Annotated in this window: 105 protein-coding genes and 1 tRNA gene (2 of these 106 only partly in view); 62 read left to right on the forward strand and 44 right to left on the reverse strand. The window is 62.5% G+C overall.

Annotated features, from left to right (window positions below; all coding sequences use genetic code 11):
• The 3 genes in view from exbB to RPF88_RS24155 are tightly spaced (at most 4 nt apart) and all read left to right on the forward strand, a layout consistent with a single transcriptional unit that may run on beyond the window.
• Nucleotides 1-948, forward strand: the 3' portion of a protein-coding gene (gene exbB, locus RPF88_RS24145; protein ID WP_063173314.1) for a tonB-system energizer ExbB. 24 nt of this gene lie to the left of the window's left edge; the window shows 948 of its 972 coding nt (coding positions 25-972); its start codon lies beyond the left edge, outside the window; its stop codon occupies nucleotides 946-948.
• A 4-nt stretch (nucleotides 949-952) separates the two neighbouring features.
• Nucleotides 953-1,420: a TonB system transport protein ExbD gene (exbD, locus tag RPF88_RS24150; protein ID WP_013528969.1), complete on the forward strand. Its 468-nt coding sequence runs from the start codon at nucleotides 953-955 to the stop codon at nucleotides 1,418-1,420.
• Nucleotides 1,417-2,361: a TonB family protein gene (locus tag RPF88_RS24155; RefSeq protein WP_024504724.1), complete on the forward strand. Its 945-nt coding sequence runs from the start codon at nucleotides 1,417-1,419 to the stop codon at nucleotides 2,359-2,361. The genes exbD and RPF88_RS24155 overlap by 4 nt, the downstream gene beginning before the upstream one ends.
• A 148-nt stretch (nucleotides 2,362-2,509) precedes the next feature.
• Here RPF88_RS24155 and RPF88_RS24160 read toward each other — a convergent pair whose 3' ends face one another.
• The 6 genes from RPF88_RS24160 to RPF88_RS24185 form a co-directional block, all read right to left on the reverse strand.
• Nucleotides 2,510-2,830, reverse strand: a complete 321-nt coding sequence (locus RPF88_RS24160) for a hypothetical protein (protein ID WP_024504723.1) — start codon at nucleotides 2,828-2,830, stop codon at nucleotides 2,510-2,512.
• A 128-nt stretch (nucleotides 2,831-2,958) separates the two neighbouring features.
• Nucleotides 2,959-3,219 carry a hypothetical protein gene (locus RPF88_RS24165; RefSeq protein ID WP_024504722.1) on the reverse strand — a complete coding sequence of 87 codons (261 nt, stop codon included), beginning with the start codon at nucleotides 3,217-3,219 and terminating at the stop codon, nucleotides 2,959-2,961.
• A 4-nt stretch (nucleotides 3,220-3,223) separates the two neighbouring features.
• Entirely contained in the window at nucleotides 3,224-3,478 is a 255-nt protein-coding gene (locus tag RPF88_RS24170; protein ID WP_024504721.1) for a hypothetical protein, read from the reverse strand.
• A 68-nt stretch (nucleotides 3,479-3,546) separates the two neighbouring features.
• Entirely contained in the window at nucleotides 3,547-4,611 is a 1,065-nt protein-coding gene (locus tag RPF88_RS24175) for a SagB/ThcOx family dehydrogenase (protein WP_024504720.1), read from the reverse strand.
• A 428-nt stretch (nucleotides 4,612-5,039) separates the two neighbouring features.
• A complete protein-coding gene (locus RPF88_RS24180) occupies nucleotides 5,040-5,789 on the reverse strand; it encodes a helix-turn-helix transcriptional regulator (protein ID WP_024504719.1) in 750 nt (249 codons plus the stop codon).
• Nucleotides 5,790-6,120: 331 nt separating this feature from the next.
• Nucleotides 6,121-6,196, reverse strand: a tRNA-Ala gene (locus tag RPF88_RS24185).
• 160 nt (nucleotides 6,197-6,356) lie between these two features.
• On the opposite strand from RPF88_RS24185, the gene RPF88_RS24190 reads away from it, so the two are divergent.
• Nucleotides 6,357-6,647, forward strand: a complete 291-nt coding sequence (locus tag RPF88_RS24190; RefSeq protein ID WP_013528977.1) for a YggT family protein — start codon at nucleotides 6,357-6,359, stop codon at nucleotides 6,645-6,647.
• A gap of 13 nt (nucleotides 6,648-6,660) precedes the next feature.
• On the forward strand, nucleotides 6,661-6,978 hold the full coding sequence (locus tag RPF88_RS24195; RefSeq protein WP_337123334.1) for a DUF167 domain-containing protein: 318 nt from the start codon (nucleotides 6,661-6,663) through the stop codon (nucleotides 6,976-6,978).
• A 17-nt stretch (nucleotides 6,979-6,995) separates the two neighbouring features.
• On the opposite strand, the gene RPF88_RS24200 is transcribed toward RPF88_RS24195, so the two are convergent.
• The 3 genes from RPF88_RS24200 to RPF88_RS24210 are packed head-to-tail and all read right to left on the reverse strand — an operon-like array spanning nucleotide 6,996 to nucleotide 9,746.
• Nucleotides 6,996-7,877, reverse strand: a complete 882-nt coding sequence (locus RPF88_RS24200; protein ID WP_027163008.1) for a MurR/RpiR family transcriptional regulator — start codon at nucleotides 7,875-7,877, stop codon at nucleotides 6,996-6,998.
• A gap of 10 nt (nucleotides 7,878-7,887) precedes the next feature.
• Entirely contained in the window at nucleotides 7,888-8,955 is a 1,068-nt protein-coding gene (locus RPF88_RS24205) for an ABC transporter ATP-binding protein (protein ID WP_013528980.1), read from the reverse strand.
• Between the two features lie 2 nt (nucleotides 8,956-8,957).
• A complete protein-coding gene (locus tag RPF88_RS24210; protein ID WP_337123335.1) occupies nucleotides 8,958-9,746 on the reverse strand; it encodes an SDR family oxidoreductase in 789 nt (262 codons plus the stop codon).
• Nucleotides 9,747-9,929: 183 nt separating this feature from the next.
• On the opposite strand from RPF88_RS24210, the gene RPF88_RS24215 reads away from it, so the two are divergent.
• The 4 genes from RPF88_RS24215 (at nucleotide 9,930) to RPF88_RS24230 (ending at nucleotide 14,843) form a co-directional block, all read left to right on the forward strand.
• The gene (locus RPF88_RS24215; protein WP_127368162.1) at nucleotides 9,930-11,162 is read left to right on the forward strand and encodes an ABC transporter substrate-binding protein; all 1,233 of its coding nucleotides are present in this window, start codon (nucleotides 9,930-9,932) and stop codon (nucleotides 11,160-11,162) included.
• A gap of 490 nt (nucleotides 11,163-11,652) precedes the next feature.
• A complete protein-coding gene (locus RPF88_RS24220; RefSeq protein WP_024504714.1) occupies nucleotides 11,653-12,522 on the forward strand; it encodes a carbohydrate ABC transporter permease in 870 nt (289 codons plus the stop codon).
• Nucleotides 12,519-13,343, forward strand: a complete 825-nt coding sequence (locus tag RPF88_RS24225) for a carbohydrate ABC transporter permease (RefSeq protein ID WP_013528984.1) — start codon at nucleotides 12,519-12,521, stop codon at nucleotides 13,341-13,343. Before RPF88_RS24220 ends, RPF88_RS24225 begins: the two co-directional genes overlap by 4 nt.
• A gap of 24 nt (nucleotides 13,344-13,367) precedes the next feature.
• Nucleotides 13,368-14,843 carry a M81 family metallopeptidase gene (locus RPF88_RS24230; RefSeq protein ID WP_337123336.1) on the forward strand — a complete coding sequence of 492 codons (1,476 nt, stop codon included), beginning with the start codon at nucleotides 13,368-13,370 and terminating at the stop codon, nucleotides 14,841-14,843.
• Between the two features lie 164 nt (nucleotides 14,844-15,007).
• Here the strand turns inward: RPF88_RS24230 and RPF88_RS24235 are convergent, their stop codons facing one another.
• The 6 genes from RPF88_RS24235 to RPF88_RS24260 all read right to left on the reverse strand — a co-directional run bounded on the left by RPF88_RS24235 (nucleotide 15,008) and on the right by RPF88_RS24260 (nucleotide 20,299).
• Nucleotides 15,008-17,062 (reverse strand): M3 family metallopeptidase, encoded by a 2,055-nt coding sequence (locus RPF88_RS24235; protein WP_337123338.1) that lies wholly within the window; start codon nucleotides 17,060-17,062, stop codon nucleotides 15,008-15,010.
• A gap of 96 nt (nucleotides 17,063-17,158) precedes the next feature.
• Nucleotides 17,159-17,593, reverse strand: a complete 435-nt coding sequence (locus RPF88_RS24240) for a hypothetical protein (protein ID WP_013528987.1) — start codon at nucleotides 17,591-17,593, stop codon at nucleotides 17,159-17,161.
• On the reverse strand, nucleotides 17,590-18,234 hold the full coding sequence (locus RPF88_RS24245) for a carbonic anhydrase (RefSeq protein ID WP_023811712.1): 645 nt from the start codon (nucleotides 18,232-18,234) through the stop codon (nucleotides 17,590-17,592). The genes RPF88_RS24240 and RPF88_RS24245 overlap by 4 nt, the downstream gene beginning before the upstream one ends.
• Nucleotides 18,235-18,382: 148 nt before the next feature.
• Complete coding sequence (locus RPF88_RS24250; RefSeq protein ID WP_337123339.1) at nucleotides 18,383-19,153, reverse strand: DUF429 domain-containing protein; 771 nt, start codon at nucleotides 19,151-19,153, stop codon at nucleotides 18,383-18,385.
• Nucleotides 19,150-20,034, reverse strand: a complete 885-nt coding sequence (gene pdxY, locus RPF88_RS24255) for a pyridoxal kinase PdxY (RefSeq protein ID WP_063169475.1) — start codon at nucleotides 20,032-20,034, stop codon at nucleotides 19,150-19,152. The genes RPF88_RS24250 and pdxY overlap by 4 nt, the downstream gene beginning before the upstream one ends.
• A 13-nt stretch (nucleotides 20,035-20,047) precedes the next feature.
• Nucleotides 20,048-20,299 (reverse strand): hypothetical protein, encoded by a 252-nt coding sequence (locus tag RPF88_RS24260; RefSeq protein WP_013528991.1) that lies wholly within the window; start codon nucleotides 20,297-20,299, stop codon nucleotides 20,048-20,050.
• 163 nt (nucleotides 20,300-20,462) lie between these two features.
• On the opposite strand from RPF88_RS24260, the gene RPF88_RS24265 reads away from it, so the two are divergent.
• The 6 genes from RPF88_RS24265 (at nucleotide 20,463) to ppa (ending at nucleotide 24,931) form a co-directional block, all read left to right on the forward strand.
• Complete coding sequence (locus RPF88_RS24265; RefSeq protein ID WP_024504707.1) at nucleotides 20,463-21,101, forward strand: LemA family protein; 639 nt, start codon at nucleotides 20,463-20,465, stop codon at nucleotides 21,099-21,101.
• A 177-nt stretch (nucleotides 21,102-21,278) separates the two neighbouring features.
• Nucleotides 21,279-22,130: a TPM domain-containing protein gene (locus RPF88_RS24270; protein ID WP_337123343.1), complete on the forward strand. Its 852-nt coding sequence runs from the start codon at nucleotides 21,279-21,281 to the stop codon at nucleotides 22,128-22,130.
• 4 nt (nucleotides 22,131-22,134) lie between these two features.
• A complete protein-coding gene (locus RPF88_RS24275; protein WP_337123345.1) occupies nucleotides 22,135-23,013 on the forward strand; it encodes a TPM domain-containing protein in 879 nt (292 codons plus the stop codon).
• Nucleotides 23,014-23,021: 8 nt separating this feature from the next.
• The gene (locus tag RPF88_RS24280; protein ID WP_337123346.1) at nucleotides 23,022-23,660 is read left to right on the forward strand and encodes a TPM domain-containing protein; all 639 of its coding nucleotides are present in this window, start codon (nucleotides 23,022-23,024) and stop codon (nucleotides 23,658-23,660) included.
• Nucleotides 23,661-23,778: 118 nt separating this feature from the next.
• Nucleotides 23,779-24,285, forward strand: a complete 507-nt coding sequence (locus tag RPF88_RS24285; RefSeq protein ID WP_013528996.1) for a GNAT family N-acetyltransferase — start codon at nucleotides 23,779-23,781, stop codon at nucleotides 24,283-24,285.
• A 112-nt stretch (nucleotides 24,286-24,397) separates the two neighbouring features.
• Entirely contained in the window at nucleotides 24,398-24,931 is a 534-nt protein-coding gene (gene ppa, locus RPF88_RS24290; protein WP_013528997.1) for an inorganic diphosphatase, read from the forward strand.
• A gap of 9 nt (nucleotides 24,932-24,940) precedes the next feature.
• Here the strand turns inward: ppa and RPF88_RS24295 are convergent, their stop codons facing one another.
• Both RPF88_RS24295 and RPF88_RS24300 read right to left on the reverse strand, forming a co-directional pair.
• Entirely contained in the window at nucleotides 24,941-25,534 is a 594-nt protein-coding gene (locus RPF88_RS24295; protein WP_027163693.1) for a hypothetical protein, read from the reverse strand.
• A 45-nt stretch (nucleotides 25,535-25,579) separates the two neighbouring features.
• Complete coding sequence (locus RPF88_RS24300) at nucleotides 25,580-26,197, reverse strand: TetR/AcrR family transcriptional regulator (protein ID WP_013528999.1); 618 nt, start codon at nucleotides 26,195-26,197, stop codon at nucleotides 25,580-25,582.
• 74 nt (nucleotides 26,198-26,271) lie between these two features.
• Here RPF88_RS24300 and RPF88_RS24305 point away from each other — a divergent pair, with 74 nt between their 5' ends.
• Together RPF88_RS24305 and RPF88_RS24310 are read left to right on the forward strand one after the other, a co-directional pair.
• A complete protein-coding gene (locus RPF88_RS24305) occupies nucleotides 26,272-27,555 on the forward strand; it encodes an MFS transporter (RefSeq protein ID WP_024504198.1) in 1,284 nt (427 codons plus the stop codon).
• A gap of 195 nt (nucleotides 27,556-27,750) precedes the next feature.
• Nucleotides 27,751-29,310: an alkaline phosphatase D family protein gene (locus tag RPF88_RS24310; protein WP_442921305.1), complete on the forward strand. Its 1,560-nt coding sequence runs from the start codon at nucleotides 27,751-27,753 to the stop codon at nucleotides 29,308-29,310.
• Nucleotides 29,311-29,356: 46 nt separating this feature from the next.
• On the opposite strand, the gene RPF88_RS24315 is transcribed toward RPF88_RS24310, so the two are convergent.
• Nucleotides 29,357-29,638, reverse strand: coding sequence for a hypothetical protein (locus tag RPF88_RS24315; RefSeq protein ID WP_224618852.1), 282 nt, complete (start codon nucleotides 29,636-29,638; stop codon nucleotides 29,357-29,359).
• Nucleotides 29,639-29,835: 197 nt separating this feature from the next.
• Here RPF88_RS24315 and typA point away from each other — a divergent pair, with 197 nt between their 5' ends.
• Complete coding sequence (gene typA / locus RPF88_RS24320) at nucleotides 29,836-31,665, forward strand: translational GTPase TypA (RefSeq protein ID WP_013529003.1); 1,830 nt, start codon at nucleotides 29,836-29,838, stop codon at nucleotides 31,663-31,665.
• 61 nt (nucleotides 31,666-31,726) lie between these two features.
• On the opposite strand, the gene RPF88_RS24325 is transcribed toward typA, so the two are convergent.
• Entirely contained in the window at nucleotides 31,727-32,353 is a 627-nt protein-coding gene (locus RPF88_RS24325; protein ID WP_337123350.1) for a DUF1062 domain-containing protein, read from the reverse strand.
• 394 nt (nucleotides 32,354-32,747) lie between these two features.
• Between RPF88_RS24325 and RPF88_RS24330 the strand changes: the two genes are divergently transcribed.
• Nucleotides 32,748-33,362 (forward strand): LysE family translocator, encoded by a 615-nt coding sequence (locus tag RPF88_RS24330; protein WP_337123351.1) that lies wholly within the window; start codon nucleotides 32,748-32,750, stop codon nucleotides 33,360-33,362.
• A 9-nt stretch (nucleotides 33,363-33,371) separates the two neighbouring features.
• On the opposite strand, the gene RPF88_RS24335 is transcribed toward RPF88_RS24330, so the two are convergent.
• Complete coding sequence (locus tag RPF88_RS24335; protein ID WP_013529006.1) at nucleotides 33,372-33,695, reverse strand: hypothetical protein; 324 nt, start codon at nucleotides 33,693-33,695, stop codon at nucleotides 33,372-33,374.
• A 138-nt stretch (nucleotides 33,696-33,833) separates the two neighbouring features.
• A complete protein-coding gene (locus RPF88_RS24340) occupies nucleotides 33,834-34,397 on the reverse strand; it encodes a peroxidase-related enzyme (RefSeq protein ID WP_013529007.1) in 564 nt (187 codons plus the stop codon).
• 136 nt (nucleotides 34,398-34,533) lie between these two features.
• Between RPF88_RS24340 and RPF88_RS24345 the strand changes: the two genes are divergently transcribed.
• On the forward strand, nucleotides 34,534-39,348 hold the full coding sequence (locus RPF88_RS24345) for an NAD-glutamate dehydrogenase (protein ID WP_013529008.1): 4,815 nt from the start codon (nucleotides 34,534-34,536) through the stop codon (nucleotides 39,346-39,348).
• 80 nt (nucleotides 39,349-39,428) lie between these two features.
• On the opposite strand, the gene RPF88_RS24350 is transcribed toward RPF88_RS24345, so the two are convergent.
• On the reverse strand, nucleotides 39,429-41,573 hold the full coding sequence (locus RPF88_RS24350) for a TonB-dependent siderophore receptor (RefSeq protein ID WP_337123353.1): 2,145 nt from the start codon (nucleotides 41,571-41,573) through the stop codon (nucleotides 39,429-39,431).
• 353 nt (nucleotides 41,574-41,926) lie between these two features.
• Between RPF88_RS24350 and RPF88_RS24355 the strand changes: the two genes are divergently transcribed.
• A complete protein-coding gene (locus RPF88_RS24355; protein ID WP_337123355.1) occupies nucleotides 41,927-43,303 on the forward strand; it encodes an MFS transporter in 1,377 nt (458 codons plus the stop codon).
• A gap of 186 nt (nucleotides 43,304-43,489) precedes the next feature.
• On the opposite strand, the gene purH is transcribed toward RPF88_RS24355, so the two are convergent.
• From purH to htpX, 4 genes are all read right to left on the reverse strand, one after another.
• Complete coding sequence (purH, locus tag RPF88_RS24360) at nucleotides 43,490-45,106, reverse strand: bifunctional phosphoribosylaminoimidazolecarboxamide formyltransferase/IMP cyclohydrolase (protein ID WP_024504206.1); 1,617 nt, start codon at nucleotides 45,104-45,106, stop codon at nucleotides 43,490-43,492.
• Between the two features lie 86 nt (nucleotides 45,107-45,192).
• Nucleotides 45,193-46,917, reverse strand: coding sequence for a heparinase II/III family protein (locus RPF88_RS24365; RefSeq protein WP_013529012.1), 1,725 nt, complete (start codon nucleotides 46,915-46,917; stop codon nucleotides 45,193-45,195).
• A gap of 147 nt (nucleotides 46,918-47,064) precedes the next feature.
• A complete protein-coding gene (locus RPF88_RS24370; protein WP_442921286.1) occupies nucleotides 47,065-48,492 on the reverse strand; it encodes an RsmB/NOP family class I SAM-dependent RNA methyltransferase in 1,428 nt (475 codons plus the stop codon).
• Nucleotides 48,450-49,469, reverse strand: a complete 1,020-nt coding sequence (gene htpX / locus RPF88_RS24375) for a zinc metalloprotease HtpX (protein ID WP_024504208.1) — start codon at nucleotides 49,467-49,469, stop codon at nucleotides 48,450-48,452. The genes RPF88_RS24370 and htpX overlap by 43 nt, the downstream gene beginning before the upstream one ends.
• A 105-nt stretch (nucleotides 49,470-49,574) precedes the next feature.
• Between htpX and RPF88_RS24380 the strand changes: the two genes are divergently transcribed.
• Nucleotides 49,575-49,796: a DUF1674 domain-containing protein gene (locus RPF88_RS24380; protein ID WP_024504209.1), complete on the forward strand. Its 222-nt coding sequence runs from the start codon at nucleotides 49,575-49,577 to the stop codon at nucleotides 49,794-49,796.
• Between the two features lie 7 nt (nucleotides 49,797-49,803).
• Here RPF88_RS24380 and RPF88_RS24385 read toward each other — a convergent pair whose 3' ends face one another.
• Nucleotides 49,804-50,469: an HAD-IA family hydrolase gene (locus RPF88_RS24385; protein ID WP_337123358.1), complete on the reverse strand. Its 666-nt coding sequence runs from the start codon at nucleotides 50,467-50,469 to the stop codon at nucleotides 49,804-49,806.
• Nucleotides 50,470-50,634: 165 nt separating this feature from the next.
• On the opposite strand from RPF88_RS24385, the gene RPF88_RS24390 reads away from it, so the two are divergent.
• The 3 genes from RPF88_RS24390 (at nucleotide 50,635) to RPF88_RS24400 (ending at nucleotide 55,143) form a co-directional block, all read left to right on the forward strand.
• The gene (locus tag RPF88_RS24390) at nucleotides 50,635-51,504 is read left to right on the forward strand and encodes a transglutaminase-like domain-containing protein (protein ID WP_013529017.1); all 870 of its coding nucleotides are present in this window, start codon (nucleotides 50,635-50,637) and stop codon (nucleotides 51,502-51,504) included.
• A 527-nt stretch (nucleotides 51,505-52,031) separates the two neighbouring features.
• On the forward strand, nucleotides 52,032-53,510 hold the full coding sequence (locus RPF88_RS24395) for a TadE/TadG family type IV pilus assembly protein (protein WP_275953499.1): 1,479 nt from the start codon (nucleotides 52,032-52,034) through the stop codon (nucleotides 53,508-53,510).
• A gap of 364 nt (nucleotides 53,511-53,874) precedes the next feature.
• Nucleotides 53,875-55,143, forward strand: coding sequence for a cyclopropane-fatty-acyl-phospholipid synthase family protein (locus RPF88_RS24400; protein ID WP_337123360.1), 1,269 nt, complete (start codon nucleotides 53,875-53,877; stop codon nucleotides 55,141-55,143).
• Between the two features lies 1 nt (nucleotide 55,144).
• Here the strand turns inward: RPF88_RS24400 and RPF88_RS24405 are convergent, their stop codons facing one another.
• Nucleotides 55,145-55,888, reverse strand: coding sequence for an MOSC domain-containing protein (locus tag RPF88_RS24405; RefSeq protein ID WP_024504213.1), 744 nt, complete (start codon nucleotides 55,886-55,888; stop codon nucleotides 55,145-55,147).
• Nucleotides 55,888-57,843 carry an acetate--CoA ligase gene (gene acs, locus RPF88_RS24410; protein ID WP_337123361.1) on the reverse strand — a complete coding sequence of 652 codons (1,956 nt, stop codon included), beginning with the start codon at nucleotides 57,841-57,843 and terminating at the stop codon, nucleotides 55,888-55,890. The genes RPF88_RS24405 and acs overlap by 1 nt, the downstream gene beginning before the upstream one ends.
• A 302-nt stretch (nucleotides 57,844-58,145) precedes the next feature.
• Between acs and RPF88_RS24415 the strand changes: the two genes are divergently transcribed.
• Nucleotides 58,146-58,418 (forward strand): usg protein, encoded by a 273-nt coding sequence (locus tag RPF88_RS24415; RefSeq protein WP_013529022.1) that lies wholly within the window; start codon nucleotides 58,146-58,148, stop codon nucleotides 58,416-58,418.
• 242 nt (nucleotides 58,419-58,660) lie between these two features.
• Here RPF88_RS24415 and RPF88_RS24420 read toward each other — a convergent pair whose 3' ends face one another.
• Nucleotides 58,661-59,695, reverse strand: coding sequence for an aldo/keto reductase (locus RPF88_RS24420; protein WP_337123363.1), 1,035 nt, complete (start codon nucleotides 59,693-59,695; stop codon nucleotides 58,661-58,663).
• A gap of 53 nt (nucleotides 59,696-59,748) precedes the next feature.
• Nucleotides 59,749-60,930 carry an MFS transporter gene (locus RPF88_RS24425; protein WP_337123364.1) on the reverse strand — a complete coding sequence of 394 codons (1,182 nt, stop codon included), beginning with the start codon at nucleotides 60,928-60,930 and terminating at the stop codon, nucleotides 59,749-59,751.
• 119 nt (nucleotides 60,931-61,049) lie between these two features.
• Here RPF88_RS24425 and RPF88_RS24430 point away from each other — a divergent pair, with 119 nt between their 5' ends.
• Nucleotides 61,050-61,958, forward strand: a complete 909-nt coding sequence (locus RPF88_RS24430; protein WP_337123365.1) for a LysR substrate-binding domain-containing protein — start codon at nucleotides 61,050-61,052, stop codon at nucleotides 61,956-61,958.
• 44 nt (nucleotides 61,959-62,002) lie between these two features.
• On the opposite strand, the gene RPF88_RS24435 is transcribed toward RPF88_RS24430, so the two are convergent.
• A complete protein-coding gene (locus RPF88_RS24435) occupies nucleotides 62,003-63,052 on the reverse strand; it encodes an aldo/keto reductase (protein WP_337123366.1) in 1,050 nt (349 codons plus the stop codon).
• 110 nt (nucleotides 63,053-63,162) lie between these two features.
• Complete coding sequence (locus RPF88_RS24440; protein ID WP_063173292.1) at nucleotides 63,163-63,825, reverse strand: YggS family pyridoxal phosphate-dependent enzyme; 663 nt, start codon at nucleotides 63,823-63,825, stop codon at nucleotides 63,163-63,165.
• Nucleotides 63,826-63,980: 155 nt separating this feature from the next.
• On the opposite strand from RPF88_RS24440, the gene leuS reads away from it, so the two are divergent.
• From leuS to RPF88_RS24455, 3 genes are all read left to right on the forward strand, one after another.
• Nucleotides 63,981-66,605, forward strand: a complete 2,625-nt coding sequence (leuS, locus tag RPF88_RS24445; protein ID WP_337123367.1) for a leucine--tRNA ligase — start codon at nucleotides 63,981-63,983, stop codon at nucleotides 66,603-66,605.
• On the forward strand, nucleotides 66,592-67,170 hold the full coding sequence (lptE, locus tag RPF88_RS24450; protein WP_013529029.1) for an LPS assembly lipoprotein LptE: 579 nt from the start codon (nucleotides 66,592-66,594) through the stop codon (nucleotides 67,168-67,170). The genes leuS and lptE overlap by 14 nt, the downstream gene beginning before the upstream one ends.
• A gap of 300 nt (nucleotides 67,171-67,470) precedes the next feature.
• Nucleotides 67,471-70,152, forward strand: a complete 2,682-nt coding sequence (locus RPF88_RS24455) for a DNA translocase FtsK (protein ID WP_337123370.1) — start codon at nucleotides 67,471-67,473, stop codon at nucleotides 70,150-70,152.
• 103 nt (nucleotides 70,153-70,255) lie between these two features.
• On the opposite strand, the gene RPF88_RS24460 is transcribed toward RPF88_RS24455, so the two are convergent.
• Complete coding sequence (locus RPF88_RS24460) at nucleotides 70,256-70,639, reverse strand: hypothetical protein (RefSeq protein ID WP_127218570.1); 384 nt, start codon at nucleotides 70,637-70,639, stop codon at nucleotides 70,256-70,258.
• 345 nt (nucleotides 70,640-70,984) lie between these two features.
• Nucleotides 70,985-71,641, reverse strand: a complete 657-nt coding sequence (gene fsa / locus RPF88_RS24465; protein ID WP_337123371.1) for a fructose-6-phosphate aldolase — start codon at nucleotides 71,639-71,641, stop codon at nucleotides 70,985-70,987.
• 90 nt (nucleotides 71,642-71,731) lie between these two features.
• Between fsa and RPF88_RS24470 the strand changes: the two genes are divergently transcribed.
• The 8 genes from RPF88_RS24470 to RPF88_RS24505 all read left to right on the forward strand — a co-directional run bounded on the left by RPF88_RS24470 (nucleotide 71,732) and on the right by RPF88_RS24505 (nucleotide 80,582).
• The gene (locus tag RPF88_RS24470; protein ID WP_337123373.1) at nucleotides 71,732-73,915 is read left to right on the forward strand and encodes a primosomal protein N'; all 2,184 of its coding nucleotides are present in this window, start codon (nucleotides 71,732-71,734) and stop codon (nucleotides 73,913-73,915) included.
• Between the two features lie 54 nt (nucleotides 73,916-73,969).
• Entirely contained in the window at nucleotides 73,970-74,665 is a 696-nt protein-coding gene (locus RPF88_RS24475) for an aspartate/glutamate racemase family protein (RefSeq protein ID WP_337123374.1), read from the forward strand.
• A gap of 95 nt (nucleotides 74,666-74,760) precedes the next feature.
• Entirely contained in the window at nucleotides 74,761-75,156 is a 396-nt protein-coding gene (locus tag RPF88_RS24480; RefSeq protein ID WP_013529034.1) for an AGROH133_08824 family phage infection protein, read from the forward strand.
• A 246-nt stretch (nucleotides 75,157-75,402) separates the two neighbouring features.
• On the forward strand, nucleotides 75,403-75,963 hold the full coding sequence (locus tag RPF88_RS24485; RefSeq protein WP_013529035.1) for a F0F1 ATP synthase subunit delta: 561 nt from the start codon (nucleotides 75,403-75,405) through the stop codon (nucleotides 75,961-75,963).
• On the forward strand, nucleotides 75,963-77,492 hold the full coding sequence (atpA, locus tag RPF88_RS24490; RefSeq protein WP_013529036.1) for a F0F1 ATP synthase subunit alpha: 1,530 nt from the start codon (nucleotides 75,963-75,965) through the stop codon (nucleotides 77,490-77,492). The genes RPF88_RS24485 and atpA overlap by 1 nt, the downstream gene beginning before the upstream one ends.
• 32 nt (nucleotides 77,493-77,524) lie before the next feature.
• Nucleotides 77,525-78,409 carry a F0F1 ATP synthase subunit gamma gene (locus RPF88_RS24495; RefSeq protein ID WP_013529037.1) on the forward strand — a complete coding sequence of 295 codons (885 nt, stop codon included), beginning with the start codon at nucleotides 77,525-77,527 and terminating at the stop codon, nucleotides 78,407-78,409.
• 70 nt (nucleotides 78,410-78,479) lie between these two features.
• Nucleotides 78,480-80,072, forward strand: coding sequence for a F0F1 ATP synthase subunit beta (gene atpD / locus RPF88_RS24500; RefSeq protein ID WP_027163462.1), 1,593 nt, complete (start codon nucleotides 78,480-78,482; stop codon nucleotides 80,070-80,072).
• 102 nt (nucleotides 80,073-80,174) lie between these two features.
• Nucleotides 80,175-80,582: a F0F1 ATP synthase subunit epsilon gene (locus tag RPF88_RS24505; protein ID WP_013529039.1), complete on the forward strand. Its 408-nt coding sequence runs from the start codon at nucleotides 80,175-80,177 to the stop codon at nucleotides 80,580-80,582.
• A gap of 51 nt (nucleotides 80,583-80,633) precedes the next feature.
• Here the strand turns inward: RPF88_RS24505 and RPF88_RS24510 are convergent, their stop codons facing one another.
• Complete coding sequence (locus RPF88_RS24510; protein WP_337123377.1) at nucleotides 80,634-82,154, reverse strand: mannitol dehydrogenase family protein; 1,521 nt, start codon at nucleotides 82,152-82,154, stop codon at nucleotides 80,634-80,636.
• A 95-nt stretch (nucleotides 82,155-82,249) separates the two neighbouring features.
• On the opposite strand from RPF88_RS24510, the gene uxaC reads away from it, so the two are divergent.
• The 8 genes from uxaC to RPF88_RS24550 all read left to right on the forward strand — a co-directional run bounded on the left by uxaC (nucleotide 82,250) and on the right by RPF88_RS24550 (nucleotide 89,496).
• Nucleotides 82,250-83,710, forward strand: coding sequence for a glucuronate isomerase (gene uxaC / locus RPF88_RS24515; RefSeq protein WP_050580485.1), 1,461 nt, complete (start codon nucleotides 82,250-82,252; stop codon nucleotides 83,708-83,710).
• 32 nt (nucleotides 83,711-83,742) lie between these two features.
• Nucleotides 83,743-84,720, forward strand: coding sequence for a TRAP transporter substrate-binding protein (locus RPF88_RS24520; RefSeq protein WP_024504231.1), 978 nt, complete (start codon nucleotides 83,743-83,745; stop codon nucleotides 84,718-84,720).
• A 59-nt stretch (nucleotides 84,721-84,779) separates the two neighbouring features.
• Nucleotides 84,780-85,307 (forward strand): TRAP transporter small permease, encoded by a 528-nt coding sequence (locus RPF88_RS24525; RefSeq protein ID WP_013529043.1) that lies wholly within the window; start codon nucleotides 84,780-84,782, stop codon nucleotides 85,305-85,307.
• Nucleotides 85,308-86,588 carry a TRAP transporter large permease gene (locus tag RPF88_RS24530; RefSeq protein ID WP_013529044.1) on the forward strand — a complete coding sequence of 427 codons (1,281 nt, stop codon included), beginning with the start codon at nucleotides 85,308-85,310 and terminating at the stop codon, nucleotides 86,586-86,588.
• 103 nt (nucleotides 86,589-86,691) lie between these two features.
• Nucleotides 86,692-87,465 (forward strand): FadR/GntR family transcriptional regulator, encoded by a 774-nt coding sequence (locus tag RPF88_RS24535; protein WP_063173283.1) that lies wholly within the window; start codon nucleotides 86,692-86,694, stop codon nucleotides 87,463-87,465.
• Between the two features lie 22 nt (nucleotides 87,466-87,487).
• Nucleotides 87,488-88,339, forward strand: coding sequence for a 5-dehydro-4-deoxy-D-glucuronate isomerase (gene kduI / locus RPF88_RS24540; protein WP_063173282.1), 852 nt, complete (start codon nucleotides 87,488-87,490; stop codon nucleotides 88,337-88,339).
• Nucleotides 88,336-89,094, forward strand: coding sequence for a 2-dehydro-3-deoxy-D-gluconate 5-dehydrogenase KduD (kduD, locus tag RPF88_RS24545; protein WP_063173281.1), 759 nt, complete (start codon nucleotides 88,336-88,338; stop codon nucleotides 89,092-89,094). Before kduI ends, kduD begins: the two co-directional genes overlap by 4 nt.
• A 66-nt stretch (nucleotides 89,095-89,160) precedes the next feature.
• Nucleotides 89,161-89,496, forward strand: a complete 336-nt coding sequence (locus tag RPF88_RS24550) for a cupin domain-containing protein (protein ID WP_013529048.1) — start codon at nucleotides 89,161-89,163, stop codon at nucleotides 89,494-89,496.
• A 271-nt stretch (nucleotides 89,497-89,767) separates the two neighbouring features.
• On the opposite strand, the gene RPF88_RS24555 is transcribed toward RPF88_RS24550, so the two are convergent.
• Nucleotides 89,768-91,189, reverse strand: coding sequence for a coniferyl aldehyde dehydrogenase (locus tag RPF88_RS24555; protein WP_337123380.1), 1,422 nt, complete (start codon nucleotides 91,187-91,189; stop codon nucleotides 89,768-89,770).
• Nucleotides 91,190-91,637: 448 nt separating this feature from the next.
• Between RPF88_RS24555 and RPF88_RS24560 the strand changes: the two genes are divergently transcribed.
• Together RPF88_RS24560 and recQ are read left to right on the forward strand one after the other, a co-directional pair.
• A complete protein-coding gene (locus RPF88_RS24560; RefSeq protein ID WP_245267641.1) occupies nucleotides 91,638-92,300 on the forward strand; it encodes a sulfotransferase family protein in 663 nt (220 codons plus the stop codon).
• A complete protein-coding gene (gene recQ / locus RPF88_RS24565) occupies nucleotides 92,300-94,141 on the forward strand; it encodes a DNA helicase RecQ (protein ID WP_337123381.1) in 1,842 nt (613 codons plus the stop codon). Before RPF88_RS24560 ends, recQ begins: the two co-directional genes overlap by 1 nt.
• A gap of 276 nt (nucleotides 94,142-94,417) precedes the next feature.
• Here the strand turns inward: recQ and RPF88_RS24570 are convergent, their stop codons facing one another.
• Entirely contained in the window at nucleotides 94,418-95,314 is an 897-nt protein-coding gene (locus tag RPF88_RS24570) for a LysR family transcriptional regulator (protein WP_337123383.1), read from the reverse strand.
• A gap of 277 nt (nucleotides 95,315-95,591) precedes the next feature.
• Here RPF88_RS24570 and RPF88_RS24575 point away from each other — a divergent pair, with 277 nt between their 5' ends.
• Together RPF88_RS24575 and RPF88_RS24580 are read left to right on the forward strand one after the other, a co-directional pair.
• Nucleotides 95,592-96,326: an SDR family NAD(P)-dependent oxidoreductase gene (locus RPF88_RS24575; RefSeq protein ID WP_024504244.1), complete on the forward strand. Its 735-nt coding sequence runs from the start codon at nucleotides 95,592-95,594 to the stop codon at nucleotides 96,324-96,326.
• Between the two features lie 74 nt (nucleotides 96,327-96,400).
• Nucleotides 96,401-97,000, forward strand: a complete 600-nt coding sequence (locus RPF88_RS24580; RefSeq protein ID WP_013529054.1) for an NADPH-dependent F420 reductase — start codon at nucleotides 96,401-96,403, stop codon at nucleotides 96,998-97,000.
• 93 nt (nucleotides 97,001-97,093) lie between these two features.
• Here the strand turns inward: RPF88_RS24580 and RPF88_RS24585 are convergent, their stop codons facing one another.
• The 3 genes from RPF88_RS24585 to RPF88_RS24595 all read right to left on the reverse strand — a co-directional run bounded on the left by RPF88_RS24585 (nucleotide 97,094) and on the right by RPF88_RS24595 (nucleotide 99,798).
• Nucleotides 97,094-97,375 carry a hypothetical protein gene (locus tag RPF88_RS24585; RefSeq protein ID WP_337123384.1) on the reverse strand — a complete coding sequence of 94 codons (282 nt, stop codon included), beginning with the start codon at nucleotides 97,373-97,375 and terminating at the stop codon, nucleotides 97,094-97,096.
• 341 nt (nucleotides 97,376-97,716) lie between these two features.
• Complete coding sequence (locus RPF88_RS24590; RefSeq protein WP_245478583.1) at nucleotides 97,717-99,003, reverse strand: sensor histidine kinase; 1,287 nt, start codon at nucleotides 99,001-99,003, stop codon at nucleotides 97,717-97,719.
• A 12-nt stretch (nucleotides 99,004-99,015) separates the two neighbouring features.
• Nucleotides 99,016-99,798: a 7TM-DISM domain-containing protein gene (locus RPF88_RS24595; RefSeq protein ID WP_337123385.1), complete on the reverse strand. Its 783-nt coding sequence runs from the start codon at nucleotides 99,796-99,798 to the stop codon at nucleotides 99,016-99,018.
• Nucleotides 99,799-99,809: 11 nt separating this feature from the next.
• Between RPF88_RS24595 and RPF88_RS24600 the strand changes: the two genes are divergently transcribed.
• From RPF88_RS24600 to RPF88_RS24640, 9 genes are all read left to right on the forward strand, one after another.
• A complete protein-coding gene (locus RPF88_RS24600) occupies nucleotides 99,810-100,523 on the forward strand; it encodes a response regulator transcription factor (RefSeq protein WP_127365763.1) in 714 nt (237 codons plus the stop codon).
• A gap of 223 nt (nucleotides 100,524-100,746) precedes the next feature.
• Nucleotides 100,747-102,351 carry a hypothetical protein gene (locus RPF88_RS24605; RefSeq protein WP_337123386.1) on the forward strand — a complete coding sequence of 535 codons (1,605 nt, stop codon included), beginning with the start codon at nucleotides 100,747-100,749 and terminating at the stop codon, nucleotides 102,349-102,351.
• A gap of 109 nt (nucleotides 102,352-102,460) precedes the next feature.
• Complete coding sequence (locus RPF88_RS24610) at nucleotides 102,461-103,237, forward strand: DUF6065 family protein (protein ID WP_245465065.1); 777 nt, start codon at nucleotides 102,461-102,463, stop codon at nucleotides 103,235-103,237.
• Nucleotides 103,218-103,952 carry a L,D-transpeptidase gene (locus RPF88_RS24615; protein ID WP_082826592.1) on the forward strand — a complete coding sequence of 245 codons (735 nt, stop codon included), beginning with the start codon at nucleotides 103,218-103,220 and terminating at the stop codon, nucleotides 103,950-103,952. Before RPF88_RS24610 ends, RPF88_RS24615 begins: the two co-directional genes overlap by 20 nt.
• A 412-nt stretch (nucleotides 103,953-104,364) precedes the next feature.
• A complete protein-coding gene (locus tag RPF88_RS24620) occupies nucleotides 104,365-104,799 on the forward strand; it encodes a hypothetical protein (protein WP_337123387.1) in 435 nt (144 codons plus the stop codon).
• Nucleotides 104,800-104,871: 72 nt separating this feature from the next.
• Nucleotides 104,872-105,474, forward strand: a complete 603-nt coding sequence (locus RPF88_RS24625) for a DUF3011 domain-containing protein (protein ID WP_013529061.1) — start codon at nucleotides 104,872-104,874, stop codon at nucleotides 105,472-105,474.
• A gap of 989 nt (nucleotides 105,475-106,463) precedes the next feature.
• Nucleotides 106,464-107,420, forward strand: coding sequence for a DUF1403 family protein (locus tag RPF88_RS24630; protein WP_063169437.1), 957 nt, complete (start codon nucleotides 106,464-106,466; stop codon nucleotides 107,418-107,420).
• Nucleotides 107,421-107,422: 2 nt separating this feature from the next.
• Entirely contained in the window at nucleotides 107,423-108,085 is a 663-nt protein-coding gene (gene scpB, locus RPF88_RS24635; protein WP_063169436.1) for an SMC-Scp complex subunit ScpB, read from the forward strand.
• Between the two features lie 995 nt (nucleotides 108,086-109,080).
• Nucleotides 109,081-110,034, forward strand: a complete 954-nt coding sequence (locus tag RPF88_RS24640; RefSeq protein WP_063169434.1) for an IS481 family transposase — start codon at nucleotides 109,081-109,083, stop codon at nucleotides 110,032-110,034.
• A 203-nt stretch (nucleotides 110,035-110,237) separates the two neighbouring features.
• On the opposite strand, the gene RPF88_RS24645 is transcribed toward RPF88_RS24640, so the two are convergent.
• Genes RPF88_RS24645 through RPF88_RS33425 form a run of 3 tightly spaced genes read right to left on the reverse strand, consistent with a single transcriptional unit; the run spans nucleotide 110,238 to nucleotide 110,977 of the window.
• A complete protein-coding gene (locus RPF88_RS24645; protein ID WP_063169433.1) occupies nucleotides 110,238-110,522 on the reverse strand; it encodes a DUF6804 family protein in 285 nt (94 codons plus the stop codon).
• A gap of 52 nt (nucleotides 110,523-110,574) precedes the next feature.
• On the reverse strand, nucleotides 110,575-110,814 hold the full coding sequence (locus RPF88_RS24650; RefSeq protein WP_082826591.1) for a hypothetical protein: 240 nt from the start codon (nucleotides 110,812-110,814) through the stop codon (nucleotides 110,575-110,577).
• Nucleotides 110,815-110,842: 28 nt separating this feature from the next.
• A complete protein-coding gene (locus RPF88_RS33425) occupies nucleotides 110,843-110,977 on the reverse strand; it encodes a YHYH domain-containing protein (RefSeq protein WP_199489651.1) in 135 nt (44 codons plus the stop codon).
• 129 nt (nucleotides 110,978-111,106) lie between these two features.
• Between RPF88_RS33425 and RPF88_RS24655 the strand changes: the two genes are divergently transcribed.
• From RPF88_RS24655 to RPF88_RS24665, 3 genes are all read left to right on the forward strand, one after another.
• A complete protein-coding gene (locus RPF88_RS24655; protein WP_126066778.1) occupies nucleotides 111,107-111,547 on the forward strand; it encodes a hypothetical protein in 441 nt (146 codons plus the stop codon).
• 197 nt (nucleotides 111,548-111,744) lie between these two features.
• On the forward strand, nucleotides 111,745-113,184 hold the full coding sequence (locus RPF88_RS24660; RefSeq protein ID WP_063169430.1) for a hypothetical protein: 1,440 nt from the start codon (nucleotides 111,745-111,747) through the stop codon (nucleotides 113,182-113,184).
• Nucleotides 113,177-113,441, forward strand: partial view of a hypothetical protein gene (locus tag RPF88_RS24665; protein WP_063169429.1) — the beginning only. It continues 554 nt past the right edge of the window; the window shows 265 of its 819 coding nt (coding positions 1-265); the start codon lies at nucleotides 113,177-113,179; the stop codon falls past the right edge of the window. The genes RPF88_RS24660 and RPF88_RS24665 overlap by 8 nt, the downstream gene beginning before the upstream one ends.

Consider the following 113,441-nt stretch of genomic DNA (forward strand, 5'->3'; position numbering starts at 1 on the left):
GCGTTGGTCGCATCCGTCATCCTGTCGGCCGGCAGCGCGATGGCCCAGGAGCAACCGGCCGGTGCCGCGCCGGCGATTGATGCCCCCACCCCGGCTGCTCCCACGGCCCCAGCGCCGATTGCGCCGGCGCCCGCCGCACCGGCAGTCGCTCCGCCGGCCACGATGGCGCCTTCGCAGCCGGGCACCCAGCCGAACACGGCCGCGCCAGCCGAGGCCGGACCTTCGACGGCGATGGAATTGACCTTGCCGCATGACCTGTCGCCATGGGGCATGTTCATGGCGGCCGATATCGTCGTCAAGGCGGTGATGATCGGGCTGGCCTTTGCCTCCCTCGTCACCTGGACGATATGGCTGGCCAAGTCGCTGGAGCTTTTCGGCGGCAAGCTGCGCATCCGTCGCGCCGTGCGGGCGATCGGCAAGGCCGCCACGCTGAAGCAGGCCAGCAGTACCCTCGACCGCAGCGGCGGCCCGGGCGCGCTGCTGGTGCGGGCGGCCGAGGAGGAGACCGCACTCTCAGCCGGCGCCCTCGATCATGTCTCAGGCGATGGCCTCAAGGAACGGGTTACGTCGCGCCTGTCGCGCATCGAGGCGGCGGCGGCGCGGCGCATGTCACGCGGCACCGGCGTGCTGGCGACGATCGGCTCGACCGCGCCCTTCGTCGGCCTGTTCGGCACGGTCTGGGGCATCATGAACGCCTTCATCGGCATCTCGCAGGCGCAGACCACCAATCTCGCCGTGGTCGCGCCGGGCATCGCCGAAGCGCTGCTGGCCACCGCGATGGGCCTGGTCGCGGCCATACCGGCCGTCGTCATCTACAACGTCTTCGCCCGCTCGATAGCCGGCTATCGGCAGATCCTCGCCGATGCCTCGGCAGGGGTCGAACGACTGGTCAGCCGCGACCTCGACTTCCGCACCGTCGCGCCGGCCGCGCCACTGGCGGCGGAGTAGCGCCATGGGAAGCAGAATCCGACAGACCATGGATGACGATCTCGAGGAAAGCCACGAGATCAACGTCACCCCGTTCATCGATGTCATCCTGGTGTTGTTGATTATCTTCATGGTCGCGGCACCGCTGGCCACGGTGGATGTCAATGTCGACCTGCCGGGTTCGACCGCAACGCCCGCGCCGAGGCCCGAGACACCGCTGTTCCTGACGCTGAAGGACGATCTGACGCTGGCGATCGGCAATGACGGCGTGCCACGCCCGGCTTTCGCCGCGACGCTGGACGCCAAGACCAAGGGTGACAAGCAGACGCGCATCTTCCTGCGCGCCGACAAGGCGGTCGCCTATGGCGACCTGATGGAGGCGATGAACCTGTTGCGCGGCGCCGGCTATCTGAAGATCGCGCTGGTCGGCCTGGAGACGGCTCCCGCGTCCAATGCCCCCGCGCCCACAGCCACCGGTGCGGCGGCGCCATGACGCAAGCGGTCGCCGTGCCCTCGGTCCAGATGTCGCGCTTCGGCTGGCGCGACCTTGGCTTGTGGGCCGGTGCTGCCGCGCTGGTCCTCGGAGCCCATGTCGCGGTCGCCTATGCAGTGCAGAATCTCACCATGGTCACCGAAGCGGACGGCGGTCCGCCACCGGCCCAGGTGATCGAGATGGCGCCGATGGTGGTGATGCCGGCCGTACGAGAACAGGTCGCCGCGCTGGACGCGGTGACGCCAGATCAGACCGAACCGACACCGACGACCGAGCCGACGCCTGAAGAACCGGTCGAAAAGGCGGAGCCGGTTGTCGAGCCGCCGGAAGCGGTCGCGCCTGACGAGGCCGAACCCAACCGGACCGAAACGGCTGAACAGGCCGATCAGCCGCCGCCGGATGAGGTCATCCCGGATGTTGTCGAGGCCGTTACGCCAGACGTCGTCATTCCCTTGCCGCAGCCGAAACCGGTCGAAATTGTCAAAGACAAGAAACCGGTCGAGGCCAAGGCGAAAAAACCTGTCGAGAAGCCCAAGCCGCGGCTTAAGAAGGAGAAGGCGGCTCCGCCGAAGACGGCAACCGTCGCCAGCGCCGACGCACGGCCCGCGGCCAGGACCGCGGCGCCGAAGGCGGCGGAATCGACGTCGCGCTCCGGCGACTCCAGCAAATGGGACTCCCGTCTGGGCGCCTGGATCAAGCGGCACACGCGCTATCCCAGCTCTGCCAAGGCCCGAGGCGTGGAAGGCAGGCCGTATGTCGCCTTCACGGTCGACTCGTCCGGCCGGGTCCTGTCCGCCAAGCTCTCTCGTTCCTCCGGGGATGCGGATCTGGACCGTGCGGCGCTCGCCGTGCTGCAAGGCGCCACGGTGCCGGCACCGCCACCGGACCTCGGCTCGCGTCTGAGCCGTACAGCGCCGTTCGTGTTCAGCCTGCGCAACTAGAGCAGCTCACCGTTTCACGGAAACGGCCAACTACTCTAACTCTTGTTTTGACGCAATTCCCAAGGGAAAACGCTATGCGTATTCCCGGGAAAACCGTTTCACACTTTTCCTGGAATTGCTCTAGAGCCGAACTTGATCGGCTGGCCTGTCAATAGGTCAGTGACAGGCTCAGGGCCTCGACCTGTTCGAGGTAGAAACGGCATTTCGTGCGCAACAGCCCGAGGCTCGGGTCATCGGCTCCGTTGATCTCGATGGTCTGCATCATGAAGTCGAAATGGGCGTGGAAGGCGTCCACTGTACCCCAGAGACTGTCGGCCTGGCAGCTGTCGGCAATCGCCATCGAGACGAGTTGGCGGGCCTCGATCCGCGCGGCGTCAGGCGATGGCGGTCGCCTGGCGATCAAGACGTCGAGCCGACTGAAAATGCTTTCCCTGGCATCGACGCTTCTGATGTTGGCTATCATGTTCATGTGCAGGTCCCCCTTGGCATTCCAGGCGCGCAATAGGCTCCGGTCTGGAATTGCCTGAAAGCTGGTGATCAGAGCGGTTCAGCGGCGCTGAACCACTAAGCGCGTGGCGTTTGGGCGGGCGACTTGCATCAAGCCTGAGCGACCGGATGCCGGTCCTGCGGGCAGGATGCAATCAGGGTCGGGATCGCGGTTGCATCGGAGGGGTGGCCCCTGATGATGTTGGCGACCTCGGCATCGGCCTGCTCGAACCAGTAGACCATGTCGGCGCGGTGCAGATCCGTCGCGGCTTTCTTCAGCAGCGGCAGCAGGCTTTGCAACGCGCACAGCGTCTCCCAGCGGTTTGGCCGGGAGGTCGAGCCGGCCACCGCGCATGCGGCTGACGATTGCATGTCGCTACGCTCTCCGTGGCTGGGCGGCACGATTGTCTTTTGCCTGCGCCTTGGGGTGCAGCGGGTTGCCGCTGAGCTGCGCATGCCTGGCCGGCCGTGCGCCGCGAAGAACGTCGAAGGCCTCCGCATAGGCCATGCCCAGCAGATAGGAGATCATCGGAAAACGGCTTGATTCGGCCATTTGCACGAGCTCATTGGTCATCGACGAAATATATTGAAGACTATCGATTTCCGACTGGCGTAAGGATTGATTTGGCACGTGCTGCTCCTGTCTCTGGTTATACCCTGGGGAACGCGTTACTGGCCGGACTGCACATTGTTGGTCGACTAATTGATGGATTGGCTCGCGGTGGACGGGTCTCTTTCCGGGGTCGAGAGGGTCAAGGCATAGATCGGTGCGTCGGTGAGACTGTCGAGACCAAGCAGCCGCTTGATGGCGGAATGATTGAGCGCGGCTGTCGGACATGCCGACAGGCCATGATTGGTCGCCGCCAGCATGATATTCTGGCCGATATGGCCGGCCTCGATCAGCACGACACGATAGGCGTTGGCGTCCTCATATTTCCACATCGTGCGATCGAGCCTGGCGCAAAGCAGGATCAGGCACGGCATGCTATCAGCCCACTCCTGTCCGCCGACCAGTTCGGAGATCTTCGGCAGATGGTTCGCGGAAATCCTGCCAAGGTCGTGATCGGCGGCGGAATAATGATAGACACCGGGCTCGAGGCCATCGACGCCGAGCGCGACCACATAGGCCTCATAGGGATTCCGCGCGCCGCCGGAAGGGGTCATGCCAAGCGGCAGGGTGCCAACGCAATTGGCGGTCTCGCCGATGATGCCGAGCCCTGCGAACAGGCAATCGGAAAGCTGTTTGGCTGTGATGGTGGGCTGAGCCGCCGTGCGGTTGGTGCGGCGCCGCGCCATCAAGCTAAGAAGTTCGTTGTCTTCCAGTGCATTCGGCAGCTGGATAGCGCCGGCGGAATTCTTGAGCAGGAGGTCCGGCTGCGGCGTATGGCCGGCGCGTTCTATCTGCCGCTCTTCCGCCTGCTCGATGGTCATGTATTCGCTGTCCTGGACGCAGAAATGCATCAGCGCCGTCGGAAGCCCCCAACTCCATTGTCCTGAAAATTGTTCCTCCTGCTCGGCGAGAGGCGATCCGGCGGTGACCAGGGCGGAAAAATCGAGCAACTGCGGAACGACAGCCTTCAACTCGGACTTCGACCACCCATGGGCGCGGGCAATGTCCGCCGTCGATGCCCATTTGTCCCACGATGCGAGAAGGCCGACCATCTCAGGGCTGCATTCGAAGACGCTTCTGGTCAGGAAGTTGCATGCCGTGACCTTGTTCGGTCCGGGGTAGAAAACGAGCGTTTTCGAAGAGCGCATTTTCATGAAGCTGGATGCCATCTGCGGAGCCGAGGCGCCGACAAGCGAACCGCTCGTCGGCGCAGAACGGCTTCAGCGCTTGTTGTAGTGCATACCCTGCGAAAAGAAGACGGTCTGCGTGCCGGCGGCAATCGTCAGCTTCGGAGCGTTAGTCACTTTCTTGGCCATTTTTATCCCTTTCCTGACCCCCATTTGGGATCCGTTGAAAGACCCCCAGAATGGGATCCGCGTGAAGAAAGGTAAGGTCGGAAGAGTTAATGGTTTGTTAAAATTATAGTAAAACCACGAGCCGAAGACGGACGTGTGGATTATCTTTCCTGGCATTAAAGTGTAAAATATCGATTTTATTCAGATACAGAGTAGACAATCGTTGGCATACGCTTTATCGGCGTACGCTTATTCTTATTTGGCGTAAGACACGGCGATCCGAGGGATTAGCCCAACCCGTCCCGGGTCAGGCTGACAACCAGTTGGTCGACGCCCGCATCGTCGAGGCTGATGACATGCGCCATGCTGATGGCATCCCTTGCCTGGATATTGGCAATGTCGCGCCGCATGATGACGGACACGAATGCCGGGCCGGCCTCCGTCAGAAGCATGGCCTTGCCCATCAGCACCGGTTCGGAGATGGGAGCCCATTGCACGGAGATCAGCGACGGCTCTCCGGTCTGTCGGCGATTGATGCCGCTGAAATAGATCCAGTTCAGCCGCGAGATCGCCACGCCATAGTGATTGCCGCGCGCTCGTGCCCAGGTCGATCCCTGGCGCTCCGACCATCCGGTGACCCTTCGGAAGGTGACCAGTTCGGCTTCGCGCCGCACGAAGGTCACCGAGCGCATCAGGAGGTCGAGGCGGCCCGGGATCGAGAAATAGGTGAAATAGGTGCCGCCCGCGATCGAAGGACTGGGAGGGCGGATCATCTGGTTGAACAGGCTCTCGGAAACCGGCGGCAGGCCACGCATCGCGGGCTCGGGTGCGCCGGGATCCTGGTACAGTTCGGCCTCGTCGATCCGAAAGTAATCGCATATCAGCTTGGCGGTGGCCTTGTTGGGAACGGTCTGCCCTTGCAGGTAGCGTTCGAACTGCGTGCGATTGATGTGCAGCTCACGGCATACCGCACTTACGGAGGCATGGTCCTTGCTCAGCCGTCTAAGATTTGCAGCGAGATTCTCGCGAATTGACACGTCTTTGCTTCCGCGGGCGGGTTTTTCATTTCAACTCGAAATCCATATAGCGTCTCCGGTCGCCCCCGCCGAAACGCCTTGGCCACAACGCACAGAAAAAACTGATTTGGTAACGTCAATTTAGTGGGGCGGTTTGCAAAAAAAACGGAAACAATCGACGAGCGCTTCCGCCATAAGTCCAATTGACAAAAGTCTTGCCGGAGATTGCGAAAACAGGCGGCGCGGCGCGCGGCCTTTTAGGCGCGCCGGCACGGCAAATGCCAGCCGTGGAGGCCAGCCCGGACGAGCGTCGCGGACTGCATATGGCGCGGAGAGCGAGGAATTAATCCGCTGGTGGAGCTGAGGAGGATCGAACTCCTGACCTCGTCATTGCGAACGACGCGCTCTCCCAGCTGAGCTACAGCCCCGTCCAGCGGATGGGCGCATTTATCGGGCGCCGCGGTTTCCTGTCAAGGCGGAGGTTTGCCGAAATCCAGTGGCCTGGCAGCCGTACCGGCGCACCGTGGCAGGCGGCCCTTGCCGGTTTCGCGTGCAATGGCTACATGTCGGCAACAATTGGAGACCGGCATGCTCGCCCTCATTCAGACAATCGTCATGGCGCTCGACCTCTACTGGTGGATCATCATCGCATCGGCGATCTTTTCCTGGCTTTACGCCTTCAACGTCGTCAACTCGCGCAATCAGTTCGTCGGTTCCATAGGCAACATGCTCTATCGGCTGACCGAACCGGCGTTGCGGCCGATCCGCCGGTTCATGCCGGACCTTGGCGGCATCGACATCTCGCCGATCATCCTGCTTCTGATCCTGTTCTTCCTGCGGCAGTTCATATTGACCAGTGTGGCGCCTCTGGTCCTGTGAGGCCGATGATCGTATGAGCGCGCCGTTTCGCCTGCGCGATGATGGCGTCGAGCTGTTTGTCCGGCTGACGCCGAAGGCTGCGCTGGACAGGCTCGAAGGCATCGAGACCACGGCGGACGAGCGAAGCCATCTGAAAGCGCGCGTCCGCGCCGTGCCGGAAAACGGCGCCGCCAATCATGCGCTCGAAAAGCTGCTGGCCAAGGCTCTGGGCGTGCCCGGGTCCGCTGTCTCGGTTGTCGCCGGCGGCACCGCGCGGCTGAAGACCGTGCGCATTGAAGGCGATCCGGCGACGTTGGCGAAAAGCATCGAGGCGCTCGGCCATCAGCCCTGATGTCCTTCCCGGAGGGCTCAATCGCCCAATGGCAAACGCGGATCGTCGACTTTCAACGTGTTCACGCTCTGCTTGATGCGGCGCAGATTTTCCAGAACCCTTGGTCCGCGCGTCTCGGCGACCGAGGTGACGATCATGTCGACGATCGACAGCAGCGCATAGCGCGACGATGTCGGCTTGTAGATATTGCCGTCTTCCAGCGACTGGAAATGGATGACCGTGTCGGCGACCTTGGCGAGCGCGGAGTCCGGCGGGGTGATGGCGATCGTGGTGGCGCCATATTGCTGGGCGACCTGCACCGCATCGATGACCGATCGTGCATAGCCGGAGACGGAGAAGGCGATCAGCGTGGTGTCGGGGGTGGCGACGGCAGCGTACATGCGTTGCAACTGTCCGTCGATTTGCGCCAGCACGGACACGCCAAGCCTGAACAGCCGGTTCTGCATTTCGGTCGCCATCATCGACGAAATGCCACCGGAGCCGATGCACAGCACATTGCCGGAAACCGCGATGCGTGCGGCGACGGCGACCAGCGTCGTCATGTCGAGGTTTTCGCTGGCGCGCTGGATGGCCGATATCGCCGCTTCGGTGATGGCGGAAGCGATGCGCTGTTCGCGGGCATCGCGGCTCAACGGCTCCGGCGACAGATACTGGCCGCCGATGGCGATGGCTTGCGCCAGATAGAATTTGAAGTCGCGCAGGCCCTCGCAGCCGAGGTTGCGGCAGAACCGCGTCACCGTCGGCTCGCTGATACCGACGCGCGCGGCAATTTCCGAAATCGCCGCCTTGGAAACGAAGTCGAGGTCTGCCAGCACGAAGCCGGCCAGCTTGCGATCCGACTTCGTTCCGTCCTGCGACATCAGCTGCAGGCGCGTGATGATGTCGGCCGGCGTCTTCATGCTGATATTTTCATAGAGGCAGGCCCGTCGCCTTGTCGAACAGATGGATGTTGCCGGGATCGACCGAGACCGGCAGCAGGTCTCCCGGCCTGACCGGCACCCTGTCACGGAATACGGCGCGTACCGTATCAGCACCGATAGCGCCATAGACATGTGTTTCGGAGCCGGTGGGCTCGACGACATCCACCCTGATCGCCATCGCGTCGACAGCCTCGCCGATGACAAAATGCTCGGGCCGGATGCCGGCCTCCACCGCGCTGTCCGCCGGCACCTGTTTGCCGGCAAGCGCCAGCCGCCCGCCACCGGCCGATTCGAACCAGGTTTTCTCAAGCGTCGTCTTGAGCGAACCCGAGACGAAACTCATCGACGGCGAGCCGAGGAAGGAGGCGACGAACTTGTTGGCCGGCCTGTCATAGAGCTCCAGCGGCGCCCCGACCTGCTGGATCCTGCCGCGATCCATCACGACGATGCGGTCGGCCATGGTCATAGCCTCGATCTGGTCGTGGGTGACGTAGACGATCGTCGACTTCAGCCGCTGGTGCAGCGCCTTGATCTCGACGCGCATCTGCACGCGCAATTGTGCGTCGAGATTGGACAGCGGTTCGTCAAACAGGAACACAGACGGTTCGCGCACGATGGCGCGGCCCATGGCGACGCGCTGGCGCTGGCCGCCCGACAGCTGGCGGGGATAGCGGTCGAGATAGGAGAAGAGATTGAGGACCCCGGACGCCTTCTTGACCTTCTCATCGATTACCGTGCGCGTCTCGCCGCGTATCTTCGGGCCGAAACCGATATTGTCCGATGCCTTCAGATGCGGAAACAGCGCATAGGACTGGAACACCATGGCGATGTTGCGCTGCTGCGGCGGCAGCGCGTTGGCGCGCACGCCGCCGATCAACAGATCGCCGGAAGTGATCGTCTCCAGGCCGGCGAGCATGCGCAGCAAGGTCGACTTGCCGCAGCCGGACGGGCCGACCAGGACGACGAACTCGCCGCTCTTGATATCGAGGCTGATGTTCTCGAGGATCTTGTGCTGCCCGAAGGATTTCGACAGGTCGCGGAACTCGACGTCGGTCATGCTCACGCTCCCAATATGTCGTCGATGAAGGGCAGGCAACCGGCGGTCAGTCCCGCGTCCACGGGCATCACCACGCCTGTTACTCCCGATGCGCGATCGGACGCAAGGAAAGCGACGGCTTCCGCCACTTCCGCAGCGTTGACGATGCGGCCGAGCGGATAGAGCCGCTGCAATTTGCCGAGGATTTCGGGATCCTTGGCAAGGCGGTGGTCCCAGGCGGCGGTGCGGATCGATCCGGGGCAGACGACATTGGCGCGCAGGCCGCTGCGGCCGAGCTCGACGGCGATCGCCTTGGCATAGGCGTTGATGCCGGCCTTGGCCGCGGCATAGGCGGGATTGCCGAAATGCGCGATGGCGTTGACCGAGGAGATGAAGACGACGCTGCCGGAGCCACGGCTGGCCATCGCCTTGACCAGCGGATCGGCGAAATTCATCACGCCGGTCAGGTTGAGGTCGAGTTCCTGCTCAATCCTGTCGGGGTTGAGCGCGGGGAGCGTCTCGGCGCGCGTCCAGCCGGCATTGTTGATGAGAATGTCGGGCACACCGTCCCGGTCGAGGATGACGGCGATCGCCGTGGCTATCGACGCCTTGTCGAGAAGATCGAAGACGTGGCGGGCGGCAAAATGCGGGCTCTTCAACGCCTCGCTCGACTGGTCGCAGCCTACGACCCTGGCGCCCCTTTGCGCCATCAGCGCCACGATGGCCGTACCGAGGCCGCCGCCCGCACCCGTCACAACGACAGTCTTGCCCTCGAATTCGGCCCTGCCTTCGAGTTCCGTTTGCGAAACCACCGTGCGTCATCCTCCGGGACCTCCGACAGGTCGTATCAGGCCTAGTCCACAAAATGTAATTAAGCAACATAATAATCTGCTTGCAAGCCCTCAAATCCTCGATAATGTAGGAAAGTCACATAAATCTTCTGCTTGGGTAACGAAGAGGCGCGCAGGCGCAAAAATCAAAATGGGAGAGTTCAAATGAGTCTTGCAAAATGGACTATCGGCCTGATGGCCGGAATGAGCATGCTGGCAATTGCGGCGCAGGCGGATGCGGGCGAGGTGCGGGTCACCGTGGCCGAGTACAGCGCCAAGACTGGCCCTTATTTCGACAGCGTCAAGAAGGAATTCGAGGCGGCGAACCCCGGCATCACGGTCAAGTTCGAAGTGGTGCCGTGGGATGTGCTGCTGCAGAAGCTGACCACCGACATCACCGCCGGCACCAATGCCGATCTGTCGATCATCGGCACGCGCTGGCTGATCGACTTCGTCCAGCAGGATGTCGCCGAACCGCTCGACGGCTACATCAAGCCCGACTTCAAGGACCGCTTCATCGACACCTTCCTGTCGCCCTCGATCATGGATGGCAAGACCTACGGCCTGCCGATCGCTGCCTCGGCGCGCGCCATGTATTACAACAAGGAGCTGTTCGAGAAGGCCGGCATCGCCAAGCCACCGGCAAACTGGACCGAGCTGCAGGAAGATGCGCGCAAGATCAAGGCTCTGGGGTCGGGCACGTTCGGCTTCGGCCTGCAGGGCAAGGAGATCGAGACCGACGTCTATTACTACTATGCGATGTGGTCCTACGGCACGGAAATCCTCAACAAGGACGGCACTTCGGGCCTGAGCACGCCCGGCGCGCTTGAAGCCGCCAAACTCTACAAGTCGATGATCGACGAAGGCCTGACCGAACCCGGCGTCACCTCCAACAACCGCGAGGACGTGCAGAACCTGTTCAAGCAGGGCAAGGTCGGCATGATGATCACCGCACCCTTCCTGTCCAACCAGATCAAGGACGAGGCGCCGAACCTGAAATACGGCGTTGCGGCCATTCCCGCCGGACCGACCGGCGCGCGCGGCACCTATGGCGTCACCGATTCCATCATCATGTTCAAGAACTCCAAGAACAAGGACGAGGCCTGGAAGTTGCTCGATTTCCTGTTCACCACGGAGCAGCGTGCCAAGTTCACACAGGGCGAAGGCTTCCTGCCGGTGAACAAGGAAGAGGCCAAGATGGACTACTACGTCAACAATGCCGATCTGGCCGCGTTCACCGCTCTGCTGCCCGACGCCCGCTTCGCGCCGGTCATCCCGGGCTGGGAAGAGGTCGCCCAGATCACGTCGGACGCCATGCAGAAGATCTATCTCGGCGGCGACCCCGAGGCAGGCCTGAAGGACGCGGCGGCCAAGGCCAATGCGGTGCTGAAGAAGTAGGGGCAGTGCTGAAGGAATAGGGCGTATCTCCCTGCGCCCGTGGCGCGCCCCAGATTCAGGCGGGGCGCGCCACATCTTGCAGCCTCGAGCAGAAAGATAGTTCGTCGATGTCAACGCCGCCCAGCCAGGCTCCTTTCCTCTCCCACCGGAGGGGGGAGAGGTGGCTCGGCGAAGCCGAGACGGAGTGGGGGAACCACCTGGCAGCCACCGCGAACGGATATAGGAAGAGCACCAGGCGCAAGCCTCGCCTTGCGCCCAAGGGGTCGACCCCCACTCCGTCGAACTTCGCTCGACACCTCTCCCCCGATCGACGGGGGAGAGGAAAGGGGCCCTTCCGCAACTGCTGCGGAGAACGGACGAGCAGGTGAGGGCAGCGCCGACGGTTGCAAGGAATCCTGAAGCGGTGCCCTGAGAAGAACGAGGCCGGACCAAGTCAATCTGTTAAGCCAGCGAAATCCAATCTCCCCGCAACGCGGTACAAAGCCAGCCGATGCAAAATCGTTTCTTGCCCTATCTCCTGACCTTGCCCAGCCTGTTTCTGGCGGCGGTGGTCATCTTCTGGCCGGTCTGGGACCTGATCCAGATCTCGACGCATGACGTCAGCCGCTTCGGCCAGCTTCGTGACTTCAACGACTTCGCCAATTTCGCGGCACTCGCTGCCGATCCCGATTTCACGGCCGCGCTTTGGCGCACCGGCCAATGGACGGTGATGGTGGTCGGCGGCGCGCTTCTCTTGTCGATCCCGGTGGCGATGATCCTCAACACCGATTTCTATGGCCGCGGCATTGCCCGCGTCATCATCATGCTGCCCTGGGCGGTGTCGCTGACCATGACTGCGGTGGTCTGGCGCTGGGCGCTGAGCGGCGAAAGCGGCATGCTCAATTCGGCGCTGATCGGCCTCGGCCTCATCGATCACAACATCCAGTGGCTGGCGAGTGCCGAAACCGCCTTTCCGATGCAAGTGCTGATCGGTATCCTGGTGACGGTGCCGTTCACGACGACGATCTTCCTCGGCGGGCTGTCGTCGATCCCGGACGATCTCTACGAGGCGGCGGCGCTTGAAGGGGCGACGCCGCTGCAGCAGTTCCGCGAAATCACCTTTCCGCTCCTGAAACCGTTCATCAACATCGCCATCGTGCTCAACACCATCTACGTCTTCAATTCCTTCCCGATCATCTGGGTGATGACGCAGGGCGGGCCGGCCAACTCGACCGATATCCTGGTCACCCATCTCTACAAGCTGGCCTTCCGCATCGGCAAGCTGGGCGAAGCATCGGCGGTGTCGCTGGTGATGTTCGCCATCTTGCTGGTCTTCACCATGATCTATGTGCGGCTGGCGATGCGGGAGCAACGCGCATGACGAGCAAGCTCAAGCGTTCGATCATCGCCTGGCTGCTGCTGGCGCCGCTGATTGTGGTGACGCTCTTTCCCTTCGCGGTGATGTTCCTGACCGCAGTCAAGCCGAGACAGGAAGTGCTGTCGCCGACCTGGTGGCCGAGCGAATTCCGCTGGTCGAATTTTTCCGACATGTGGGTGGCGACGGGCTTCGGCCAGGCGCTGCTCAATTCGCTCTACGTGTCTGTGATCGCCACCGTCGGCGCCATCCTGATCTCGGTTCCGGCGGCCTATGCGATGTCGCGCTTCCGCTTTGCCGGCTACGGCGCCTTGCGCCAGTTCCTGCTGATTTCGCAGATGATCTCGCCGATCGTGCTGGTGCTCGGCCTGTTCCGGCTGATGGCCGCCTGGGGCCTGGTCGAGAGCACGACGGCGCTCGGCTTCATCTACATGGCCTTCAACGTCGCCTTCACGGTGTGGATGCTGCAGAGCTATTTCGACACCATCCCCCGCGATCTCGAGGAAGCCGCCTGGATGGAGGGCGCCGGCCGCTGGCTGACCTTGCGCAAGGTGTTCCTGCCGCTCTGCCTGCCGGCGATCGCGGTGACGGCGATCTTCACCTTCATCAACGCCTGGAACGAGTTCGTCGTGGCGCTCACCATGCTGCGCAGCCAGGAAAGCTACACGCTGCCGATCCAGGTGTTTTCGCTGGTCGCCGGCCGCTACACCATCGAATGGCATCACGTCATGGCCGCGACGCTGCTGGCGACCTTGCCGGTGGCCATCCTGTTCATCTGGCTGCAGCGCTACCTCGTCAGAGGTCTGGCGCTCGGGGCGGTCAAATAGCGCCTATTCACGGACGGAGCTTTCATGCGCATTTTCACCGCCTCGCTGGCGACGGAAACCAACACCTTCTCGCCGGTGCCGACCGATAGGGCTTCGTTCGAGATGGCCTTCTATGCCGGGCCCGGCAAGCATCCGGAAACGCCGACGCTGTGCTCCTCGCCGATGGTGGCGCTACGCCGGCGTGCGGTGGCCGAAGGCCTCGACGTCATCGAAGGCACCGCCACCTGGGCGGAGCCGGGCGGCCTGGTGCAGCGGCAGACCTATGAGGCTCTGCGCGACGAGATTCTGGGCCAGCTCAAGGCGGCGCTGCCGGTCGATGCTGTCATCCTCGGCCTGCATGGCGCCATGGTGGCGCAAGGCTATGACGATTGCGAAGGCGATCTGCTCGAACGGGTTCGCGCGATGGTCGGGCCGGAGGTGGTGATCGCCGTGGAACTCGATCCGCACAGCCATCTGACACCGAAGCGCGTCGCGGCCTCCGACATTCTCGCCTATTTCCTCGAATTTCCGCACACCGATTTCTACGAGCGCGGCGAACATGTCGTCGAGCTTGGCCTGGCAGCAGTGCGTGGTGAGATCAACCCTGTCATTTCGACCTTCGACTGCCGCATGATCCAGGTGCTGCCGACCAGCCGCGAGCCGATGCGGTCCTTCGTCGATCGCATCAAGGCGCTGCACGGCAAGGACGGCGTGCTGTCGGTCTCCGTCATCCATGGCTTCATGGCGGCCGATGTGCCCGAGATGGGCACGCGCATCCTGATCGTCACCGACAATGACAAGGCCAAGGGCGACGCGCTGGCGGAACGGCTCGGGCGGGAACTCTACGCGCTGCGCGAAAAGACGGCGATGACGATGCTGAGTGCTGCCGACGGCATCGATCGGGCGCTGGCCGTGCGCACAGAAAATCCGGGCAAGCCGGTGGTCATCGCCGATATCTGGGACAATCCCGGCGGCGGTGTGCCCGGCGACGGCACCTTCGTGCTGCGCCAGATGCTGGCGCGTGGCCTGGACAGGTTCGCCGTCGCGACCATCTGGGATCCGATCGCGGTCACCTTCTGCCTGGCGGCAGGCGAGGGCGCAGTCATCGACCTGCGCTTCGGCGGCAAGGCCGGGCCGCAAGCCGGCGAGCCGATTGATGCGCGCGTGCGCGTGCTGAAGGCGGTTGCGGAGGGCTGGCAGAGTTTCGGGCCAAGCCGGGTGACGCTTGGGCCGACGGCGCTGGTCCGCCTCGAAGGCACCGAGGTCGACATCATCCTCAACACCAACCGCACGCAGACTTTCGAGCCGGATATCTTTTCCAACATCGGCGTCGATCCGCTAGCCAAGGACATGCTGCTGATCAAGTCGACCAATCATTTCTACGCCGGCTTCGAGCCGATCGCCGCCGAGATCATCTATGTCTCGGCGCCGAGTTCGTATCCCAGCAATCCGGCGGTGACCGATTACAAGAAGCTGACAAGGCCGGTGTGGCCGAGGGTTGCGGATCCGTGGAAAGTGTAGGGTTCTCCCTTCTCTCCTTGTGGGAGGAGGTGGCCTCGCGAAGCGAGGTCGGATGAGGGGTGTTCCAGCGGAGTGAGGCGTTGGCATTTCCTGGAACACCCCTCATCCGTCTCGGCGCTACGCGCCGATCCACCTTCCCCCACAAGGGGGGAAGGGAAAGCCAATCACGCCAGCCCGCGCTTGGCCATCATCGCTTCCGGCGACGGCATCTTGCCGCGGAAGGCGGTGTAGAGTTCTTCCGGATCCTTCGAGCCGCCGGCGGCGTAGATGTTCTTGCGCAGCCGCTCGGCGAGCGCCGGGTTGAAGGGGTCGCCGGTTTCCTCGAAGGCGGCAAAAGCATCGGCATCGAGCACTTCCGACCACATGTAGGAATAGTAGCCGGCCGAATAGCCTTCGCCGGAAAAGACATGGCCGAAATGCGGGGTGCGGTGACGCATGGCTATGGTGTCCGGCATATGCAGTTCTGCAAGCGTTTCGGCTTCGAAACGAAGCGGCGCTTCAGGCGCCTCCGCCCGCGCGTGATAGGCCATGTCCATCAAGGCGGAGGCGGTGAATTCGACCGTGGCGAAGCCGGCGCCGAAGGTGCGCGCGGCCAGCATCTTGTCGAGCAGCGCCTTGGGCATCGGCTTGCCGGTCTTGACGTGCAGCGCGTGCTTCTCCAGCACTGCCGGCACGGTCAGCCAGTGCTCGTAGAGCTGCGAGGGCAATTCGACGAAATCACGGCTGACCGAAGTGCCCGAAACCGAGGGCCAGGTGACGTCGGTCAGCATGCCGTGCAGCGCATGGCCGAACTCGTGGAACAGCGTCTTCGCCTCGTCGACCGACAGCAGAGCCGGCTCGCCCACCGGCGGCTTGGCGAAGTTCATGATGTTGTAGATGACCGGGCTTGCACCGTGGCCGAGCCTATAGCCGGATTGCAACGCGCTCATCCAGGCGCCGGATCGCTTTGACGGCCGGGCGAAATAGTCGGCCAGGAACAGGCCGCGCTCGCTGCCGTCGGCATTCTTCACCACGAAGACGCGGGCGTCCGGATGCCAGGCCGCGATGCCCTTTTTCTCTTCGAAGGTGATGCCGAACAGCCGTGTCGCCACGTCGAAGCAAGCGTCGATGATCCGGTCGAGCTGTAAATAAGGTTTCAGTTCCGCCTCGTCGAAGGCGAATTTCTCCGCGCGCAGGTTCTCCTGGTAGAAGCGCCAGTCCCAGGCAGCGAATTTTTCGTTGCTGCCGGCTGCGGTGGCCAGCCGTTGCAATTCGATCTGGTCGCTTGCTGCCTTCTCAAGCGCCTTCTCCCACACCGGATCGAGCAGCGCGTGCACGGCCTTCGGCGTCTTGGCCATGGTGTCGTCGAGCTTCAGCGCGGCGAAAGAGGCGTAGCCCAGCAGCTTTGCCTTTTCCGCCCGCAGGCGCAGCATGTCGCGCACCACGTTCGTGTTGTCGGTGGCGCCGCCATTCTGGCCGCGCATGGTGAAGGCGCGGAAGGCGATCTCGCGCAGATCGCGGCGTTCGGAGAAGGTCGAGAACGGCTCATAGATCGAGCGCGACAAGGTGACGGCATAGCGGCCCTTCTGGCCACGCATTTCGGCGGCCTCGGCCATGGAACTTTTCACGAAGTCCGGCAGGCCGGCAAGGTCGGCTTCATCGAGGAACAGCGCCCAGTCGCGCTCGTCGGCCAGTACATTCTGGCCGAAAGCCGTGCCGAGCGAGGACAATTCCTCGCTGATGCTTGCCAGCCGTTTCTTGCCGTCGGCGTCGAGCTTGGCGCCGGAACGGACGAAGCCCTTCCAGGTCTTTTCCAGCACCCGCAAGGTCTCTGCGTCGAGCTTCAGGCTCTCACGGCGCTGGTAGAGATCGTCGATGCGGGCAAACAGCCGCTCATTCATTGAAATCGCCGAGAAATGCCTGGACATTTTCGGCGAGATGTCGCGCTCTAGCGCCTGGATCGTCTCATTGGTGTAGGCGCCGGCGCGGCACCAGAAGATCGACGAGACACGATCGAGCGCTTCGCCGCCGAGTTCCAGCGCGGCAAGCGTGTTCTCGACGGTCGGCGCATCCTTGTTGCCGGCGATCGCCTCGATCTCGGCCTCGTGCGCCTTCAGCGCCGCGTCGAAGACCGGGGAGAAGTCGCCGTCGCCAATGCGCGTGAAATCGGGCAGGCCGAGCGGCCCCTGCCACGCGGTCAGCGGATGGGCGGCGAGGTCGACGGCTTTCGTGGAAGGCATGGACAGTCTTTCGTTGGTGGGGCAGGCAGGCGGGTCGTACCCGATGTAGGGCGCGGCCGGCGGACCCGCAATATGCGGATTTGGCCGATATCGCCCTCAAAAGCCGTCGCAGTTTTCGGCGATCGCCGCTTGTGAACTGGCGGTGATGCGGTTGTCGGTGACCGCGAAAGTTTCCTGCATCAGCATGTCGTTGTTGGGGAAATCGTAGCAGGCGACCACCGTGGTGACGCCGCCTTCGCTTTTCTCGATCCGGTGCCGGATCGCAGCACCGGCAACGGCACCTTTCCATTCGTCGATCGAAGCGATGAATTCCTGCTTGCTTTGCACGATGCCGAGGTCGTCCAGCTTGATGCGGACATCGTCGGCGAGCAGGTCGGACAGTTCCGTGCGGTCGGCGACCAGCAGCGCCGAATACCAGCGGCTGATGAGGGCACGATCATCGGCGCGGGCGGCAATAATCGCCAGCAGCAGTGCGGCCGCCACAAAAGCGACCGACCTGATGTTCACCAGCTTGCGCGCCGCCGCGTTCATCCCAGTTCCGGCCGTTCGAAATCGCCAGTCTCCTTGTTCATCGTCCAGAGTTCGCCGGTCGAGATATCGAACCAGGCCCCATGCAGCGACAGCCGTCCCTTGCCTTCGAGAATCGAGACGCAGGGAAAGGTTCTGAGGTTGGCGATGGAATAGCGGATCGAGATGCGCTCCAGCGCGGTCTGGCGCTCCGAAGCGGTCATGAAGGTGCTGGAGGAGACGGTTTCGGCCGCCGGCGCAATCAGGCTCATCCACTTGCCGATGAAGTCGCCCGGCGACAGCGGCGCGGAATTGGTGTCGAGCGCTGCACGGATGCCGCCGCAGCGGCCATGGCCCATGACGACGATGTTCTTGACCTTGAGGCTCTGCACGGCGAATTCAAGCGCCGCCGAGGTCGAATGGAACTCGCCGTCGGGTGCATAGGGCGGCACCAGATTGCCGACATTGCGCAGAACGAAGAGTTCGCCCGGCCCAGCGTCGAAGATCGCCTCGGGCGCCGAACGCGAATCGCAGCAGGCGACGATCATCGTCTCCGGCGCCTGGCCTTCGCGAGCGAGATCGCGATAGCGCCCGCTCTCGGTGAGATAGCGGCCATTCATGAAATTGCGATAGCCGGCGAGAAGATGTTCAGGGAGATGGGACATGGGCGGCGTCTGGAGCCTTTCCGGGTTGGATGCGGCAGCTCGTTGCGGTCTAGAGAGGCTCTAGCGGCAAAAGCCGGTCGCGAGCAATGCAGAATTATGAGGGCTGGCTAGAAATGCCATGCATCGAGCGCAACCGTGGCCAACAGCGTCACGCCCAGATGGCGACGGGAATGCCAAAGCTGTCGCGGCCCGGCGGGTCGGGAAACGGCCGCGCCTCGCCGTCGACGATGCGACCGGCGATCAGCGTCATCGCGGCTGCGTCGAGGAAGTCATCAGCGGCGGCACCGCGGGGCGGCGGCTGGTCGAGAAAGCCCTTATCATAGCCGAGCCGGCAGAGCAGCGCCTTGCGTTCCGCCATGCCGGCCGGATTGATGCTGCCCTTGATCTTCTTCGGCAGTTGCATGGCTTGATCGCCGTTCAAGCGGCAGAAAGCGACTTCCGGGTGCGATTCAAACACGCGGCTGCGCAAATCGGGCCGCGCGATCAGCACGGCGTCGATCTCGCGGATCTTGGCAAAAATGCCGAACGCCTGGATCGAGACGCCGCGCGGCGGATCGGATGTGGTCAGGGCCACCGCGCTTGCCCTGACGTGCGCGGCATACCAGGCTTCGATGGTGGTGAAGCCGTTGGTGTCGGCATAGAGCGCGGCACGGGACGGGATCGAGAAGACACTGGACTGGCGTGCCCCGAGCAGCGGCCGCACCAGGGCTTCGGGGCCGCGCCCGCCCTTGCCCGAAAAGCCGGGCAGGCCGATCGGCATGTCGACGGCGATGACAGCGTCTACGGGAAGGGATGCGAGCAGGGCAGTGAAGGTTGCAAAGACACCGACCGACGGTGCCATGCCAAAAGTTCGTCGGACGGCGATCCAGCCGGCCTTGCAGCCATCGACGCCGACAAGTACGGCCTCAGTCGATGTCACGCCCGGCGGCCCCGCCCTGGATGTGTGAGGTGGCGAAGCTGGACCATCGCCATCGGATGCGACAGGCTCTGCGCATCGGTTTCGAGCTGCAGTTCGTCGCCGCCGCGCTTGGCGGTGCGTGCCAGGATCTCGTAGACCGCCGCCGTCGTCGATTGCAGCGCCTTGATCGGTGGCTGGCCGGACAGGATGCGTGCCAGGTAAACGGCCGCCGTCAGATCGCCCAGGCCATTCGGCGGCTTGTCGATCAGGCGATGTTCGGCGAGCAGCGCCTGGCTGTTATCGAGCAGGAGGTTGCCGGTGCCGCCCGTCATCATCGACGGCGCCGAGGTGACCAGCATGGTCGATGGTCCGGCGTGCAGCGCCGCCGCGATCACCGATTTCATGTCTGGCAACGCGGCGCCGGCCATCCATTCCAGTTCGTAGCGGTTAGGGGTGGCTATGTCGGCGATCGGCATCAGCCGATCGCGCATGGCGATGGCGGTCGGTTCGGGCACATAGAGGCCGCCCGAATCACCCATCACCGGATCGCAGATATAGACGGCGCCGGGCGTCCTTGCCTTGACCGCGGCGACCAGCGAGGCGACGGCCTCGGCCTGGCCCGCCTCGCCGAGATAGCCGGACAGCACGGCGCCGACCTCACCCAGCCATGGCGCCCGCTCGAGATCGGCCATCAGAGCCTTGAACTCGTCGAGCGGCGGCACGATGCGCGTCGCGCGCCCATGGCCGGGATGCCAGGGCAAGATGACGGTCGGCACCGCCCAGACCGGGAAACCCAGGGTCTCCAGCGCAAAGACGGCGGCACGGTTGCCGACCGAGCCACGCGCGACATGGCTGGAAATGACGATGACCGCACGCGGCGCGTCGGTTTGTTCGGCGCTCATTGTCGTTTGATTCCTAACTGCCCCGGATGACGTAAAGCACGAGCCAGACCATCAGGCCCAGCGCCAGCAGCAGGCCCAGCGTGCGGCCAAAGCGGGTGCCCCAGACTTCGATCGGATCGGCACGATCGGCATCGGCCGCGGTGACGTGATCGTGCATGCCTTTCGCTGCCCGCGCTACAAACGAGTTGCCGGCCGGATCCGTCTCGCGCGCAATGCGCTCGAGGATACGGCGCGATTCCTTGTCGCTGTCCTGGCGTTCCGCCATGATGATGTCCCGTTTTGCCGGACCTTATCGCGTTCGCACGGCCAATCACAGAGCCTTGCAGCGGCACCGGGCGTGCCAGGCGAGGGGCTGCCGGCGCGGGCGGTTTTCTTGCGCGCTGATTGTGGTAATGCTTCGCGTGCAACTTCTACCGAGGGACCCCATCATGTTTGCCCAGCGCCTTGCCTTGCCGTCCACGTTCCGCACGCTGCCCGCCTTCCTGATGATGGCGATCGTGCTGCCGCTGCTTGCAGGCTGCGGCTATAACACCATCCCGACGGCGGAAGAAAATGCCAGGGCGGCATGGAGCGAGGTGCTGAACCAGTATCAGCGCCGCGCCGACCTCATCCCCAACCTGGTCGAGACGGTCAAGGGCTATGCCTCGCATGAAAAGGATACGCTCGACGCGGTGGTCGAGGCGCGCGCCAAGGCAACGCAGATCACGGTAACACCGGAAACGCTGAAGGATCCCGAAGCCCTCAAGAAGTTTCAGGATGCCCAGGCGGGGCTGACCAGCGCGCTGTCGCGGCTGATCGCGGTCTCGGAGGCCTATCCCGACCTCAAGGCCAATCAGAACTTCCTGGCGCTGCAGGCGCAGCTCGAAGGCACCGAGAACCGCATCGCGGTGTCGCGGCGCGATTACATCCAGGCGGTCAGGGACTACAATCTGACGCTGAGGACGTTCCCCTCGGTGCTGTGGGCGACCTTCTGGTTCCGCGGCAACGAGCCCTTCGCCAATTTCACCGTCGCCGAAGACAAGATGCAGCCGCCGAAGGTCGATTTCGGCACGAAGCAGGGCGGGTGAACGTCCACTGTCATCGGAATAAATCCCGCGAAATGACGGGCTGCTGGCGTGCAAACACCCCCCTCTGTCCTACCGGACATCTCCCCCTCAAGGGGGGAGATTGGCAGCTTCGGCGCTGACGCCCATCTTGCGACGTTGAAAATTGGTGAAAGTGGAGATGGCGGCCAATCTCCCCACTTGAGGGGGAGATGCCCGGCAGGGCAGAGGGGGGCGCTCCGGAACGCAAGCCTAGGGTTCCTTTTCGCTCTTCTAAGCCTCCTCTTCCTCCCCTTCACCGCCCTCGCGGCCGATCTCCCGGCGCTGACCGGCCGTGTCGTCGACAATGCCGGCATCATCGACGCCGCGACCAGGGCGGCGCTGACCCAAAAACTCGCCGATTTCGAGACAAAAGGCTCCGACCAGATCGTCGTCGCGACGATTCCCAGCCTTGATGGCGAGGAGATCGAGCCTTACGCCAATCGGCTGTTCCGCTTCTGGAAGCTCGGCCAGGCGAAGGAAAACAATGGCGTCCTGCTGCTGGTGGCCCCGAACGACCGCAAGATGCGCATCGAGGTCGGCTATGGGCTGGAAGGCACGCTGACCGACCTGCACACCAAGCTGATCATCGAAAATGACATGGTGCCGGCCTTCCGCGCCGGGGACTTCTCCGGCGGTATCAGCAAGGCCGTCGACGACATGGTCATGGTGCTGGAAGGCAATCCGGAGGAGCTGGAGGCGCGCGGCGAGCGCAACCAGCAAGCGCCTTTCGATTCCGACGACCTGTTCTTCGCCGTCTTCATCAGCATCTGGGCGATCATCTTCTTCGGCAGCATTGCGGCTTCCGTGCTGCCGCCGATCTTCGGCCAGAAGCTTGGCCCCGGCCGCTACCGCTGGCTTGGCATGACCTTCGAGCCAAGCCGGCGATCCTCCAGTGGCGGCTGGTCGTCGGGGAGTTCCGGCGGCGGCTGGTCTTCGGGGTCAAGCAGCGGTGGAGGCTTTTCCGGCGGCGGCGGTTCGTCCGGCGGCGGCGGCTCGTCGGGAAGCTGGTGATGGCATGATGGTATCCAGCATCAGCCTGTCGAAACGCGACCGCCTCGCCTCGGCCGTCCTGATTGCTGCGGTCGTGCTGTTCTCCTGCGTCATGGCCTACGCGGCCGACCTGCCGGCGCTGACCGGCCGTGTCGTCGACAATGCCGGCATCATCGACGCCGCGACCAGGGCGGCGCTGACCCAAAAACTCGCCGATTTCGAGACGAAAGGCTCCGACCAGATCGTCGTCGCGACGATTCCCAGCCTCGATGGCGAGGAGATCGAGCCTTACGCCAACCGGCTGTTCCGCTTCTGGAAGCTCGGCCAAGCGAAGGAAAACAATGGCGTCCTGCTGCTGGTGGCCCCGAACGACCGCAAGATGCGCATCGAGGTCGGCTATGGGCTGGAAGGCACGCTGACCGACCTGCACACCAAGCTGATCATCGAAAATGACATGGTGCCGGCCTTCCGCGCCGGGGACTTCTCCGGCGGCATCAGCAAAGCCGTCGATGACATGGTCATGGTGCTGGAGGGCAATCCCGAAGAACTGGAAGCGCGGGGCAAGCGCAATCCCGCCGATGACGGCACGTCCATCGATCCGATCTTTGCCGTGTTCCTGATCCTGTGGGCGACGATGTTCTTCGGCGGGATGGCGATGGCGTTCCTGCCGCCGATGTTCGGCACGAAACTGTCGCCGGGCGTGTACAAATGGCTGGGCATGACGTTTCGTTATGGCCGCGGGCCGAGCGGGTACTCGGGCACTGGCTGGACAACCGGTTCGTCGTCGGGCGGCGGCTGGTCTTCGGGTTCGGGCAGTGGCTGGTCCTCGGGGTCAAGCGGCGGTGGCGGATTTTCCGGTGGCGGCGGCTCGTCCGGTGGTGGCGGTTCTTCAGGAGGCTGGTGAGACAGATCATGGCAACGCGACCAATCAGCCCGCAGGATCATGAGCGCATCGCAACCGCGATCCGCGCCGCCGAGGAGAAAACCGACGGCGAAATCTACTGTGTCGTGGCGCATGCCAGCGACGGCTATTTCTTCCCGGCCGCCTTCATGGCGACCGTGTGCATGCTGTTCGTCAGCCTGGCGGTCGGCTACGGTCTGGAGGCCTGGTGGCTGTCGATCCGGCTGCCGCATTTCGTCCTCGCCCAGCTCCTGGCGCTTGCCTGCGTGCTGGCCTTGTTGTGGGCGCTGCCTGGTATGCGCATCCACCTGGTGCCGAGGCGGCTGCGCTACCAGGCGGCGCACGCCAACGCGATCAAGCAGTTCCTCGCCCGCAACGTCCACCGCACCACGGCGCGCACCGGCGTGCTGGTCTTCGTCTCGATCGCCGAGCGCTATGCCGAGGTGGTTGCCGATTCGGGTATCGACGCCAAGGTCGGCCAGCATGTCTGGGATGGCGTCGTGCGCGACCTTACCGTGCATGCCGGTGACGACCGGCTTGCCGACGGCTTCGTCAAGGCGATCGAGTTGGTGGGTGCGGTGCTGGCCGAGCATTTCCCGGTCACTGCGGGCGACAGCAACGAGCTCGACGACCATCTCGTCGAGATTTGAGCCTTTCCACAGAAGTCTTGAAGGCGCCTCACCAGCGCGGTGATCGCCTGTGAGAAAGCAGTCGGCGGGCGGCCCGGACCCTTGCAATCGGGCGATGCGGGTTTATGGTTAACAAATCATGAATACGCTGACGATCGACATCCGGAAAGCCGACCCGCGCGATGCCAGTGCCATCGCCGAGGTGCATCTGGAGGCCTGGCGCGGCGCCTATTCCGGCATCATTCCGCACCGGACCCTGACATCGATGATCAACCGCCGTGGCGCCGACTGGTGGGCGAATGCGATTCGCCGCGCCGCCACCGTTCTGGTCGTCGAAATCGGCGGCAAGATCGCCGGCTATGCGACGATCGGCAAGAACCGCGCCCGTGAACTGCGCCAGCAGGGCGAAATCTACGAATTGTACCTGCGCCCGGAATATCAGGGCATCGGGCTCGGCAGCCGCCTGTTTTCGGCGGCCAAGGCGCGGCTGGCCGATCACGGGCTGAAAGGCATGGTCGTGTGGGCGCTGGAGGACAACCAGAACGCGCTTGCCTTCTATGCCGGCGCCGGTGGCCGCGATGTCGCCGAGGGCGTCGAGATCTTCGAGCAGAAGGCGCTGAAGAAGGTCGCTTTCGTCTGGGAATGACAACCCGGCCTTTCGGCAATTGGGCGTTCCATTCGCATCCAGCACCATTCGCCGCATTGCACCATGGCGCGCCGCCCGCTATCGATCGTCCATCGAGAGAGGGATTTAAGCCATGCGCATTGAAGCCATAGCCAGCGGAAAGAATCCGCCTGAGGACGTCAACGTCATTATCGAGGTGCCGATCGGCGGCGAGCCGATCAAGTACGAGATGGACAAGGAGGCCGGCACGCTGTTCGTCGACCGCTTCCTGCACACCTCGATGCGCTACCCCGGCAATTACGGCTTCGTGCCGCACACGCTGTCGGGCGACGGCGATCCGATCGACGTGCTGGTCTGCAACACGCGCGCGCTGGTGCCGGGCTGCGTCATCAACGTGCGGCCGATCGGCGTGCTGATCATGGAAGACAATGCCGGCCAGGATGAGAAGATCATCGCCGTGCCGTCGCCAAAACTGACGCTGCGTTACGAGAACGTCACCGAATACACTCAGCTGCCCGACATTACGCGCCAGCAGGTGCAGCACTTCTTCGAGCACTACAAGGATCTCGAGCCCGGCAAATGGGTCAAGATCGAAGGCTGGCACGATTCCAAATACGCCAAGAAGATGATCGTCGACGCGATCGAGCGGGCCAAGGCGAGCAAGTAGCCCGACCGGTCAGTTGTCGACCCGGCCGAAAGCCGGCACTTTGCCGATGACGGTGTGTCTGTCCTTGCCGCAGGCGAAGGTGCGCGCCTTGTCGTCGGCAAGCTTGCGCGCCTGGTCGTTGGCGGCGGGATTGCCGGTGGCCAGCACCAGGCCGACGGTGCAGCCGTCGCGGGCGTCCATCTGGCCGACCTTGGCGACGAGCAGCACCTCGGTCGGCTTTTTCTCGTCCTCGGGATTGCTGATCGAGCGGCGATGGATGACGGCATAGGGCACTGCCGTGTCGCCCTTGGTTTCGATGCGCCATTCGACTTTGGCTCCGGACGAATTGAGGCCGGAAAAGCTTTCCCAGACCGTCGTCATGTCGCCGCCGGGCGGAAAACCGTAGAACAGCGATTCACGGGCGTCGTCATAGGCGATCAGTACGGGATAGCCGCGATAGCCTGAACAGGCGAGTTCGGCCCAGTCGCCGTCGCCTTCTTCTGCCTGCGCGTAGGTCACGCAGTCCGTTTTCGAATCCAGATCGGTGTAGGCGCTGGAAATGCCGTCGGCTTGCGCCGCCTGACCGAGACCGACCAGAACAAGCGGGATCAGAATGGCACGCATGGCGGTCAATCCCCGTTGCAAGCCATTGCAGCGTAGCGCCAAACGCTATTTCTTCAAGCTGGCTTCGATCAGCAGGTCGGCATTGCGGGCAACCGCTTGCGCCGGACCGCCGAGGCCGAACAACTGGCCGCTGATATAGGCGCCCTCGATCAGCAGCAGCAGGCCGTCGCCGAGCGTGTCTGGGTCTTGCGCGCCCATCGCAGCCGCCATGGCGCGCAGCCGGCGGCGCAGTTCCTGCTTGTTGGCCTCGCTGACCACGCGAGCCGGGTGGCTGTGGTCGGGATATTCGACCGCCGCATTGGTCATGCCGCAGCCGCGATAGTCCGCCACCTGCGTGCGCTTGCCGATGCGGGTCAGGAAAGCCTTGATCTGAGCGCGCGGGTCGCCGGGATGAGCGGCGACCGCTTCGTCGAAGCGCTCCCAGTATTCACGGTCATATTGCCTGAGATAGGAAGCGGCCAGTTCGTCCTTTGACGGAAAGCTGCGGTAGAGGCTGGGCTTGGTGACGCCGGCACGCTTGACGATCTCGTCGACGCCGATCGCCCTGATGCCGCGCCGGTAGAACAGGTCATAGGCCACATCGAGGATCTTCTTGGCGGCTTTCGGCGGAGCGGATGCATGACCGTCGCTGATGGTCAGTTCAATATTTTTGTCGGTTGGCATCGTGTGACTCGATTGACAATGTTACCGATCGGTACGTATACATGTTCCCACCCTGCAACGTACCGGTCAGTAACATGATAACTCAATCTCGCCCCTTTGGCCAGCGCTACGCTTTCGTCGTGGTCGGCGTCATCTTCCTCAGCCTGCTGGTCGCGGCTGGCCTGCGCTCCGCACCCTCGGTCATGATGCTGCCACTCGAGAACAGTTTCGGCTGGCGCCGCGACATCATCTCCCTGGCCGCCGGTGTCGGCATTCTGCTTTACGGTTTGACGGGGCCATTTGCCGCAGCCCTGATGGAGCGCATCGGGCTGCGCCGCACGCTGCTCGCCTCGCTGGTGGTGATGTCGGGCTCGACCATGCTCAGCCTGCTGATGACCAAGCCGTGGCATCTGTTCATCACCTGGGGCGTGTTCTCGGGCATCGGTTCCGGTGCCGTCGCCAGCGTGCTCGGCGCGACCATCGTCAATCGCTGGTTCAAGACCAATCGCGGCCTTGTCATGGGATTGATGTCGGCCTCCAGTGCCTCGGGCATGCTGGTGTTCCTGCCGCTGATCGCCGCACTGGCACAGTCGGGCGGCTGGCAGCCGGTTGTCATTGCGGTCGCGATCGCGACCGCTGCCCTGATACCGCTGGTCTGGCTGCTGGTGCCGGAGCGGCCGGCATCGATCGGCATGGTGCGCTATGGCGCCGAGGCTGACGATGTGCCGCCGACCCCGCCTGCGTCACAGGGCAACTTTCTGGCGCATACCTTCTCGACGCTGCGCCGTGCTGCCGGCACGCGGGTGTTCTGGTATCTGTTCGCCACCTTCTTCGTCTGCGGCTTCACCACCAACGGGCTGGTCGGCACGCATCTGATCGCGTTTTGCGGCGACATGGGCATTGGCGAGGTGCAGGCCGCCGGCCTGCTGTCGATGATGGGCATTTTCGATCTGATCGGCACGACATTGTCGGGCTGGCTCACCGACCGTTTCGACCCGCGCAAGCTGCTCGGCGTCTATTACGGCATCCGTGGCCTGTCGCTGATTTACCTGCCCTATTCCGGCTTCTCAGCGACCAGCCTGATCATCTTCGCCGTGCTCTACGGTCTCGACTGGATCGCCACCGTGCCGCCGACTCTGAGGCTCGCCAATGAGGCGTTCGGCGATCGCAGTGGGCCGATCGTGTTCGGCTGGATCGTCGCCGGCCACCAGATCGGTGCGGCGACCGCCGCCGCCTTCGGTGGCACCATGCGCGAGTTGCAGGGCAATTACGAACTGGCCTTCCTGATCGCCGGCATGACGGCAATAGCCGCTGCCTGTATCTCGCTGCTGATCAACACCAGCAAGCCGGCATTCGAGCCGGAGCCGCAGGCGGCGTAGGGAGAGACGCTACCGGCCAAGCTGCCATCTCCCCCGCACGGAGGAAGATCGGCAGCTTCGCCGTCCGCGCAAACGCCCACCCGCCTGTTGATCGTCAGAAAAACTTCATGATCCCGAGATGTCCCTGAAACATTGACGCTGGATTTTGGTGGCACTGTTCAAGCCATCCAGGAGACAGCCGTGAACAAGCTTTCGATGACTCGCCGCGCTTTCGTCACCTCCGCCAGCGCCGTTGGCCTGGCCGGCGTCTCGAGCCTGGCGCTGCCTTACTATTCGCGCGCCAGTCAGCGGCCGGCCTTCACCCATGGCGTCCAGTCCGGTGATGTCGACGCAACCAGCGGCATGGTGTGGACGCGCACCGATCGCCCGTCGCGCGTCATGTTCGAAGTGTCGTCGACGGAGAATTTCGCCAATGCGACACGCCTGGCGCCGCTCGATACGTCGCCGGCCAGCGACTACACCGTCAAGCGGCTGCTCACCGACCTCGCTTCGGACCAGGATATCTTCTATCGCATGACGGCAGCCGATCTCGCCGACATCAACGCCGTTTCCGAGCCTATCACCGGGCGCTTCAGGACGGCGCCGGCCTCGAAGCGCGACATCCGCTTTGCCTGGTCGGGCGACACCGCCGGCCAGGGCTGGGGCATCGATGAGACCGGCATGAAGACCTACGCCACGATCGGCAAGCACACGCCCGACTTCTTCCTGCATTCGGGCGACACCATCTATGCCGACGGCGCCATGAAGGACGAGGTCGACCTGCCCGGCGGCGGCAAGTGGAAGAACGTCGTGCTGATCGACGGCAAGCGCAAGGTTGCCGAGACGCTGGACGAATACCGGGACCAGTGGAAGTACAACATGATGGACAGGAACGTGCTCGGCCTCAGCGCCATCTGCCCGACTTTCTACCAGTGGGACGACCATGAAGTCCTGAACAACTGGTCGGATTCGAAGGATCTCAGCGCCGACAGCCGCTATACGGAAAAATCCATCCACGTGCTGGCGGCCCGTGCGGCGCGGGCTTTCCACGAGATGACGACGATCCGCTACGAACCTTCCGAGCCCGGCCGCGTGTATCGCAAGATCGCCTACGGGCCGCTGCTCGACGTGTTCTTCCTCGACATGCGCTCCTATCGCGGCCCCAATGGTCCCGACATGCAGGATGAGATGACGCCGCAATCGCGCATGCTCGGCGAACAGCAGACGAAATGGCTGAAGCGCGAACTGGCGAATTCGAAGGCGACCTGGAAAATCATCGCCGCCGACATGCCGCTCGGCCTCGTCGTCTGGGACGACGGCACCAAGAAGGTTGGTGCCGAAGCAGTCAGCAATGGCGACAATGGCTTGCCAAAAGGGCGTGAGCTCGAGATCGCCGACCTGCTGCGCTTCATCAAGAATGCCGGCATCAGCAACACCGTCTGGCTCACCGCCGACGTGCATTACACGGCCGCGCATTATTACAACCCGGACACGGCGCAGTTCCAGGATTTCAATCCGTTCTGGGAATTCGTTTCGGGTCCGATCCATGCCGGAACGTTCGGGCCGAACGATTTCGACATGACGTTCGGTCCGGAGCTGAAGTTCATCAAGGCGCCGACCGCCGAACAGGGACAGAACCTACCGCCGTCGGCAGGTCTGCAATTCTTCGGGCTGGTCGATATTTCAGGCGCCAGCGAGCAGATGACGGTGCGGCTGATGGATCGCGACGACAACGAACTCTACAAGGTGACGCTCGACCCGGTGCGGTCGGCATAAGCGCGCGCTGATGGAAAGGTGTCGCGCGTCTAGGGCGCGCGATGCCTTAGTCCGGGTAGCAGACCATAGGGATATTCGGCCAGACGGCGCTGTCGCAGTTGGCGGCGTCCTGCCGCTGCTTGAAGGCGGCGCTAACCGGGCCGGTCACCACCGGGTCGACGCCGTCGGGCGCGTCGGCGAAAATCTGCTCGGCCGACTGTGCCTCTGACGGCAAGGCAGGCCGTGATTCCTTCGTCGTCGCGGCCGACTGCGCGGCGTTGGCCGCCAGCAGGACGGCGAAGGCAACAGAGGCGATGAGCGGCCAGAATCGGTTGAGTTTATCGGTCATGACGTTCGAACTGCCCAGGCCCCGAAGGGTTCCCGCCTTGGTTAACAAAATCATCTCACACGCAGATGCTTAAGATTTGATGAGTATTTGGTGACGCGCCTCCTCTTTCGCAACTGCGAAAAACCCTGTATGAGCCGCGCAACCGAAAGAGGCAGCGCCTTTTGGCCTGCTGCCTGCAACGCTTCCGAGACCAGAACATGAAAATCCGTAATATCGCGATCATCGCGCACGTCGACCATGGAAAGACCACCCTGGTCGACCAGCTTTTGAAGCAGTCCGGCTCCTTCCGAGACAATCAGCGCGTGGCCGAGCGCGCCATGGATTCCAACGACCTCGAAAAGGAGCGCGGCATCACCATCCTGGCCAAAGCGACCTCGGTCGACTGGAAGGATACCCGCATCAACATCGTCGACACCCCCGGCCACGCCGATTTCGGTGGCGAGGTCGAACGCATCCTGTCGATGGTGGACTCAGCCATCGTGCTGGTCGATGCCGCCGAAGGGCCGATGCCGCAGACCAAATTCGTCGTCGGCAAGGCGCTCAAGGTCGGCCTGAAGCCGATCGTCGTCATCAACAAGATCGATCGCCCGGACGCCCGTCATGTCGAGGTGGTCAACGAGGTGTTCGACCTCTTCGCAGCGCTCGACGCCACCGACGAGCAGCTCGACTTCCCGATTCTGTACGGCTCAGGCCGCGATGGCTGGGTTTCGGAAAATCCGGAAGGACCGAAGGACCAGCAGTTGGCGCCGCTGTTCGACCTCGTCATCAAGCATGTGCCGGAGCCGACCGTTCATCCCGGTCCGTTCCGCATGATCGGCACCATCCTGGAAGCCAATCCGTTTCTCGGCCGCATCATCACCGGCCGCATCGAGAGCGGCACGCTGAAGGCCAACCAGCCGGTCAAGGTGCTGCACCATGACGGTACCCAGATCGAAACCGGCCGTATTTCCAAGATATTGGCCTTCCGCGGCCTTGAGCGCCAGCCGATCGAAGAAGCGCAGGCGGGCGACATCGTCGCCATTGCCGGCTTGTCGAAGGGCACCGTCGCCGACACGTTCTGCGACCCGAGCGTGAGCGAACCGCTGCATGCGCAGCCGATCGATCCGCCGACCGTGACCATGTCGTTCCTGGTCAACGACAGTCCGCTGGCCGGCACCGAAGGCGACAAGGTGACCAGCCGCGTCATCCGCGACCGCCTGCTGCGCGAAGCCGAAGGCAATGTCGCGCTGAAGATCGAGGAATCGCCTGACAAGGATTCGTTCTTCGTCTCCGGCCGCGGCGAATTGCAGCTGGCCGTGCTGATCGAGACGATGCGGCGCGAAGGCTTTGAAATCGCCGTGTCGCGTCCGCGCGTCGTCATGCAGAAGGGCGAGAATGGCGAATTGCTGGAGCCGGTCGAAGAAGTCGTCATCGACGTCGACGAGGAGCATGCCGGCGTCGTCGTGCAGAAGATGTCCGAGCGCAAGGCTGAGATGGTCGAACTGCGCCCATCCGGCGGCAATCGTCAGCGCATTGTCTTCCATGCACCGACCCGTGGCCTGATCGGCTACCAGTCGGAGCTTTTGACCGACACGCGCGGCACCGCCGTGATGAACCGGCTTTTCCATGCCTATGAGCCCTACAAGGGCGAGCTGCCAGGCCGCACCAATGGCGTGCTGATTTCCAACGAACAGGGCGAATCGGTCGCCTACGCCATGTGGAACCTGGAAGATCGCGGCCCGATGGTCATCGATCCGGGCGTCAAGGTGTATCAGGGCATGATCATCGGCATCCATAGCCGCGACAATGACCTTGAAGTGAACGTGCTCAAGGGCAAGAAGCTGACCAACATCCGTGCCGCCGGCAAGGACGAGGCGGTCAAGCTGACCCCGCCGATCCGCATGACGCTGGAACGCGCGCTGGCCTGGATCCAGGACGACGAGCTGGTCGAAGTGACGCCGAAGACCATTCGGCTGCGCAAGCTCTATCTCGATCCGAACGAGCGCAAGCGGTTCGAGAAGTCGTCCAAGGTGGTCGGCGCGGCGTAAGCTCTTATTTTTTCCAACAGCGGAGAGGGGCGGAGCAACCAGTGTTCCGCCCCTTTTTCGTTCATCCACCGGCAGCCGCGATGATGGCCTGCCGATCGGCCTCGCCGGCCAGATCGATGCGGATCGTGTTTCCCGCACGGGCCGGCTTGCGCAGGGCCTTTGCTCCATCCGGGTCAACGATGAGCAGCCGCTTCTCCTCCAGCGCCTGAAGCCGTGATCGCGAGATGCAGAGTTCGCTTGCGAGCAGCCGGTCGAGCCGCAGCGATGTCGGCATTTCGAGCCCAAGCTGGAGTTCCAACACGGTCGCGGCTTCCCTGGTGTCGCCGAGCCTGCGCTTGTGAACGCTGACATCGGAGAACTCCTCGACGCGCCCGATCCGGTTGCGCAACGCCACCGCATCGAAGGCATGACGGTGAGCGAGTGCAGGATCGTTGCTTTCGAGCGCCGCCAGCAGCGCCGGGTCGATGTCGCGGCGGTTGCAGCGTTCGAAAATGCCGAAATTCCAGGAATTGTCGCAGTCGATGCAGCGATAGATCAGCCACACGTCGATGCGTTTGCCATTGGCGTTGACGCGGAACTTTCCGCTGCTGCAATAGGCCCTCACGGTGCGGCAGCGGTTGCAATTGATGAGCGGTCGAGGTGCGGTCTTGGGCGCGATTGCCCAGTGGATACGCAGAAGTCCAGACATGCCGATAAGCCCTTCCCGTCGGGAAGTTCATCAGGCCGGCGATGTCGAGATGCCCATGCGGGCGCGGCGTGGCGGTCGCTTGCTATGATCGGAAATCGGATGTCACGGGCGGCAGCGCGCAACAACGGTTCAGCAGTGCCAAACCGGTCTCGAACCGCCGCCCAGAAGAACACATGAAAATGAAAACAGATACCGCAAATGCGGTGTCATGCAGTGTGTCGGGGGAGTTGGCGAGACCGGCGGTTACGTAGGCAAAGTGAAGCTCAAAATTGTTTCGCGATGGCCTTTCTAGCCGCGACATGCCGGACCGACAAGGGTCTTTTGTCGGTGCTACCGCAGCCGAGCCACTTGCGTTAATATCCGAAATCGAAGGTTTTCAACCAGAGACCCGGTTATGCACCCCACCTCGCTCCTGATTTTCGCCGCCGCTCTGTTCATTGCCGCGGGCTCGCCTGGGCCATCGATCGCGGCGCTTGTCGCCCGCGTCATCTCGAAAGGGTTTCGCGACGTGTTCCCGTTCCTGCTCGCCATGTGGATCGGCGAGGGCATCTGGCTATCGCTGGCGGTGTTCGGGCTGGCTGTCGTGGCGCAGACCTTCCATTTCGCCTTCGTCGTGGTGAAATGGGTCGGCGTTGCCTATCTCGCTTACCTCGCCTGCAAGATGTGGACCGCGCCTGTCGATGCAAAAGAGGGCGAGATGCCGCGCGAGGATTCGGCGATAAAACTGTTCTTCGCCGGCATGGCGGTGACGCTCGGCAATCCCAAGATCATGATGTTCTACCTGGCGCTGCTGCCGACCATCATCGACCTCGCTTCGGTCAGCATCGTCGGCTGGGTCGAGCTGACGGCGACCATGGCCGTGGTGCTGGTCGCCATCGATCTCGCCTGGGTGCTCGCCGCATCACAGGCGCGCAAGCTTTTGAAGAGCAAGCGCGCCATGAAGATCGCCAATCGCATCAGCGCCACGACGATGGCCGGTGCGGCGGCCGCCATAGCGACGCGGTCCTGAGCCGGCGCGTCACATCACTTCAATGATCGGCGCGATCTCGACGCTGAAGGCCGGGTTCATCAGGATCGGGCAGTCCTTGGCCTTGGCGACGGCATCGTCGATGTCTTTCGCTTCGACGATCGTGTAGCCGGCGGCCGGATTGCTGCCGCCATTGTTCTCGACCTTGCCGCCGGGCAGCACCATCTTCGACATGCCGACCGGATTGCCGCCGTCGACCACGGCCGAGCCGAGCTTGCCGTACCAGCCGTTCCAGGCGTCCATTGCGGCCTTCCGCTCGGCCTCGTCGGTCGGCATCTTGCCCGAGCCATGATAGACGTAGAGATACTTCGCCATGTTCTCCTCCCTTGGTGAGCGGCATCGAACCGGCATGCGGTCATGCCGCCTGCCGATCATCGGACCAAACCGGCAAACAAGCAACGAGAATGCGACACTGCTAATATAACGCCCCGGTCTCGCCCCTGCCGCAATCCGTCACCTTGCCATGGCGTGGTATTCGTCGTTCGGCCGCATATCGATTGCCGCAGCCACTCGGTTCGACATGTTGAAGAAGGCAGCGGTCGAGGCGATGTCCCAGATGTCGCGATCGGTGAAGCCGGCCTGACGCAGCGCGGCCCGGTCGGCCTCGACGATCTTGGCCGGCTCTTGCGTCAGCTTGACGGCGAATTCGAGCATTGCCGTCTGCCTGGGCGAAAGATCGGCGGCGCGGAAATTCATCACCATCATTTCACCGAGCGGCGGGTCGCCGGAGAGCTGGCGCACCGCCGCGCCGTGCGCGGTCAGGCAATAATAGCAATGATTGATCGAGGAGACGGCGACCGCGATCATTTCGCGCTCCAGCTTCGACAGGCCGGACTCACCCAGCATCAAATCGTTGTACATGTCGGTGAAGGCGCGCAGCTTCTTGTCGTCGAAGGCATAGGCCCTGAGCACGTTGGGGACGAGGCCGAGCTTCTCCTCGCATTTGGCGAAATAGGTTTTTGTCGCCTCGCTCAGCTCTCCCTGGCCAAGATCAAGCGCGCTGATTTTGCCGGTCATGGGTCATTTCTCCTCGTTGCGCGGCATCTTGTCGCCAAATTCCGATAATTCTTGGCAAGCCGTCAAACCTTTGTCGCCAAACAGCGGTCATCTGCTACCATAGTCGTAAAAGCATTCGACGGGAGGGACGTGCGTCATGGCCAGCGTGAAATCCGCGAGCAAGCCGAAGAAAAAAGCCACGGCAGCGCTTAAAGCGGTGGAAAGGCCAGCCAGGCTTGCAGACTATCTGCTCGCCCGCGCGCCAGCTGAAGACATTGCTCCCTACGATGTGGCCGACCTGGAGCGGGCTGCCGATCTCGCCGGCCAGGCAGTCGCCGCTCACAAGAAAGGCGAGTGCGTCGTCGCCGTCGATGCCGATTCGGGCGTTGTGCGAGACGGCCGCCCGATGACGGTTGTCACGGTCGTCAACGACAACATGCCGTTCCTGTTCGATTCCATCCTCGGCGAGATCACCGAGACATCGGGCGAACCGACCCTGGTCACCCATCCGGTTATCGTGGTGCGCCACGGCAAGGGCGGCGTGGAAGAAATCCTCGGCGACGGCAATTTCGCCAAGGACGATGGCAGCCACGATCGGCTGAGCGTCATCCATGTCCACATCCCGCGGCTGACATCCGAGCAGGCGAGCGGATTGAGCGAGCGGCTGCGCAAGATCCTTGGCCAGGTCCATGCCGCCGTTCACGACTGGAGGCCAATGCTGGCCCGCCTCGATCAGGCGATCTCGGAATTCCGCTATACGGCCGTGCCGCTCGACAAGAAGAGCGTTGCCGAGGCTCTCGCCTTCCTAGAGTGGCTGCGCGACGACAATTTCACCTTCCTTGGCATGCGCGAGTTCAAATACACCGGCGGCGAGGAAAGCGGCACGCTGGAGCGCGCTGAAAAGCCTGGCCTCGGCATCCTGTCCGATCCCGACGTGCTGGTGCTCAGGCGCGGCACCGAAGCGGTAACGACGACGCCGGAGATCCGCGCCTTCCTGCATGGGCCGGAGCCGCTGATCGTCACCAAGGCCAATGCCAAGTCGTCCGTGCACCGCCGCATCTATCTCGATTACATCGGCATCAAGACCTACACCGCCAAGGGTACGCTCGCGGGCGAATTGCGCATCGTCGGCCTGTTCACCTCGACCGCCTACACGCGCTCGGTGATGAAGATCCCGTATCTGAGGTCAAAAGCCGAAACCATCATCGCCAAGTCCGGCTTCGACCGGCACGATCATTCCGGCAAAGCGCTGATCAACGTGCTGGAAAGCTATCCGCGCGACGAGCTGTTCCAGGTGCCGGTGCCGATCCTGCGCAAACATGCCGCCGCCATTTTGGGCCTGGTCGAGCGGCCACGCGTGCGGGCGCTGGTGCGCGCCGACCAGTTCGACCGTTTCGTGTCGATCCTCGTCTTCGTGCCGCGCGACCGTTACGACAGCGTCGTGCGCGAGAAGATTGGCTCCTATCTGAAAACCGTATTCGAAGGCCGGCTGTCGGCCTACTACCCGGCCTTTCCCGAGGGCGGGCTGGCGCGCGTGCACTTCATCATCGGCCGCTCCGGCGGCAAGACGCCGAAGGTCGAGCAAGCGACGATAGAGGCGGCGATCCGCGACATCGTGCGTACCTGGGAGGACGCCCTTTCCGATGCGGCCGAGGCCAGTGGCGGCGACCAGGCTTTGAAGGCGATCGCCGCGCGGCTGCCGGAAAGCTACCGCGATTCGTTCAGCGCGGCGGTGGCGCTGGCCGATGCCGGGCGCATTGCCAAGATCAGCGCCGGCAATCCGATCGCCATCGACTATTATCGCCATGCCGAGCAGAAGCCGCATCAGGCGTCGCTGAAAATCTATCACCATGGCAGCCCGGTGGCGCTGTCGCGCCGGGTGCCGGTGCTGGAAAACATCGGCTTCCGCGTCATCAGCGAGCGCACTTTCGAGGTCGGCGACGACCAGGTCGGCACGATCAATAGTGATCGGCCCGGCTTAGTCTTTATTCATGACATGGAGCTTGAGAACAGCTACGGCCAGCCGATCGACCTGACCGATGGCGGCGCGCTGTTCGAAGATGCGTTCCTCTCCGTCTGGCGCGGCGACGTCGACAATGACGGCTATAACGGCCTCGCCCAGACCGCCGGCCTGTGGTCTGGCGAGATCACCATCCTGCGCGCCTATGGCCGTTATCTGCAGCAGGTCGGCATTCCGCAAAGCCAGGATTTCATCGCCGCCGCGCTCAACCGCTATCCCGACATAGCGCGTGGCCTGCATGCGCTGTTCATCGCCCGGCTTGGCCCGACAGCGGAGACCGAAGGCGTGGTGGCCGCAAAGCACCTCAAGGCCAAGATCAAGGATGCGCTGGAGGATGTGCCGAACATCGACGACGACACCATCATCCGGCGCTACCTCAATCTGATCGAAGCCACGCTGCGCACCAATCATTTCGTTGCCGATACGAAAGAAAAGGGCCAGTCGCTGGCGATCAAGCTGGACTCGCACGCGGTCGAGGGCTTGCCGGCGCCGCGGCCGTGGCGGGAGATCTTCGTCTACGGCTCCGAGGTCGAAGGTCTGCATCTGCGCTTCGGTCCGGTGGCGCGCGGCGGCCTGCGCTGGTCCGACCGCGCCCAGGACTACCGCACCGAGGTGCTCGGCCTGGTCAAGGCACAGCAGGTCAAGAATGCCGTCATCGTGCCGGTGGGCGCCAAGGGGGGCTTCTATCCGAAGAAGCTGCCGATGAGCGCCGGCCGCGACGCGATCTTCGAGGCCGGTACTTCGGCCTACAAGAACTTCGTCTCCAGCCTGCTGTCGATCACCGACAATATCGGCCTCGACGGCGTCATCCCGCCGGCCGGCGTTATCAGACGCGACCTGGACGATCCGTATTTCGTCGTTGCCGCCGACAAGGGCACGGCGACCTTCTCCGATACCGCTAACGCGATCTCGGAGAAGCACGGCTTCTGGCTCGACGACGCCTTCGCCAGCGGCGGCTCGGCCGGCTATGACCACAAGAAAATGGGCATCACCGCCAAGGGCGCCTGGGAAGCGGTCAAGCGGCATTTCCGCGAGATCAACCGCGACATCCAGACCTCGTCCTTCACCGTCGTTGGGGTCGGCGACATGTCGGGCGACGTGTTCGGCAACGGCATGCTTTTGTCGCCGAAAACCCGGCTGATCGCGGCCTTCGACCATCGCGACATCTTCATCGATCCCGATCCCGACATGGCAGCCTCGATGGCCGAGCGCGAGCGCATGTTCGCGCTGCCGCGTTCGAGCTGGCAGGACTACGACAAGACGAAACTGTCGGAAGGCGGCATCATCGTCTCGCGCAACCAGAAATCGATCACCTTGCCGGCGGCGGCGGCGGCGGCGATCGGCCTGGCCAAGACCACCGCCACGCCGGTCGAGATCATGACCGCCATCCTCAAAGCGCCGGTCGATCTTCTGTGGTTCGGCGGCATCGGCACGTATCTCAGGGCATCGACCGAGACCAATGCCGAGGTCGGCGACCGCGCCAACGATGCCATTCGCATCACCGCGCTCGACGTCCGGGCGAAAGTGATCGGCGAGGGCGCCAATCTCGGCGTCACGCAGCGGGCGCGCATCGAGTTCGGCATGAATGGCGGCCGCTGCAACTCCGACGCCATCGACAATTCGGGCGGCGTCAACTGCTCCGACGTCGAGGTCAACATCAAGATCGCGCTGGCTTCCGCCATGCGCAAGGGGTCGTTGACACGCCCGGCACGCAACAAGCTGCTGGCCGAGATGACCGAGGAGGTCGGCTCGCTGGTGCTGTCCAACAACTACCAGCAGACGCTGGCGCTTTCGATCGCCCGCAAGCGTGGCCTCGCCGACATCGCGCATCAGAGCCGTTTCATGACAGCGCTGGAGGCGCGCGGCCTGCTCGACCGTGCCGTCGAGACGCTGCCGTCGCCGGCAGCGCTGGCCGAGCGCGAAGCGCGTGGCGAACCGCTGACCAGAGCCGAACTCGGCGTGCTGCTCGCCTATGCCAAGATCGTGCTGTTTTCCGACATCGTCGCCAGCGACGTGCCTGATGACGCGCATTTCGACCGCGACCTGATGGGCTATTTTCCCGACCAGATGGCGAAGAAATACGCCGCCGAGATCCATGGCCACAGGCTGCGCCGCGAGATCATCACACGGGTCGTCGCCAACGATCTGGTCAATCGCGGCGGCCCGTCCTTCGTCAACCGGCTGCAGGAGGCCACCGGGCGCACCGCCGCCGACGTGGTGCGGACCTTCGCGGTGGTGCGTGACGGTTTTGCCTTGCCGGCGCTCTATCGCGAGATCGACGCGCTCGACAACCAGATCGACGGCCAGGTGCAGCTTGATCTCTATCAGATGGTTAGCCGGCTGATCTATGTGACCAGCGGCTGGTATCTGAAGAACGATGCCGGCACGGCACCCCTCAGCCAGCGCATTGCCGAGTTGCAGGAAGCCCGCAAGGCGCTGGAGCCCAAGCTCGTTTCGCTGCTGCCGGCCTTTTCACGCGAGCGCATCGAGGAGAAGCGGCATGGGCTGTTCAAGGCCGGCGCGCCGGAAAGCTTGGCCGGGCAGCTGGCACTGAGCGAGGTGGCGGAACTCATCCCCGACATCGCGCTGACGGCGCGCACCGCCGGCGCCGATATCGTCGCCGCGGCCAAGGCGTTCTTCGCCGTCAGCGATGCCTTCCGCATTCCGCGTGTCGAGGATGCCGCACGCTCGATCACGCCATCGGACTACTACGATCAGCTGGCGCTTTCGCGCGCCACCGACACGATCGATGCGGCACGGCGCGGCATCGCGGTGGCGGCGCTCACCGGCCACGCCAAGACGGCCGATCCGGTGGCTGCCTGGCTGGACGCCGGCGGCGAGCGGGTGGCGCGCATCCGCGAGCGGCTGCAGGCGTTGACCGAGGGCGGCGACATCACCGTGTCGCGGCTGTCGGTGGCGTCGGGGCTGATGAGCGATCTGACGGGGATGTGAACCGTCCGTGATTGCCACACGCGTTGTCGGGTGCGTGTGGCGCCTTTTCCAATGTTGTCGGCGCTTGGCGTTCAGCAAGCTCACCAGGAATGTTTGAGGGTGCCGACGATTTTCAGCCGGTCGCCGTAGAATTCGGTCCCGTAATAGCTGGTTGTCAGATACTTCCGGTCGAACAGGTTCGTTGCGTTCAAGGCCAACGTCACGTCCTTGGTCATCTTGTAGCTAATCGCCGCATCCACCAGTGCGTAGCCGCCAATCGAAATGGTGTTCGCGTCATCCCCGTAGGTTTGTCCGATATAGCGCACGCCACCGCCGATGGTCAGGTCGCCACGCGGTCCTTCCTCGGGAAGCGTGTAGTCGACCCAGGCTGACGCCAGGTGGCGAGGAACGCGCTGCGGCCGATTGCCGGCATTCCCGCCAATACCGTCTTCCAGGATCTCGGCATCCCAGTAGGAATAGGCAAGCGTCAGGTTCAGGTTTTCCGCGATGGCGGCCTTGCCCTCGAGTTCGATGCCGCGGACGCCAACCTTGCCGATCTGCTGCTGGACAACAGGCGTGACATAGGTCGGAACATTGGTTTGGGTAAGGTCGAAGACCGCGGCTGTGAACAGGCCGTCGAAGCCGTCGGGCTTGTACTTGATGCCTGCCTCATACTGTTTGCCCTCCTGAGGCTTCAACGAGCCCGAGACCGCATACCCGTTGGCGCTTGGCGACACGAGCGGCTGGAAGCTTTCCGAATAGTTGGCGTAGACCGCGAGGTTCGGCGTGAATTTGTAGGTCAGGCCGGCGCGCTTGGTGAAGGCCGATGCGGTGTCGTCGTCCTGCGTTCCCAGATCGAGATAGTCCGCCGTCGTATGGACACGGTCCCAGCGCCCGCCCAGGGTGACGATCCAGCGGTCGTCAAACGTCAATTGCTCCTGGGCATAGACACCGACCGCCTGCTGCTTGACCCGCCAGTTCACATAGGGACCGAGGTTGATGCAGGACAGACCGCAATAGGTCGGGTTGTCGATGTCGATGGGGCCGGCAGTGCCGAAGAGGATGTTTTCATGGGTGTTGTCGTTGGCGTAGTCGACGCCGACAAGCGTCTTGCTGGCGACCCGGTCCCAGCCCGTATCGTATTGCAACTGATTGTCGAAGGCATAGCGGTTGGACAGGCCGCCGACGGAAAATGCCGTGCGGTCCGCCGTGGGGTCAAGCGACGCGCCGTAGACCTCGGCGTAGTCGAGGCTCAAATGCGTGTAGCGGGCATTGGAGCGGAAGGTGAGATTCTCGTTGAATTCATGTTCGAACTGGTAGCCGATATCGACCTGCTCGGTGTTGAAGCGGTTGAAATCCGGCTCGCCCAGGAAGGTGCCGATGTCGATATTGGCGCCGGCGGGGGTGCCGCGTGCGCCTGTGCCATCTCGCTTGTAATAGTCAGTCAGGATGGTGAGCGAGGTTCCTTCCTCGGGCTTGATGGTCAACGCAGGTGCGATGTAAAGCCGGTCGTCGTTGGAATAATCCCACCCTTGATCGCCATCCTTGGCCAGCCCGGTGAGCCGATAGGTCCACACGCCATCGGCGTCGATCGGCCCGCCAAAATCAACACCAATCTCCTTGGTGCCGTCGCCATAGGACGTGTAAATCTCCCCCTGCTTCTGGTCCAGCGGCCGCTTGGTAATGGCGTTCACCAATCCGCCAGGGCCGTTGAGACCAAAAAGCGTCGATGTCGATCCCTTTAGGACCTCCACGCGCTGAAGTCCGTAAGGTTCGAGACGGCTGGCCGTGAACCAGGCGGGGATGCGCGCCGTCAGGCCGTCGCGATAGGTACCGAGCGATGTCTGGTCGAAACCGCGGATGCGAATATAGTCGTATCGGTCATCGTTGCCGAACTCGTCGGTGAGGACGCTGGATGTGTAGGCTACGGCCTGCTGGAGGCTTTCGACATGGCGCGCCTCCAGTTCCTTTTGGGTTACAACTGAAACCGAGGCGGGAACGTCGACGATCGGCGCATCGGTCTTGGTGGCGGTCGCCGTGTCCTTGGCGACGATCGTTTGATCGGGCCCGCCAACGCGGTCCGACTTGCCGGTGACGACGATCGTTTCCAGTTGAGTTGCATCGTCCGGCGAAACGTCCTGGGCCCGGCCGGTCCCCACCATTCCAAAAGATGCCGCTATCAAGGCACTGCTCGCAATCAATCGCCTTGCCTGAATGCGCAACAATGCCTGTCGACCAATCGTCATCTCTTATTCCCTGTCAGACCAATTTCGAGCAGTTCGGCCGGTCACCGTTCCGGCCCTGCGCGAGCGCAATTAGTCAAAGCGGACAAAAAGAGTCAACTTAATAATCAAGAAATCACGCCGGCGACAATCGTTGCGAAGCAGGGGGTGGAGGACGGCGCCGGACCTACGGTCCGACTTCCCCCACGAGAAAAATACGGGCTTGGTTCGCGTAGCGGACGAAAGCCGGTTGCATGGCTTTCGAACAGTGAACGCCCGGCAGCGTCAAGGGTACGGCACCGAGCTTCGTTCATTGCATGAGGGCATGAAACATGCAGACATGGCGCCCGACACGGAACCGGTGCCGAGGGATCATGATGACGGTAGAGACAGTGCAGCGTGCGTCCGGGCGCGGCATCTGGGGATGGATGCTGTTCGACTGGGCGGCGCAGCCGTTCTTCACGGTCGTGACGACCTTCATCTTCGGACCTTACTTCGTCTCGCGCATGGCGAGCGATCCGGAGACCGGCCAGGCGGCCTGGGGCTACGGCATTGCCGCGGCAGGTCTTGTCATCGCCGTGCTGTCGCCCATCCTCGGCTCGATTGCCGACCAGACCGGCCCGCGCAAGCCCTGGATCGCATTCTTTGCCGCGGTCAAGGTCACCTGCCTTTGCATGCTTTGGTTCGCGGCCCCCGGTTCGAACCTTTTCCTGGTCGTGCTGTTCTTTTCGCTGGCGTCGGTCGCGGCCGAGTTTTCGACCGTGTTCAACGATTCGATGATGCCGCGCCTGGTGCCGAAGAGCGAGATCGGCCGAATCTCCAACATGGCCTGGGGCCTTGGTTATCTCGGCGGCATGATCGCGCTGATCTTCGTCGTCGCTTGCTTGGCCGGTTCGCCGGAGACCGGCAAGACGATCATCGGCACCGACCCGCTCTTTGGGCTCGACCCGAAGCTCGGCGAGGACGCGCGCGCAACCGGGCCTTTGTCAGCCGGCTGGTACTTCCTGTTCATCCTGCCGATGTTCTTTTTCACCCCCGATGCCATCAAGGGCCTGTCGATCGGCCCTGCGGTGCGAGAGGGGTTGGCGGAGCTGAAAGTGACGCTGGGCGAGGTGCGCAAGCGCAGCGGCATCTTCCGCTTCCTTGTCGCCCGCATGATCTATCAGGACGGTGTCAATGCGGTGCTGGCGCTGGGGGGCACTTTCGCAGCAGCGATGTTCCACTGGTCGATCACCGAAATCGGTATTTTCGGCATCATTCTCAACGTCGTCGCCATCTTCGGCTGCCTGGTTGCAGCCCGTCTCGATACGGCGCTTGGCTCAAAAACCATCGTCATGATCTCGTTGGTCCTGCTCAGCATCGCCACGATCGGCATCGTCTCGACCGGACCGGGCTATACTTTGTTCGGCCTCTGGATGATGCCTGGACCGGACAGCGGTGGCCTGTTCGGCACGGCAGCGGAAAAGGCCTACATCTTCTTCGGCCTGTTGATCGGTGTGGCTTTCGGGCCGGTGCAGGCGTCGTCGCGATCCTACATGGCGCGCAGCGTCACGGCCGCAGAATCCGGCCGCTATTTCGGCATTTATGCGCTGGCTGGACGGGCGACCAGTTTCCTGGCGCCGTTCATGGTCGCGTCCGTCACCCTGGCCAGCGGCTCGGCACGGCTCGGCATGGCGGTGATCGTGCTGTTCCTCGGGATCGGCATGGCGATCCTGGTCAAGACGCCCTATCCAGCGGACCGGCCGGCGGATTGAGTGGCACGATGAAAGGCTGGCGAACGCCGGGACGCTGCGGAGCAGCGGGGACCCGGCAGGGCGGATCGTCCACCGCCCGGCCCTTCGCGGGCTCAGGGCGTTCGAAGCTCGAAAAGCCAAGCAATTGGCTTTTCGTTTGCTGCGCGAACCGCTTCTCACCCCGCAAGGAGAGAAGGAAGAAGTGCGTCAATGCCTGAAATGCCGGACGCCCGTAAACACCATGGCGATGCCGTGCTCGTCGGCAGCGGCGATGACGTCCTTGTCGTTCATCGAGCCACCCGGCTGGATAACGGCAGTGGCGCCGGCGGCGATCGCCGACAGCAATCCGTCGGCGAAGGGGAAGAAGGCGTCGGAGGCGACGACCGAGCCCTTGGTCAGCGGTTCGGCAAGGCCGGCGGCCTCGGCGGCGTCGAGTGCCTTGCGGGCAGCGATGCGTGAGGAGTCGACCCGGCTCATCTGGCCGGCGCCGATGCCGACGGTGGCGCCGTCCCTGACGTAGACGATGGCGTTGGACTTGACGTGCTTGGCGATGCGGAAGGCGAATTTCAGGTCGGCCATTTCGACCGGCGTCGGCGCCCTCTTGGTCACCACTTTCAGTTCGAGGTCGTCGACGACAGCGTTGTCCCGGCCCTGGATGAGCAGACCGCCGGCGACGGATTTGACCGTCGTGCCCGGCGTGCGCGGATCCGGCAGCCCACCGGTGACCAGCAGGCGCAAATTCTTCTTCGCCGCGACGATGGCCGCTGCCTCGTCAGTGGCGCCGGGCGCTATGATGACTTCGGTGAAGGTTTTTACGATCTCTTCCGCCGCCTCGGCGTCGAGGGTGCGGTTGACCGCGACGATGCCGCCGAAGGCCGAAACCGGGTCGCAGGCGAGCGCCTTGGCGTAGGCGGCTTTCAGCGAGGTGCCTTCGGCAACGCCGCACGGGTTGGCGTGCTTGATGATGGCGACGGCGGCGGAACGCGCCGGATCGAACTCGCCGACCAGCTCGAAGGCGGCGTCGGTGTCGTTGATGTTGTTGTAGGACAGCTGCTTGCCCTGCAACTGACGCGCCGTGGCGACGCCCGGCCGCTTGTCGCCATCGATATAGAAGCCGGCGCTCTGATGCGGGTTCTCGCCATAGCGCATCACCTCGACCAGCCTGCCGCCAAAGGCACGCCACGTCGGGTGTTCGATCTCGAGCGCTTCGGCGAACCAGCCGGAGATCGCCGCGTCATAGCTGGCGGTGCGGGCGAAGGCCTTGGCGGCCAGCTTCTTGCGGAAATCCAGCGACAGCGAGCCGATGTTCATCTCCAGCGCGTTCAGCACCGAGGCATAGTCGCCGGGATCGGTGACGATGGCGACATAGGCGTGGTTCTTGGCCGAGGCGCGGATCATGGCCGGGCCGCCAATGTCGATGTTCTCGACGATCGATGCGTAGTCGGCGCCGGAGCGGCGGACCTCCTCGAACGGATAGAGATTGGAGACGACGAGATCGATCGGCTCGATGCCGTATTTGCGCATTGCCGCTGAATGCTCCGGATCGTCGCGCACGCCAAGCAGCGCGCCATGCACGCCGGGATGCAAGGTCTTGACGCGGCCATCCATGATCTCGGGAAAGCCGGTGAGCTCGGAGACGTCGCGCACCGGAAGGCCCGCGTCAGAGATCGCCTTTGCCGTGCCGCCGGTCGAGACCAGCTCGACGCCTGCGGCTGCCAGCGCCTTGGCGAAATCGATGAGGCCGGTTTTGTCGAAAACGGAGAGCAGGGCGCGGCGCACGGGAACCAGGTCTGGTGCGGGAATGTTCTTGGCGGCGACGGCCATGGGCTGGCGGCCTTTCACGACTGGTGTGGTGGATGCCCGCGCCCGTAGCACATGCCGCCCGGAAATCAAACCGGCGGTCAGGTAGGTCAGTTGTTTTCCGGATAACCGGCGATGCTGGTGCGGGTCAGCTGCCAGTGGACTTCGGCGATTTCCGAGGCCTTGAAGGCAAGCACGATCTGGCGGCTGCGGCGCGGGCCGCCAAGACCGGCGAAATAGATCGATTCCTCGACCTCCGGCACCACTTCGGCCGATGTGAACACCCAGGTGTCGGCCTGATCGGCGGCCAGCACCAGGCGGTCATGCTCGTCCTGCAAAAGGTTGACATCGGGATGAACGTGGAAGCGGACGGTGACGAAGTCGCGGCCATTGTTGCGGATCGCGGCACTGCCGGGGCGCTGGAAGCGGTCCCGGCCGGCCAGCACATTGCCGTTCGACGACAGCTTCAGCTCGCGCTCATGCAGGAAACCAAAGCGCGCGACATAGCCGTCATGGCGGGCGATGAAACCCTGAACGCCTTTCTGATCGGTGCGCTTGCACTGCACATGCTGCGGGCCGCCGATCAACGGCGAACCGAGCAGGTCGTTGACGCGCAACGAGTGGCTGAAGCGCGCCGACGAGGTGTCGTTGATGGTGGCGGTCGAGTGCGCGGCGGTGGCGCGCGCCAGCGGCCGGAATTCAGCCGCGCCGTAGGTGTCGATGCCGGCATTGACGATGTAGTGCTGGCGCCCGGACGACAGTTCGAAGGCAAGGCAGCTGGCATGTGCGGCATTGGACACGTCGACCGGCGGCGGCGGGCCGGTGTCGGCGATGACCGTGGTGCCGCCCATAGACAGGCGCTCATAGCCGGAATGCGGCGCATGCAGCAGCGGCGCGCCAGCGGTGTCGTCGTGGCGCAGGATGGTGGCGATGCGGTCGTGGATGGTGGCGCCCATGCCGTTGAAGCGGGCGAGGCTGCCATCCTGATGGCGGAAGAAGCGCAGCGCCGGCAGCATGCGGTCGATGGCGCCGATCAGCGCCTGCGGCGGCGTTTCCGCCTGGTTGGCATAGGTCTGGCGCAGCGGCAGAAGGTCGGCGAGGATTTCCAGGACGACCATCGGATTGCGCGAAATGTGCCCGCCATCGGCGAGGATCTGGCGGTCGAGTTCCTCGGCAAGGTTGCGGGTCGCGCCACGCAGCGCCGATGCCGGCGCCGGCAGGGACAAGGCAGCGAAGGCGAGCGCGATGCGGGCCCGCAGCCTGTCCTTGCCGTCGGGCATTTCGCGCGCCATCGACCTGAGATAGCGGATCTGCATGGCAACCGACTTCAGGAAGGCGCGGTAGAAAGGGAACTCGGCGCCCTGCAATACGACCGAGGAGTGCTGCAACCAGGCGATGATGCGCTTGGCCGTCGTGCCGGGCTCCCAGGCGATGCCGGAAATATGGCTGCCATGCATGGTGATCCAATCGGAGACCAGGGCGCGGGCATTGGCAGCGGCAAGCTCCGTGCCGGCGGCGCGCATATGGCGCAGCCAGCGAAAGCCGTGCAGCGTCTTCTGCCAGCCGTGATTGGGCACGTTGATCTGGAAAGGCGACTTGCCGCCGGTCTCGACCAGATGCCCCGACAGGGGATAGCGGCCGTAATAGATCTCGAGTGCGATCTGCGGGTCGGCGAGGCGCAGGTCCGGCGGTGCGATCAGCACACGTTCCGGCGTGCGGCCGGAATAGCGCCAGCGATAGACAGGCCCGGCGCGCAGGCGCCGGCGCGTTTTGCGCCAGAACTCCTTCGCGACAAGCGTCCACAGACGCGTCGTGCTGCTGGCAGCCAGTGCCAAAACCCCTCCTGATCGTCCTCTACCCCGGCGCCGAGTCTACATGATTGCACGATTCGTGCGAAGGCGAATTCCACGAGCCCGGGCCGGTTCACCTGCTTCTGCCGCCGGTCCTGCCTAAAAAAGGCAGCAAATCCGGCAGTTCAAGCCCTAGCCGGCTCGCCGCATGCGAGCGGCGAAGAAGCCGTCGAGGCCCGAGCGTTCCGGTGCGCCGAGGTCCAGGTCGGCGGGCGTGGTGCGCAGCGTGCCTTGCGGCGTCAGGAATGGATCGATGCCGGCGATCTCGCCTTGAAGCAGCGGATCATTGGTGATTTCAGGCGTGCCGGCGAGAAAGGCGCGACAGAGATCCTCGCCTTCGAGCGGATCGAGCGAACAGTTGGAAAAGACGATCCTGCCGCCGGGCTTCACCAGCGTCACAGTGCGGGCGAGCAGCCTGCGCTGCAGGTCGGCCAGTTTTTCCACATCGGCCGAAGTCTTGGTCCATGGCACGTCGGGATGCCGCCGCACCGTGCCGGTCGACGAGCAGGGTGCGTCGAGGAGAACGGCGTCGAACAATTCCTTCGGCTCGTATTTGAGCAGGTCGGCCTGGACGATCTCGGCGGACAGGCCGAGGCGGTCGAGATTCTGCGTCAGCCGCGCAAGCCGGTTTTTTGACGTGTCGATGGCGGTGACCTTCGCGCCGGCAACGATCAGCTGCGCGGTCTTGCCGCCGGGCGCGGCGCAGAGATCGGCAACCCGCAATCCCGTGACATCGCCGAACAGTCGGGCGGGCAGGCTGGCCGCGGCGTCCTGGACCCACCAGGCGCCCTCGGCAAAGCCAGGCAATTCGGTGACAGGACCGACAAGATTCTCGACCCGCACCGTGCCGGTCGGCAGGACGATGCCGCCGAGTTTTTCGGCCCAGAGTCCGGGATCGGCCTTGACCGAGAAGTCGACCGGCGCCTCAATGCGATGCGCTTCGAGGATCTGTCGGGCCTTTTCGTTGCCGTAGGTAGTCTTCAGCCTGTCGGAAAACCATTTGGGCGCCTCGTCGGTGGCGGCAAGGGCGGCAGGCAATTCCGTTTCCTTGGCCCGTGCCAGTGTGCGCAGCACGCCATTGACGAGGCCGGAGAACCGCACCGTGCGCGGATCGGACTTGGCATGGGTCACCGCAATGTCGACGGCGGCGCTGTCGGGAATATCGAGGAACAGGATCTGTGCGGCCGCCACATGCAATATGTGCGACAGCGCGGTGGCATTGGGCGGCAGCGGCTTTTCCAGGCGCCGCGCCAAGAGCCCCGATATGGTCATGCGATAGCGCAGCGCGGTGACCATAATGGCGCGGACAAGGCCGCGATCGCGCAAATCGAGCGCCTTGTATTGCGGGTGGCCGTTCTCGTGATCGGTCAGCCCGTCAAGCGGTGTCCTGGCATCGATGACGGCGGCAAGCAGGCGGGCCGCTGCCTTGCGCGCGGCGAGACCGGCGACGAAGTCGCCGCCGTCCCTGTGTTCCTGATCACCTGAAACCGTGCGTCGAGGTCCTCTGTCCGCCACGCTCACGACCACCGGCCCCTGGGCCCGGTCGGATTGCGACCCCATGGGTTGGATTTGGGCTTGGCGGGCTCCGCCGGCTGCTCGGGCCGTGCTGTCTGATCCCACGGGCCGGATGGCCGCAGTTCGTCCGCCTGGCGTGGCGTTGGGGCCTGGCGCGGTGCAGCCCGGGTTTCGCTGCCGGCCATGTCGCGCGCCATCGCCTGCAAGGCTGCAATGCGGTTCTCAGTGGCGGGGTGGGTGGAGAACAGGCTGTCCATGCGCTCGCCGTGAAGGGGATTGATGATGAAGAGATGCGCGGTCGCGGGATTGCGCTCGGCATCGGGGTTGCGGATGCGTTCGGCGCCGCGGGCGATCTTGTCAAGCGCCGATGCCAGCCAGAGCGGGTGTCCACAGATTTCGGCGCCACGTCGGTCGGCCTCGTATTCGCGGGTGCGGCTGACCGCCATCTGCACGACCATCGCGGCAAAGGGCGCTACGATCATCGCCGCCAGCACGCCGACAAAGCCGAACGGATTGTTGTCGCGATTGCCACTGAAAAAGAAGGCGAAATTGCCGAGCATCGAAATGGCACCGGCAAAGGTGGCGACGATCGTCATGGTCAGCGTGTCGCGGTGCTGCACATGGGCGAGTTCGTGCGCCATGACGGCTGCGACCTCTTCAGGCGTCAGCGCCTGCAACAGGCCGGTGGAGGCAGCGACCGCCGCGTTCTGCGGGTTGCGGCCGGTGGCAAAGGCGTTCGGCTGCGGATTGTCGATCAGGTAGGTCTTCGGCATGGGCAGGCCGGCCTGTTTGGCGAGCGACTGGACGATGGCGTAATATTCGGGCGCGTTCTTCTCGTCGACCTCGACGGCACGGTTCATCGACAGCACCATCTTGTCGGCATTCCAGTAGCTGAACAGATTGGTGCCGGCGGCGATCAGCAGCGCGATCATCATGCCGCCGGTTCCGCCGATCAAAAAGCCGACGCCCATGAACAGCGCGGTCATCGCGGCAAGAAGCATGGCGGTGCGAAGTGTGTTCATCGTCTGCTCCTATCCAGGTGATAGCGAAAAGGGGTCGATCCGCTTCGTCTCATCGCTATATGATGGGAAACACCAGTTCCCGTTTCAATCCGCTGGAAATATCGCATGAACGACGAAGCCAGTAAAACCGATGCCGAGCTTGCCCATGATGTCGAGCCAAAGGCGCTGACGCCGGAAGCCAGACGTGCGCTCGCGGAAGCCGAAGCAAGGCGTGTAAAGTACCTGGAAAAGGAAGCCTCGGCGCCGAAGGAAATCGGCGGCCGCGGCGGCAAGGAGCCCGGCCGCTACGGCGACTGGGAGGTAAAGGGCCTGACCAGCGATTTCTAGACGCGGCCTAGGCGGCGTTGCGCTGCGGCTCGAGCGCGATCCAGCCACGCTCGTCGACGGTGATGCCCACCATGTCGTAGCCCGCGATCGCGGCGTGTTGCGTTGGCAAGGGGTGCTTGTGCGTGGCGCTGATGACCATGACCGCCGCGCCCGCCGCTTCGGCTGCCGCTATGCCGGCCGGGGCATCCTCGAACACGAGGCAGTCGCGCGCGTCGAAGCCGAGCCGTTCCGCGCCAAGCCGGAAGCAATCGGGCGCCGGCTTGCCGCGGGAGACATCTTCCGCTGCGACGATGACGGCCGGGACGGGGATGCCCGCGGCCTTCATGCGCAACAGCGCCAGCTCACGTGGGGCGGAGGTTACGATCGCCCAGCGTTCGGGCGGCAGCGAGTCGAGAAATGCCACGGCGCCGGCGATCTGGATAATGCCATCGAGATCGGCCGCCTCGGCCTTCAGCAGCAGATTAGCCTCGTGTGCCGGGTCGACGCCCGGCAGCGCCAGCCCGGTGATGGTCTCGATCGCGCGTACGCCATGGATCGTCGGCAGGAAGGCAGCGACGTCGAGGCCCTGGCGACGTGCCCAATCGCTCCACACCCGTTCCGCCGAGGCGATGGAATTGATGAGCGTGCCGTCCATGTCGAAGAGGAAGGCCGCGAATTTTCTGCTTGAATACATGATTTTCCTTGAGTCCGGGGAGCGCTGGTGGGGTTGCCGAACCTAACGTCTCGACCGCGGCAGGGGAAGACACGGGGTGGGCTTTTCGATCGGCCCAGGGAACCACGGTATCCTCCGGGCGTTTGGGAAAGACTGCTTCTCACAAGATCGAAGGGGGGACCAACGATGCTGATCCGGCTCGGCTACGAAATCGCCATCGAATGCGTAGCCGCCACGCCGGTGATTTCAGTGCTCGAGATCCATCGGGACAGGCAGGCTGATATCAAGCGGCAGACGCGGGTGCTGACCTCGCCCGCGGTGCCGACAAGGCTGTACCACGATCTGCATGGCAATGCCTGCCGGCGCTTCACAGCGCCCGCCGGTGGTTTTCGCATCCTGTACGACGCGGTCGTCGAGGACAGCGGCGAGACGGACGAGGTAAACACGCTGGCCAGGGAAGTGCCGGTGGCGGACCTGCCGGACGAAGTTCTCGGTTATCTCCTGGGCAGCCGCTATTGCGAGACGGATCATCTGAGCAGCCTGGCCTGGCAGCTCTTCGGCGACATTCCGTCCGGTTGGGCGCGCGTGCAGGCTATCGTCGACTATGTCCACAACCGGCTGTCGTTCGGCTATGGCTATGCGCGCTCGACCCGCACGGCGGCTCAGGCGCATGAGGAACGCGTCGGGGTCTGCCGCGACTTCGCTCATCTGGCGATCACGCTTTGCCGCTGCATGAATATTCCGGCACGCTATGTGAACGGCTATCTCGGTGATATCGGCGTGCCGGCCGATCCGGCACCGATGGACTTTTCGGCGTGGCTGGAAGTGTTCCTCGACGGCAAATGGTACACGTTCGATCCTCGCCACAACACGCCAAGAATCGGCCGCATCGTCATCGCCCGCGGCCGCGACGCCACCGACGTGCCGCTGCTGCATAGTTTCGGCGCCCACCGGCTCAGCCTGTTCAAGGTATGGACCTATGAACAGGAAGGCAATCTGTTCAACCCGCCCTACCACGGTATCGACCGGACCGTCGGCGCACAGATGCTGGCCTAAAGGTATGTCGATTCAGGTGAGGCCGGTCTGCAAATGACGGCTTTCTGCGCTTCCGGTGCTCACTGACCAAATGTCCGCTCCGCTCCGGTTCTCGAAAGCCATCATTTTCGACCTGGCCTGACCTGAATCTCAACACCCCTTGAGGCGCGCGGCCAAAAAGCGGCCCTGGTTTTTCAAACGTGATGGCGCTTTGGTCTTTCGACGGCCGGAGGCGTTGGATCCGATCATTTCGCGCCCTGCAGTCTAGGGACAACTGGCCCGCTTCGGCACACGGACCCTGTCCCGCAACAGGACGTCATCGGGATTCCGTGATTGCTTCGTCTTGAGCATGGTAACCGGCTCGTAAACGCAGCCGCGGCCGCGCTTTTCTGTTTACCAGTCATTCACCTTTGCGGAGCTTGAAGCCGAACAAAAACAATGATTTGGCGGCAAGCGGCCGGCCTTCTGCCAGCCAGCGGCGTCATCCGGCGGGAATCCTGCATTGCCCTGTCCGCGGCGACGAGGCCGAGGCGAATGGAGGCTGTAGGATGCGGAATTACGGGGGTCTTGTTCACGCGGTCGGCGGGTTCGCCAGGGATCGCGGTGGAAATTTCGCAATCCTGTTCGGCCTCAGCGCCTCGGTCTTGGCGCTGGCTGTTGGCTTCTCGGTCAACGTATCGCAGCTCTACAATGCCAGATCGAGCCTCCAAGGCGTCGTCGACGCCGCGGTCACATCGACGGCACGCGACCTAACGACCGGCGCCATCAAGGAAGCCGATGCCAACAAATCGGTGCAGGCCTTTCTCGACGCCAACAGCCAGGCAGGCATTCTGCAGGCCGACCAGATCGTACTCGACAGGCTGATCGTCAACAGGACCGCCAAGACGGTCCAGGCTGACGCCCATGTCGATGTCGGGCTGTATTTCCCGATTTTTGGCACGGGCGACATGAAACGCGTCGCCGCCTCCACGACGGCGCTCTATTCGGACAAGACCGTCGAAGTGGCGATGATGCTCGACATAACGGGGTCGATGGCCAAGCGCGGCAAGGTCGACAAAATCGGCGATCTGAAAACAGCTGCAAAAAACGCCGTTCAGACGATGCTGCAGAAACAGGATCCGCAGAACCCCCGCATCCGCGTCGCGATTGTGCCTTACGCATCTGGCGTCAACGCCGGCAAGCTGGCGGAAAACGTCTATGCCGAAAAACAAGCCAGCACTGAGCTCCCACCCGTCGCCGGCAGTCCGCTTCTCGTCGCCAAGACGGGCAAAAATCTGCTGCCGTCGTTCAGCGACTACATCTCCATTGTCGGCGCGGCGATGCCACGCCCCGACAATTGCGCCACCGAGCGCAAGGACAAGAACGGCAACGCGGATATGAGCGCCGACGGCCCGGATACTGTTCGCACCGACGGGAACGGCAAGAAATTCTATGCCCTGGTCAACCGGGACGATCATCTCGGTGACGGGGACATGAACAGGTGTCCTGATGCGAAAGTGATCCCGCTGACCGCCGATTCCGATGCCTTGCTTGAATCGATCGAGGACTTCCGGGCCAATGGGTTTACGGCCGGCGCTATCGCCATTCAGTGGACCTATTATATGCTGTCGCCGCAATGGCGCACTGCGATCAGGAATGCCGGTCTTGGCAAGGGTGCCTCGGATGCCGATCCGAAGAAGATCGCCAAGGTCGCGATCCTGATGACCGATGGCCAGTTCAATACGGCCTTCGCCGGTGCTGGGGACAGCTACAACAGGCAGGGCAATCTTGCGCGCGGCAACGCCGAAACGCTGTGCGACAACATGAAAAACGACGGCATCGAGATTTTCACCATCGGCTTCGATCTGGACGACAAGGATATGTCGACAACCGAGCGGGACCAGGCAAAGGCGGTGCTGAAGGATTGTTCGTCGAAGGATACCTCCGGCGCCAAGAGGCATTTCTTCGACGTGTCCACCGGAGCCGAATTGGACGACGCCTTTCAGGAAATCATTCGCAACACCGAAAAGGTCGCATTAACTCAGTAGTCTAGTCCGCAAACGGAAAAGGCCGCCGCTTCTTTCGAAGCCGGCGGCCTTCCGTGTTTCCGTCCGTGGCGCGGCCCATGGCGATGACCTATCAGGTCAGCCGCCGCGCATTTCGCGCCTTAACGGGAAGACTGCTTCCCGAAAGTGCAATCCGCTGAGGCCACGTTCTGGAAAACGAAATCACTCGACATCGGATCACCTCCTTTCGATTTGTTGAACACATACTCATGATGGGGTGCATTGCAGCAAAAGACAAGGTGCAGGTCTGAAATTAACCAACGGGCGGGCCTGGTGCGGGCCGGCTTGCGATTGCCAGGCCGACCGGGCAAACTTCTGCCCCGGAGCCAGCATTCGGAGGAATCGCATGGAGGCAGCCGAAAAGGCCGCTCGCATCGTTCGGACGGTGATCGAAACATTGAAGCCGGGTTTTGCGGTCAGGCTGTGGACCGGGGAGCGGATCGGCCCCGCCACTGGTCCGGTGCTCACCATCAACGACCAGGACATCGTCTGGCAGATCGTGAAGCGACCGTCCCTGTCGACGCTGATCGAGATGTGGATTTCCAAGACGATCGACATCGAAGACGGGACGATCTTCGATTTTTATGCCCTGCCGTCGCAAGGCAAGCTCAGAACCAAGCTCAAGTCGCTGCCGAAAATGGCGATCCTGCGCGACCTGCCTTCCGTGCTTTTGGCACGCAAGCAGATGGGCGCGGGGACCGATCTGTCGGGGCGCAATCCCTATGTCAGCGGTTCGAGCCAGGAGGCGATCCAGCATCACTATGACATCTCGAACGCCTTCTACCGGCTCTTTCTCGACGAGCGCATGGTCTATAGCTGCGGCTATTTCAAGGATTTCGCCAATGGCATCGACGAGGCGCAGGTCGACAAGCTCGACCACATCTGCCGCAAGCTCCGGCTGAAACCGGGCGAACGACTGCTCGACATCGGTTGCGGTTGGGGCGCCATGCTGATCCATGCGGCGAAGAACTACGGCGTCGTCGGCCACGGTGTGTCGCTGTCGCAGGCGCAGACCGAGCTGGCCCGCGAACGCATTCGCGCCGAGGGGCTGGAGGACCGCATCACCATCGAGATCAAATCCTATGCGGAACTCACCGGCAGCTTCGACAAGATCTCGTCGATCGGCATGTTCGAACATCTTGGGCTCGCCAACCACGCCGCTTATTTCAAGACCATTCATCGCCTGCTGAAGCCGGGCGGCATCTATCTGCACCATGCCATCACCCGGCGCAGCAAGGGCGACATCAAGAAGACCTTGCGCAAGGGGCCGGAGTTCAAGGCGCTGCTCAAATATATCTTTCCCGGCGGCGAACTCGACACCATCGGCATGACAACAGGCAATCTCGAGGCGCATGGTTTTCTCGTCTACGATGTCGAGAACCTGCGCGAGCACTATGCCCGCACCTGCAGGCTGTGGGCCGAGCGGCTGCAGGCCCGCTTCGATGAGGCAATCGCCGAGGTGGGCGAGGCCAGGGCGCGGCTATGGCTGCTTTACCTGACGGGCTGTTCGATCACCTTCGAGCGCGCCTCGGCACAGATTTTCCAGACCGTCGTGACCAAGCGCGCGCGCGGTCCAAGCGGCCTGCCGCCGACACGGGCGGATCTGTATCGTTAGCTTACAGGAAGCGCATCGCGTCGCCGACTTCGACGCGCGCCGGCCGGTCGACCGTGCAATAGACGCCGAGATTGTGGGCGTTGTGGCGGACCAGGTTGCGCAGGATCGCCGGATCATGGTCGAAGCCATCCTGGGCGACGATGGTGAAACCGCAGCGGCGGCAGGGTTCCGAGATGGTCAGCAGGAGATCGCCGACGGCAAGCTTGCGGCCGATCCATTCCGTTTCGGGAAACGAGCCTTCGATCGCCGCCATGTCGACAACGATGTTGGGGCGGAAGCGGCGCGGGTCGGCGACCCCTTCCGGGTGCAATGCTTTCAGGCGTGCCAGCGAAGCCGTGGTCAATAGATGAATCGGCGCCTTGCGGTAGCGCTCCGCGGTCAGCGGGCCGGCATAGTCAGGCCCGGTATTCTCGCGGCGAAACGGACGGAGCGAGGCCTCGAAGCCGAGATAGGCCGACACCGCGCGGTCGCTCTCGATGCTTGGCGCGGCCAGCCAGTCGCCCTCGGGAACGGCAATCTCGAGTTCCAGGGTCGGCGACAGCCGGGTGCGGATGCGCGGCACCTTGTGCCATTTCGCGTCGCGGTCCGGTCGTGCGATCTCGTTGTCGGACACGTCGACAAGGCCGAACAGGCGGTCGCCGTCGATGCTCTCGACGTCGACCGAGATTGTTTTCAGGCGCTCGCCGGCAAGCGAACTCGCCGGATAGCGCCAGAGTTCGCTGACAGTGCCCAGCGCGGCCTGCATCAGCTCTTCTTGTTCTGCCGGTTGGCGACCAGATCATCGACGACGGCCGGGTCGGCCAGCGTCGAGGTGTCACCCAGGGCAGAAAAATCGTCCTCGGCGATCTTGCGCAGGATGCGACGCATGATCTTGCCGGAACGCGTCTTCGGCAGGCCCGGCGCGAACTGGATCTTGTCGGGCGAAGCAATGGCGCCGATCTCCTTGCGGACATGGGCAACAAGCTCCTTGCGCAGCTCTTCGGTCGGTTCGGCACCCTTCATCAAGGTGACGTAGCTGTAGATGCCCTGGCCCTTGATGTCGTGGGGATAGCCCACGACTGCGGCCTCGGAAACCTTCTCATGGCTGACCAGCGCCGATTCGACTTCGGCCGTGCCCATGCGGTGGCCGGAGACGTTGATGACGTCGTCGACGCGGCCGGTGATCCAGTAATAGCCGTCGGCGTCGCGGCGGCAGCCGTCACCGGTGAAGTACTTGCCCTTGTAGGTCGAAAAATAGGTCTGCACGAAGCGGTCGTGATCGCCATAGACGGTGCGCATCTGGCCCGGCCAGGAATCTGTGATGCACAGATTGCCGTCGGCCGCACCTTCCAGCACCTTGCCCTCGCCGTCGACCAGCTGCGGCTTGATGCCGAAGAAAGGCCGCGTCGCCGAACCCGCCTTGAGGTCGGTCGCACCTGGCAGCGGCGTGATCAGGATGCCGCCGGTCTCGGTCTGCCACCAGGTGTCGACGATCGGCACCTTGCCGTTGCCGACGACGTTGAAATACCACTCCCAGGCTTCCGGGTTGATCGGCTCGCCGACCGAACCCAGCACGCGCAGCGATTTGCGCGACGTCTTCTTCACGTGCGCATCGCCGGCGCCCATCAGCGCGCGCAACGCCGTCGGCGCGGTGTAGAAGATATTGACCTTGTGCTTGTCGATGACTTCCCAGAAGCGCGACTGCGACGGATAGTTCGGCACGCCTTCGAACATCAGCGTGGTGGCGCCGTTGGCGAGCGGGCCGTAGACGATGTAGCTGTGGCCGGTTACCCAGCCGACATCGGCGGTGCACCAGTAGATGTCGCCGTCATGGTAGTCGAAGACATATTGGTGGGTCATCGAGACGTAGACGAGATAGCCGGCGGTGGTGTGCAGCACGCCCTTCGGCTTGCCGGTCGAACCCGACGTGTAGAGAATGAACAGCGGGTCCTCGGCCTTCATCCTCTCGGGCTTGCATTCGGCTTTCACCGTCGCGATCTCGTCGTGATACCAGACGTCGCGGCCTGAAACCCAGCCGGTCTTGCCGCCGGTGCGTCGCACGACCACCACCTTTTCGACTTTCGTTCCGGCTTTCGCGGCGATCTCGATCGCCCTGTCGGTGTTTTCCTTCAAAGGGATCGGCTTGCCGCCGCGCAGGCCTTCGTCAGCCGTGATAACGAAGGTCGACTTGCAGTCGTCGATGCGGCCGGCCAGCGCATCCGGCGAGAAACCGCCGAAGACGATCGAATGGACGGCGCCGATGCGCGTGCAGGCCAGCATCGCATAGGCGGCTTCCGGGATCATCGGCATGTAGATGGTGACTCGATCGCCTTTCTTGACGCCGTGTTTCTTCATCACATTGGCGAGCCGGCAGACATGCTCGTAGAGCTCGTTATAGGTGACCTTCTTGTCGTCGTAGGGATTGTCGCCTTCCCAGATGATGGCGGTCTGGTTGCCGCGCTTCTTCAGATGCCGGTCGATGCAGTTGTAGGAAACGTTGGTCAGTCCGTCCTCGAACCATTTGATCGAGACCTTGCCGTCGAAGGAGGTGTTCTTGACCTTGCTGAACGGCTTGAACCAGTCGATGCGCTTGCCGTGCTTGCCCCAGAATTTGTCCGGGTTCTTGACGCTGTCGGCATACCATTTCAGGTAGGTGTCATTGTCGATCAGCGCGTTTTTCTTCCACGCCGGCTGGACGCGATGGACATGAACCTCGGACATTCCTGACTTTCCTCCCGAACCAATCGCCGGCTTGAAATGCCGGCGGGATCGCGGCGACACGGCCGCGAATTCGGCGGCATTATTACCAGTTCCGCCGTTACGGCAACATTAGACGTTGGATTCGCGCGGCGGGATGCCGCAGGGGGCTTCTCCAGGGCTGTCAGCACTCGAAGAGGTGCGCTGCTAACTGCATGTTTTCGCATGCTAAAGCCGGTTCAGATGAAGAAAAAATCAATAGACGGTTAATCAGCGGCGCGCACAATCAGCCGTGGGAGGACAGGCGAATCAACCTGGGGACCGTCATGCGCGACCATGCCGAAATGGACCTGATGCTCAAAGGCTATGGCTTGACCACTGCCAAGATTCTTTATCACTTTCCCGATCACCCGCATCTGCTGCAGAGCTTCATCTGGCAGGACTACGATCTCGCGCCGAAGTTTCCGGTGCTGATCAAGTTCATCGAATTCTGGAAGGCCAAGCTGGACGGGCCGCTGCATTCGATCAGCTATACGCATCAGAAGCTGATCGCGCCGAACGAATGGCGCAAGGTGGATGGGGAGTTCGTGCTGCACTAGGGGCGAGTTTCGCAGCAACGGCTTCTTGAGGTCGGCGTTCTACGACGCCCCCCTCTGTCCTGCCGGACATCTCCCCCTCAAGTGGGGAGATTGGCAGCTCCACCGACAACGCCGCCCCTTGTTACGCCTGCGATTGGCGAAAGTCGCCGCGACATCCGATCTCCCCCCTTGAGGGGGAGATCGCCGGCAGGACAGAGGGGGGCGCTGGCCCGCGAACCTTGCGCCATGACGGCCCGATGCGCTCAAACCACCGGCGGGTTCAACCGAGCAAAGCCTTCCTGGCGGCGGTAGGGGAAGTACGGGTAGGGCGCGGTGACTTCGCTTGCCGCGTCGAGCTGCCTTATCTGCTCCGGCGTCAAGGTCCAGCCGACGGCGCCGAGGTTCTGGCGCAACTGCTCCTCGTTGCGGGCGCCGATGATGACCGACGATACGGTCGGGCGCTGCAGCAGCCAGTTGATGGCGATCTGCGGCACGGTCTTGCCGGTTTCCTCGGCCACGACATCGAGGGCATCCATCACTCGATAGAGATGCTCGTCCTCGACCGGCGGACCGAAGCTTGCCGTGTCGTGCAGCCGGCTCTTTTCCGGTAGGGACTGGCCACGGCGGATCTTGCCGGTCAGGCGGCCCCAGCCAAGCGGGCTCCACACCAATGCACCGACGCCCTGGTCGAGGCCGAGCGGCATCAGCTCCCACTCATAGTCGCGGCCGACCAGCGAATAGTAGACCTGATGGGCGACATAGCGCGGATAGCCTTGGCTGTCGGCTTGCGCCAACGACTTCATCACTTGCCATCCGGAGAAGTTGGAGACGCCGACATAGCGCAGCTTGCCGGCACGGATCAGGTTGTCCAGCGTCGACAGCACCTCCTCGATCGGCGTGCCTGCATCGAAGGCGTGTAGCTGCAAAAGGTCGATGGAGTCGGTGCCGAGGCGCCTCAGCGCATCATCCACGGATCTGATCAGCCGCGAACGTGACGAGCCGTAATCGCCCGGCCCATCGCCCATCGGCAGCGCGGTCTTGGTCGAGATCAGCACGGCATCGCGGCGGCCTTTTATCGCGTCGCCAAGCACCTGTTCAGAAGCGCCGTTCGAATAGACGTCGGCCGTGTCGAACAAATTGACACCAGCCTCCAGGCAGATGTCGATCAGCCGCCGCGCTTCCCTGGCGTCGCTGTTGCCCCAGGCGCCGAACAGCGGGCCGGAACCGCCAAAGGTTCCCGCGCCGAATGAGAGTGCGGGCACTTTCAAGCCCGATGCACCGAGACGTCGATAATCCATCTTTTTACTCCTGGTGGTATGAAGGGTGTCGGAAGCGGGTTTGCCGAGGGTAGTCACGACCGGATGGAGGCAGGCTCGCCGAGCGCCGGGGTGCGATCGAGACGCAGCGCCAGTCCCGCCACGGCGAGTGCCGCGAGCGGCAGCAGGGCGGCGACCCAGGTCAGGGCACCCAGGCCAAGCCCTTGGCCAATCACCGCGCCGCCAAGCCAGGCGCCTGCGGCGTTGCCGAGATTGAAAGCGGCGATGTTGAAGGACGAGGCGAGGCTCTGGCCGGCACCTTGCGCCTTGTCCAGCACCCACATCTGCAGCGGCGCCACGGTAGCAAAGGCGGCGGCACCGAGCAGGCCGACATAGATGACGGCCATCACCTGGCTGTGGATGGCGAAGGTCATCGTTGCGAGCACCAGGGCCAGCACCACGAGGCTGCCCAGCACGGCCGGCACAAGCCAGCGGTCGGCGACCTTGCCGCCAAGCAAATTGCCGGCGATGAGACCGCCGCCGAAGACGAGCAGGATCGGCGACACGGCTGCTTCCTTGAAGCCGCTGATCTCGGTCAGCAACGGAGCGATATAAGTGAAGACGGCGAAGACGCCGGCATAGCCGAGCACGGTGGTGGCGAGGCCGAGCAGGACGGGGGTGCGGCGCAAAACGGCGAGATCGGCGCGCAGGTCGCTCTTTTCGGGCGCCGTCCGGCTGCGTGGCACCAGAGCCAGGATGACGGCGAAGGCGGCCACACCGACCACTGTCACGGCCCAGAAGGTCGCGCGCCAGCCAAAGGCCTGGCCGAGCCAGGTGCCGAAGGGCACGCCGAGGATGTTGGCGATGGTCAGGCCGGTGAACATCAGCGCGATCGCCGAGGCTTGTCTGTTGGGTGCGACCAGCCCTGTGGCGACCACCGAGCCGACGCCGAAGAATGTGCCGTGGGCAAAGGCGGTGATGATGCGGGCGCCCATCAGCGTCCAGTAGTCGGGCGCCAGCGCGCAGGCGAGATTGCCGAGCGTGAAGATCGCCATCAGCGCCAGAAGCACGGTCTTGCGCGGCCAGTTGCCGGTGGCGATGGTCAGCAACGGCGCGCCGATGACGACGCCAAGCGCATAGCCCGAAATGAGCTGGCCGGCAGCCGAGATCGAAACGCCGAGATCCTTGCTGACATCGAGCAGCAGACCCATGATAACAAATTCGGTGACGCCGATGCCGAAGGCACCGGCGGCGAGGGCGTAGAGAGCAAGAGGCATGGCGATTTTCCACTTCGATGCGAAGAGCGCCGTCCCGCGCCCCGACCCCTGAGATCGTGCTTCCCTGCATTGTGAACCAGACTTGCCTTGGGCATATTTTCTGTGAAATAGATTCATAAATGGCCAGGCCCGATATCAATCGCTCCGGCGAGATCGAAGTGTTCGTGCGCGTCGTCGAGGAAGGCAGTTTCTCCTCCGCGGCACGCGCGTTGCGCATGACGCCGTCGGCGGTGAGCAAGCTGATCGCGCGGCTGGAGGCCCGGCTTGGCGCGCGGCTGGTCAGCCGCTCGACGCGAAAGCTGCAACTGACGCCGGAAGGCACAGCATTCTACGAGAGCGGCCTGCGCATCCTTGCCGACATGGCGGCAGCCGAGCAGGAGGCAGCGGCCGGTGCTTCACCGCGCGGACGTGTGCGCATTAACAGCTACGTGCCCTTCGGGGTGCATCGGCTGGTCCCGCTTCTGCCTCGGTTCCTGGAACGCTACCCCGAGATTTCGGTCGATCTGGTGCTGACCGACAGCGTCGTCGACCTGATGGCGGAGCGCGCCGATGTTGCCATCCGTGCCGGGCCATTGAGTGGGTCACGGCTGGTGGCGCGCAAGCTCGGGCAAAGCCCGGTGGTCGTTGTTGCAGCACCTTCTTACCTCGATACGCACGGCATACCGCTGACGCCAGCCGATCTCGACAGGCACAACCGCATGGGCTTCGGCTTCGTCAGGCACCTCGATGGCTGGCCGTTCCTCGACGCGGAAGGCCGCGCCATCATGATTCCGATCACCGGCAACACGCTGGTCAGCGATGGTGAGGCGATGCGGCTCATGGCACTGGCGGGCGCGGGCATCGCCCGGCTGGCGCGCTGGCATGTGGCGGAAGACATAACGGCCGGCAGACTGGTGCCGCTGTTGGAGGCATTCAATCCGGGTGACGAGGAGCCGACCCACGCCGTCTATGTCGGTCAGGGCCGGCATCTGCCGGCGCGGGTGCGCGCCTTTCTCGATTTTCTGGGCGAGAGCGTCCGGCTGACCTGACATCTCCGGAGCCACGGCTCCCGAGATGTCAGCGTGGGCTGTATTTATGTTTTCGGCGTGAACGCCGCCGGGCGGCGGCCCGCTGCCTGACGCTCCAGCATCCAGCCTGGATATTCGGACGGCAGCGCGCTGACCTCGTCGAGACGAACCAGATCGACGGTGTCGAGCTTCACTTCAGTCGCTGCGAGGTTCTGTTCAAGCTGGTCCATGCGGCTGGCGCCGATGATGACGCTCATCACGAAGGGCTTGGCCAGGACATAGCCGAGCGCCACCGTGGCGACGCTCACATCATGTTTTTTGGCGATGTCGCGCATGACGGCAACGGCCGCCCAGGCGCGGTCCTCATTGACCGGCGGGAAGTGGAAGGACGCGCGGCGGCCTTCGCCATTGCCGGGTGCGCCGGGACCATATTTGCCGGACAGCAGGCCACCGGCCATCGGCGACCACACCATCAGGCCGAGCTTCTCCTCATTGAGCAGCGGCACGATCTCGCGCTCGAGATCGCGGCCGGCGATCGAATAGTAGGACTGCACGGTCTCGAAACGGGCAAAGCCCTTGCGCTCGGCGATGCCAAGCGCCTTGGCGATGCGCCATGCCGCCCAGTTCGAGACCCCGACATAGCGGACCTTGCCGCTGGCAACGAGATCGTCGAGCGCCCGCAGCGTTTCGTCGATCGGCGTCACGGTGTCGGTGCCGTGCAACTGATAGAGATCGATATGGTCGAGTTGCAACCGCTCCAAGCTGGCATCGACCGAATCCATGATGTGGCCGCGTGACGAGCCGCGCTGGTTGGGGCCTTCACCCATGGCGCCATGCGCCTTGGTGGCGATGACCACATTCTGCCTGTTGACCTTGAGATCCCTGAGCGACTGGCCGAGCAACCGTTCGGATTCGCCAAAGGAGTAGACGTCGGCCGTATCGAAGAAATTGACGCCGGCGGCAAGCGAATGGGCAACGATCTCGTTGACGCCCTTCTGGTCGAGGCTGGCGATCAGGCCCCATTGGGCATTCTGGCCGGCGGCGCCGAAGGTCATGGTGCCGAGGCACAGTTCGGAGACGAACATCCCCGTATTTCCAAGCTGGTTGTAGCGCATGGTGGCGGCTCCAGAGAGTTTGTGATGACGCAAAGCAAATAGGAACGGTACGTTTCGTTTCCAGTCCTGGAGCAACGAGCCTCTCGGATTGGCCCAAAGGCCGTTGCGTCTCAGCGAGTGCCGAAGATCGCCGAACCGACGCGGACGCTGGTGGCGCCGAAGGCGATTGCTGTTTCGTAGTCCCCGGACATGCCCATCGAGAGTTTGGCGACGTCGGCTTCCTTGCTAAGCTTCTCCAACAGCGCAAAATGCGGACCGGGATTCTCGTCGGCCGGCGGGATGCACATCAGGCCTTCGATGGCGAGGCCATGCACCTCGCGGCAGCGGGCGACGAAGGCCACGGCGTCGCGGGGCTCGATGCCGGCCTTCTGCGGCTCGGAGCCGGTGTTGACCTGGACATAGAGTTTTGGCGCGCGGCCCTGTTTGGCGATCTCCTTGGCGAGTTCGGCGGCGATCTTCTCGCGATCGACCGTCTCGATGACGTCGAACAGTGCTACCGCTTCCCTAGCCTTGTTGGATTGCAGCGGGCCGATCAGATGCAGTTCGATGTCGGGAAATGCGTCCTTCAGATCAGGCCATTTGGCTTGCGCCTCCTGCACCCGGTTCTCGCCGAAGACGCGCTGGCCGGCTTCGATGACCGGGCCGATGTCGGCGGCATCAAAGGTCTTTGAGACCGCGACCAGGGTCACGGCGCCGGCTTCGCGGCCGGCCTCGCGTTCGGCGGCGGCGATCTTCGCCTTGACCGCGAAAAATTGCTGAACGGCGTCACCCATATGCAAATCCTGCTGTTTTGACCGGCGTTTTTGTCAGACGCGGTACCCATATGGTTGACGGGTTTGCCAAACCATGGTGAACACCCGGACCACATTCCCTGAACTGCCGAGCCATCGCCCGCAGTTCGCGCATGCTTTTAAGTGAAAAACGTCCCATGGCAACCGAACGATACAATCCGCGCGCGTCAGAGCCCAAATGGCAGAAGGCCTGGGACGCCAAGAAGCTGTTCGAAGCGCACAATGACGATCCGCGCCCGAAATACTACGTGCTGGAGATGTTCCCCTATCCGTCGGGGCGCATCCATATCGGTCATACCCGCAATTACACGATGGGCGACGTGGTGGCGCGCTACAAGCGGGCCAAGGGCTTCAACGTGCTGCACCCGATGGGCTGGGACGCCTTCGGCATGCCGGCCGAAAACGCGGCGATGCAGAACAAGGTCCACCCCAAGGAGTGGACCTACCAGAACATCGCCACCATGCGCGAGCAGCTCAAGGTCATGGGGCTGTCGCTGGACTGGGCGCGCGAATTCGCCACCTGCGACGTCGATTACTACCACCGCCAGCAGATGCTGTTCCTCGACTTTGTCGAGAAGGGGCTGGTGACGCGCAAATCCTCCAAGGTCAACTGGGATCCGGAGGACATGACGGTGCTTGCCAACGAGCAGGTCATCGACGGGCGCGGCTGGCGCTCGGGCGCGCTGGTCGAACAGCGCGAACTGACGCAGTGGTTCTTCAAGATCACCGACTTCGCCCAGGATCTGCTGGATTCGCTCGAAGGCCTCGACGAATGGCCGGAAAAAGTGAAGCTGATGCAGCAGAACTGGATCGGCCGCTCGGAAGGCCTGCTGATCCGTTGGCCTCTGGCCGACGCCTCCGATGGCGAGCATGAGCTGGAAGTCTATACGACAAGGCCCGACACCATCTTCGGCGCTTCCTTCATGGCTGTCGCCGCCGATCATCCGTTGGCCAAGAAGGCCGCTGCGCACAATCCGGCGCTGGCGAAGTTCATCGAGGATATCGGCCACATGGGCACCTCGGTCGCGGCGCTGGAGACAGCTGAGAAGAAGGGTTTTGACACCGGCATCCGCGTCGTCCATCCGTTTGACGACAACTGGACGCTGCCTGTCTATGTCGCCAATTTCGTGCTGATGGAATACGGCACCGGCGCCATTTTCGGCTGCCCGTCCGGCGACCAGCGCGACCTCGACTTCGCCAACAAATACGGCCTGCCGGTGATTCCGGTGGTGATGCCGGAAGGCGAGAATCCGGCGACGTTCCAGATCATCGATGAAGCCTATGTCGATGACGGCGTGATGATCAATTCGCGCTTTCTCAACGGCATGAGGCCGGATCAGGCTTTCGACGAAGTCGCCAAACTGCTGGAGCAGAAGACGATCGGCAACCGGCCGATGGCCGAGCGCAAGGTGAATTTCCGTCTGCGCGATTGGGGCATTTCGCGCCAGCGCTACTGGGGCTGCCCTATCCCGATGATCCATTGCGAGGCTTGCGGCGTGGTGCCGGTGCCGAAGGCGGACCTGCCGGTGAAGCTGCCCGACGATGTCGATTTCGACCGCCCGGGCAATCCGCTCGACCGTCATCCGACATGGCGGCATGTGAAATGTCCGCAATGCGGCAGGGATGCGCGGCGCGAAACCGACACGATGGACACGTTCGTCGATTCGTCGTGGTATTTTGCCCGCTTCACCGCGCCGTGGGCACATGAACCGACCGATCCCAAGGCGGCCAACGAATGGCTGCCGGTCGACCAGTATATTGGCGGCATCGAGCACGCGATCCTGCATCTGCTCTATTCGCGCTTCTTCACCCGCGCCATGCGCGAGGCCGGCCATGTCGATCTGGCCGAGCCGTTCAAGGGCCTGTTCACGCAAGGCATGGTGGTGCACGAAACCTATCGCGTTGGCTCGGCATCGAACGGCCGCTGGCTGGCGCCCACCGAAGTTCGGCTGGACGACGTCGACGGCAAGCGCAGCGCCATCGAGATCGCCACCGGCGAGACCGTCTCCATCGGCCCGCTGGAAAAGATGTCGAAGTCGAAGAAGAACACTGTGAGCCCGGAAGACATCACCGATGGCTACGGCGCCGATACGGCGCGCTGGTTCATGCTGTCGGATTCGCCTCCCGAGCGCGATGTCGAGTGGACCGACGATGGCGCCGCCGGCGCGCATCGCTTCATCCAGCGCATCTGGCGCCTGGTGTCGACGGCGGCCGAAACACTGGCCGGCATCAAGCCCGTGGCGGCCAGCAGCGGCGAGGCCGCGGTGGTTTCCAAGGCCGCGCACAAGATACTCAAGGCGGTCGGAGAGGATATCGAGAAGCTCGCTTTCAACCGCGCCATCGCCCGCATCTACGAACTGGCCAACGCGCTGACCACGCCGCTTAACGAGGTGGCAGAAGGCAAGGCCGATGCAGCGCTGAAAGGCGCCTGCCGGCAGGCGGTGGAGATTCTCGTGCATCTGATCGCGCCGGTCATGCCGCATCTGGCCGAGGAGTGCTGGGCAACGCTCGGCGGCACCGATCTCGTTGCCGAACGGCCCTGGCCGGTCTTCGATCCGGCGCTGGTCGTCGACAACGAAGTCACCTATCCGGTACAGGTCAACGGCAAGAAGCGGGGGGATTTGACAATTGCCCGCGACGCGGACCAAGGTGCGGTCGAAAAAGCGGTATTGGCTCTCGACTTCGTGCAGAAAGCACTCGAAGGGAAGGCTCCGCGCAAGGTGATCATCGTGCCGCAGAGGATCGTCAATGTCGTTGCCTGATCGGGAAAAGACAGAGTTGAGCCATTTGCTGCGCCGCATGGCGCTTGCCGGCCTGATAGGTTCGCTCGCGCTTGTCTCGGCCTGCACGGTGCGGCCGCTCTATTCGAGCGCGCCACTGTCGGGTTCGCAGGCCAGTGCCAGTGCCGAACTGGCGTTGATCGGCATCAAGCCGGTCAATACGCGTTACGGCCAACAGGTGCGCAACAATCTCATTTTCGGGTTTGGACGAGGCGCCGGCGAGCCGGCCTCGCCGGCCTATTCGCTCAATCTCGGCGTGACCGAAGCGGTCGAGTCCGCGGCACTTGTGCAGGTCGGAACCGACGAAGACGAGCCGACCGCCGGTTCCGTGACGCTGACCGGCAGCTATACGCTGGCCGATGCGAAGACCGGCGTGGTGATCGCATCCGGCAAGCGTTCGATCACCTCGTCCTTCGACAGGCCGCGTCAGGAATTCGCCGCATACCGGGCGCAGATCGACGCCGAGAATCGCGCGGCGCGAGAGTTGGCGGAAGCGCTGCAGCTGTCCATTGCCCAGGACCTTGTCCGGCACGGCAAGACCGGCTAGCGCACCTCATCTGCTTCACGAAAACGGTCTGGCGCCCCAGGCATGACGGGATGATCGTGGGATCATGACCAGATTCCCGAACAGAGCCAGATTCTGAACAGAGATTGGCCGAAGAGACCCATCGGCCTGCTATGGCACAGCGAGTAGATCGCGCCACCGGCGAGGCGACGATCGTGCCACGTCGCTCGCAGACTGCCACGAAGATTTTGGCGCTCAGGATCGTCGGCGACCCATCCGGGAAGCAACTGTTAACCACTCGCTCCCTATTGCTCGGCAGACATTTCACAGTGAGTCTTGAGAATGGAAGCCAAGCGTTTTTCCCGGGTCAATTTGTCGACGGCCGCACCGCCTGATGATCCCGAGGGGAAGCGCTTCGAGAGCATTGGCGACAGGGGTGATCAGCGAAGTTCTTCCGCCGCAGGCGCCCTTGATCGTATGGCTCGCAAGGAGCCGGACGGTCGGCAGCCCGCCACACGCCAGGCCGGCTATTCCGCGCCTATGGTCGATCTCGGCGGCAACAAGCGGCCCTATATGGAGCCGCGGAGTGGCTCCGACGACACGCCTTCGAAAATCGGCGATATCGAGAGCCCTGCCTGGCAGGAATATTTCTTCCTTGCACCCAACGTGCGTTTTACACGCACGCCGGATTATGAGGCCAGGAAGCATCATCCGCAGCACGAGCGTGTCGTCGAACACGGCGCGACGCGCCCGGCACAGCAAGCCGTTGCGCAACCCATGGTCGGCAGGGCGTCCTCCGCGCCCTCGCTCCTGGCATTGCCGGCGTCGGTGAAAAGCCCTGCCTCCCAGCCGCAGACCGGGCGCGCCACGCAAGAGCCACTGCCGCCGGCTGCTGCCTTTGTCCCGTCGGTGCGCGCCAGGGAGAGGGCGCCAGCCGTTGCGCCGGTGCCGCCGAGGACGGTCGCAACGGGACGGGCATCCGCGCGTGCGTCCGTTGCTCCGGGCGCCCCGACCAAAACCGAAAGGCTGCGCTGGCCCTATCTTTCGGATCATGCCTTCTTCGAGGCTATGGCACCCTATCTGGTCGACGTTTCGCCGCCGGCCCGGCAAACCGGTTCAGCGTCGCCTACGCCGCTCGCCGCAGCGCCAGTCACCACTATGCCGATCGACATCCGTCCGACGACAGGGACCGATGCCACCGCCTTGTTTCGTGTCATCGACTGCCTGCCGGGCCAGGCCTTGAAGCCGTTGCCGGATGTTTGGCCGGCCAATTCGAACCAGGCCGTCGCCCAACCTGACGTGCCGGCGAGCAATGCGCCGTCGCCGGTCCAGCCTGTCATAATTCCAGCCGCCAAAAGTGATGCCGTTTCCGCGCCGGCCGCGCCAAATGTGAACGTCCCTGCCAAGGCCGTTGGCGCCCGCTCTGCACGCCTGCCTGGGGCTGGAAAGGTGGTGCTGTCAACCGCGGGCGATCCCTACGAGCTTCCCTCGGAAGAGCTGTTGCAGCAGCCACCGGAGGGACAAGGCTTCTACATGTCGCAGGAGCGGCTCGAGCAGAACGCGGATCTCCTGGAAAGCGTGCTCGAAGACTTCGGCGTGCGTGGCGAGATCATTCATGTTCGTCCCGGCCCGGTCGTCACGCTCTATGAATTCGAGCCGGCGCCGGGCGTCAAATCTTCTCGCGTCATCGGGCTTGCCGACGATATCGCCCGCTCCATGTCGGCGATTTCGGCGCGCGTCGCCGTCGTGCCCGGCCGCAACGTCATCGGCATCGAGCTTCCGAACGAGGTGCGCGAAACCGTCTATTTCCGGGAACTGATCGAATCCGAGGGCTTCCGCAAGACAAGCTGCAAGCTGGCGCTGTGTCTCGGCAAGACGATCGGCGGTGAGCCGGTCATCGCCGAGCTGGCGAAGATGCCGCATCTGCTCGTGGCCGGAACCACCGGCTCCGGCAAGTCGGTCGCCATCAACACCATGATCCTGTCGTTGCTCTATCGGCTGAAGCCGGAAGAATGCCGGCTGATCATGGTCGATCCCAAAATGCTCGAACTCTCTGTCTATGACGGCATCCCGCATCTTCTGACGCCCGTCGTCACGGATCCCAAGAAAGCCGTCACGGCGCTCAAATGGGCGGTGCGCGAAATGGAGGACCGGTATCGCAAGATGGCGCGGCTCGGTGTGCGCAACATCGACGGCTACAACGAGCGCGCCGCCCAAGCCCGCGACAAGGGCGAAACCGTCGTCATGACGGTGCAGACCGGCTTCGAAAAGGGCACCGGCGAACCGCTTTTCGAACAGCAGGAAGTAGACCTGGCGCCGATGCCCTACATCGTCGTCATCGTCGACGAGATGGCCGACCTGATGATGGTCGCCGGCAAGGAGATCGAAGGCGCCATCCAGCGTTTGGCGCAGATGGCACGCGCTGCCGGTATTCACCTGATCATGGCAACGCAGCGCCCCTCGGTCGACGTCATCACGGGCACGATCAAGGCCAATTTCCCGACCCGGATTTCCTTCCAGGTGACGTCGAAGATCGACAGCCGCACCATCCTGGGCGAGCAGGGCGCCGAGCAGCTGCTCGGCCAGGGCGACATGCTGCACATGATGGGTGGCGGGCGCATTTCGCGCGTGCATGGGCCGTTTGTCTCCGACGCGGAGGTCGAGCACGTCGTGGCGCATCTCAAGGCGCAGGGCCGGCCTGAATATCTGGAAACCGTGACCGCCGACGAGGATGAGGAAGAAATCGACGAGGACCAGGGCGCGGTCTTCGACAAGGGATCGGTTGCAGCCGAAGACAGCGATGCGATCTACGACGAGGCGGTCAAGGTGGTGGTGCGCGACAAGAAGTGTTCGACCTCCTACATCCAGCGCCGCCTCGGCATCGGCTACAACCGCGCCGCATCCCTGGTCGAGCGTATGGAAAAGGAAGGATTGGTCGGCGCACCCAACCATGTTGGCAAACGCGAAATCATCATGGGCCGGCGCCAGCCGGCGACCGTGCCTGAGGATGACGGCGCGGACTGAGCGACCCCGGCCGTTATGGGATCATGCTTCAGGGGATGCTTCAGCTGCGGGTCAAGCTCGTGAATTCCATCACCTATCCCAGCCTAAACCTTAAGCATCTACACTAGCGGTTAGTGACGGCCTTTCCAATGCTGACGACCACATAGGATAACCAGCCAATGACATGCCCGAAGAAATAGATGCACAGTCCCAAATATGTAAGCAACGCAATCACAAATAGCTTCTCACCTAACGCAACATTCGTCACGAAGCCTTGAGGCAACAGGGCAAGAATCCAACCGAAGTGAAGGCCCCAGCTACACCCCCATTGACCACACGTCCGGTTGGCACTCAGCACCGTTGCGCCAAGCCACACGACCGAAATCACTATGAAACTCACCCACGAATAACGTTTGTCCCGAATGAGGCCGTAGATTGAAAATGCCTTTGCGAAAGCGAGTCCTATTGATGCAAGAACAGAAAAGGCGATTGAGATTAGAAGGCTCATTTTCGACCCAGTAGCTAAAACATCGAAGCTACAGCCAGCACCTTTACAAAGGGTTCGACCAAGTCATCGTTTTTTAAGTTCGTCGAAGGGCATCTCTCTAGCGTGATATCCAGGGTATGCTTCAGCAGCGTGTCGATCTGGTGAACTCGATCAAATATCCTGTTTTGAACTTGTCGCTCTCGATTTCAGCTGGATGCAATGCTGCGATGCAGTAAAGCCAAAAGAGCTAGTGCAAGGCACGCAAAAACAAAGACATGGAAAGTCACCCCACCCGCAGCACATAAAAAAGACCGGTTGCCCGGTCTTTTTTCACTGCAAGCGCATTGGCTTCAGCCGATCGCCATCTCAGCCAATCGATTGGCCGGTCTTGGCCCAGTCGGCGAGGAAGGCGGCGAGGCCCTTGTCGGTCAGCGGATGGTTGACCAGGGCCTTCAGGGTCGCCGGCGGCGCGGTCACGACGTCGGCGCCGATCAGTGCCGCCTGCTTGACGTGGTTCACGGTGCGCACCGAGGCGACGAGGATCTCGGTCTGGAAATCGTAATTATCATAGATCTGCCGGATTTCCTGGATCAGCTCCATGCCGTCGATGCCGATGTCGTCGATGCGGCCGACGAAGGGCGAGATGAACGAGGCGCCGGCCTTGGCCGCCAGCAGCGCCTGGTTGGCCGAAAAGCACAGCGTGACGTTGACCAGGCGGTTCATCTCGGTGCGGATGGTCTTGCAGGCCTTGAGGCCGTCCAACGTAAGCGGCACTTTGATGCAGACATTGTCGGCTATCTTGGCCAGAGCCTTGGCCTGCTGCATCATCTCGGAATATTCGGTGGCGGTCACTTCAGCCGAAACCGGACCCTTGACGATGTCGCAAATCTCTTTGGTGACCTCGGCGATCTTGCCGCCGGATTTGAGGATCAGCGAAGGATTGGTGGTGACGCCGTCGAGCAGCCCCAGATCGTTCAGCTCACGGATATCCTTGACGTCGGCGGTGTCGACAAAAAATTTCATGGCGGGTCTCCTGAAGATTTTCATGTGCATGCCATGCACATTTGGGGTCGGCCTTTGATCTAGACCAAAGTCAGGGCAAGGTCACGCCTCATGATCGAAGATTCGCCCTTTGTCGCAGCCGCACCGGTGCTGGTGCCGATGCCCGCCGAACGCCCCTACACCTATGCCGTGCCGGCCGGCATGCGCGTGGTGCCGGGCTCGATCGTGCGTGTGCCGCTCGGGCCGCGCCAGGTCGCCGGCATCGTCTGGGATGGCGCGGTCGAGAAGGTCGACGCGAAAAAGCTGCGCCCCATCGAACAGGTCTTCGACTGCCCGCCGATCGACCGCGCGATGCGCCGTTTCGTCGACTGGGTGGCGCAATACACGCTATCGCCGCCGGGCATGGTGGCGCGCATGCTGCTCAGGGCGCCGGAGGCTTTCGACCCCGAACCGTGGATCGAGGGGTTGCAGCGCACGCTTCTCGCACCTGACCGGATGACGGGCGCCAGGCAGCGCGTGCTGGAGACGGCCGAAGGCGGCCTTGCCTGGACGCGCTCCGGCCTCGCTCACGCCGCCGGCGTGTCCTCGACGGTGATCGACGGCCTGAGGGCGCAAGGCGTGTTCGAGACCGTGATGATACCGCCGCGCCCGGTGGTGGCCGCGCCCGATCCCGGCTACGCTATTCCGGAACTGATGCCGGACCAGGGCGCCGCGGCGCAGATGCTGCGCGCCAATGTCGCAGCCGGCGTGTTCAACGTCGCGCTGCTCGACGGCGTCACCGGTTCGGGTAAGACCGAGGTCTATTTCGAGGCGGTGGCGGCTGCGCTCGACCAGGGCAGGCAGGTTCTGATCCTGCTGCCGGAAATCGCGCTGACGCATGCCTTTCTCGAGCGCTTCCAGCAGCGCTTCGGCGCCAAGCCGGGCGAATGGCATTCCGACCTGCCGCCGCGGATGCGCGAGCGGGTTTGGCGGCAAGTGGCGGAGGGCGGCGTGCGGGTCGTCGCCGGCGCGCGCTCGGCGCTGTTCCTGCCGTTCAAGGAGCTCGGCCTTATCGTCGTCGACGAGGAGCACGACCCTGCCTACAAGCAGGAGGACCGCGTCTTCTACAATGCGCGCGATATGGCCGTGGTGCGCGGCCATATCGGCAGTTTTCCGGTCGTGCTGGCGTCGGCGACGCCGTCGGTCGAAAGCCGGGTCAATGCGGGCCAAGGTAAGTACAACAGAGCCGTGCTCTCCGCCCGCTTTGCCGAGGCGGCACTTCCGCATCTGAAGGCGGTCGACATGCGCCGCGCACCGCCGGCGCGTGGCGGTTTCCTGTCGCCGGTTCTGCTCGACCAGATGCGTCAGACGCTGGAGAGGCAGGAGCAGTCGCTGCTGTTCCTCAACCGGCGCGGCTATGCGCCGCTGACGCTGTGCCGGGTCTGCGGCCATCGCTTCGGCTGCCCGGTCTGCTCGGCCTGGCTGGTCGAGCACCGGTTTCGCGGCCAGTTGGTCTGCCATCATTGCGGGCACAATGAGCGCCGCCCCGAAGCCTGCCCGGAATGCGGCACACTGGATCATCTGGTCGCCTGCGGTCCAGGTGTCGAGCGCATCGCCGAGGAAGTCGTAACGCATTTCCCCGACGCGCGCACCATCGTCTTGTCGTCAGACCTGATGGGCGGCGTGCGGCGGCTGCGGCTGGAGCTGGAAGCGATCGCCGATGGCGAGGCCGACATCGTCATCGGCACGCAGCTCGTCGCCAAGGGCCACAACTTTCCCAACATGACTTTGGTCGGCGTCGTCGATGCCGATCTCGGACTTGCCAATGGCGATCCGCGCGCCGCCGAGCGCACGTTCCAGCTGCTCAGCCAGGTCACCGGCCGCGCCGGCCGCACCGGCAAGAAGAGCCTTGGCCTGCTGCAGACTTTTCAGCCCGACCACCCGGTGATGCGGGCGATCGTCTCGGGCGACGCCGAGGCATTTTACGAACGTGAGATCGCCGAGCGCGAACGGGCTGCCCTGCCGCCCTTCGGCCGGCTCGCGGGTGTCATCGTCAGTGCGGTGACACGAGCGGAAGCCGAGGGCCACGCACGTGGCCTGCGCCGCGCCGCACCCGAGGCGTCAGATCTGTTCGTGCTGGGGCCAGCCGAGGCGCCACTGTCACTGCTCGGCGGCCGCCACCGCTTCCGGCTGCTGATCCAGGGCGAACGGCGCGCCGACATGCAAGGTTTTATCAGGGCCATGCTGGCCAACGGGCCGAAGCAACGCGGCTCGGTCCGGGTGCAGGTCGACGTCGACCCGCAGAGTTTTTTGTAAGGTTGCGCTTTCAGCGATAGGTTGCCCGCAAGCCAGCGAGATGTGGAAACTCATATGAAGACCCTTGGCCTGCTCGGCGGCATGAGCTGGGAATCGACCGCCATCTACTATCGCCTGCTCAACGAGATCGTGCGCGAACGGCTGGGTGGGCTGCATTCCGCGAAACTGCTTCTGTGGTCGTTCGACTTTGCCGAAATCGCCGAGCGGCAGCATCACGGCGATTGGGACGGTGCCGGCGTGCTCCTCGTAGAAGCGGCGCGCAAGCTTGGGGCCGGCGGCGCGGAAGGTCTGCTTTTGTGCACCAACACCATGCACAAACTGGCCGATCAGGTGCAGGCGTCGGTGTCGATCCCGCTGATCCACATCGCCGATGCCACCGCAGTGGCGGTCAAGCGTGCCGGAATGCAGCGTCCGGCGCTGCTGGCGACGCGCTTCACCATGGAGCAGGATTTCTACAAAGGCCGGCTCGCTGACAGATTTGGCTTGGACCCCGTGGTGCCTGATGCGGCCGGGCGCGACATGGTGCACCGTGTCATCTACGAGGAACTGTGCCAGGGCATCGTCACCGAAACATCCAAGGCGGCCTATATCGCCGAGACAGAACGCCTGCGCCGCGAAGAGGCGGCCGACAGCGTCATCATGGGCTGCACCGAGATCACCATGCTCATCGGCCAGCAGGATTTCGACATCCCGGTCTTCGACACGACGCGCATCCATGCCGAGGCGGCTGTGGAATTCGCGCTCGGTTGATGCGCGCTGCCTAAAGTACCTGGACCCATCTGGCGCGGGGGCTTTCCTCCGTTAGAATGCCCGGAATTTCAAAACAGGCATTTCGAGGGGACAAGATGGATTTTGCGCTTCCATGGCCGACGAGCCAGGGCGAATGGCTGGCTTGGTCGAGCGCCGTCTTCACGGTGCTGCTCGGGCTTTTGTTCTTCCTGGCGCCGGGTCTCGCCTTTCGTGCCCTGCGCCTGCAGGTCAAGCCAGAGAAGGCTGCGGCGATCGCCGAGGGGCGCGGCAGGATGTCGGGCTTTTATCTGGGTGTCGGCCTGTGCTGTATCCTGCTGGCGCAGCCGCTGATCTACATGGCGCTTGGCTTCTCCTGGCTGTTCACTGCCTTCGGCCGGCTGCTGTCGATGATGTCTGATGGCGCCAACACGCCTTTCAATTGGGTTTCCATTGTGCTGGAATTGGTCCTGGCGGCGTTGCCGCTCGCCTTCGCCTTCGGCTTTCTGCCCTGAATCGTTGGGTATTCCGCGATGGAAGACGGGCGACTTTCGCCGGATGCGACAATAGTGCCTGAAAACCATGCGGAACGACGCATTGCGGTCTTAAAATGCCTGTGCTAGACGGCAATCGACTTTCGGCCGGGGATAGCGGAAGCCGCGCCTCCGTGCTCGAAAAAATGCAGTAAGGTCAAAGATTTAGCCAGAGTTTTTGCTCGCGCCAACAATCTACGGCCTGTCAGACAAGAGAAAAGACGGTCCGTGGCTCAATCGTCATCGCCAATCTCAGGTGTCGCAGAACGCTATGCGGGTTCGCTGTTCGAACTCGCCCTGCAGGCAAATTCCGTGGCCAAGGTCGAAGCCGACCTCAACAGTTTCGAAATCATGCTCGCGGGCAGCGCTGATCTCACCCGGCTGATCAACAGCCCGGTGTTCTCCAGCGAGGACCAGGCGAAGGCCATCGCGGCGATCGCCGACAAGGCCGGGATCACCGGCCTTACCGGAAATTTCCTGCGTGTCGTCGCCCGCAACCGCCGGCTGTTCGCCATTCCCGGCATGATCAGGGCGTTCCGCCAGATATCAGCCGAACACCGTGGCGAGACCGCTGCTGAAGTGACGTCGGCTCACGCGCTGACGGCTGTCCAGCAGACCGAACTCAAGGCGGCGCTGAAGAGCGTTGCCGGCAAGGATGTGGCTATCTCCGTCACCGTCGATCCGTCGCTGCTCGGCGGGCTGGTGGTCAAGATGGGCTCGCGCCAGATCGATACGTCGCTCAAAACCAAACTCAATTCGCTCAAGCTTGCACTGAAAGAGGTCGGCTGATGGACATCCGCGCCGCGGAAATTTCCGCAATTCTGAAAGACCAGATCAAGAATTTCGGCAAGGAGGCCGAGGTCTCCGAAGTTGGACAGGTGCTGTCCGTCGGTGACGGTATCGCTCGTGTCTACGGCCTCGACAATGTCCAGGCCGGCGAGATGGTCGAATTCCCCGGCGGCATCCGCGGCATGGCGCTCAACCTCGAAGCCGACAATGTCGGCGTCGTCATCTTCGGCGCCGACCGCGACATCAAGGAAGGCGACATCGTCAAGCGCACCGGCGCCATCGTCGACGTTCCCGTCGGCCCAGGCCTGCTCGGCCGCGTCGTCGATGCGCTCGGCAATCCGATCGATGGCAAGGGTCCGATCAAGGCAGTCGAGCGCAAGCGCGTCGACGTCAAGGCGCCCGGCATCATTCCGCGCAAGTCGGTGAACGAGCCGATGTCGACCGGCCTCAAGGCCATCGATGCGCTGATCCCGGTCGGCCGCGGCCAGCGCGAGCTGGTCATCGGCGATCGCCAGACCGGCAAGACCGCCATCATCCTCGACACGATGCTCAACCAGAAGTCGGTGCACGACAACGGCCCCGAGAAGGAAAAGCTCTACTGCGTCTACGTCGCCGTCGGCCAGAAGCGCTCGACCGTCGCGCAGTTCGTCAAGGTGCTGGAAGAGCGCGGCGCGCTCGAATACTCGATCATCATCGCCGCCACCGCTTCCGACCCGGCGCCGATGCAGTTCCTGGCGCCGTTCGCCGGCTGCACCATGGGGGAATATTTCCGCGACAACGGCATGCACGCGCTGATCAGCTATGACGATCTGTCGAAGCAGGCCGTCGCCTATCGCCAGATGTCGCTGCTGCTGCGCCGCCCGCCGGGCCGCGAAGCCTATCCGGGCGACGTGTTCTACCTGCACTCGCGCCTGCTCGAGCGCGCCGCCAAGCTCAACGACGATCTGGGCGGCGGGTCGCTGACCGCTCTGCCGATCATCGAGACGCAGGCCAACGACGTGTCGGCCTACATCCCGACCAACGTGATCTCGATCACCGACGGCCAGATCTTCCTCGAAACCAACCTGTTCTTCCAGGGCATCCGTCCTGCGGTGAACGTCGGTCTGTCGGTGTCGCGCGTCGGCTCGGCCGCGCAGATCAAGGCTATGAAGCAGGTTGCCGGCTCGATCAAGGGCGAGCTCGCGCAGTACCGCGAAATGGCGGCCTTCGCGCAGTTCGGCTCGGATCTCGACGCTGCCACGCAGCGCCTGCTCAACCGCGGATCGCGCCTGACCGAACTCCTGAAGCAGCCGCAGTTCTCGCCGCTGAAGACGGAAGAGCAGGTCGCGGTGATCTTCGCCGGCGTCAACGGTTATCTCGACAAGCTGCCGGTCAACCAGGTCGGCAAGTTCGAGCATGGCCTGCTCAGCCACATGCGTGCGGCCGGCAAGGACGTTCTCGACGCCATCCGCAAGGAAAAGGCACTGTCGGACGATCTGCGCGCCAAGCTGAAGGCCGAGATCGACGCTTTCGCCAAGACCTTCGCCTGAGCGAAGCGACAAGACGGGATCAGGTTTGAAGCATGCCTTCATTAAAAGACCTTCGTAACCGTATCGCCTCGGTCAAGGCGACGCAGAAGATCACCAAGGCGATGCAGATGGTCGCTGCGGCGAAGCTGCGCCGTGCGCAAGAGGCTGCGGAAGCGGCGCGCCCCTATTCGGAGCGCATGGGTTCCGTGCTGGCCAACATCACCCAGGCGATCGGCGGCGGTGGCGATGCCCCGGCGCTGATGACCGGCACCGGCAAGGATGATGTGCATCTGCTCGTCGTCTGCACCGCCGAGCGCGGCCTGTGCGGCGGCTTCAATTCGCAGATCGCCCGTCTTGCCCGCGACCACATCCGCAAGCTTTTGGCCGACGGCAAGCAGGTCAAGATCATCTGCGTCGGCAAGAAGGGTTTCGACATCCTGCGCCGCGACTACGCGTCGCTGATCATCGATCGCGTCGATCTGCGCGAGGTCAAGACACTCGGTTTCGTCAATGCCGATGCCATAGCCAAGAAGGTCATCCATCTCTTCAACGAGGGCGGCTTCGACATCTGCACGCTGTTCTATTCGCAGTTCAAGTCGGTGATCAGCCAGATCCCGACCGCGCAGCAGATCATTCCGGCGGGCGTTGCTTCGGCTCAGGCGGAAGTGACGGATGGCGGCAACGCTGTCTATGAATACGAACCGGAGCCGGGCGAAATCCTCTCCGATCTCATTCCGCGCAACATTTCCGTGCAGGTTTTCCGGGCACTGCTCGAAAACGCGGCCGGCGAGATGGGCGCCAAGATGAGCGCCATGGACAATGCGACGCGCAACGCTGGCGAGATGATCAACAAACTGTCGATCACCTATAACCGCCAGCGGCAGGCGCAGATCACCAAGGAACTGATCGAAATCATTTCGGGCGCCGAGGCGCTCTAGGCGCGGTCCGCGGGTTTTTTGCCCGCGACCGGACCGCGTGAGAAACAAAGGACGAAAAAGGGTAAAGACGATGGCGAAAGCAGCGACCCCCCAGAAGGCAGCCCCCAAGGCCGCAGCCGCGAAGGCAGCAGCCCCCGCGAAGGCGGCAAAGGCTCCAGCAGCAGCCGCGAAGGCGGCCCCGGCCAAGGCAGCAGCACCGGCGAAGGCCGCAGCTGCCAAGACATCGGCAGTGGCCAGCAAGGCAACCGGCGTTGTCGGCAAGGTCCGCCAGGTCATCGGCGCCGTCGTTGACGTGCAGTTCGGCGATCACCTGCCGGCGATCCTGAACGCGCTCGAGACGACCAATGTCGGCAACCGTCTGGTGCTCGAAGTCGCCCAGCACCTGGGTGAAAACACCGTGCGCTGCATCGCCATGGACTCGACCGAAGGTCTGGTTCGCGGCCAGGAAGTGCGTGACACCGGCGCGCCGATCACTGTGCCGGTCGGCCCGGGCATGCTCGGCCGCATCATCAACGTCATCGGCGAGCCGGTCGACGAAGAAGGCCCGGTCGACGCGATCGAAATGCGCTCCATCCACCAGCCGGCTCCGACGTATGTCGAGCAGTCGACGGAAGCACAGATCCTGATTACCGGCATCAAGGTGCTCGACCTCTTGGCTCCCTACGCCAAGGGCGGCAAGATCGGCCTGTTCGGCGGCGCCGGCGTCGGCAAGACCGTGCTGATCCAGGAACTGATCAACAACATCGCCAAGGCGCATGGCGGCTATTCGGTGTTCGCCGGCGTCGGCGAGCGCACCCGCGAAGGCAACGATCTCTATCACGAGTTCATCGAATCCGGCGTCAACAAGAAGGGCGGCGGCGAAGGCTCCAAGGCCGCGCTCGTCTACGGCCAGATGAACGAGCCGCCGGGCGCGCGCGCCCGCGTCGGCCTGACCGGCCTGACGGTTGCGGAGTATTTCCGCGACCAGGGCCAGGACGTGTTGTTCTTCGTCGACAACATCTTCCGCTTCACGCAGGCTGGTTCGGAAGTGTCGGCTCTGCTCGGCCGTATTCCTTCAGCCGTGGGCTATCAGCCGACGCTCGCCACCGACATGGGCGCGCTGCAGGAACGCATCACCACCACCACCAAGGGCTCGATCACGTCCGTGCAGGCGATCTACGTGCCCGCCGACGACTTGACCGATCCGGCGCCGGCGACCTCGTTCGCCCACCTTGACGCGACGACGACGCTCAACCGCGCCATCGCCGAAAAGGGCATCTACCCGGCCGTCGATCCGCTGGATTCGACCTCGCGCATGCTTGATCCGCTGGTCGTCGGCGACGAGCATTACGGCGTCGCGCGCCAGGTGCAGTCGATCCTCCAGCGCTACAAGTCGCTGCAGGACATCATCGCCATCCTGGGCATGGACGAGTTGTCGGAAGAGGACAAGCAGACCGTGGCCCGCGCCCGCAAGATCGAGCGCTTCCTGTCGCAGCCCTTCTTCGTCGCCGAAGTGTTCACCGGCGCGCCGGGCAAGCTGGTCGACCTCGCCGACACCATCAAGGGCTTCAAGGGCCTCTGCAACGGCGACTACGATCACCTTCCGGAAGCTGCCTTCTACATGGTCGGCGGCATCGAGGAAGCGGTCGAGAAAGCACAGCGCCTCGCGGCTGAAGCGGCGTAATCAAGCGAATAGCGAATAGGGAGTAGCGAATAGGGAATATGGGCCGGCGAATTCTTCTTCTGACTACTCGCTGCTCGCTATTCGCTATTCGCTAAATTGATCATGGCTGAAGCTTTCAAGTTCGAACTGGTCTCGCCGGAGCGCCTGCTTGTTTCCGAGCAGGTTGAATCCGTCGTCATTCCGGGCGCCGAAGGCGAGATGACCGTGATGGCGCATCACGCGCCGGTCATGACCACGATCAAGCCGGGTGTCGTCACCGTGAAGACCGCAGCGGGCGGCGAAGAGCGCTATGTGGTGTTCGGCGGCTTCGCCGACATCGTTCCGGCCGGCTGCACGCTGCTGGCGGAATCGGCTGTCGCGGTGAAGGATGTCGACCGCGCCGATCTCGCGCGCCGCATCCAGGAAGCCAAAGAAGACGCCACTGATGCCAAGGACGACGAGGCTCGCAGCAAGGCGGAACAGTTCCTTAGCCAGCTCACCACGCTGGAAGGCGCCATCCTGCCGGCTTGAAATTCGGTTCGATGAAAGAGTAAAAAGCGGGGCCTTGCCTCGCTTTTTTGTTTAAATGCCCAAGGCTGCGAAAGCCAATGTCGGGCCGTCTCGTCGCAGGTGGACGAGATGCACGGCCACGAGCTCGATCAAGGTCTGGCGCTCGGCATGGTCCCTGGCGAAGCCGGCGAGGTCGAACACTGCGGTCACGGTTTCGTTCGCCGGCAGTTGCTCGCCCAAAAGTGCCGTCAACGCCGCGTCGAGTGGGTCGGTGAAATGGCCCTCCGGCAAGGTTTTTCCTCGTGCGGCGCAAGCAGCGATCCAGGCAGCCACCACCAACGTGAGATGGACCAGCTCGGTACCGGCTTCTAGACATTCGATGGCGGAAGCGACGATGCGCTGCGGCAATTTCTGGCTGCCGTCATTGGCGATCTGAGCCGTACGGTGGGCAAGTGCAGTGTTGGAAAAACGCTCAGCGAGCTCCGCGGTGTAAGCGCTCGGGTCGAGCCCGGCATCCTCGGGCAGGGTCGGGATGGCTTCCGCCCACAATGCATCGACGAATTGCCGGATCGCCGGGTCGGCGAAGGCGCGGTCGACGGTGGCATGACCGCTGAGCAGGCCAAGATAGGCGATGGCCGAATGCGAGCCGTTGAGCAGCCTGAGCTTCATGTCCTCGAACGGGCCGACGTCGCGAACCATGGTGACGCCGAACTGTTCCCAGTCCGGGCGGCCCGCTGGGAAATTGTCTTCGACCACCCATTGGCAGAACGGCTCGGTCATGACAGGCCAAGCGTCCTCGGCACCGAGTTCTTCAGCGATCCGCGCCCGATCGGCATCGGTGGTTGCCGGCACGATGCGGTCGACCATGCTTGAAGGAAAGGCGACCTGATGGGCGATGTGATCGGCAATTCCGACATCACTCGATTGGGCGAGCCCGGCATCTCGCAATTGGGCGAATTCAACCAACAGCCGATGCAGCGTGGCGCCGTTGGCCGGCAGATTGTCGCAACAGAGCACGGTAAAGGGCGGCGTGCCGGCGGCGCGTCGCCGGGCAAGCGCCTCGGTCAGGAAACCATGCGCTGTCTTCGGCATCTGCGGATTGGCCAGATCATGGGCGATATCGGGATGAGCAGCGTCCAATCCGCCGCCAGCCGCCCTCAGATAGGCCTTTTCGGTGATCGTAAGCGTGACGATGCGGGTGCGCGGATCGGTCAGCGCGGCCACTACCGCGCCCGGATCCTCCGGCGCCACCAGCATCGCGGTAATCGAGCCGATGACCTGAAGTTTTTCGGTTCCACTGCTTCTGATCGCCAGCGTGTAGAGCCCATCCTGCGGCGTGAGTGCGTCGCGCGTGTCGGCGCTGCGCAGCGAAACGCCTGTTATGCCCCAATCCGTCTCGCCGGCCGCCAGGCAATCGTCGACATAGGCGGCCTGGTGGGCGCGATGGAAGGCGCCGACGCCAAGATGCACGATGCCCGGGACGACGCGGCTGCGATCATACGAAGGCGTCGCGATCGAAGCCGGCAGTGCGCGCACCGTCTTCGTGGAAAGGCGTTCGGTCGTCGTGGTGCGACTGGTCTGGTCGGATGACATGAGTGGCCTCGGCAGGGATCGGCAAAGCGGCGTAACATTCGATTTCCCGCCACACAATGGGCCGAAAAGTCATCATACAACAATCTAATTTTTGTATGTTGACATTATTTCTTGCCGCCCCTACCGATAGCGGCCCTGGGAGGATTGCCGTGCCACTGACCGATGCGGATCTGCTGTTTCCCGCCGATGCGCATTCGCGCTCGGTTGCCCGCGATCTCTATGCCGGGATCAAGGACCTGCCCCTGGTCAGCCCGCATGGCCACACGGATCCGCGTTGGTATGCGCTGAACGAGCCTTTTACGGATCCGGCGCAACTGCTCATCGTTCCGGATCACTACATTTTCCGCATGCTGTTCAGCCAAGGCATCCGCCTTGAGGATCTCGGCGTGGCGACGCTGGACGGCGCGCCTGTCGAGACAGACGGCCGGACGATCTGGCGTCGTTTTGCCGAGCACTATTATCTGTTTCGGGGCACACCGACCCGGCTGTGGTTCGATCATGTGCTTGCCGATCTGTTCGGCATCGACGAGCCGCTGACCGCAGCGACCGCCGACCGCCACTACGACGCCATCGCGACGCTGCTGCAGTGGGAGAATTTCCGCCCGCGCGCCCTGTTCGAGCGCTTCAACATCGAGGTCATCGCGACCACGGAAGGCGCGCTCGACGATCTCAAATGGCACCAGATGATCCGCGACAGCGGCTGGCAGGGCCGTGTGGTCACCGCTTATCGGCCGGATGCCGTCGTCGATCCCGACTTCGAGGGGTTTTCAACCAATCTCGACCGGCTCGGCGAGATCACCGGCTGTGACACCGGCAGCTGGGCAGGCTATCTCGATGCGCATCGCCAGCGGCGCGCCTTCTTCAAAAGCTTCGGCGCGACCTCGTCCGACCATGGCCATCCGACGGCCGAGACCGCCAATCTTTCGGATGCTGCAGCGCAGGAGCTGTTCAATCGCGTTCGCCGTGGCTCCGACGACGAGCGCGAACGGAAACTGTTCCGCGCCCAGATGCTGACCGAGATGGCCAAGATGAGCCTCGACGACGGGCTGGTGCTGCAGATTCATCCCGGCTCCTGGCGCAATCATTCGTCGGCTGTTTTCCAAAAATTCGGCCGCGACAAGGGTTTCGATATCCCGACCCGGACCGACTATGTCACGGCGCTGAAGCCACTGCTCGACTGCGTCGGACTTGAGCGCGACCTCACAATCGTTCTCTTCACGCTCGACGAAACAAGCTATGCGCGCGAACTGGCGCCACTCGCCGGTGTCTACCCGGCGCTGAAGCTCGGGCCGGCCTGGTGGTTCCACGACAGCCCGGAAGGCATGCGGCGCTTCCGCGAGATGACCACCGAGACCGCCGGCTTCTACAACACCGTCGGCTTCAACGATGACACCCGTGCCTTTCCCTCGATCCCGGCGCGCCACGATGTGGCGCGGCGGGTCGACTGCGCGTTCCTGGCGCGTCTCGTCGCCGAGCATCGGCTGCGCGAGGACGAGGCGCATGAGCTGGCGCGGGAGCTTGCCTATACACTTGCGAAAAAGGCCTACCGGCTCTGAGCCGGGCGTTTTGGTTTCATAGGGAGGAAGTCATGTTGCATCTTTCGAAATTGACGGCAGTAACATTCGTTTTCGGCTCGTTGCTGGTCGGCATCGCCAACGCCGAAACCGTGCTGCGGTCGTCCGATACCCATCCCGACGGCTATCCAACCGTCGAAGCGGTCAAATATATGGGCGAGCTGATCAAGCAGCGCACCAATGGCCGCTATTCGGTCGAGGTCTATCATTCGGCGCAGCTCGGCGAGGAGAAGGACACGATCGAGCAGACGCAGACCGGCGTCATCGATCTCAACCGCGTCTCGATGGGGCCGTTCAACGGCATCGTTCCGCAGACCGCGGTGCCGTCGCTGCCCTACATGTTCCGCTCGGTCGAGCATATGCGCCATGTCATGGACGGGCCGATCGGGGACGAGATCCTGAAAGCCTTTGAGACTCACGACCTTGTCGGTCTCGCCTTCTACGATTCCGGGGCACGCTCCTTCTACAACACCAAGAAGGACATCACCTCGATGGCCGACATGAAGGGCATGAAGTTCCGCGTCATCCAGTCCGACGTGTTCGTCGACATGGTCAATGCGTTGGGCGCCAACGCCACGCCGATGGCCTATGGCGAGGTCTATTCGGCTTTGCAGACAGGCGTCATCGACGGCGCCGAGAACAACTGGCCGAGCTTCGAGTCCGCCAAGCATTTCGAGGTCGCCAAGCACTACACGCTCGACCAGCACCAGATCGTGCCCGAGGTTCTGGTGATGTCGAAGGCGAGCTGGGACAAGCTCGCCCCGGAAGACCAGGCGATCGTGCGGCAGGCGGCCAAGGACAGCGTCGTCAAGATGCGTGAATTGTGGGACGCGCAGGAGAAGAAGTCGCGCGACATCGTCGAGAAAGCCGGCGTCAAGGTCAGTGAGATCGACAAGCAGCCGCTGATCGATGCGATGAAGCCGGTCTACGAGAAATATCTCTCGACCCCCGAGTTGAAAGATCTCGCCGCGCGCATCCAGGCGACCAAATAATCCGTTCGCGGCAATGGTGGCGCGAGCTTGCGCGCCACCGTCCAGGGGGAAGCGCGCATATGAAACCATTCTGGCTGGCAATAGAACGGCTGCTGTCACGGCTGGCGAGGCTTGCGCTGTGGGTCAGCGGCATCGGACTGACGCTGATGACCGTGATCATCTTCTGGCAGGTGTTCTCACGCTATGTGCTCAACAGTTCGCCAAGCTGGACGGAACCCTTCTCGGTGATTTTGATGGGGTGGTTCATCTTTTTGGGCGCGGCCGTCGGTGTCCGCGAACGCACGCATCTGGGCTTCGATGTGCTGCTCTATTTCCTGCCGCCCGCCGCAAAGGCGGTACTGCGCAGCATTTCGGATGTCGTCGTGCTCGCCTTCGGTCTCGGCATGATCGTCTACGGCGCCCAGCTCACCCGGCTGACATGGAACACGGTGATGCCGTCTCTCGCTTTCCCGGGCGGCGTCAGTTTCCTGCCGGTCATCCTGGGCGGCGCGCTTGTCTGCCTGTTTTCGCTCGAGCGGCTTGCCGGGCGCTTTGCCGGACTGCCGGTCGATGCCGATCAATACGCCACGGGCGAGGAGGGTCTCTAGATGGCATTGACGGTTCTGTTCGGCACCTTCGTCTTTCTTCTGATCATCGGCACACCGATCGCCTTCTGCCTCGGTGTCGCCAGCTTCGCCACGGTTCTGGTGCTGGGGCTGCCGCCGCTGGTGGTGTTCCAGCGCCTCAACTCCGGTGTCAGCGTGTTTTCGCTGATGGCCATCCCGTTCTTCATCTTCGCCGGTGACCTGATGGTGCGCGGCGGCATTGCCGCTCGCCTTGTTGCGCTCGCCGGGGCGTTGGTCGGCCACCTGAGAGGCGGGCTCGGCCAGGTCAACATCGCCGCCTCGACCATGTTCGGCGGCATTTCCGGCTCGGCGGTGGCCGATGCCTCGGCGGTCGGCGGGCTGATGATCCCGCAGATGAAGGCGCGCGGCTACGGCGTCGATTATGCTGTCAACATCACTTCGGTCGGCGCCATCATTGCGCTGCTGATACCGCCTTCGCACAACATGATCATTTATTCGATTTCGGCCGGCGGCCGGATCTCGATCGCCGATCTGTTCACCGCCGGCATCATACCGGGCCTGCTGCTGGCGCTATCTCTGATGGTCACGGCCTATTGGGTCGCCAGCCGCCGCGCCTATCCGACCGAGCCGTTCGCCGGCTTCGGCAGGGCGCTGCAATTGCTCGTTGCCGCAATTCCCGGGCTGATCCTGATCGGCATCATCTTCGGCGGCGTTCGCTCCGGCGTCTTCACCGCCACCGAAAGCTCCTGCATCGCCATCGTCTATGCTTTCCTGGTGACCCTGCTGATCTATCGCTCAATGAGCTGGAACGACTTCGTCACCGCGACCACCGCTGCCGTGCGCACAACCGCAATGGTGCTGATGATCATCGGCTGCGCCGCCGCCTTTGGCTGGCTGCTGGCCTATCTCCGGGTGCCGGCCGCTCTGGTCGCCTTCCTGCAGTCGGTATCCGACAACAAGCTGGTCATCCTGCTGTTGATCAACGTCGTGCTTCTCATCCTCGGCACGTTCATGGACATGTCGCCGCTGATCATCATCACCACGCCGATCTTCCTGCCGGTGGTCATGGCCTACGGCGTCGATCCGGTGCATTTCGGCGTGATCCTCATTCTCAATCTCGGCATCGGCTTGTGCACACCGCCGGTGGGGGCCGTGCTGTTCGTCAGCTGTGCGATCGGCCGGATCCCGATCTGGACGGCGATGCGTTCGATCTGGCCATTCTATGGGGCGGCTTTCGCTGTGTTGATGCTTGTCACCTACGTGCCGGAAATTTCGTTGTGGTTGCCGCACCTGTTCCACTAGAGCAGTTCACACAACGGCGAACTGCTCTAACCCTTTGTTTTGACGCAATTCCGGACGGAAACCGTTTCACATTTTTCCTGGAATTGCTTTAGGAGACCATCACGTGTCCGCTGCATCCGCCGATCTCAGGGTCGAGAGAAAACCCAAGCTGTCGGAGACCGTCGTTGCGGCGATCCGCAAGCAGCTGCAGGCGGGCGAAATCCTGCCTGGCCACAAATTGCCGACCGAGGGCCAGCTGACCGAGACCTTCGGCGTCAGCCGCACCGTCATCCGCGAGGCGCTGGCCAAACTTGCCGCCGACGGCCTGGTCGAGCCGCGTCAAGGCGCCGGCGTCTTCGTCACCGAGCATATCTCGACGATGTTCGGAGCGCTTGCCGCCGACATGGGAGCCAAGGATTCGATCGCGCTCAACGTGCTCGAGGTACGCCTGGCAATCGAGATCGAGTCGGCCGGGATCGCCGCTATTCGCCGCAACGCCGCGCAGGAGGCGGCGATCCAGGAAGCCTTCTTCGAATTCGAGCGGCTGCTGCTTGCCAGCGAGCCGACCGGCCCGGCCGACCTCGCCTTCCACCGCGCCATCGCCAGCGCGACCAACAACCCATTCTATGTCGAGATGCTCGACGTGCTCGGCCGGCGCGCCATTCCGTGCGACGTGACCTCGCCCTGGTCGACCGAACTGGCGCAATCCGACAGCTACCAGCGCGGGCTGCAGCGCGAACATCTGGTGATCCTCAATGCGATCACATCGGGCGATGCCGAAGCGGCGCGCGAGGCAATGCGCGCGCACCTCACAGCCAGCCAGCAGCGCTACCGCGAACGCCTGCATGCGCGGCAGGCTTTCTATGCCAGTTCGGTCAGGGCCGCCGCCGGCGAATGACCCATTTCAAGTCAGGACGAAAATGAGCCAGAGCCATACCGATTACACATCCCGCTTTGCCATAGACCCGGTTGCCGCCGCGGCGATGGGAACCGATGAACTCCGTCACAATTTCCACATTGACGGCCTGTTCCAGTCCGGCCGCATCAGCCTGACCTACACCCACTACGACCGCATGATCGTCGGCGGCGCCGTGCCGATAGGCTCGCCGCTCCAACTGGAGGCGATCAAGCCGACCGGCACTAAAGGTTTCCTCGACCGGCGCGAGTTGATCGCCGTCAACATCGGTGGCGTGGGCGTCATCACGGCCGGCGGCCAGTCCTTCGAATTGCAGGCGCGCGACATGCTCTATCTCGGCATGGGCACACAGGATGTGTCCTTCGCCTCAGCGGACGAGGGGGCGCCGGCGAAGTTCTATCTGCTCAGCGCGCCGGCGCATCTGGCTCATCCCAGCCGGCTGATCCGCATCGGCGATGCAAAGCGCCTCGATCTTGGCAGCAAGGATGCCTGCAACGAGCGTTCGATCTTCCAGTTCATCCATGCCGATGGCGCAAAGACCTGCCAGCTGGTGGTCGGCATGACCCAGCTGGCGCCGGGCTCTATCTGGAACACCATGCCTTGCCATGTGCATGACCGGCGCATGGAGGCCTATCTCTATTTCGACCTGGCCGAGACGGCGCGCGTCTTCCACTTCATGGGCGAGCCGGACGAAACGCGCCATATCGTCATGGGCAACGAAGAGGCCGTGCTGTCGCCGGGCTGGTCGATCCACTCCGGCGCCGGCACTTCCAATTATGCGTTCATCTGGGCGATGGCCGGCGACAATGTCGACTACACCGATGTCGACCCGGTGGCGTTAGGCGATCTGCGGTGAGCGACCCCTTCAGCCTTGCCGGGAAACGTATCCTGGTCACCGGCGCCAACACCGGCATCGGCCAGGGCATCGCCGTATCGATCGCGCGCGCCGGCGGCACGGTGATCGGCGTCGGTCGCTCGTCGGTGGACGATACGGCCAGAAAGATCGCAACGATGGGCGGGCAATTCGAGGCGGTGAGCGCCGATCTTGCCGACACGTCAGCCGCCGGCCCCTTGCTCGACCGCGTCTGGGACGAAAGCGGCCCGCTCGACGGGCTGGTCAACAATGCGGGCATCATCCGGCGCGCCGATGCCGTCGATCTCAGCGAGGCCGATTGGGACGACGTCATGGACGTCAATCTGAAGACGGTTTTTTTGCTCTGCCAAAGCTTTGCCAGGCGTGCCTTGGCCGCTGAGCGGAAAGGCAAGATCGTCAACATTGCCTCCGTGCTGAGCTTTCAGGGCGGCATTCGCGTGGCGTCCTACACCGCCTCGAAGCATGGCGTGCTCGGCATCACCCGGCTGCTTGCCTGCGAATGGGCGCAAAAAGGCATCAACGTCAACGCTATCGCGCCAGGCTATATTGAAACCAACAACACGCAGGCGCTGCGCGCCGATCCCGACCGCAGCGCCGCTATCCTGGCGCGCATCCCGGCCGGTCGCTGGGGCGAGGCGGGCGACATTGGCGATGCCGCCGTCTTCCTGCTGGCGCCGGCGTCCAACTACATGCATGGCGCGGTGGTGCCGGTGGATGGTGGCTGGCTGGCACGCTAGGTTTTGACGCAATTCCGAACGGAAACCGTTTCACACTTGTCCTGGAATTGCTCTGAGGAGACGACGATGACCGCAAAGATCTTCGCGCATGCCGGCGAGGGCGCCTGGACGGCGACACCGGACGGCAACAGGCGCCGCATTCTCCTGCACACTGACGAGTTGATGCTGGTCGAATTCGGCTTCGACAAGGGTGGCGTCGGCGCCCTGCATTCGCACCCGCACGTCCAGGCAAGCTATGTCGCCGAAGGCCGCTTCGAGGTGACCATCGACGGTCGGACCGAGATCGTTGGGACGGGCGGGAGTTTCATCGTGCCGTCGGGCCTGGTGCACGGCGTCAAGGCGCTGGAAGCGGGGCGGCTGGTCGACAGCTTTACGCCGCACCGGGCCGATTTCCTCGGCTAGAGCATTTCACCGTTTCACGGAAACGGCGAGCTGCTCTAACTCTTTGTTTTGACGCAATTCTAGACGGAAAACCGCTTCACACTTTTCCTGGAATTGCTCTAACGAGGGGTAAGAGATCGAGCGGGAATGACCCGCACCCCAGAAAGAGGCGCGGGTCTGTTGCCTGGGCGCTTGTGGCGCCGCGGTACTCAAGACATCACCGCAGGATGAGGACCCTGCCGCACCGTGGTGAAGATAGTCTTAATGCACCGGGGCTGCGTAGCTCGGTCGGTCAGGTGATGTGACGCAGGAGGCTGAAAAGCCGTTCGAAGGTCTTGCCGTAGGGCGGGCGCAGCAGGCTTCCCGCGCTCAGCCGCGACTGCATGAAAACCGGTTTCTCCTTGCTGAAGGTGCGAAAACCCCATTCGCCGTGATAGGCGCCCATGCCGCTGGCGCCGACGCCGCCGAAGGGCTGGTTTTCCTGTACCAGATGCAGCATGCAGTCGTTGACGGTGACGCCGCCGGCAATTGTCTCGCGCAGGATGCGTTGACGGTTGCCGCTGTCGCGGCCGAACCAGTAGAGTGCCAGCGGGCGGTCGGCCCCGTTCACATGGGCGATCGCCTCGTCGATCCCGGTGTATTCTACGATGGGCAGCACCGGCCCAAAGATCTCTTCGCGCATCAGCCGCAGGTTTGCGCCGGCATTGCGGACCAGGGTCGGCAGCAACTTCCGGCTGTTGGCGTCAAGTTCCTCGCCGGCCGGGTTGATTTCGGTGACGTCGGCGCCGGCGTCACGCGCTTCAGTGACCATGTCGCGCAGGCGCCGGTGGTGCCGGTCGCTGATGATGGCGGTATAGTCGGGGTTGTCGCGCAGGGTCGGGTAGAGCTTCGCGATCGCCGTTGCGAGCCTGGCAGCGACCGTGCCTGCTTGCCCGTTCGGCACCAGAAGATAATCCGGCGCGATACAGGTCTGCCCGGCATTCAACAGCTTGCCGTAGGCAATGCTGGATACTGCCGCGTCGAGGTCGCATGACGGATCGAAGATTGCCGGCGACTTGCCGCCGAGTTCGAGCGTGACCGGGGTCAGGTTGGCGGCCGCGGCGATCGCGACCTGGCGTCCGACCGCGGTCGAGCCGGTGAACAGCAAATGATCGAAAGGCATCGATACGAAGGCCTTTCCCATCTCCGCGTCGCCGCTGATGACGCTGAGCTCATCGGCTGCGAAATGCTCGGCAACAAGTTTGGCCAGCAACGCCGAAAAAGCCGGCGTCAATTCGGAAGGTTTTATGAGCACGCGATTGCCGGCCGCGAGTGCCGCGATGACCGGCGCGACGGCGAGCTGGAAAGGATAATTCCAGGGCGACACGATGCCGATGACACCGAGCGGCTGCGGGATGAGGCGATTTCTGCCGGGCAGGAACGGCATGGTGGTGGCAACGCGGCGTTCGCGCATCCAGCCCCTGAGGTGCGACAGCGCGTGGCGGATGCCGGCACGTACGACGAACAGTTCCGCAAGACGCGTCTCATGCGCGGAACGGCCGCCAAAGTCGGTGTCGATGGCGGTGCAGATGTCGGCTTCATGCCGCTCGGTCAGCGCGAGCAGGCGTTTGAGGCGATCCTTGCGAACGTCAAAGTTGGGGAAAGGCTGCGCCTCGAAGGCGGCGCGCTGCAGGTGGAACCGCTCGCCGAGAACATTCTGTCTGGTCTGCAGCATCACGCCCTCCCTGGCTTGCCGGACGGAGCTTACATCGTGGTGCGTGGCGGAATCCAGCGGGGGTGCAGGTGTCCTAGGGGAAGCCGCTTTCGGATGTGCACGGCATCCGGCTGGCAGGCGCCGATGGCCGCATCAACGACAGGTTCCTGCAAAGGGGGCGTTGTGGTTGGATGACGGCTGCGCTACTCCAAAGCGTCACGCCAGAGAGTCGTCTTGACCGGTTTCCACATCCTCTCCAGTCTACGAAATTCCAGCCCGGTGTCCGCCTGATGCTGATATCGGCGACGAGCATCTTGGCCATGGACCCCAAGCGGCGCGTTCCGCGCCGCGCGGCCCAGCGGAATTGCGGATGAAGGGCGCTCACAGGCTTGAGGCTGCGTTTGGAGCGGCTGCGCGAAGGGTTATGCGGGAGTTCCTGCGGTTCGTGCCGCTGTCTCTGAGACAGCGCATGCAAAGACGCAGATATGCACGCGCGACGCCCGCCAACAGAATTTTCATTTCGGGCTGCGCACGCAGCGGGACGACGCTGACACAGCGGCTGATGAGGTGTTTCGAGGACATTTTCGTCCATCCGCCCGAAGCGCGATACGCAATGCTGGACATGTTGGACCGGCCGGAATCGAACCTCGTCGTCAAGCGCGATGCGCGCGGTTTTGCGCATCTGGCGAAGCTACCGACCTCCATCGGCTTGATCTATTGCGTGCGCCATCCATTCGACACGCTGACAAGTTCGCATCCGCAAACACGCAACCAGCGTCGGTTCCACGTCACGCCGCAACGCTGGCTGACCGAATACGACGCGCTGATCCGGCTGAAGAAGGCACAACCGCACCGGCAGATCCTTTTCGTCCGCTACGAAGACATGATCGGCGCGCCCGATGCGCAGCAGGACAGAATCGCGCAGTCATTCGGACTGACACCGCGCATTCGTTTCAGCGAGGACCCGGACAATCCGATCCGGGTGGCTTCGTTGAGAAAATGGGAACGGAATGAAGAATTCAGGACCTATCTCGGCGGCCTGCCCCCGGCATTTCTCGCCCGCGTCCAGCGTTTCTGCGCCGAGTTCGGCTATGACATGCCAATAAGCACGCCGACCGTGGACGCGCGGTGATGCAGGCACCGGCGGCCCTCGCGACAGAAGAGCTGGATCCCAAGCGGCGCGTGCTCAAGGACGTGTTCGGCTTCGATGATTTTCGCCCCGGGCAGGCCGATGTCATGGACGCGCTGCTGGCCGGGCGTCATGTGCTGGCTGTGATGCCGACTGGTGCGGGCAAATCGCTTTGCTACCAGGTGCCGGCGCTTGTCCTGGGCGGGCTCACCATTGTCGTCTCGCCGCTGGTGGCGCTGATGCAGGATCAGGTCGCCGCCTTGCGGCTTGCCGGCGTGGCCGCCGATACGATCAATTCCTCGATCGACCGCGATGCCAATATCGCCGCATGGCGTCGCGTCGCCTCGGGCCAGACGCGCCTGCTCTATCTCGCGCCGGAGCGGTTGATGACCGAGCGCATGCTCGAGGCGCTGGCCAGGCTCGATATCAGCCTGATCGCCGTCGACGAGGCGCATTGCATTTCTCAATGGGGGCCGGCATTCCGGCGCGAATACGAGGACCTGTCGCGTCTGCGCGGCATCTTTCCCAGCGTGCCGATCATCGCGCTGACGGCAACGGCGGACGAAGGCACGCGCACCGACATCGAATCCCGGCTGTTTGCCGAGCGCGTCGAGACCCTGGTGCTGGGCTTCGACAGGCCGAACATCAAGCTTGCCATCGAGGCCAAGCAGGACAGCAAGCGGCAATTGCTGCGCTTCGTCGAGCGCCATCTTGGCCGCAGCGGCATCGTCTATTGCCTGTCGCGCAAGAAGACGGAGGAGATGGCGGCCTTCCTCGAGAAGAACGGCGTCACCGCGCTCGCCTATCATGCCGGCATGAGCAAGGAGGCGCGTGACGCCAACCAGAACAGCTTCATGACCTTGTCCGGCGTCGTCATGGTGGCGACCATCGCCTTCGGCATGGGCATCGACAAGCCTGACGTCGCCTATGTCTTCCACACCGACATGCCGGGCAGCCTGGAGGCCTACTACCAGGAGATAGGCCGCGCCGGCCGCGATGGGCGGGACGCCGAGGCGCATATGCTGTTCGGCCTGGGCGATATCCGCATGCGCAGGTTGTTCATCGACGACGAGGATGCGCCGCCCGAGCACAAGAGGCGCTCGCATGGCCGGCTCGACACGCTGATAGGCTATTGCGAGACGGCGCAGTGCCGCCGCCAGGTGCTGCTCGGCTATTTCGGCGAGGAAGCGCAGCCCTGCGGCAATTGCGACACCTGCCTCGACCAGGCACCGCGCGCCGATGGCGGAGCCGAGGCTCGGATCATCCTGACGGCGATCGCCCAGAGCGGTGAGCGTTTCGGTGCCGGTCATGTCATCGACATCCTGCTCGGCCATGAAACCGAGAAGGTGCTTGCCAGGAACCACCAGAGGCTCACGAGTTTCGGCAGTGGTCTGGCGCACAAGAAGGATTTCTGGCTATCGCTGATCCGGCAACTCGTCGCCGGCGGGTTCCTGATGCCGGATCCGGCCGGTCATGGCGGCCTCGCCATCGCCGAAAAGGGTCATGCGCTTGGCCGTGGCGAGGTGCCGTTCCATTATCGTGTCGAGGTACGCAGCCGCGCCTTGCGCGGCAAGATGCGCTCGGGGCAGGATCTCGGGCAGTCGGCTGTGGACACCGGGCTACTGGCCGCGCTCAAATCCTTGCGCCTGCGGCTCGCCAAGGAGCGCCAGGTGCCGGCCTATGTGGTGTTCTCGGATCGTACGCTGATCGACATGGCAGAGCGCCGCCCGCACGACCTCGACGCCTTCGCTGAAGTGAATGGGGTTGGGGCGGCAAAGCTGAAGGAGTTCGGCCAGGTTTTTCTGAGTGCGATTGCCGAGCACCGGTCGGGTGAGGCAGCCTGAGGTCAGATCAGCGACTGGTCACGCGCCGTGAAGCAGAGGGATCTTCGGAGAAGGCATCCGCTCCGAAACCTCCTGTGCCGCCGCCGCCCATTCCTCCACCGCCCATGCCCCCCAGGGACCGATTAGTTCAACGTTTTCTGGCCGGCCGGTCGACAGATCAGGCCCAGACTGAGGCGTGCATCGACTTCATGGCCGAGCATTTGCAACCGCAATAGATGCCGCTGTCCGCTTGCAGGCACCTATCCACTGCAAGCGTCGCGGGCGACCCGCCGGGCGTCAGTCGCGCGATGTGGACAGTCCCGCGAGAAGCGGAGCGTAGGCGGCGAGCCTGCGGGATACGAACTCAGTGAAGAGCCGCACGCGCTTCGTCTTGCGTGTCTCCGCATGTGTGAGAAGCCAGAGCGTTCCGTACAGGTGCAGGTCGGTGCCCGGCACCCTCACCAGCAGGGGGTCGGCATCTCCGACGAAGCACGGCAGTGTCGTGATCCCGAGACCTTGCCGTACGGCAACGATCTGCGCCTCGGCGTCCGTGATCCTGAATGGAACTCCCGTGGTGCCAACCTCACCCGCGCTGGCCCACTCTGGAATTCCATGAACGCTTATGACGATCCACCGGATGGGATCAGGTGCGCCCGCACGCCACGCGGCCAGGCGGTCGCGGGACATGTAGACGCCGCCAAACACCTCCGCTCCCTTCAGTCCGTGAAGATTGAGCGGCAGGTTTTTGCGGTCGTAGACGACGCGGATCGCCACGTCGGCCTCTCGGTTGGTCAGATTTGCCAGCTCGCCGGACGACAGGATTTCCATCTCGATGTCTGGATGCAGGTGCGCGAAATCGGCGAAGTCCGGCATGAGCAGGTGCGTCGCGAGGGGCGGTGCCAGCGTCACCCGCAGAAGCCCGCGTACGCTCTGGTCGCGCCCGAAGACGCGCGTCTCCAGCTGGTGCGACGACGCTTCCATCTGGTTCGCGAGCTCGAGGACCTCCTCGCCCGCAGCGGTCAGGCGGTAGCCCGAAGGCAGCTTTTCGAACATTTGCGCCCCGAGGCGTTCCTCAAGCTGTGCGATGCGTCGCAGCACGGTCGAGTGATTCACCCCGAGCTGCGCGCCGGCAGCCCGCACCGAGCCTCCGCGTGCGACGGCTAGAAAGTAGCGAACGTCATCCCAGTCGATCATGGTGCAATCCGGCACCGCGCGGTGCGCCTTCCAAAGCCCGTATCTAACACATCCTACAGCAGTAGGGGCGGGATATCGTGGCTTGTGTCGACAAGGGCGACGCTATTCCGAACGGCGGACACGGATCGTCGCGGGCTGGCGTCAATCCTGAAAGCGGATCGATTCTGCACCACCGATGTGCGCGCTTCCGCACTCACCGCGCGACCCCGGCGGGCCCATCTAGAGGTTCTCGGGGCGTCCCCGAACGACCAAAGACAGAGCCTGGAAGGATTAAGTCATGGGAAAACTGGATGGTAAGGTTGCGGTTATAACGGGTGGTGCCACCGGCATCGGCCTCGCCGCTGCAAAGCGCTTCATCGAGGAGGGCGCCTTCGTCTTCATCTTCGGCCGCCGGCAGGAAGCGCTAGACGCCGCTGTGGCCGAGCTCGGGCCCAATGCCCGCGCGGTGAAGGGCTCGGTCTCGGATGAGGCCGACCTCGATCGGCTCTACGCGGCGGTGAAGGCCGAGCGCGGAAGCCTCGACATCATCTTCGCCAACGCCGGGGTGGGAAGCCTGCTTCCGCTCGGCAAGCTCACCGCCGAGCACATTGACGAGACCTTCAACACCAATGTGAAGGGTACGATCTTCACGGTCCAGAAGGCGCTGCCGCTGATGGGCGAGGGCGGTTCGATTATCCTGACCGGATCGAGCGCCGGCACCACGGGCGCGCCCGCATTCAGCGTCTATAGCGCGAGCAAGGCGGCCGTGCGCAACCTCGCGCGGACCTGGGCGGAAGACTTGAAAGGCACCGGCATCCGGGTAAACGTGCTGTCGCCCGGGCCGACGGCGACCGAACTCGCGAAGGCAGCGATAGGCGAGGAGGGCTTGAAGGTCTTCGCCTCGATGAATCCGCTTCAGCGTATGGCCGATCCAGCGGAGATCGGGGCGGCGGCTGCGTTTCTCGCGTCGCCCGACAGCAGCTTCATGACTGCCAGCGAGGTCGCCGTCGACGGGGGCTTGGCGCAAATCTGACCCGCTACGCCCCGCCGTTCATTCCATTCGATATCCCGAGCCCGCAGGGCCTGGTAAACTGAAGGAGAGTATACATGAGCTACGCAATTATCGGCTTCGGCAAGATCGGCCAGGCTCTTGCCAAGGCATTTGCCCGCAAGGGCCTCGAAGTGTCCGTGGCAACCACGCGCGACCCGGAAAGCTTTGCATCCGACGCGGCCGCGATCGGACCCACGATCATCCCGAAAACACTGGCGGACGCCGTCAAGGCGGACATCATCTTTTTGGCTGTCCGCTTTGAATCGCACCCGGATGTCGCGAAGGCGCTGCCAAGCTGGGAAGGCAAGACGATCATCGACGCGACGAACGTGTTTCCAGTCCCCGAAGAGCTGGACGGTCTGCCGTCCTCCGCCTTCGTCGCGAAGGCGTTCACCGGCGCCAAGCTCGTCAAAGGCTTCAATCACCTGATTGCGGCCACCTTGGCTGCCGATCCGATCGTCGAGGGCGGGCACCGGGTCGTCTTTCTGTCGAGCGACGACGAGGACGCGATCGCTCCCGTGGCGGCCTTGGCCAGACAACTCGGGTTCGCACCGGTCAAGCTGGGGAAGCTCAACGAGGGCGGCACGCTGGTGCACGCACGCGGCCGCACTTGGGGCCAGCTGATCTTCCAGGACCTGTTCAAGAAGGAGCAGTAACGGATTTATCGTGCGCCGACAGAGTGGCAGGCGTTCGATGCCGGCCACATCGTCGGCAACGAGCCAAGCGCGCGAAGTGACATGCTTGAAAGCTTACATCTGCCTGGGATCCTTCGGCCGACATGTGCCTGCCACCCAGGAATCGTAGTTGCAAAAGCTGATGTCCCAGCCGGCATCGCATCTTTTGGGAGTTGCCTCACGGCCGCTCGCGCGGATGGGGCCGAAGCCACCCCAACTGCCATCCGAGCCTTTGTAATTTCCCATGACGCGACAATTGCAGTTGTTTACGACGACGTTGCCGTCCATCGACACGCATGCCGATGCAACAGTGGAAAGACTGAAGAAAGCTGCGATGGCGAGAGAGGCTTTGCGCATCGTGGTCTCCTAACTGGGTTCGGCGAACCAACCGTTACGAGATCGTGGGCCGGGCCTCTTCCCCATTTGGGCTAAACCGGCTGGTAAATTCACGGCGGCATGGCTGCGCTTGCGGACAGAAGCGATGTGCGGAGATGCCGAATGGGCCTGCCCATCGCCGAAGCTTTACGGCCTCCGCGAAGGCCAGAGTGTCCCGGCTCGAGCGGCTCTATCGCCGCCTCTCTACCAGATCCGCAAGATTTGCCGGAGGTTAACGGTAGACAATGAGCGGCCGCAACTGTGTCTCTTTCCGGCCATTTTCTTCAGTCCTGGTTCGGCCCAAAGGCCATATGTCAGGGGGATCACTTTTCAGGGGCAGGCCAGTTCCGCTCGACGGGCAGTGAGAGGCGGAATGTCGACCCGTTGACGTCGCTGGCGGCCAGTATGAGACCGCCGCCATGCTGCCGGGCGATCTCGCGTGAAATGTAGAGCCCTAAACCGGAGCCGTTTACCAGTTGGCCCGCGGCGCGATAGTACCTCATGAATATGAACTCGTGGTCGTCGGGCGCTACGCCAGAGCCCTGATCCGCCACGTGTACAAACGCCACGCCCTGCTCAGTCGACAGCCGGATCGTCACAGAGCTGGTCACCGATGAGTATTTCAGGGCGTTCTGGATCAGATTTTGTATCACAATCTCCAGCAGGTTGCGGTCACCTTTCACAATCACTTCATCGCCGTGAGTGAAGCTAACACGTCCGGCCGCAGCATCATCCAACCCCGCTTCGGCGGCGCGCAAAACCTCATTCAGGTCGAACATCTTGATCCTGGGAAGAGTTTCGTGCCCGCCATTGAGCCGGTCGAAGGCTAGGACGTTTTCAATCAGCGATGACATCCTTTTGACGGTCTGGCGGATCCTTGTGGTGCGCAACTTGATATTGTCGGCGCTTTCACCTGCAGAAGATGACAGATTGTCGGCGGCGGCAGAGATGACGGCCAACGGGCCGCGAAACTCATGAGATACCAAGGCCACAAAGTCCCGCTGCTGAGCCAGAGCATCGTTGGCGGTGTCCAGAGCCTGCCTGAGCTTGAGTTCAAGCAGGTGACGTCGATCCACTTCCACCATGAGCGAGGTGTTTCTTTCCCCAAGCTCAGCGGTCCTTTCGCGCACCTTGATAGTCAGCTCCTGCTCGGCCAAGCGCGACACTGCGATGACGCGGTCCTTTTCCTCGCTCAAGCTGCGCTCGGCAAGCCGCGTTCTCTTCGCGACGGCCGCGCTGAGCAACGCCAGGTGAATCACGGTCCCGCCGGCCAAGAATCTGGACAAAGAGCCATCCAGTTGGAACGGGTTGGCCCCAGTATACATCATCTGCATCACCAGCATGACAGAGATTACGCTCAAAAATGCAATCGCCGACAGCAGATATTGATACCGTCGCCGCACAATGAGCAGATAGAGCACCAGCAGCGAAATGAAGATGAGAGACAGCTGCTGCAGTCGCGATACGAAAAACCCGACGTCGCCGTAGCGTCCCACAATCGCAAAAGCCAAGGCGATGCCATTGAGCAGTACAACGCCCTGGGAGATGCGCCACGCCCAGATCAATTGGCGGTGAAAATCAAACAGTCTAGATAAAAATAATATCAGCACTATACTGTATAATCAAACGATAATACCCCAAATGAGGTGTATGGTTTTCGGCTCTAGAGACCTCAGAATTTCGGATGCGTATCCCATGTGGAAGAGACTTATTAGCCCAGACTCTATGATAACCGCGATGTATAGAAGATATAAAGAATCCCGGAGCCATACGGCATACAGAAAATTGGTGAAGATCATGACGAAAATCGCGCCAACCACCATGCCCATGACCCAATCGTCGGATCGGCGATACTCTTCATAGCCTTGACTCTGCCAAAGGTTCAGCGAAGTCGTGATCGAGGTCGACGATTGGAGTCGGATGTAATAATCGGTTCGGGTGGACGGCACGGAAATTGGGAAGACGGCCGGATATGCGTCGGCGTCTGCTCCATCCCCTAGGTTGAGTCGGTCAGGGGGCAAGACCGAATAACCTCCCGCCCCGTCAGAGACATACAGCGTGATGTGTTCGATCAAGGGCCGTTCTACCTGCAGCAGCCATTGCCTTGGAGCCGTGGAGGCAGACAGGGAGAACCGGGCCCAGATTGCGCCCTTTTGATAGCCCTGCGTGAGCATCGAAGGGATGGGTTCGAACTGGATGTTGGAGCGCTTGGAAACGATATCATTGAACGTGAGCGCGCCGGTGGGATCATGAAAGATTGCGAGGTGACCGCTGAGTGAAACCGGAGCCTTGAGGCCGTCCGTCGGTTTCAGCGGAAGCGCCCATAACGTTTGCGGCACAACACACACAAACAATATAGACAATGCGGCGAATAAATGAAATCGAATGGTATCAGATTGCTGCATGGGGTCCGTAGATGATCGGAGAAGGCTACAAGCATGGCGATGTCGTGATCTCCCCCCTTGTTTATCTTGTCGATGACGACAGGGATTTCCGCGAGGAGATGGTCTTCGGACTATCCAGATTGGGCCTGAACGTACATGGATTCCACAATGCTGCCGCCCTCTACCGAGCCTGTGCCGCCAAGCCGGCTGAAATCGTCATTCTCGACATTGGCCTGGAGGGCGAAGACGGCCTTTCCATAGCTACCCATTTGCGGGCCTTACAATCGGTCGGGATCGTCATGGCGACGGCCCGGAGTTCCATCGACGACCGGCTCAATGGTCTTGAAGCGGGCGCTGACGCTTACCTCGTCAAACCCATTGATGTTCGGGAGCTTGCTGCCACGGTGATGGCGGTCAATGAACGTCTCAACAGGCGCCGCGCCCCTTCGTCGTCTCCGGCCCCACGATGGGCCCTGGAGGAAGGCGGCTGGGTGCTTACCGACGGCATGGGCCATCGCCTTCGCTTGACCACCTCGGAACGGCACTTTTTGGAACGCTTGTTCAGTGAGCGTGGCAAGACCGTCGATCGCCGCGCGCTCGTCGAAGCCATGGGCGCAGACATCTATGACTTCAACTATGCCCACCTGGACACCATCGTGAGCCGGCTGCGTCGAAGAGCCAAGAAATCCGACATGCTTCTCCCCTTGCACGCAATTCGCGGGTCAGGCTTCGCCTTCCCCGATTAGAATGATCGTGCCGACCCTGTCCAGAGAGAAGATTGCCGATCTCATCAATTTGGAAGATGACAGGGAAGGGATTCGAGAAGCATCCTCAAGCGACTGACAGTAAGTGTAAGGATATGACAGTTACTGCGATTGTGAATAATCGCGAGATTAATTACTTCAAGGAAAGGGTTGGATAAATCCGCATTCGTTAGATGGCTCGCATTCTATGCATAATCGAACAGGAATGTATCGTGCGCATGGCGAGGTAGATAACGAGGGCGGCGGTGCGCAGAAGGGGTGCGGGATGCGGCAGCATAAGAGAATTTTATTTGCCAGTTGTTCTATTCTAACGTTCGCATCCATCTATGTCGCGATTACCCCCGCGCTAGCCGGGGCGCCAAGCAACGAACAACTCTATCAGATGATTTTGGACCTGCAGCGAAATCAGAAGCAGATGGCGCGCAAACTTGAGGCCGCCTACGCCGAGACTGCTCAGGTTAAAGAAGAACTGGCCACCCTCAAGGGTTCGGTGGCCCAGAGTCGCGAGATGGCTGCGCTATCCTCGGTTGAGAGGCGCATGTACCTGTCAAATCCGCAATCCGACACTCGTGCCGTTGCCGCGCCCAATGTGCGTGTCGGATTCGGCGCGGGAACCAACGGTCACGACCCGTATGCCTTTACCGACGGTTCCGTGGCGCTCCCGCTCGGTGAAAAATACGGCTTCCAGGTCGATGCGATTGGTGGCGTGACGCCAAACAGTAACTTCACAGGTGCCGCCGCGCATCTGTTCCGCCGTGATCCGAAAGTTGGGGCGCTGGGTCTGTATGGAAGCTACCTTCACGGCGGAGGTGGTTACGATGATGGTGGAGTTCTTGAAAACGGTTATGTCGAAGGCAAGCTCGGCGTTGAAGGCCAGTACTATCTGGGCCGGGTCACGCTTGAGGGACTTGCCGGTATAGAATGGAATTCACTTGAAGAGGACGTCAGCCCGTTCGCCGAAGGCAGGGTCGGGTACTATCCTACGGATAACTTCAAGGTTAATGGCGGCCTGCGTCATCGCGACGCCTTTGGTGGTAGAACGCAACTTGTTGGCGGCGCCGAGTACCTGACCGAGTTCGGAAGCGGGATAGCGACTTCTATCTACAGTGATTTCAGCTTCGATCTGACGAACAGCGACGTCTCCTCAAGCGGCGATTTTTCTGCGATGGCCGGTTTGAGATTCCACTTCGGCACCAATGGCGATCGAAGCGCCCCGAAGACAGTCTTCTGCAAGGATCCGGACCAGAATTTCGAGTGCGCGGTCACGGATGGTCAGAACGATTATTATGCCGACAAGCCAGGTCGTTCCTTGATTCAGCGTGATCGTGGCGACTTCCTTCCATCGCACATCGTAAAAGACGTTGGCAACTTGCCGACGCCTTCCACCAATGTTTGGGGACAGCCGGGGGCGCCTGGCGCACCCGGCGAGGCTGGTACGCCTGGAGTGCCCGGCGCGTCTGGACCTCCCGGCGCGCCCGGCGCGGAGGGACCTGGCGGACCTGCTGGGCCTGTCGGACTGCCCGGATCGGACGGGACACCTGGAGCGCCCGGCGATACCGGCGCGTCTGGACCTCCCGGCGCGCCCGGCGCGGAGGGACCTGGCGGACCTGCTGGGCCTGTCGGACTGCCCGGATCGGACGGGACACCTGGAGCGCCCGGCGATACCGGCGCGTCTGGACCTCCCGGCGCGCCCGGTGCGGAGGGACCTAGCGGACCTGCCGGACCTGCCGGACCTGCGGGACCGGAGGGACCTGCCGGACCGGTGGGGCCGGTGGGACCGGAGGGACCTACCGGACCGGCAGGCCCATAGTGCCTCCTTCTATCCTGGTCATGCCGCTACGGTTGGCGACGTGATCAGCAACTTAGAATCGAATCGTTTGAGGATAGCGGAGAGTATGACCGGCCCTCGTCTTGACTGCATGATCCAGGCTCCGAACCCGCCTGAGCTTGTCGCCGCGGAGGGGACGCGAGACTGGATGGATGCGACCGACCAGCATTTCGCCTACCGCTGCACGCCGCTTTCAATCGCCAATGCCAGCGGATGGGAATTGTTGAACCCCATAAATGTGACTGTTACTTGGAACGGATACAACACTACAAAAGACATCGCCTTCCATGTAAACGAACCGAACGTCACGCACCGATTCATCAGCTCGACCTTCGGGCACGGCATAGTAACCTTTCATCCGGGTTACGTGTTTCGCACCGAGCCGGGCTGGATGGTGTGGGCTCGCGGCTCTCCCAACCGGATGAAGGACGGAATCGCGCCGCTGGACGGCTTGGTGGAAACCAACTGGCTGCCGTTCAGTTTCACCATGAATTGGCGCTTCACCCGCCCTGGGTCTGTCACTTTTGCCAAGGGCGAGCCATTCTGTTTCATCACCATGATGCCAAGTGTCGCTATCGAGCAGGTGCAGCCGGTCATTCGTCCGATGGAGGACGATCCTGAGTTCCATAAAGAACATAAGGTTTGGAATAGCGAACGTCGACGGTTTTCGGCCGGCCTGCAGATGAACGACGAGCTTACCAAGGAGATGAAGTGGCAGAAGCACTATCTGCAGGGTGTTTCGCCGACGGGGAAATCGGTCGCGGATGACACTCACCGAGTAAAGCGAACTCTAAAGCGGCCGATCCACATCGACCAGTTGCGGGCCCAGGAAAAAGGTTCGCCAGTAGATGAAGCTAGCCAAGAGTAAGCGGCCTGTGCGCATTCCTCCAGTTGGATCGCTAGCATTTGGCCGTTCGATTAACGGGTCGGTTTCGAGCAGAGACGAAAGACCGGAATGCATCCGCCAGTTCGTGCGGTCGGGCTTTGTATTGGCGCTGGCGGCGCTCCTTGTCGGTTGCCTGGCGGATGGAAAAGGTAGCCCGAATACGGCTACAGAGTTAGTTCGCGTGAAAGCCGCTTACGCGAGGGAGCCGCATGAGGTCTTCATCGTCGATCGCAGCAAGTTTGACCAACGCTTTCTGCCTGTCGATGTGACGCCCCCGGAACGCTTGCCTGCCGGTACGGTGTTGATCGATACACGGCAGAGGTTCCTCTATCTATACCGCCTCAATGGGATGGCGCGGCGCTATGGTGTCGCCGTCGGGGCTAGCGGTTACAGTTGGTCGGGCATTGCCAGCGTAGGGCGTAAGGCGGAGTGGCCCGCATGGCATCCGACTGACGACATGCGTAACCAGTCGCCCGACCTGCCGCGCATGATCAGGCCCGGCACGCACAATCCGCTCGGCGCGCGAGCTCTCTATCTGTACAAGAACGGCGTGGATACGCTTTATCGTATCCACGGCACCTCAGAGCCCTGGACCATAGGAACTGAAGCGTCCTCAGGGTGCATTCGCATGCTCAACGAGGATGTGATCGAACTCTACAGTCTGGTGCCGAAGGGAGCAAAGGTCATCGTGAAGTGACGCGAATTGAACAGGCACAGGCCAACGCTTGCTGTCGGATGCCGTTGGACAATACCCACGCCGGTGGCACAGGTGACGGCAGATTTCTGCTTCTATCCATATTGCGTCATAGAGGGAGAATTTAAGACATAGGCGTCGCTGCTCGTATCGATATCACTCGCGAATAAGGTTTTGGATACCTTAACCGTCATCTCTGTCCGTCATAATCGACGTTTAGGTATTCTTTTTTACACCTTTTGCGTGTATTGAAATAAAAAAATTCAATGGACGCGTCTATATGTCAGTTCTCGTCAGTGACGGCATGCCATTCGTCTTCCCGTTCGCCGTCGGCATCAGTCAGGGCGCGAATGTCCGAAGGACAAATCCAGGCTGATGGATTGGCAATTGAACGGACCGAGTGAAAGGACCTATGATGAGGCGCTCTCTATTCATGCTGGTTTCCGCCGCGCTATTGAGTACCGCCGTTGCGGGTCCAGCGGCAGCGCAGACCGCCGCTGAAACAAACCAGACCCTTGACGCGCTGTTCGGCAGTCACACAACCTATCAGCAGTTCTTCGACAAGCTGCAGAAGGCTGTCAGTGCCGGCGACAAGCAGGCCGTCGCGTCGATGATCGATTATCCCTTCCGCGCCAGGATCGGCGGCAAGGCGATCAAGATAAACGACGCCGCGCATTTCGTGACGGATTACGACAAGATCGTTACCGCCAAGGTCAAACAGACCGTCCTCAAGCAGACCTACCCGACGCTGTTCGCCAATTGGCAAGGCGTCTCAATCGGTGATGGCGAGGTCTGGTTCTCCGGCGTCGGAGATGGCAACACCATCAAGATCACCGCGATCAACGACTGACACCTGGCGGAAGAAATTCCATTTTCGATGATACCGACGCAACCGGTCGTTGACCACTCCGGAGGGGTTCACATGCTACGTTACATGTTCATTGCTTTGCTCGCGCTCGGCTCATCGTGGATGATCTCTGATGCCCGCGCACAATCGACCGTCGAATGCCAATCGAGGCACTATCAGTATGGCGAATGCTGGGCGGGCCCGCTGAGCAAGCCGCAACTCATTCATCAGACTTCTGGAAGTCCTTGTATTTTGAACCGGACCTGGGGCTACAATCCACGCAGCAAATATATTTGGGTCGCGCAAGGTTGCTCCGGAATTTTCGCCGATGTCGGCGGCTACCACCATGGACGTGGCGACAGCTTTGATCCCAATGCCCGCATGTATGACCATCGCGGTCATGACGTCGGCGCGGTGGTTGGCGGAGCTATTCTCGGCGCTCTGATCGAGGGGATGGCGGACGATCATCACAATCGACGGCACACGACGAGTAACTACCGCCCCGATAGCAGCTACAATGGTTGTCATGGCATGGGATGCAAGGTCGACAATCCTGACCAGGCAATCGATACCCGACCGCAATTTGACAGGCAGGGAGAGCCAAACTTTGATGTGCATGGCAACTACCAAGGATGCCATGGTGCAGGCTGCCTTGTCGACAATCCTGACGCGGAGTGAATTGAAGGACGAAGGAAGCCGGTCACGATTGTCAAAGCGGGGCTCTTAAATCTTTCCCGCAGCATCAATCTTGATCTTCATCCTGGCATCACCACGGCAGACTTCGTTCACCTGCTTCTTGGTTTCTCCTCGAAGCGGTGGAGGCAGCCGAACATGTTCTCTATCTCCTCCTGCATCGTGGCGGCGCTGAGACGATAAGATCGAGGTTCTTATGATGTCGGCCCATAGGGGCTTGTGCGGAAGCCTCTTTGTACCACGAAATGCACCAAAGAGAGCCGATATTCGGAAAAATCGTTGCGAATCAGGCCGTTATGGGAAATCGATGGCGGAGAGGGAGGGATTCCCTTTCACCTCTATGATACTGAAAATACTAGTCTTTTCGCGCTTTTTGTTACACAGTTTGTTACACAGCTACAACTACGATTTATAACCGCTCTAAGCTCGCAGCTTTTGGGCTCGCCTGCCCAATCCATCCGATCTGTCGAAACCGATGGCTTGTAGGACACTCCCGCGTGTGTACGTTGGGGCTTGGGTCAGAAGGTGACCCACAGCAAAGACGGGAGCGCCGCAGCGCAAAAGATCTCATCGGTCAAGGAACAGATAGTGAAGTAGCCTGTGACAATCGGCGCCAGCATCACCTCCAAAGCCGACCAGGAAAAACCCGCAAAAAACGTCGCCCTCAGATACCCCGTCGGCAATGAATATGGGACCGAAGTTGCGCGGCAGATCGGGCGTTAGATGCCTTCATGACATCTGAACCTGAGCAGGCTCCTACGCCGCGAGCCGGCACATTTCCGAACGGAGTTTCGTCCGGCTGCGCAAAAAGGTGCCCTGTCGAGACTTACTTGTTGGCCAAATGGCTTAGCAGGGACGAACTCGTGAAGAGATTGATAATGCAACACTATCAGTCGTTGTGCTGATCCGACAGGCTGTGCGTTTTGGCACGAAAATCATGGCGAAAAGCGCACCGGCACTTTACTCTCCAAATTATGATTCGCCTCGATCCCGCGACCGCCAGCTCCTCTGCGCCGCCCTCCGTTCCCGCGTGGGCGATCACAAGCGCCGGCGCGCCGAGTGACGGCGACGCCGCCTTCCGGGCCGGCGCCGCCCTGGGTGCCCTCGACACGCTCGCCCGCGCGCAGGCAGCCTGGGCCGGCGCTTGGCGGCAGCGGCTGGCGGTTCGCTGCGCCGCCTCCAGCATGCGGCTCGCCGGCCGCGCCGAGGATGCGGCCGCCTTGCGCGATGCCTGGCATTTGCGTCCCCTACGTGCTGACCCCGGTCCCGCAGGCGCCGTCTTTGGCGCCTGGCGGCAGTTGGCCAGGCAGCCGCCCGCCGCTACGCCCGGCCGGCTCGGGAAGATACTCGACCAGCTTGGCCTCCATTGGGACGGCGCCGCGCTCGCCGACCTTTGCACGCAGATCGAAAAACTCGGGGTATCCCAGCGGTCGGCGCCATTCGACGCCGCGGCGATCGCCGCTGAGGTCGTCGCCATGCGTCCCGATGCCGAAGTCTTTGGCTGGTGGCTCGCCGACCTGGTACTGGCGCAACGCCTGGGCTGGCCGCAGCCCCTGCCGCTCCTAATGGCGCAGGGTTTTGGACCATCTTTCCGCACCGAGGCCGGCGGTGGCCGGCGCATCCGGCCCGGGGACAAGAATTTTGAGCGGGCGGTTTGCATCGCGCTCGTCGCGGCCGCCGCGGACGCTTGTCGGTTGGCCGCCGAGCTGTCGCGCCGGGCCGAAAAACTCCTGGCGGTGGCGCCGAAACTGCGCGCCAAAGGCGCCGGCGACGTAATCTTTCTGCTGCTCAGTGAAGACGCCGTGTCCGGATCGCTGACGACGGACAATCTGTCGCGCTTTGCATCGCGACGGCTGTTCGAACGGCTGCAGCAACTGGAGGTCGTGCGCGAGCTCTCCGGCCGCCCCACATTCCGGCTGTTCGGGCTGTAGCGATGAGCGAAGCGTCCGCCCGCCGCAAGCCAAACGATCAGCCGGCGCTGCTCGACACCGAACTGGAACATCTGCCGCCGGAGCTGCGCTGGTGCGAATGGATGGCCCGCGTCGAAGCGGTGATCTTTGCGGCAAATGAACCGGTGACACGTAGTGTCCTCGCGCGGGTGGTGGGAAAAAACTGCAATATCGAGCTGATCATCGACGACATTCGCGCCGAACTCGCCGGCCGCCCTTACGAGCTGGTCGCGGTCGCCGGCGGCTGGCAGCACCGGACCAAAAAGGTTTTTGGCGACGCCATTCACGCAGCCTTCGGCACGGCAGCGGGCGAGGGAGCAAAAGAACTGTCGCAGGCGGAGGCGCTTGTCTTGATGTGCATTGCCTATTTCCAGCCGATCACCCGTGGCGAGCTGTCGAGCTTTTTCGGCAAGGAGGTGTCACGTGACCTGATCGGCGTGCTGCGCGCTGAGCAGCTGGTCGCCTCGGGGCCGCGCAGCCCGCAGCCGGGCGCGCCCTACACCTATGTGACGACCAAAACTTTTCTGTCGCAGTTCGGGCTCGACACGCTGCGCCAGCTGCCGGATTTCGAGGCGCTCGAGGACGCCGGGCTGCTGTCGAAGGAGAAGCTGCTGGATCATCCCAGGGTTTGCAGATATCGACGATGATGGCGCCAGCGCCGCGCTCGACGAATAGATGATCCCATCACGGCGGGACACACGCGATCTCGCCGCTCGTCACATAGAAGATTGCGCCACGCACGCCGTCTGGTCTCGCCGGCTGGGTCCTTCGCGTGACGGAAGGGAGGTGGCGGCACGCGTCCGCTTGTCGATGAAGGATAAGCGAACAGGCAATTGATCGAGCCTGGTCGCACATGTCGATCACCATTGAGAGCTCTCGAAGGGAGAAAGTTCAATTGAACCACGTCTACCTTGAGCTTCTCGCGACGATTGAGGCGTTAAGATCCAGCCCATCGGGGCGACCATTCAGACGCTGATGGACAAGGTTCGCGACCTTTCACAGACGATCAAAGCCCTGAAAGACGATCTCCACCAGACAGCCGGCTATGGCCTGCTAAGAACCTAGCCAGCCGGCGAGTGCCCATCCCGGCCATTGTCAGCGAGGCGGCCATCCCAACAAGATCGCCTTGCCGCCACCGCCAATGGCGGATGCTGACAGCAGCGCCATAAGAACGCCAACGTAGATGGGGAAGATCATCCTCGGGCTATTCGTCCTTCCAAATGACAGTCTTCCCCCGAAAATCCCAATGAAATTTGAGGTTGGCTTTCAGTACCTCGGTGGGGATCCTCGGCTCGATCGCTGTGTGGAGAGCGTTATACGTTTCTCGGCAGAAGCTCGGCGGCGGGACATTCAGCTTGTACCCCGACGGGTACCTAAAATCTTGCTGAGAATTCATCAGGTCAAGGTTGTTGGCAATCATCTTCACGTTCCCAATCGGCGGCATTCCTAGGGCCACTGCGGCTTCGTAAATGTCCTCGATCTTGTGACCGAAGCCGAGCCGGAGACCGCGTTTCGACACGCCCTTTGAAGCTAGATACGCTTTCAAGAGGAGTTCTAGGTGTGAGCTTTCGAGAGGTTGTCCATTCGGACCGGACCGAGGAGACTGGAGTTACCACGCTTCAGCATCCATCGGAGGGTCCGAATGAACATCCACAAGAATGCCCGTCTCACACCGCTGCGTCGAGAGGAGATGGCGTTATCGGTGATAGAAGGCGCTTTTTCCAAAGCCCATGCGGCGCGCGTCTATGGCGTGTCGGCCAAGATCGTGGCGCGCTGGGTCGAGCGCTATAAGACCAAAGGGCGGGCCGGCATGGTCGACCGCTCGTCGCGGCCCACCGTCATGCCGAGCCTGACCGAACAGTCCGTGGCCGAGCGCATCGCAGCCTTGCGTCGCCAGCGGCTGACCGGCAAGCACATCGCCCATGAGGTCGGCGTCTCGCCCGCCACCGTCAGCCGGGTTCTCAAGCGTGCCGGGCTGTCGCGGCTCAGGGATATCGAGCCGGCCGAACCGGTCCGGCGCTACGAGCGGGAGCATCCCGGCGAGATGATCCATATCGACATCAAGAAGCTCGGCCGCTTCAGCCAAGTCGGCCATCGTATCACCGGCGATCCGCAAAAGGGCAAGTCGCGCGGCGCCGGCTGGGAGTTCGTCCATGTCTGCATCGACGACGCGTCCCGCATCGCCTTCTCGCAAATCCTGCCCGACGAGAAAAAGGAGTGCGCCATCGCCTTCCTCAAGGCCGCGGTCGCCTATTACGCCAGCCTCGGCGTCACGATAGCCCGCGTCATGACCGACAACGGCTCCTGCTACAGATCAAAGGCCTTCGCCAAGGCCTGCCGCGATCTCGGCCTCAAGCACGTCACGACAAGACCCTATACGCCCAAGACCAATGGCAAGGCCGAGCGCTTCATCCAGACAGCACTGCGCGAATGGGCCTACGCCATTGCCTATCCGACATCCGATCATCGTGCCGCCGAACTGCCTGTCTGGCTGCACAGATACAATTGGCATCGTCCACATGGCAGCCTAAAGTCAAAAACGCCTATCAGTCGCCTCGCCCTGATCGAGGACAACCTGTTGAAGCTCCACATCTAGGGCATGCGAAAATAGAAAATAACGGGCAAAAAGATGCGCCTTTTCCGACTCCGAGCCTAGATGGTTGAAAGCCTCGAAGTACTCCTTCGTCCGCTCGAGGAGATCTCCCGCATAAAGCGCCAACGGCTGTGACACGGTGACCCTCGGGCGCGCCTTGACCTTCGGCGTCTCAGGTCCACTCTTGGCCATCTCAGATTATCGGCTTAATTCCGGTGCCGGTATGCGACAAAGCCGAACAGAGTAGCCGCTGCGACGTTGAAGATTGCCCACAGCTCGCGCGGCAAATGAACCGGCATGAACGGGTTGAAGATCGCTGCCGCTCCAAACAGCGCCCAAGCCAGGGTGCGATTTTCAGGGCCTGATCGCCACACCATGGCTCCGCAGTAGATCCCGGCGAAAAAGACCACCACGCGGAGGAATTGGTAATAGCCGTACGGCCATGGCGCTACCGCCAGCAGCGAGGCAATAGCTACACAGATGCAGACCAACCGGACCGTTCCGGCCGGCGTCGAAAAGCATTATTTTCAGCAAACTTGATCCTCAAACGCCCAGCACGGTTGTTAGTGGAGTTTCGGCGCCCGCCATATATTTGAAAAGCCAGATTGCCCAAGTGATCGGCCAAATGAACGCCAACATCGCATCCAGGCTCAAGTTAATCAGGATTTTTACGACCACTGATGCATGGCCCTGCCATGTGTCGACGACATTCATCACGTAGGTGATCGGCCCGCCCAGCATGAAGAGGAGGCCCAGCGGAGCTGACATGATGTTCTTCAGCATGTTTGTGTCCCTCAGAAAGGCGTGACCTTCAGTGACAGTGATACGCGCCGGTCTTATGGTTGGTATGGCAACCGTTGGCATCAGTGCCGCCACTGTGTGCAAACGCGCCGGTCGCGCAAGCGATTATTGCAGCGGCCATAGCCGCGAGAAATGTTGTTTTCATTTTATTGCCCTCCCAAAGTATTTCAGACAGAGCACTATTGCCGGTCGGGCACAAGCTGCTCGTGGCACTGTGAACACAAATAGGATAGATGCTCCTCTGTGCAGGCCAAGATCGGGCGAGGAGAATACTTTGGATGGATTGCGATTGATGCACGTCCCGTTGGCGATCCTGCTGACATGGCCAAGGGTGGCGACGGCAAATGAATGCCTCTCGAAGTACACCAAGACCGACGTCTGCGCCTACGCAAAAAAAATGCAAACCGAAATGGCTCCAGCATTGCCCATGCTGATCAGTTCGAACATCTCCGTTCGGAGCATCATCGCAATCGGGCCAAGGATCGTTTTCAACGCCACCTGGGCTCAGACCGATGCGGAAGTAGACGCCAAATTGTTGGCTGCTGGCGTCTCGCGGCCGGTCTATGTCCAGAAGATCGATGAAATGACCAAAAACTATGTCTGTCGTGCGGAGGAACTATCTGCCTTCGTTCGCCTGGGCGGTGAGATCCAGTACACGTATACGACTGTGGATAATTTCCCAGTCGCGAACCCGCTCGTAGCACTCTGTCCTTAGAGCATCGCAGCACGGCTCATGACATGACTAGTCGCGGCCGATCAACCAGTTGATCAGCAGCCATGATCATTTGTTGGAACTCAATTGAGCCTGATCCGCACTAGCAAGTGGATAGAAGTGAATGTGCGGTTGCCCTTTAGCTCTACTATGCATAGAAACCACTCTGCCGGGGGGCGTAAAGTTGGGGTTGTGAGTGCGTGGGCTCTAAATTCGAAAAACTAAATAAGTTGCGTGACTCACTGCGAGAATCCAACCACGATTTTCGGGCGAGCACTCAGCTATTCAACAGCCTGGACCCTGCCAAGATCGACGGCGACCTGGATGTCATTAACCGCGGAAAGCAGCGCGGCGAGGTGAACCAACCCCCGAAAACGGCAAAGAATCTCGACGATGTCGAACATGCCATCGTGGAACGCGTTGAGGATGAGAAGAAGGCTGCGCATCACACTCTTGAGGACAACCTGCAACTCCTTGGAGGTCGTCTTGCCGGCCTCGATTTCGAGGAACAATTCGGTCTAATCCGTCAGACGAATGCCGCTAGCGTTTCGGACTTCAAAGCCTCGGTCGCCGTGGGCCTCGATGAACTTCACGGCCTGAGAAGGGCCCTGAACGACGCCGAAAAAGAGCATGCATGGTTTAAGGAGAAGCACGGTCTCGTTCGTGCCGCGCGTGTGCAGCACGGTGCCGCTCACATTTTCCGGCTATCGCTTCTGCTATTTCTGTTTCTGGTCGAGACAGCGATGAACGGCAACTTCCTGGCCAAGGGCAATGAGCAGGGATTTTTTGGTGGCATCCTTGAGGCTGCGGCATTCTCTTTCATCAACATCGGGGCGGCTTTGCTCCTGGCGGTTTTCTGCGCTCGTCTCGTCACCCATCGGTCGTTTTTCGTAAAATTCGTTGGGATCATTTCAATCCTTTTCTATATCGGCTTGGCGATTTCGATAAACTTGGCGCTAGCGCACTACCGTGAGGTCAGCGGCTCGCTCGCTGACGGCGCCGGCGCTGAGGTCATCCGTAATATGCTCGCCAATCCAGCGGGTCTCACGGACATCAAGTCCTGGTTGCTGTTTGCGATCGGCCTGATGTTTTCGCTTTTCGCTTTTATCGACGGCTGGTTCGTGCTCGACCCTTACCCAGGCTACACTGGCGTTGAAAATCGGCTCGTTCGACGGCGCGATGACTACATCGATCGAAAGAAGGAACTGATCGAAGAGCTGCAGGATGTCCGCGACGACCACAACGAAAAAGTGGAGGAAATCGTCAAGCAGCTTGGTAGTCGCCGGCGCGAGCACCGCGCGATTGTCGATCATCGATCGAGGCTTCTGGCTCTTTTTGCGCAGCATCAAGACCAATTGGAGCGAGCCTGCAATCAGCTTTTGTCGATGTATCGGGAAGCCAACATCCAGGCGAGGACCGAGCCGGCGCCCAAGCATTTCGGAACGCCCTACAAACTTGATCGCATCAAGCCATACGTCACCGGCGAGCGGGAGTGGAATGAGGGAGATGTTGGCGCATCAATTCGCCAGGCGCAGGAGGAACTCAACGAGCAGGTTCGTCTGATTGGTCAGGAATGCGAACGGGGAATTGAGCAGTACCGAGATCTTGATAAGCTTCACCCGGACAGCGTGAATGTCTAGGCGAACCCGCAGACGCAAGAAAGGCAATGCGGGTACCATTGCCGCGGCCATTGCCCTTGGTGTGCTATCCGTTGCGATGTTGGCCGGCTTCGGCTGGATGTGGACCAGGTCTGGCAATGGCCATATCGACGCCAACACGAATTGCCCATTGGACGGACCCTCCAGCCTGACCGCCGTCCTCATCGACGCCACTGATCCAATTTCGGCAACGACGATGGCTGATCTCAAGAACGAGTTCCGAAAGACCATTGGGCAGG

Source organism: Mesorhizobium sp. ISC11 (genome assembly GCF_037162595.1).
Lineage (GTDB): Bacteria > Pseudomonadota > Alphaproteobacteria > Rhizobiales > Rhizobiaceae > Mesorhizobium > Mesorhizobium ciceri.

Bases quoted from the DNA above. Each gene is read 5' to 3' on its own strand.
- exbD (WP_013528969.1), top strand. From the start codon at position 953: ATGGGAAGCAGAATCCGACAGACCATGGATGACGATCTCGAGGAAAGC.
- RPF88_RS24155 (WP_024504724.1), top strand. From the start codon at position 1,417: ATGACGCAAGCGGTCGCCGTGCCCTCGGTCCAGATGTCGCGCTTCGGC.
- RPF88_RS24160 (WP_024504723.1), bottom strand. From the start codon at position 2,830: ATGAACATGATAGCCAACATCAGAAGCGTCGATGCCAGGGAAAGCATT.
- RPF88_RS24165 (WP_024504722.1), bottom strand. From the start codon at position 3,219: ATGCAATCGTCAGCCGCATGCGCGGTGGCCGGCTCGACCTCCCGGCCA.
- RPF88_RS24175 (WP_024504720.1), bottom strand. From the start codon at position 4,611: ATGAAAATGCGCTCTTCGAAAACGCTCGTTTTCTACCCCGGACCGAAC.
- RPF88_RS24190 (WP_013528977.1), top strand. From the start codon at position 6,357: ATGCTCGCCCTCATTCAGACAATCGTCATGGCGCTCGACCTCTACTGG.
- RPF88_RS24195 (WP_337123334.1), top strand. From the start codon at position 6,661: ATGAGCGCGCCGTTTCGCCTGCGCGATGATGGCGTCGAGCTGTTTGTC.
- RPF88_RS24200 (WP_027163008.1), bottom strand. From the start codon at position 7,877: ATGAAGACGCCGGCCGACATCATCACGCGCCTGCAGCTGATGTCGCAG.
- RPF88_RS24205 (WP_013528980.1), bottom strand. From the start codon at position 8,955: ATGACCGACGTCGAGTTCCGCGACCTGTCGAAATCCTTCGGGCAGCAC.
- RPF88_RS24215 (WP_127368162.1), top strand. From the start codon at position 9,930: ATGAGTCTTGCAAAATGGACTATCGGCCTGATGGCCGGAATGAGCATG.
- RPF88_RS24220 (WP_024504714.1), top strand. From the start codon at position 11,653: ATGCAAAATCGTTTCTTGCCCTATCTCCTGACCTTGCCCAGCCTGTTT.
- RPF88_RS24225 (WP_013528984.1), top strand. From the start codon at position 12,519: ATGACGAGCAAGCTCAAGCGTTCGATCATCGCCTGGCTGCTGCTGGCG.
- RPF88_RS24230 (WP_337123336.1), top strand. From the start codon at position 13,368: ATGCGCATTTTCACCGCCTCGCTGGCGACGGAAACCAACACCTTCTCG.
- RPF88_RS24235 (WP_337123338.1), bottom strand. From the start codon at position 17,062: ATGCCTTCCACGAAAGCCGTCGACCTCGCCGCCCATCCGCTGACCGCG.
- RPF88_RS24240 (WP_013528987.1), bottom strand. From the start codon at position 17,593: ATGAACGCGGCGGCGCGCAAGCTGGTGAACATCAGGTCGGTCGCTTTT.
- RPF88_RS24245 (WP_023811712.1), bottom strand. From the start codon at position 18,234: ATGTCCCATCTCCCTGAACATCTTCTCGCCGGCTATCGCAATTTCATG.
- pdxY (WP_063169475.1), bottom strand. From the start codon at position 20,034: ATGAGCGCCGAACAAACCGACGCGCCGCGTGCGGTCATCGTCATTTCC.
- RPF88_RS24260 (WP_013528991.1), bottom strand. From the start codon at position 20,299: ATGGCGGAACGCCAGGACAGCGACAAGGAATCGCGCCGTATCCTCGAG.
- RPF88_RS24265 (WP_024504707.1), top strand. From the start codon at position 20,463: ATGTTTGCCCAGCGCCTTGCCTTGCCGTCCACGTTCCGCACGCTGCCC.
- RPF88_RS24275 (WP_337123345.1), top strand. From the start codon at position 22,135: ATGATGGTATCCAGCATCAGCCTGTCGAAACGCGACCGCCTCGCCTCG.
- RPF88_RS24280 (WP_337123346.1), top strand. From the start codon at position 23,022: ATGGCAACGCGACCAATCAGCCCGCAGGATCATGAGCGCATCGCAACC.
- RPF88_RS24285 (WP_013528996.1), top strand. From the start codon at position 23,779: ATGAATACGCTGACGATCGACATCCGGAAAGCCGACCCGCGCGATGCC.
- ppa (WP_013528997.1), top strand. From the start codon at position 24,398: ATGCGCATTGAAGCCATAGCCAGCGGAAAGAATCCGCCTGAGGACGTC.
- RPF88_RS24295 (WP_027163693.1), bottom strand. From the start codon at position 25,534: ATGCGTGCCATTCTGATCCCGCTTGTTCTGGTCGGTCTCGGTCAGGCG.
- RPF88_RS24300 (WP_013528999.1), bottom strand. From the start codon at position 26,197: ATGCCAACCGACAAAAATATTGAACTGACCATCAGCGACGGTCATGCA.
- RPF88_RS24305 (WP_024504198.1), top strand. From the start codon at position 26,272: ATGATAACTCAATCTCGCCCCTTTGGCCAGCGCTACGCTTTCGTCGTG.
- RPF88_RS24310 (WP_442921305.1), top strand. From the start codon at position 27,751: ATGACTCGCCGCGCTTTCGTCACCTCCGCCAGCGCCGTTGGCCTGGCC.
- RPF88_RS24315 (WP_224618852.1), bottom strand. From the start codon at position 29,638: ATGACCGATAAACTCAACCGATTCTGGCCGCTCATCGCCTCTGTTGCC.
- typA (WP_013529003.1), top strand. From the start codon at position 29,836: ATGAAAATCCGTAATATCGCGATCATCGCGCACGTCGACCATGGAAAG.
- RPF88_RS24325 (WP_337123350.1), bottom strand. From the start codon at position 32,353: ATGTCTGGACTTCTGCGTATCCACTGGGCAATCGCGCCCAAGACCGCA.
- RPF88_RS24330 (WP_337123351.1), top strand. From the start codon at position 32,748: ATGCACCCCACCTCGCTCCTGATTTTCGCCGCCGCTCTGTTCATTGCC.
- RPF88_RS24335 (WP_013529006.1), bottom strand. From the start codon at position 33,695: ATGGCGAAGTATCTCTACGTCTATCATGGCTCGGGCAAGATGCCGACC.
- RPF88_RS24340 (WP_013529007.1), bottom strand. From the start codon at position 34,397: ATGACCGGCAAAATCAGCGCGCTTGATCTTGGCCAGGGAGAGCTGAGC.
- RPF88_RS24345 (WP_013529008.1), top strand. From the start codon at position 34,534: ATGGCCAGCGTGAAATCCGCGAGCAAGCCGAAGAAAAAAGCCACGGCA.
- RPF88_RS24350 (WP_337123353.1), bottom strand. From the start codon at position 41,573: ATGACGATTGGTCGACAGGCATTGTTGCGCATTCAGGCAAGGCGATTG.
- RPF88_RS24355 (WP_337123355.1), top strand. From the start codon at position 41,927: ATGACGGTAGAGACAGTGCAGCGTGCGTCCGGGCGCGGCATCTGGGGA.
- purH (WP_024504206.1), bottom strand. From the start codon at position 45,106: ATGGCCGTCGCCGCCAAGAACATTCCCGCACCAGACCTGGTTCCCGTG.
- RPF88_RS24370 (WP_442921286.1), bottom strand. From the start codon at position 48,492: ATGGGGTCGCAATCCGACCGGGCCCAGGGGCCGGTGGTCGTGAGCGTG.
- htpX (WP_024504208.1), bottom strand. From the start codon at position 49,469: ATGAACACACTTCGCACCGCCATGCTTCTTGCCGCGATGACCGCGCTG.
- RPF88_RS24380 (WP_024504209.1), top strand. From the start codon at position 49,575: ATGAACGACGAAGCCAGTAAAACCGATGCCGAGCTTGCCCATGATGTC.
- RPF88_RS24385 (WP_337123358.1), bottom strand. From the start codon at position 50,469: ATGTATTCAAGCAGAAAATTCGCGGCCTTCCTCTTCGACATGGACGGC.
- RPF88_RS24390 (WP_013529017.1), top strand. From the start codon at position 50,635: ATGCTGATCCGGCTCGGCTACGAAATCGCCATCGAATGCGTAGCCGCC.
- RPF88_RS24395 (WP_275953499.1), top strand. From the start codon at position 52,032: ATGCGGAATTACGGGGGTCTTGTTCACGCGGTCGGCGGGTTCGCCAGG.
- RPF88_RS24400 (WP_337123360.1), top strand. From the start codon at position 53,875: ATGGAGGCAGCCGAAAAGGCCGCTCGCATCGTTCGGACGGTGATCGAA.
- RPF88_RS24405 (WP_024504213.1), bottom strand. From the start codon at position 55,888: ATGCAGGCCGCGCTGGGCACTGTCAGCGAACTCTGGCGCTATCCGGCG.
- acs (WP_337123361.1), bottom strand. From the start codon at position 57,843: ATGTCCGAGGTTCATGTCCATCGCGTCCAGCCGGCGTGGAAGAAAAAC.
- RPF88_RS24415 (WP_013529022.1), top strand. From the start codon at position 58,146: ATGCGCGACCATGCCGAAATGGACCTGATGCTCAAAGGCTATGGCTTG.
- RPF88_RS24420 (WP_337123363.1), bottom strand. From the start codon at position 59,695: ATGGATTATCGACGTCTCGGTGCATCGGGCTTGAAAGTGCCCGCACTC.
- RPF88_RS24425 (WP_337123364.1), bottom strand. From the start codon at position 60,930: ATGCCTCTTGCTCTCTACGCCCTCGCCGCCGGTGCCTTCGGCATCGGC.
- RPF88_RS24430 (WP_337123365.1), top strand. From the start codon at position 61,050: ATGGCCAGGCCCGATATCAATCGCTCCGGCGAGATCGAAGTGTTCGTG.
- RPF88_RS24435 (WP_337123366.1), bottom strand. From the start codon at position 63,052: ATGCGCTACAACCAGCTTGGAAATACGGGGATGTTCGTCTCCGAACTG.
- RPF88_RS24440 (WP_063173292.1), bottom strand. From the start codon at position 63,825: ATGGGTGACGCCGTTCAGCAATTTTTCGCGGTCAAGGCGAAGATCGCC.
- leuS (WP_337123367.1), top strand. From the start codon at position 63,981: ATGGCAACCGAACGATACAATCCGCGCGCGTCAGAGCCCAAATGGCAG.
- lptE (WP_013529029.1), top strand. From the start codon at position 66,592: ATGTCGTTGCCTGATCGGGAAAAGACAGAGTTGAGCCATTTGCTGCGC.
- RPF88_RS24455 (WP_337123370.1), top strand. From the start codon at position 67,471: ATGGAAGCCAAGCGTTTTTCCCGGGTCAATTTGTCGACGGCCGCACCG.
- RPF88_RS24460 (WP_127218570.1), bottom strand. From the start codon at position 70,639: ATGAGCCTTCTAATCTCAATCGCCTTTTCTGTTCTTGCATCAATAGGA.
- fsa (WP_337123371.1), bottom strand. From the start codon at position 71,641: ATGAAATTTTTTGTCGACACCGCCGACGTCAAGGATATCCGTGAGCTG.
- RPF88_RS24470 (WP_337123373.1), top strand. From the start codon at position 71,732: ATGATCGAAGATTCGCCCTTTGTCGCAGCCGCACCGGTGCTGGTGCCG.
- RPF88_RS24475 (WP_337123374.1), top strand. From the start codon at position 73,970: ATGAAGACCCTTGGCCTGCTCGGCGGCATGAGCTGGGAATCGACCGCC.
- RPF88_RS24480 (WP_013529034.1), top strand. From the start codon at position 74,761: ATGGATTTTGCGCTTCCATGGCCGACGAGCCAGGGCGAATGGCTGGCT.
- atpA (WP_013529036.1), top strand. From the start codon at position 75,963: ATGGACATCCGCGCCGCGGAAATTTCCGCAATTCTGAAAGACCAGATC.
- RPF88_RS24495 (WP_013529037.1), top strand. From the start codon at position 77,525: ATGCCTTCATTAAAAGACCTTCGTAACCGTATCGCCTCGGTCAAGGCG.
- atpD (WP_027163462.1), top strand. From the start codon at position 78,480: ATGGCGAAAGCAGCGACCCCCCAGAAGGCAGCCCCCAAGGCCGCAGCC.
- RPF88_RS24505 (WP_013529039.1), top strand. From the start codon at position 80,175: ATGGCTGAAGCTTTCAAGTTCGAACTGGTCTCGCCGGAGCGCCTGCTT.
- RPF88_RS24510 (WP_337123377.1), bottom strand. From the start codon at position 82,154: ATGTCATCCGACCAGACCAGTCGCACCACGACGACCGAACGCCTTTCC.
- uxaC (WP_050580485.1), top strand. From the start codon at position 82,250: ATGTTGACATTATTTCTTGCCGCCCCTACCGATAGCGGCCCTGGGAGG.
- RPF88_RS24520 (WP_024504231.1), top strand. From the start codon at position 83,743: ATGTTGCATCTTTCGAAATTGACGGCAGTAACATTCGTTTTCGGCTCG.
- RPF88_RS24525 (WP_013529043.1), top strand. From the start codon at position 84,780: ATGAAACCATTCTGGCTGGCAATAGAACGGCTGCTGTCACGGCTGGCG.
- RPF88_RS24530 (WP_013529044.1), top strand. From the start codon at position 85,308: ATGGCATTGACGGTTCTGTTCGGCACCTTCGTCTTTCTTCTGATCATC.
- kduI (WP_063173282.1), top strand. From the start codon at position 87,488: ATGAGCCAGAGCCATACCGATTACACATCCCGCTTTGCCATAGACCCG.
- RPF88_RS24550 (WP_013529048.1), top strand. From the start codon at position 89,161: ATGACCGCAAAGATCTTCGCGCATGCCGGCGAGGGCGCCTGGACGGCG.
- RPF88_RS24555 (WP_337123380.1), bottom strand. From the start codon at position 91,189: ATGCTGCAGACCAGACAGAATGTTCTCGGCGAGCGGTTCCACCTGCAG.
- RPF88_RS24560 (WP_245267641.1), top strand. From the start codon at position 91,638: ATGCAAAGACGCAGATATGCACGCGCGACGCCCGCCAACAGAATTTTC.
- recQ (WP_337123381.1), top strand. From the start codon at position 92,300: ATGCAGGCACCGGCGGCCCTCGCGACAGAAGAGCTGGATCCCAAGCGG.
- RPF88_RS24570 (WP_337123383.1), bottom strand. From the start codon at position 95,314: ATGATCGACTGGGATGACGTTCGCTACTTTCTAGCCGTCGCACGCGGA.
- RPF88_RS24575 (WP_024504244.1), top strand. From the start codon at position 95,592: ATGGGAAAACTGGATGGTAAGGTTGCGGTTATAACGGGTGGTGCCACC.
- RPF88_RS24580 (WP_013529054.1), top strand. From the start codon at position 96,401: ATGAGCTACGCAATTATCGGCTTCGGCAAGATCGGCCAGGCTCTTGCC.
- RPF88_RS24585 (WP_337123384.1), bottom strand. From the start codon at position 97,375: ATGCGCAAAGCCTCTCTCGCCATCGCAGCTTTCTTCAGTCTTTCCACT.
- RPF88_RS24595 (WP_337123385.1), bottom strand. From the start codon at position 99,798: ATGCAGCAATCTGATACCATTCGATTTCATTTATTCGCCGCATTGTCT.
- RPF88_RS24600 (WP_127365763.1), top strand. From the start codon at position 99,810: ATGATCGGAGAAGGCTACAAGCATGGCGATGTCGTGATCTCCCCCCTT.
- RPF88_RS24605 (WP_337123386.1), top strand. From the start codon at position 100,747: ATGTATCGTGCGCATGGCGAGGTAGATAACGAGGGCGGCGGTGCGCAG.
- RPF88_RS24610 (WP_245465065.1), top strand. From the start codon at position 102,461: ATGATCCAGGCTCCGAACCCGCCTGAGCTTGTCGCCGCGGAGGGGACG.
- RPF88_RS24615 (WP_082826592.1), top strand. From the start codon at position 103,218: ATGAAGCTAGCCAAGAGTAAGCGGCCTGTGCGCATTCCTCCAGTTGGA.
- RPF88_RS24620 (WP_337123387.1), top strand. From the start codon at position 104,365: ATGAGGCGCTCTCTATTCATGCTGGTTTCCGCCGCGCTATTGAGTACC.
- RPF88_RS24625 (WP_013529061.1), top strand. From the start codon at position 104,872: ATGCTACGTTACATGTTCATTGCTTTGCTCGCGCTCGGCTCATCGTGG.
- RPF88_RS24630 (WP_063169437.1), top strand. From the start codon at position 106,464: ATGATTCGCCTCGATCCCGCGACCGCCAGCTCCTCTGCGCCGCCCTCC.
- scpB (WP_063169436.1), top strand. From the start codon at position 107,423: ATGAGCGAAGCGTCCGCCCGCCGCAAGCCAAACGATCAGCCGGCGCTG.
- RPF88_RS24640 (WP_063169434.1), top strand. From the start codon at position 109,081: ATGAACATCCACAAGAATGCCCGTCTCACACCGCTGCGTCGAGAGGAG.
- RPF88_RS24650 (WP_082826591.1), bottom strand. From the start codon at position 110,814: ATGCTGAAGAACATCATGTCAGCTCCGCTGGGCCTCCTCTTCATGCTG.
- RPF88_RS33425 (WP_199489651.1), bottom strand. From the start codon at position 110,977: ATGAAAACAACATTTCTCGCGGCTATGGCCGCTGCAATAATCGCTTGC.